Raw genomic sequence first — 114207 nt, forward strand, 5'->3', positions numbered from 1 at the left:
AGCCATCATGCTGGCAAAGCGCTGGTAGGACTCCGGACTGTGATCCTGCGACAGATCGCCAGTCGCCAGGATCAGGTCGAACGGGTGCTCATTGACCTGCACCTGTTCCAGCACGGCAGCCAGGCTCTCTGCGGTACGCACAGCCAATAGCCTCCCGTCGGCACTCGCGAAGAGATGGGTGTCGGTAATTTGTAACAGGCGCACACTGCCGTCCTGCGCCTGGGGTAGCTCTGTTTCCAAAATCACGCTTCTTTGTATAAGTTCAACTAGAGGATGTTGATCAGGCTGGTACCATGTCTGAGACAAAATCTTAGCCAATCGGCCAGAAACAGATTTACCTGCTCCTTTTCATCCCGCTGGTGCATTTTTTTATTGGGATAATCATAACGTGGTTGCAACCTCGAAATCTGTTGCGCCGCACACACTTCCGCCATCCGCACGTCATGATACAAACGAATCTCGATGCGAGCCTGCAAGTAGCTCGGCAATTCCGGGTTGTGCTGTGCCAGGATCACCTGACTGGTAAAGCGGCTCTCCTCGCTGACAGTGAGCTGGAACTGCAACCCGTTGCCCACCTGATAGCGACGCTCGGCCCCGACTGTGCCACCGGGTGGCAGCAGTTTCATCAAGGCCATATAGTTCACCTCGCAGGTACGCTGCAAGGACATCAAGTCAGGCACATAGCGTTTCATCGGGCTCTGGACTAACGGCATCTCGCAGCTCCATCAATCAACACCCGTGGGTAATTCACCTCGCAGGTACGCTGCAAGGACATCAAATCAGGCACATAGCGCTTGCCCTGCTGCTGGACGCTCACCACCTCAGCGCCCCGCCAGCCAGCGAGCCCGCAGCTCGCCGTGATTGAGGGCCAGCCACTGCAGTGCTATGACGGAAGCCGCATTGTCGATGCGCCCCTCCTTGAGCCAGGCATAAGCCTGTTCACGACTTACCACGTGCACCCGGATATCTTCGCCCTCTTCCGCCAAACCGTGGATCCCTTCGGCCTTGCTGGCATCCACCTCACCCACATAGACCTCTATACGCTCGGTACTGCCGCCCGGGCTCACCAGATAACTGATGGCATGCTCGCAGCGACCGACCTCGATGCCCGCCTCTTCCACCGCTTCCCGGCGCACCACCACCTCGGCAGTTTCCCCTTCATCTATGATGCCGGCCACCAGCTCCAGCAGCCAGGGGGTGGAACTGGTCTCGACGGCGCCGATGCGAAACTGCTCCACCAGCACTATCTGGTCGCGCACAGGATCATAGGGCAGCAGCGCGGCCGCATGGCCACGCTCGAACAGCTCGCGCACTATGGGCTCATTCCAGCCCCCCGCAAATAACCTATGTTGCAGGCGATAGACATTTACTTTGAAGAAGCCGTTATATCCCGATGATTTCTCGATAATTTTTACATCATCAGCAGAATAGTGACGGGTTTGGGGCAAGGCTTGCTGCGACATACGAGACTCCCGCCAGCTTGACTTGGCTCGGTTTGACCATAAAATCCGAGAACATGAATGAACATTCATTCACTCGTTCCCGACGGAGATGAGGGATGGATTTTAGCAGTCACAGGACATTTGGCTAGGCACGAGGGGGAGAAAACTCCCCCTCGTGCTTGACGTTCCTGTCGCTGGAAAAGAGACAGTTATCATAATATTTTGCTTATAGTAGAGTGATTAAGCTGAAATCAAGCTTGCTCAGTGACAATACCCCTCCTTCATCCAGCGACAGCTTTGGGTTAATACATAAGGTTAAAACGATCTATGAAAAGAACACTCTTGTCAGCCATGGTGTTGCTGGGCGTCAGCGCCGGCGCCCACGCCGAGAACCTGCTCGATATTTACCAACAAGCCCAGATCAAGGACACCCAACTGCAGGAATCCAAGGCCAAGCGTGACCAAGCCTTCGAGAAGATCAATGAATCCCGCGCAGCCCTCTTGCCGCAAATCAATCTGGGAGCCGGCCTGAACTACCTGCAAAACAAGGGTGATACCCAGACCAATAGCAACGCTACTGGCTCCCTCTCGCTGGATCAATCTATCTATCGTCGCAGCAACTGGGTCAACCTGGACCTGACCGAGAAGAGCGCCACCCAGTCCGACGTGGCCTACAACCTCGAAATACAGAATCTGATGCTGCGTACCGCCCAGGCCTATTTCAACGTGCTCAAGGCAATGGACACACTGGAATTCGTCCGCGCCAACAAGGCCGCCGTAGAACGTCAGCTGGAACAGACCCAGCAGCGCTTCGAAGTGGGCCTGACCGCCATCACGGACGTGCATGAGGCCGAGGCCGAGCGCGATCAGGCACTGGCGGACGAGATCAATGCCGAGAACACGCTGGACAACAGCTACGAGAGTCTGCGCGAGCTGACCGGCATCGACCACCGTCAGCTGGACGTACTCAATACTGAGCGTTTCAGCCCGCAGAAGACGCCGTTCAACTCCGACAAATGGCTGGAGCTGGCACTGGACAAGAACCTGCAACTGCACAGCGCCCGCATCGGTAAGGATATCGCCAAGGAGCAGATCGATCTGGCCAAGACCGGTCACGAGCCGACGCTGGATCTGGGTGCCGGTCTCTCCAGCACCTATAGCGACTACAAAGACGAGATCCGCAACCCCGAGAGCAACAGCAATCAGGGCAACATAGGCCTGAACTTCAAGCTGCCGCTCTACACAGGTGGCGCGACCACCTCCCAGGTCAAGCAGTCCCAGTTCAATTACGTGGCGGCTAGCGAGCAGCTGGAGCGCAGCTTCCGCTCAGTGCAGAGCACAGTACGCTCCTCCTACAACAACGTGAACGCCAGCATAGGTTCGGTACGCGCCTACGGCCAGTCCGTCATCTCCGCCGACAGCGCCCTCAAGGCCACCGAAGCGGGCTATGAAGTCGGTACCCGCACTATAGTCGACGTGCTGGACTCTACCCGCAAGCTCTACCAGGCCAAGCAGAAACTCTCCGAAGCCCGTTACAACTACATTCTTAGCATCCTCTCCCTCAAGCAGGCCGCCGGCACGCTGGAGCAGAAAGATCTGGAGGAAGTAAACCAGGGACTGATACCTGCCGCTCAGGTCAAGAACAAGTCCTGATCCCGACTCGCATCCAGTAAAAAGGCGACCCCAGGGTCGCCTTTTTGTTATCCGCTTTCTATTGCCCGCACCGGCCGGTTCTCTTGCCGCAGACTGGTGAACGCCGCGAGACTTCCATACTCCGGTGCGGGCCAGACATAAAAAACCCGGCCGGGGCCGGGTTTTGACTCATCCGCGTTCGCGGATGGTCTTGATGATGTCGCTAGTGGAGCAGCCATCTTCGAAGTTGAGCACGCGCACCTCGCCACCGTTGGCGGTCACTTCATCATAACCGGCGATATCCTTCGGCTTGTAGTCACCCCCCTTGACCAGCAGGTCGGGCAGCACTTCGGCGATCAGCCGCTGGGGCGTATCTTCGGCGAAAGGCACCACCCAATCCACGGCGCCCAACGCGGCCAGCACGGCCATGCGACGGTCGGTCGAATTGACCGGGCGACCCGGCCCTTTCAGGCGACGGACGGAGTCATCGGTATTGACCGCCACTATCAGGCGATCCCCCAACTTGCCGGCATTGGCGAGGTAGGAAACGTGACCAGCGTGCAGTATGTCGAAGCAACCGTTGGTCATCACCACCTTCTCGCCACGCAGACGGGCAGCCTGCACGGCAATCTTGAGCTGGGCCTCGGACATGACGCCGAAACCGGTCTCCTGCTCGGTGTAGAGCGCGTTGGCAAGCTCCACCGGGCTGACGGTGGAAGTACCCAGCTTGCCGACCACGATACCGGCGGCGGTATTGGCCAAGGCGCAGGCCTCGTCCAGACTCATGCCGGCGGCCAGCGAGGTGGCCAAGGTCGAAATGACGGTATCACCGGCACCGGTCACGTCGTAGACCTCGTGGGCCTGGGCTGGCAGGTGCAGCTCGGGCTGGCCTTCGCGGATCAGGGTCATGCCGTTTTCGGAACGGGTAACCAGCAGGGCCTCCAGCTCGAAACGCTTGACCAGCTCCAGCCCCTTGGCAACCAGATCCTCTTCACCCTTCACCTTGCCCACCACGGCCTCGAACTCGGACATGTTGGGGGTCAGCAGGGTGGCGCCGCGATACTTCTCAAACTCGGTCCCCTTGGGGTCAACCAGTACGGGAATGCCGGCGGCGCGGGCACGCTGGATCATGCCGGGTACGTCGTTGAGAGCACCCTTACCATAATCGGAGAGGATCATCACGTCGCTGCTGGGCAACGCCTGCTCCACCTTGTTCATCAGCAGAGTGGAGTCGACATCGTGGAAAGCCTCTTCGAAGTCGAGGCGCAGCAGTTGCTGGTTGCGGGAGAGCACACGCAGCTTGGTGATGGTCGGATAGTCGGCCAGACGAACGAAATCACAGGCGACCTTGACGCCAGCCATCTGACCAGCAAGGGCATCGGCCGCTTCATCCTGACCGGTCAGGCCAAGCAGAACGGCATGGGCGCCCAGAGCGGCGGAGTTGAGAGCCACGTTGGCAGCGCCACCCGGGCGCTCCTCAATGTGCTCAACCTTGACCACGGGCACTGGTGCCTCGGGCGATATCCGGCCGGTGGGGCCATGCCAATAGCGGTCCAACATGACATCGCCAACGACCAGAACGCGGGCTTTTCCAAACTCGGGCAGGGTGATTTTCATCTGTATCGACTCTCAAAACCTGAAAAATCAGCCGCCGATTTTATCACACTCTTTTGCGGGGTGTGAAAAAAGCACGCGGCCCTGCTTCGCTACCGTGAGACGACACAGTGAGCAGACATAGACCAGCCATGTCAGCTCTGACCAGGCGAGAGGCCATTCACACCCGACCCCGCTTTTCGGCTAGAATCCCCCGATTGCCAGTAAAACTATCCAATCAGGATATCCACGAGCCTTTATCGCCTCCCCTTTTTGGCTGGACTCTCCAGATCATGGCGATTGCGAACAAGAGATTTTTCATGGCCCACGAACACGCACCCCGCCTCGAACCCCATCTGTTCCATCCCCGTTACTGGGGGAGCTGGATTGGCCTCAGCCTGCTTTGGCTGCTGGTATTGTTGCCCTGGCGCAGCCAGATGTGGCTGGGCCGTCAACTGGGCACCCTGGCCCGAGTATTGTTGAAATCCCGCGTCAAAATTGCCCGCCGCAACCTTGAACTGGCAATGCCGGAATTGACCAAGGATGAGCGGGAGAAGCTGCTCAGGCAGAATTTCGAAAGCGTGGGCTGCGCCATCTTCGAAGTGGGTATGGCCTGGTTCTGGCCCGACTGGCGCATGCGCAACCTGATGAAGGTAGAAGGGGAAGAGCACGTCATCGCCGCCATGGAAAAAGGTCAGGGCATGCTGCTGCTCTCCTGCCATTTTCTGACGCTGGAGCTCAACGCCCGCTGCTTCGGCCTGGTCAGGCCGGGGGTTGGCGTCTACCGCCCCAACACCAATCCTGTCCTGGAATATGCCCAGTACCACGGTCGCTGCGCCTCCAACAAATATCTGGTGGACCGCATGGACGTGAAGGGAATGATCAAGGCGCTGCGCAACGGCGACGCCCTCTGGTATGCCCCGGATCACGACTACGGCTCCCACGCCAGCGTGTTCGTCCCCTACTTCGCCGTTGAGCAGGCGGCCACCATAACGGGGACCGCCACCCTGGCCCGGGTGAAAAACACAGTTACCCTGCCCTGCTACAACATTCGCACCAAAGAGGGCTACGTCTTGCACATAGGCGCCCCTCTGGCGGACTACCCCAGCGGCGATGACGTGGTCGATGCCACCCGTGCCAACAAAGAGATAGAGGCCGCGGTACGCAAGGCACCCGAGCAGTACATGTGGCTGCACCGCCGCTTCAAGACCAGACCAAGCCCGGATGACACTGGCTACTACTGAGTCAGAAAAGGATGAAAATACCGCCGCAAGGCGGTTTTTTATGGCCTGCCGCCCGGAAAGGGTTTTCATTCGTAGCTGAATATTTTATTAATAACCCTGCCGAGCGGCGGGCGGCCCCCGCCAGGAACAATAAAGCGAACGAAGGGAAGCGAACATGAAAGCCACTCTTTTACTGGGCGCCCTGTGCGTATTGACCGGTTGCAGTCACCAGACCCAGAGCGTGCACCTCACCTCACTCCCCCTGAGCAACATCACGGATGTGAATGCCCAGTGGACCCCCCTGACCAGAGTGGAGTCACGCTATCCCAAGGAGGCCATTCTGGCCGAAAAGATGGGATGCACCTCACTCGAGTATGTGATCAATGAAGCGGGTCAAGCCGAGCAGATCCACGTACTGGCTCGCAGTGACGAACAGTTCAGCGAGGTCGCCATCGAGACGCTGCAACAGTGGCAGTGGCAGGCGACTACCGCCAATCCGGACCATAGCCCCATCAAGTCCCAGACCCGATTCGAGTTCTGTATCGAGCACAACGGCCAGCCCTGTGACACCAGCGGGCTGGCGCAACTCTGCCAGGGGGAAGACATGGTTCGCAGCACAGGACTGGTCTACACCCAAGTCTGAAGCTTTCACCTGTGATGAGAGTGTCGACCATGAAAAAGGTGAGCCCGGGCTCACCTTTTTCGTCACTACTCGTCACGCCCGCCGGGCACAAGCATCATGCAGTTGCGTGCAACCAGGCGGCGATGGCCAGTTGGAGCAGCACATAGTCAGCCCGATGGAAGAGAGCAGACAGTGCCGTCTGCCATTCAGGTGCGGCCACGTCTTGCGCCAGCAAGGCCAGATGGGCGGACTGCGTGATCAAGGCATCCAGCCAGGCCGGTGCCACCAGCATGCCGGCCGCCTCAATGACAAGCGCAATACCTTGGCGGATCTCTTGCAGCGCCAGGCGTCGCTGCTCGGGGTCCGCCTGTTCCAGCCAGTACTGCTCATGATGTTGCCAATGTTGCAGGCCCAAGGTGATGCGCATAGCGGCATCGACTCCATTGACCACAGGCAAGGATTGCAGTGCCAGCGGCTTGCCGAGCCCTGCCAACCGATAGCCGCGCTGCGCCTTGGATTGCGCGCCCAGCCTGACACCACCCAGCCCGGCAAGCCGTTCTGCCAGCGCGAACAGGGCGCTGGCATCGCCGGATTTAAGCTCAAGTTCCAGCTCGTTGATGGCCGCTTTTCCCAGCGAGCCGACGATCTCGCCCTGATCCCAGGCCAGCTCGATCTCGGCTCCCTCGAAGGCAATCAGCCAGTGACGACGCAGGAAATCGGTACGGAACTGGGCAACCAGCTTGCCCTGGATCTCGTCGCGGACAGACAGACTCGGGAAGATATCGCCCGGAAAGGCAGATAGCAGCGGAACATCCCCATGCACAGGGGCGTTATATTCAGGCCTGGCGTGCAATCCTCCCACCACCTGACCCCGGCATTTAATCGTCTGCTCGGCAAAGTCGTCACTGCGACGAATACGTAATCCCATTTCTAGCCGACGTAAATCCAGGGTCGGCGTATCAAAATAGACATTGCCAAGCTCCACCTGGGCATTGAATATAATTTCAATATAATTCAGCAGGTTGGATAATGATTGTTGAATGTCTTGTGAGACAAAAAACTTTATCTCGATCTCAGTTTGCATAGTCATTCCGGGCTGGCAGGCAACTTGGGGGGGCATGATACTGAACGCGAGGATATAATGCCTGCGATACATCAGGATTAATTCACGGTTTTATTGATGGCGCAGTTCGGTTACCATGCGCGCCTCATAACATCGTATCGAGTGTTTTTTCACCGACACAGGTTTGACCATGCCAGTAAATACTATTTTGGGGCTTTTTGCCAAGTCCCCCATCAAGCCGTTACAGAAGCATATCGTCAAGGTTCACGTGTGCTGCGAGCAGCTCATCCCCTTCTTTGATGCCGTGGCCGAAGACCGTTGGGAAGATGCCGAGAAGATTCGGGAACATATCGCCCAGCTGGAAAAAGAGGCCGACATCCTCAAACGTGAAATTCGTCTGAAACTGCCTCGTGGTCTCTTCCTGCCGGTCGCCCGTACCGACCTGCTGGAACTGCTGACCCAACAAGACAAGATTGCCAACCGTGCCAAGGATATCTCCGGTCGCATGCTTGGCCGTAAAATGGAATTCCCTGCCGAGATGCGTGCCGGTTTCATGGCCTATCTCAAACGTTGTATCGATGCGACCGCCCAAGCCGAAAAAGCCATCGGAGAACTCGATGAGCTGCTCGAAACCGGCTTCAAAGGACGAGAAGTTGAAATGGTTGCCGAGATGATCCACCAGCTGGATCTTATCGAGGACGATACTGACACCATGCAGATCGGGCTGCGCCAACAGCTGCAAGCCGTTGAGCAGAAGTACAATCCGATCGACGTTATGTTCCTCTACAAGATCCTCGAATGGGTAGGTGACCTGGCAGACCAGGCCGAGCGCGTTGGCGCCCGTCTGGAACTGATGCTGGCTCGTTCGTAATCGACTGACTGGGTAAACACTATTAATGGACATTATCGCGAATTACGGCACTACTCTGGTGCTCGTGGCGGCCTTGTTCGGCTTTTTGATGGCCTGGGGTATAGGCGCGAATGACGTGGCCAACGCCATGGGCACATCGGTCGGCACCAAGTCCCTGACCATACGTCAGGCAATCATCATCGCCATGATCTTCGAGTTTGCCGGTGCGTATCTGGCGGGCGGTGAAGTGACCGCCACCATCCGCAATGGCATCATAGATACCAATGCCTTTGCCGATACGCCGGATCTGCTGGTGCTCGGCATGATCGCCTCTCTGCTGGCGGCGGGCTCCTGGTTGATACTGGCCTCCTACTTTGGCTGGCCTGTCTCGACTACCCACTCCATCATAGGTGCCATCGTCGGCTTTGCCGTGGTCAGCATAGGTCCGGAAGCGGTGCAATGGAACAAGTTCGGCGGCATCGTCGGTTCCTGGATCATCACTCCGGCCATCTCCGGCATCATCGCCTACTTCATGTTCATCAGCGTACAGAAGCTCATCTTCAACACAGATGATCCTCTGGCCAACGCCAAGCGTTACGTGCCCTTCTACATGTTCCTGACAGCGCTGGTGATTTGTCTGGTCACCATCAAGAAGGGGCTGACCCACGTCGGTCTGCACCTGAGCGATGGTGAAGGTATCCTGCTCTCCATCATCATTTCCATCGCTGTGGCATTTGCCGGCTGGCTCTACATTCGCGGCCAGAAGTACAACCCGCAAGATGACAGCAAGATGCACTTCGCCAACGTGGAGAAAGTATTTGGCATCCTGATGGTGATCACTGCCTGTGCCATGGCCTTTGCTCACGGCTCCAACGACGTTGCCAACGCCATAGGTCCGCTCTCTGCTGTCGCCTCCATAGTGGCGTCAGGTGGCGAGATCGCCGGTCAGTCCTCCATCGCCTGGTGGATCCTGCCCCTTGGTGGCATAGGTATCGTCATCGGTCTGGCGACCATGGGCGGTAAGGTAATGGCAACGGTCGGTACCGGTATCACTCACCTGACCCCGAGCCGTGGTTTCGCCGCCCAGCTGGCAACTGCCGCGACCGTGGTGATTGCCTCCGGTACCGGTCTGCCCATCTCCACCACCCAGACTCTGGTCGGAGCCGTCATGGGTGTCGGTCTGGCCCGTGGCATCGCCGCCCTGAACCTGGGCGTGCTGCGCAACATAGTGGTCTCCTGGATCATTACCCTGCCCGCCGGTGCCATTCTGTCCATCCTCATCTTCTACGTGCTGCAAGTCTGCTTCTCTTGACGCAAACGGCAGCAAAAAAGCCCGGGTCACTGACCCGGGCTTTTTTATATCTGGCGGCAGAAGACGCTACTCCTCGTCGATAAAAGTCCACTCATCGCGCACCCGACTGATGGCATCGAGCCGACGCTTGGCGAGCTGCTCGCGAATGGCCTCTCCCTTGAAACCGGCTGCCACTATATCCTTCACGGGCACGGCCTGGGCCGCGCCGAGCGCCTGTGCCACATAGTCGGGCTCGGCATAGACCCGCTCCTCGAAGCCGGTACGGCCGTGGAAGTCGGCGCGGCAGGCGTCCAGCAGCTGGGCGAAACGCTCGGGTCTGCGCCAGGCATCCGCCTTGTCGAACACCTTGAGCAGGGTCGCGGGCTTGAGTTCGAAGGCAATGTGGATATGGGTGTGCAGATCACTCACCAGCAACGCCAGATCGCGACAGTCGTTCGGCACCCGAAAGCGCTCGCAAAAGTCGCGGATCAGCGGCAGTCCCTTCTGGCCGTGACCGTGGTGGCTCGGCCAGAAGGCAGGCGGAGTCAGTCCCTTGCCAAAGTCATGACACAGGGCGGCAAAGCGCACCGCCAGCTCGGGGGAGAGGCGACACGCCTGCGCCAATACCATGAGCGTGTGGATACCAGTGTCTATCTCCGGATGCCACTTGGCGGGCGCCGGCACACCGAACAGGGCGTCCAGCTCGGGGAACAGCGCCTTGAGGGCGCCACATTCACGCAGCACCTCGAAGAAGACCTGAGGGGTCTGCCCCAGCAGCACCTTCTCCAGCTCCTTCCAGACCCGCTCCGGGGTCAGGTGAGCCAGCTCGCCGGCGTCGGTCATCTCGCGCATCAGCGCCAGCGTCTCGGGGGCCACCACGAAGCCCTGGGCGTGGAAGCGGGCGGCGAAACGGGCAACCCGCAGGATGCGCAGCGGATCCTCGGCAAAGGCCGGGGAGACGTGACGCAGCATACGCTGTTCCAGATCCTGGATACCGCCGTAGGGGTCATGCAGCCGGCCCTCTTCATCCTCTGCGATGGCATTGACGGTGAGATCCCGGCGCAGCAGATCCTGCTCCAGTGTCACCTCGGGGGAGGCGTGGCAGACAAACCCTGTGTAACCACGGCCCTGCTTGCGTTCGGTGCGGGCCAGTGCGTACTCCTGCTGGGTCTTGGGATGGAGAAACACGGGAAAGTCGCGGCCCACCTGGGTGAACCCCAGCGCCAGCATCTGCTCCACGGTTGCCCCCACCACCAGGTGATCCCGATCCCCTTGCGGCAATCCCAGCAGGCGATCCCGCACCGCGCCCCCAACCAGATAAGTCTGCAATCTGCGTCTCCCTTGATAAACCTGCCTCGATTATACCGGTTTTGCTTGGCGGGCACGATGGCGCCGCCACTCCCTCGCGCTCAGGCAGCGGTGATCACCCGGCCGGTTTGGCCCGACAGCCACTCTGACTTATCCCCACCACAACCAGGCCACATTCGATAAAAACAGCGGTTTTGGCCGCCAGACGCGCCAGCCCCCCTTATGGCATCCGGGTCTTTGACATCCCGGTGGGGAGGCTTTAACCTGCCGCCCATAACAATGGAATGGATCCTTATGTACACACAGTTCTTCGGTCTGTCGGAGCCCCCGTTCTCCATCTCGCCCAACCCCAAATACCTCTATATGAGTGAACGTCACGGGGAAGCCTTGGCCCATCTCAACTACGGGTTGCAGGATGGCGGCGGCTTCGTGTTGCTGACCGGGGAAGTGGGAACAGGTAAAACCACCGTCTCCCGCTGCCTGTTGCAGCAGTTGCCGGCCGAGACCGAGATAGCCTACATCCTCAATCCATCCCTGACCGAGCGTGACCTGCTGGCGGCCATCTGCGACGAGTTCCAGCTGTCGTACGACAAGGATGCCGGTCTCAAGCTGCTGTTCGATCTCATTCGCGACCATCTGCTGGCCAACCTGGCGGCAGGCAAGCGCAGCGTTGTGCTGGTGGATGAAGCCCAGCATCTGCTGCCCGGTGTGCTGGAGCAACTGCGCCTGCTCACCAACCTGGAAACCGATGAGAAGAAACTGCTGCAAGTGGTGCTCATCGGCCAGCCCGAGCTGCAACAGATGCTGCGCCAGCCCCTGCTGCGCCAGCTGGCCCAGCGCATCACGGCCCGTTACCACCTGCTGCCACTGTCGCATCAGGACGTGGATGCCTATGTGCGCTTCCGGCTGCAGGTCGCAGGCTGCGTCCAGCCCATTTTTACCCCCAAGGCGATCCAGACCCTGCATCGCCTCTCCGGCGGCATTCCCCGCCTCATCAACCTCATCTGCGATCGCGCCCTGATCGCCGCCTTCGCCCGTGGCAGCCACAAGATAGTTCACGGCGACATCAGCCTGGCGGCCTATGAGGTGAGCGGCATTCGCGACGAGGGCACCTGGCAGTCCGGCCTCATGGTCGCTCTGGCGGGGGCCTTGCTGGTCGCCACCGGCTGGTGGGGCTGGCAGTTCTTCGGCTTCTTCCCCGAGCGCCCCGTGATCAAGGTGGAGGTGCCGGTCAAGGTAGACGACACCCCTGAGCAGCAGGAACAGCTGACCCGCGCCATCAATCAGGCGCTGGAGCCGGATAGCGCCATGCAGAATCTCTACAAGGTGTGGGGCTACCAGACCGAGCTGGAGGAGGCGACCTGCGACAACGCACCGCGCGCCGGCTTGCGCTGCCAGGAGGGGGACGCCTCGCTGGCGGATCTGCAGGCCCTGCAACACCCTGCCCTCATCAGCCTGACCGACGAAACGGGCGGCATCTACTACGCGACTCTGGTGAGCCTGGGGCCGGACAAAGCCAACCTGCTCATCGGCAACCAGAGCTGGCAGGTAGACAGGCAATGGCTGTCCGATTTCTGGGGCGGCAGCTATACCCTGCTGTGGCGCATGCCCAAGGGTGGCGTTGCCCTGATCGGCAACAATGCCGGCGCGACCCAGGTACAGTGGCTGGACAATGCTCTCAGCCGCGCCCTGCAGCAACCGGATCGCAAGGTGCGGCGCTTCGATGCCGAGCTCAAGAACAAGCTGCAGCAATTCCAGCGCGAGCAAGGGCTCAATCCGGACGGCATAGCCGGCAGCAATACCCTGCTGCGCCTCAACGTGATGGCGGGCGAACCCATGCCCAGACTGGAAGATGAGTCCAAGCGCACCGGCACGCCGGCCAAACTGGATGCCATGGACGACGAGTCCATGGTCACACTGTCCGAGGAGGCTTCCTGATGTCTACCCTGCTCAAGGCGCTGCGCCGGGCCGATCAGCCCCAGTTCACCTCGCATATTCCGGCGATGGGGTTGCCCGTCACTCAGGAAGAGGAACAGAACCGGCGCTGGATCTGGTGGCTGCTGGCCCCTCTTGCTCTGCTGATGGGCGCTGGCGCCAACTATGGCTGGCACCTGCTCAACAACCGCCCCATCGAGAAGACAATCGAAGTGAAAGAGGTGGTCACTCCCCCCTTCGTGCGCATCGAGCCCAGGCCCATGATTACCCGCCCGCTGCCCCCGCCGCTGCCTGAACCCGTGGTGCGTCCCAGAGCCGTACCCGAGAACAAAACGCCGGCCGCCGACAGCAGCCAGGGGCTGGCCGAGCGCATCATGAATGCCCTCAACAACACGCCGCTGATGGAAGAGGCTGTACCGCAGGCCCAACCCGAGGCGCAGGCCATGCCGATCAGCGCCCTGCCGCTGGAGCTGAAGCAACGGATCCCCGCCCTCTCCTACGGCTCCCACGTCTTCTCTTCCAATCCGGCCAAACGGGCCGTGATGCTGAACGGACGTGAGTTTCGCGAGGGGAGCGAGGTCGCCTCCGGCGTCACCCTGATCGCCATAGCACAGGACTACATCATATTGCAGGTGGCGGGTCAGAACGCCAGCCTCAAGGCACTGCAGGACTGGCGCGGCTGACTCAATCGTTATCCAAAAACCGGGGCAGCCCCGCTGACCTGATGTCAATTTCAAGAGGGAGCCCGAGAGCTCCCCTTTTTAATCAATAAGATGAGAACAATGTGAGCCATTCAGACAACGCCACTTTCGCCACCCGGATCCTCAACTGGTATCAGGTCCATGGCCGCAAGACACTGCCCTGGCAGCAAGACAAGACCCCCTATCGGGTCTGGGTCTCCGAGATCATGCTGCAGCAGACCCAGGTCGCCACCGTGATCCCCTATTACCAGCGCTTCATGGCCCGCTTCCCTGACGTGCAAACCCTGGCCGACGCCCCCATCGACGAGGTGCTGCACCACTGGACCGGGCTCGGCTATTACGCTCGCGCCCGCAACCTGCACAAGGCGGCACAGCAGATCCGCGATCTGCATGACGGCCTGTTTCCGGAACGGCTGGAAGAGGTGATGGCCCTGCCCGGCATTGGCCGCTCCACCGCAGGTGCCGTGCTCTCCCTGTCCCTTGGGCAACCCCACGCCATTCTGGATGGCAACGTGAAGCGGGTACTCACCCGCTGGCTGGCGCTGCCGGGCTGGCCCGGCCAGAAACAGGTGGAGAACGATCTGTGGGAGCTCGCCATCCGCCTCACCCCCAAACTCGGCGTGGCCCACTACAACCAGGCCATGATGGACATGGGCGCCACCGTCTGCACCCGCAGCAAGCCCGCCTGTGACCGCTGCCCGGTGCACACCGATTGCCAGGGGCTGTCGCAGGGCAAGCCCACTGCCTACCCCAACTCAAAGCCGAAGAAGAGCATTCCGGCCCGCACCGGCATCATGCTGCTCATTCGTCACGGCGACGAGCTGCTACTGGAGAAGCGGCCGCCGCAGGGGATCTGGGGAGGGCTCTACTGCTTCCCGCAGGTGGAGTCGCTGACGGAGGTCGAGGGGCTGATGCAGCGGCTCGGGCTGAGCGGGCACGATTATCGGGAGCTAAGCGGATTTCGGCATACATTCAGCCACTTCCATCTCGATATTCAGCCTTTTCTGATTGAAATGGATGCACCACCGGCCCCCCAGCTCATGGAAGCGGATAACCGACTCTGGTATAACTTACGCCATCCTGCAGAGGTGGGACTGGCAGCCGCCACGGCCCGCCTGCTTGCCTACCCGGACTTACAACCATAGAGGTCAACATGAGCCGTACTGTATTTTGCCAACGCCTGAAAAAAGAGGGCCCGGGCCTGGATTTCCAACTCTACCCCGGTGAACTCGGCAAGCGGATTTTTGACAACATCAGCAAGGAAGCCTGGACCGAATGGCAGAAGAAGCAGGTGATGCTGATCAACGAGAAGAAGCTGAACATGATGAACCTGGAGCATCGTCAGCTGCTGGAAAAAGAGATGGTGAGCTACCTGTTTGAAGCGGGCGAAGTGGCCATCGATGGTTATACCCCTCCCAGCCAATGAGTTGTACCTGTGAGCCAGCGACGGCTATGCATCTCTTAGCTCACAGCCAATGAATGACGGGCGGCTTCGCCGCCCTGTTTGAGGATCCTATGGGCCGAATTTTTTGGCTGCTTTGCACCCTGCTGTTTCTCTCTGCCTGCTCATCTTCCCCCAAGCCCAGCGGGAGCGAGGATGACGCCCTGGTCAACGGCAAGGACATTCGCGGTTTCGAACACATGATCAGCGCGCTCTCCCATAACGTGAACGAGATATGGGGGCGTGAAGCGCTGTTTGCGGGCAAATTTGACTATGTCAAATACACGGATCAATACAAGAGCCGTGCCCACATCGACTTCTCCAGCGGCCACATCATGGTGGAGACGGTCTCCGGACTCGACCCCCAGGCTCACCTGCGCCGCGCCATCATAGAGACACTGCTGACTCCGGACGATCCGGCTGAGGTGGATCTGTACTCCGACCGGGAAATCCTGCCCGGTGGCGAGCCCTTCCTCTATGGTCAGGTGCTGGACAACCAGGGGCAGCCGATCCGATTCGACTGGCGCGCCGAGCGTTACGCCGACTACCTGCTCAGTACGGCGATGAAGAAACGCACTCTGGGGATCCGTACCATCTTCTTCGTCGATATTCCCATGGTGGCCAACCACGAAGACAAGCGGGGTTACAAGTACGCCAGCATCATTCGTCAAGCGTCCCGCAAGTACGGGGTGGCAGAGAGCCTGATCTATGCGGTGATCAAGACAGAGAGCAGTTTCAACCCCTATGCGGTCAGCCACGCCAATGCCTACGGCCTGATGCAGGTGATCCCGGCCACCGCAGGACGAGATGTCTATGTAAGGGTCAAGGGCAAGAATGGCCAGCCAACCCGGGATGATCTGTTCAATCCGGCCTACAACATAGACGTGGGAACCGCCTACCTGCATCTGTTGCAGACCGTCTATCTGGCGGATATCCAGGACCCGCTCTCCCGTCGCTATGCCGTCATCTCGGCTTACAACGGTGGTGCAGGCGGAGTGCTGAATACCTTCTCCAGCGATCGCAAGGCTGCGCCTGGCAAGATCAACCGGCTCTCGCCAGAGGTGGTCTACCAGATCCTGACAGAGCAGCATCCCAAGGCGGAAGCACGCCGCTACCTCTACAAGGTCAATCAGGCAGAAAAGGGGTTCAAACGCACGCTGGCCCGGACCGGCTAGCGGCCAAAACAGAAGGGCGCCTCTTTGGAGGCGCCCTTTTTACATATGACCTGTGCTGCGGTTGTACCTTACTTGGCGATAAACCCGCCCTTGCTCTGCGGTGTGGCGCCTACCTTCTCCAGGCTCTCCACTTCCACTTCGGTCTTGTTCCAGCTGTGGTCCACTTCACCACGGATACGGATCAGATCGTCCGGGCCCACTTCGATGCCGCGCCACACATCCTGATCCACTTCCACTTCCAGCTCGCCGCTGGCATCACGGAATATGTAGTTTTCGCCGCCCAGGTGCTTGACCAGCTTGCCTTCAAGGGTGGCCCAGCTGTCATCGGCCAGATCCTTCAACTGGGCGACGGATACCTTGTTCTGCTCCTGCGGACCAGTGAAGGCCGCCATGGCGAAAGAAGAGATGGACATCAGGGTCAACAGACCGATTACGCTTGCCTTGTTCATTTCATGCTCCTGTGATTGGGTACGAGATGAGTGTGAGGCCTGGTGCGTGAAACAAACGTGAAGCCTCCCCATCTGGGTGAAGGACATGTGACCGTAATCGATTTAATCAACCCCGCCTGCTGCGAAATTTAATTCGGCTGGTTACGCTGCAAAATGGCAAAAAGGGTTCCCAGCCCAGCTTGCCCTATCGAGGAAAAGCCTGCAGGCACCACCTGCTTCACATCAATGAGAACAACAAGATGAAAAAATGGTTTGTGTGTTTATTGGGGCTGATCGCGCTGACAGTTCAGGCAGCCGACAGTCGCCCCGCCTTCTCCCGGATCGTGATGTTCGGCGACAGCCTCTCCGATACCGGCAAAATGTACAGCAAGATGCGCGGTTACCTCCCCTCCAGCCCGCCCTACTATGAGGGCCGCTTCTCCAACGGACCCGTCTGGCTGGAGCAGCTGACCAAGCAGTTCCCGGGTCTGACCATCGCCAACGAAGCGGAAGGCGGTGCCACTGCCGTGGCTTACAACAAGATCTCCTGGAATCCCAAGTATCAGGTCATCAACAACCTGGACTACGAGGTCACCCAGTTCTTGCAGAAAGACAGCTTCAAGCCGGACGATCTGGTGATCCTCTGGGTCGGTGCCAATGACTATCTGGCCTATGGCTGGAATACGGAGCAGGATGCCAAGCGGGTTCGCGATGCCATCAGCGATGCGGCCAACCGCATGGTACTGAACGGTGCCAAGCAGATACTGCTTTTCAACCTGCCGGATCTGGGGCAGAACCCGTCAGCCCGCAGTCAGAAGGTGGTCGAGGCGGTCAGCCATGTCTCCGCCTATCACAACCAGCTGCTGCTGAACCTGGCACGCCAGCTGGCCCCCACCGGCATGGTAAAGCTGTTCGAGATCGACAAACAATTTGCCGAGATGCTGCGTGATCCGCAGAACTTCGGCCTGAGCGACGTCGAGAACCCCTGCTACGACGGCGGCTATGTGTGGAAGCCGTTTGCCACCCGCAGCGCCAGCACCGATCGCCAGCTCTCGGCCTTCAGTCCGCAGGAACGCCTCGCCATCGCCGGCAACCCGCTGCTGGCACAGGCCGTTGCCAGTCCTATGGCCCGCCGCAGCGCCAGCACCCTCAACTGTGAGGGCAAGATGTTCTGGGATCAGGTACACCCGACCACTGTCGTGCACGCAGCCCTGAGCGAGCGCGCCGCCACCTTCATCGAGAACCAGTACGAGTTCCTCGCCCACTGATGACCAGGGGCCGACACATGGTCGGCCCCTTCTTTTTGCTCCTTCAATCCCCTATTGGCTCAACGGTAACGTTTCACGATACCGTCATAGATGCCGTTCTGCCTGATGGTGGCAAGCGCCTCCTGCAGCCGCTTGATCACCTCCGGCGCCGTCTCCAGGCTCGCTGCCACATAGAGTTCCCCTCCGGTAAAGTCCTCGATGTCGTGCACTATCTTGAGGGTGCTGGGATCGTAGCCCGCCTGACGCACATAGTAATTTGCCGACTCCTGCGACACGGGCCAGAGGTCTATCCGCCCCATCAACAGCTTCAACATATTGGCCTCGTTATTGTTGTTGCGCTGCAGGTTGGAAAAGTTGCGCCCCATCAGGTACTGTTCCAGCGCATCATTGCGCACAGTGCCGATGGACCAGGTTCGCGCCTGCGACAGCTCGCTGAATGGCTTGATGTCGTCACGCTTGGCCAGGGCAAACACATGAAAGTTGATCTTGGCGATCACCCCTATCCACTGAAATTGATCCTCACGCTCGGGGAAGCGACTGATGCTGTAAATAAGCACATTGGGCCTACTGCGAGCCAGTGAAATGGCTCTCGCCCAGGGGTAAATATCCAGATTGTACTCAAACCCCGCCTCCTCCAGCATGGCCTCCACCACCTCTGTGCCCAGCCCCTTGATCTCGGCCTCCTCAAGATAGTTGTAAGGAGCATAATCCTCGGTCACCACATGCAAGGTTTCGACGGCCCAACCCGGGGCCAACCACAGCGACCAGCACAGCCATATCCATTTGCCGTTCATCTCCACCTCGGTGTGATCCTGCCTCGCTTAACTATTGCTGCCCCGCCCCAGAGATCAAATCACACCGCCAAACCACGGTAACAATAATCACAATATGATTTATATCAGTTGCTTGAGAACCTGAAGAAAGCGACTACTTTTAACCTGTTGTGGCTGTGCTACAAGCCCCGACCCATAGAGGAGAGGCGACACCAGATCCCCCCCTCACCCAACATGCAATTGCAGAGGCTCAACATGAATAAATCACTGATTACCTTACTGGTTTCAGGCTTGCTTGCGGCCAACGCCCATGCAGCCGGACAAGACAACACCTGGTATGGCGGTGCCAAATTGGGTTGGTCCAATTTCTACGGTGTCGATGAAAACAACATCACCACCCTGCTCGATGAAGACAACGATGAAGTGGGCGCCGGTGCTTTCGCCGGTTATCAGATAAACCAGAATCTGGGGATCGAGCTGGGTTACGACTACCTGGGCAACTACAAGTACAGCGGTACCCGTAGCGGCGCGGCCTTCAACGATAAAGTAGAAGCTCAGCTGGCTCAGCTTACCCTCAAACTCGGCTTCCCGGTGGCAGAGAATCTGGACCTATACGGTCGCCTTGGCGGCGGATACGGTTGGGCCAGCAGTGACAAGCTGGATAACGACGGGCGATTCAACTTCGTCGGGGCACTCGGCGCAGAATACGCCTTTAATCTGGATTGGGCCGCCCGCCTCGAATACCAATACAGCTCGCCATACGGCGACCGCGAAGACACTGGTTTGCGCATGGACAATGGTCTGCTGGCCGTCGCCGTGGTTTATCGCTTCGGCCAGGTCGCCCCTGTGGTAGCAGCCCCGGCGCCTACACCGGCCCCGGAGCCCGTCATGGTCGAGAAGCAATTCACCCTGAGCTCGGACGTACTGTTTGACTTCAACAAGGCGACCCTCAAACCGGAAGGCGGGCAGGCGCTGGATACCCTCTACGGTGAGATTGAGGCAGCCCGGCCCACGGATGGCGTCGCTACCGTGATCGGCTATACCGACCGCATCGGCTCGGATGCCTATAACCAGCGGCTCTCGGAGCAGCGTGCCCAGACAGTCGCTGACTATCTGGTCGGCAAAGGCCTGCCAGCGGGCAAGGTCAACGTGGAGGGGCGTGGCAAAGGGTCCCCTGTCACCGGCGGCAGCTGCACCAGCAAATCCAAGCATGAGCTGATCGTCTGCCTGGCTCCGGATCGCCGAGTCGAGGTCAAGGTGGAGGGAGTATCGGAAGTTCAGCAATAGTCTCATGACGCCACTCTGATGGCGCCACGATAAAAAACGGGAGGCTTCGGCCTCCCGTTTTCATTCACGTCAGACTCAGGCGCCTTTGCGCACCTCTGCCGCAATCTGGTCAAGCAGCTGTTGCCAGCCTTGTCCCAGCTCGCTGACCAGGGAACCATAGCCGTCGGCTGGCAGCACTCGCACCTGCTGGAAGGGAACATCACGCAAGACTGTGCCTTCTTCCGTCAACAAGCGCCAGCGGCCGCTCAGCACGGCACGTCCATCGTGGCGCCCCTGGAAACGTTCGACCGAGATGCTCAGGACAGGGCCCTTGCGGGCACCGTCCTGGCGCACCACCCAGCCGGGCAGGCGGTTGGACAAGCCACTCAGGGTCAGCTGATTGAGCTGGGCATCGAGAAAACCTGCCCAGCGATGATACTCGGCGAAGTGCAGCTCATTGCCTTCCAGCTGATAGACCAGACTGACTCTATCCAGCTGGCCCGACAGCGCAACCGGACGCAACACCAGTTGATGCTGGGGTTGCTCCGTCACCGCGGCCGCCGGCTGTGCCTCGGCATCGAGAGAGTAGTAGTGCAGCACCGTCGGGGCCGAACTGCAACCCGCCAGCAAGGCCAGCAAGGCCAGCGTTATTATCTGTTTTTTCATCATTGACCTCGCTTGGGCTCAGGATCACGGGGACGGGCGCGATCAAAGATCAACGAACTCGGTTGTTCGTTGAGTGAATGCACCAGAGGCTGCAACTCACGCATCAGCTGATTGAGCGACTGTACCGACTGGCGCAGATCCTGATTGGTCTGGGAGTTGGCATCGTACTCTTGCAACGTGCTCTGCAATTGCTTCAGGCTGTCGTTCAAGGACGCCGGCAACTGCTGGGTCGAGCTCTGGCCGGTAAACTTGTTCAGATTGGAACTCACGGCACTGATGCTCTTAAGGGTCTGATCCAGCGTGGCCAGGGTGCTGTTGACCTGCGTCAGCGTCTTGGCCGTGTCCATGTCGACGAACTTGTCGAGGATCTGGTTCACCTTGCGCTCGATCTGGTCCAGCCCGGCCTGAACGGTAGGGAACACCTGATAGCCGGCCAGCTTGATGGCCTGATACTTGGGTGCATCCGGATAGAAGTTCAGATCCACCACCTTGCCCCCAGTCAGCAGGCTGGAGGTCTTGAGCGTCGCCCGCAACCCTTCCTTGAACTGCTTGCCGAACAGGGCACGCCATTGCTCCTTCTCAGCATTGGCATAGCGGTGAGAGAGCCGCTGCACCTCGATGCGCGCCAGTACAGGTATCTGTCGGCTTTGGAACATCTGTACCCCTTTCTCGTCGATGAGGTAGGGGGCCGAGATGACGGTACCGACCCGGATGCCGCGATATTCCACCGCCGCCCCCGGATGCAGGCCACCGACACTGTCTTCAAACAGAAACACGTAATCGATGAACTGATCCAGACTACCGGCAAGCACACTGGCTTCATCCTGGAAGAGTGTGAAACCATCCATCTGCTTGACCGGCTCACCGGGGGCCCAGCCGGGCGGTAACCCCATTGTGATGCCACCGTCGAGCAGACTCTCCAGAGAGTCCATCTTCACCTTCATCCCCTCGCTGCTCATGGAGACCTCGAAACCCGGGGTCATCCAGAAGCGGGAGTTGCCGCTCACCAGCACGTCATAGGGGGTGTTGATGAAGATCTGGTACTGCATCTCGCTCTTCTCGGGCAGGAATTTCGCCTCTTCCACCTGGCCTATGGTAAAGCCCTGATAGTTGATGGGCGACCCCACCCCGAGCGCACGGGTATCCCGGCTGCTCAGGGAGAGCCGCAGCCCCTTGGCATCCTGGGAGGCCAGTGGCGGCTTGTCCAGCATGGCGTATTCGTCCAGGGGCTTGCCCTTTCTGCCAGGCGCCAGCTCGATATAGGCACCGGAAAGCAGAGTGCTGAGACCGGAGACCCCTTCCCGGCCAACCCTGGGCTTGACCACCCAGAATTGACTGTCTTTCTTGAGCATGCCGGCAGCAGCGTTGGTCAAGCGAGCCTTCAGCACCGCATGGCTGTAATCCTCACTGAGTTCCACTGCCTCGATACGACCCACTTCCACCTCGCGGGAGCGGATCACCGTCTTGCCCGCCACTATCCCTTCGGCGGTAGCCACTGTCAGGGTGAAGCTGGGACCTTGCGAATACCAATGCTGGAACAGCATCCAGACCCCGATGAACAGCGCCAGCAGCGGCACCATCCAGATTGCGGCGGCCGAGCTCAGAAAATCAGAGCCGGGTTTCCACCTTTTTTTACGCTCACTCACGTTCGCGCTCTCCTTGTTGTAAATCCCAGATCAGGCGGGAGTCGAAACTCATGGCAGCTACCATGGTGATCAACACCACACCCGCAAATGCAACGGCTGCAGGGCCTGGATAGACAGTCATCAGGTTGTCGAGCCGGATCAGGCCCGCCAATATGGCCACCACGAAGACGTCGATCATCGACCAGCGTCCCACAAATTCAGTCATGCGATAGAGCTTGAGCTTGCCAAGGGGCGAGGCCCCGTGGCCGCGCTGTACCATATAGCAAAGCCACAGCAGCGCCAGGATTTTCACCAGCGGCACCACAACGCTGGCGATGAAGATCACTGCAGCTATGGGGTAAGACCCCATGGCCCACAACAAAACCACGCCGCCCATGATAGTGGAAGGGCTGTCATCCCCGAGGAAGACGGTATCCATGATGGGATAAAGGTTGGCCGGTACGTAGAGGATCACCGAGGTGAAGAGCAGGGCCCAGGTCCGGTTGATGCCACCCGGCTTGCGGCTGTGCAGGTGCTCACCGCAACGCTTGCAGCTGTGCTCCCCCACCTCACCCAGAGCGCCGCAGATGTGGCACCCTACCAGCCCGGATGCCATGGCGCTGGCCTCGGCATCAGCATCGAGCTCGCGGGGTTCGGTCGGCCCAAACAGCCGCTGCCACAGCCACATGCGATCCAGCGACGAGATCGTCTTGATGAGCAGTACCGTGTATCCGACGAAGGCCCAGAACGACAGCCCCATCTTGATGTCGGCCATCCCCATCAGTTTGACCAGCGAAATGAGCACCCCGATGAGGAACACATCCACCATCAGCCAGGGTTTTATCCGGCAAAGCAAACGGCCTAGCGCACGCAGGGAATTGCTATGCAGATCCTTGTCGACCCGCCACAGCACCAGCATGATGGAGCCCACATAGACCAGCGGCAGGCCGATAAGAGTCAAACTCAGCACAGCCCCAAGAAACAGGTAGCCCTGATCCACCAGAGTGGTGATGCACTGCAAAAACGTCATCTCCTGCCCTATCCCTTTGGCCGAGAAGGACATAAAGGTGAAGGAGTTGGAGAGCACAAACATGATGATGGCCGCAAAGCCATAGGAGATGGGCCTGCGTTCCTGCTCCGGCAGATGGACGCTCAGGACATGGCCACAGCGCGGACAGCTGCTCTTCTCCCCCACGGCCAGCACTGTGGCCGGTACCAGCAGGTCACACTCTTCACATGCGGTCGCGTCGTGGGTATAGGTGGGCTTGTGTAGGTTTGAAACCGGATGCAAGATGAAACCCCAAGATGAGGCCCGCCACGGGCCAGAGGCGCCAATTATTACAGCCGCAGCCCCCGCCGACCAGTACTGTCGTTACACCATACGGGATGGGCGTGAGAATGACTTTGACAAGCCAGTAGCCATTTAGCACAATCAAACGCCACTTTTTTCCGCGGGACAATAATTTATGACAACTGAATCCCCAAGCTACTCCACGATTGAGCAAGCCTTCTCCCTCGGGAACGGGCAAGATTCTGCCCTCAACTGGTTGCGTAAAAATCGCAGTCAGGTCGCCATCTTCCTGGTGAGCGGCATCAAGCTGGAAGGAACCATCAGCGGCTTCGACCAGTACAGCGTACTGTTGACCGATGCCCATGGTAACCAGCAGCTGGTCTACAAGGCCAAGATCTCCACCATCGCCATGCATTCCGGCCGTCCCCAGGTCAGCATACAGCGTGCCCGCAAGCCACGCGTCTCCATGGCGCCGCGCCCCCACGGAGCCCCGAGTCGTTACGACGACAATCAGGGCGGCAGCAGCGAGCAGTAACTGGCTTGCCTGAATCACCCCGAGACCATTGCTGCGTCAAAGGGTGACCGAGTCCATTCTCATTGATTATGTCTGTCCCGTATGAGAATGGACTCTATGCTTGACCCGCTCGTGTCTCTCCCTCACCGCTTTCTCTTCAGTATTGCAAGTCGACCGGCTTGCCATCCCTGACCATGCAGGTCTGCATCCCGGCAGCCTGACCGGCCTGCACGCCAATTCCCGTATCCTCGAATACCAGACAGGTCGTCGGTTCAAGTCCTAAACGACTCGCTACCAGCAGGAAAGTATCTGGGTGGGGCTTATGCAACTCAACATCGTCAGCGGTCACCACCACGGAGAAGTAGCGATCCAGTCCGGTATTGCGCAGCACAGCCTCGGCATTGATACGCGGCGACCCTGTGCCTATCCCCATGGGGATCTGGCCGTGATAACGCTGGACCAGTTCCAGCATGGCTGGAAAGACGGCCACCTTGTGCAGATTGGCCACATAGTGCTCTGTCTTGCAACGGGTCACGACAACGGGATCCAGGGCGATCTGCTGCTGCTCGGCAACCAGCAGGGCAATTTTTCGACTCGGCATGCCGCCCAGCTCATAGAACCAGTCAGCATCGAAGCGAAAGCCAAACTCACGGGAAGTGTGTTCCCAGGCGGCAAGATGCAGCGGCATTGAGTCCACCAGGGTGCCATCGAGGTCAAATACCAGGCCTTGAAATCCGGATAGGGTCATGGTGCAGGATCTATGTCTGAGAATGGGTCCCCATTCTAGCCAGAGCCACTCCTCATCGCCATGACCTAGGTGGCGAGAAACGCTTGCCCCCACATTTGTGCCTGAAAATAGATGGGGGTCAGCCTGGCAGGATCCAGCTGGTAGTGCGGTGCCAGCTGGGCAAGCAGCGGCCAGTCTCCTTGCTCGTAGGTTTTCACCAGTTGGAACAGATGAAAGAGCGGCCCCTCATGGAACTCCAGCGCCCGCTGCACATCCTTGGGCAGATGAGCCTTGAGCTGAGCGGAGAGCAGTGAACCATCCAGCACCAATCCCACCAGAAAGGCCCAGCTGGCGGCATCCTTGCCAAGCGCAGTCATGGCAATCAGCTCGCAGAAGCGGCCACGGGCGATGGCCATGCGGGTACAGGCCTCCGGCATGTGATGACTGACCCGCGCCAGCCCGTAGATGAGGACGAACTTGCGGATCTCCTGCTCCCCCAGATAGGAGAGGGCTCTCGGCACAGAAGTAATGGAGCTGACGTGATCAAAGCCGGGAGCATTGACATAGGTAAGCAGCTGGCCCGGCAGCCAGGCGTCCTGCTCCAGCAGGCTGGCGACCCTGGCAAAAGAGAACTCCTCGTGGCAGATGACTTGCAGTATCTCCTGCACCAGCTTCATGTCCGGCTGGGCGGCGCGCTGATTGACCAGTTCGGGACGAGCAAGAAAACCGCCGGCGAAGAAATCGACCCCGGCCTCCTTGAGCGGCAAAAAATCCCCCCAGGTCTCGATGTCCAGAGCCATTCGCTTGTGCTCGGTCGGCTGGCTGATCCCCTCCTCCCCCATCCAGAACACCAGCAGACGGCAGGCGTTGAGCCAGCGTGGTTCGCGCTGGGCGCAGTGCACGGCCAGACGCCGCCGGTAGTCACGCCACTGGGTCAATACGGGAAACGAGGCGGGCAGGCGTTCGGCAGAGGCCTCGACCAGCGGAATGGTATCCGGGTCAAACAGCAAGGGACGTTGCTCATCGAGCTGTTCATGGCTGAAGGGCAACAAGTATTGACGCCCCTGGGCCAGCAGACGGCATTGCGCTGCGAGCAGAGCCCACTCGGCAGGGTCGGCAAGCTGGTAGTCAATGCCATAGGCAACGAGGGCAAGACGGCGGTTGAAGATGGGGTAACGACGTAACAGCATGGGCTCACCGATAGGCTAGCGTACACGCCCTCCCCTGCGACTTGGCATGATAGAGCGCCTGATCGGCCTGTTCGGTCAGGCTCTGCCATGTTCCATCCAGCGAGGGAACCAGATAGCTAAAGCCTATGCTAACCGTAATGAAATCAGCAACTCGGGAAGCCGGATGCGGGATCTTTAATTCACTCAGCCCCTGGTGAATCTGTTCGGCCAACCGCTCGGCTTCACCAGGCTGCGGACCGCACAGCAGGATCACGAACTCCTCCCCGCCGTAGCGCGCCACCAGATTGGTGCGTCGTCGCTCCGCCTCCTGCAGCAGGCTGGCTACCTGTTGCAGACACAGGTCTCCCTTGGCATGACCGAAGTGATCGTTATAGGACTTGAACTCATCCACATCGATCATCAACACCGCCAGCAAGCTCTGATGACGACGGGCCCACTCCCACTCCCGTTGCATGGTGAGATCCCAGTGGCGACGGTTGGCAATGCCGGTCAAGGGGTCTTCCAGCGACAGCATGGACAGTCGTTTGTTGGCCTCCTCCAGTGCCCGGTTGGTTTCTGCCAGCTGCATGGTGCGCTCGCTGACCCTCAGCTCCAGTTCCCGGTTGAAATGCTCCAGCGCGGCCTGGGTGCGTTGGCGGATCAACAGCTGGGAGAGCATGGCGGCGTACTGCTTGAAGATCTCGCTCTGGTAGGCCTTGAGTGGCCGACGCCACAACAGGTTGTCGGCAGCGATCCAGCCGATGGGCATGTCACCGTCCCACAGCGAAACCATGGCATTCCAGCCGCGTCCCACCTCCTGCTTCTCGTAGTAGAGCGGCGCATCTTCCAGCACCAGCACATAATCCTTGCGACGCAGCGCCTCCTGCACAGTGGGGTGCTCCGGGATGGGGCTGACGAAGTGGTGCTCGTCGATGAGCTCACCTGCCTCGTTGGTTCCCCAGGTTCCGCGCATGGTCTTGAACTCGGCGTCGACCAGGAAGATGGCGATGCGATCAAACTGCAGATCCTGGCGCGCCAGCGCCACCGCATCGTGCAGCAGCTGCTGCTCGCTATCGCAGCGGGAAAGCTTGACCCCCACCTGATGGAGCGCCTGCAACATGCTGAGGAAGGAGTCCTGCAACGCCTGACTGCGGATGAGGTCGGCCTGGGTGTGTCTGCGCTGATCCCGCTCCTGATCGATCTGGCTGGCGAGCAATCGGCTCTCCAGCTCGGCGGCCAGGTAGTGCATCAGCAACTGGATACTCTGCTGCTGGCGTCGGGAGAGGCGATCGAGACGGCGGCGGGTCTCCAGATAGACCACGGCCTCCAGCCCCTTGTGGCGCTTGAGCGGGAAGCAGGCACGCAGGCGCGGCGTTTCCGGTTCAACGGTTTCCCAGACATCGGCGGTCGGGGCTGTCTGCTCCACCACCAGCTGACCCTTGTCGAGCGCATGTTCGATGAAGATGATGGGGAGTTTGGCTGGCGCAAGGGCCTCTGCATTCAGGCAGATCAGCCCCTGCTCCAGTTGAAAACTGTAAAGTTGGGACTCGGGCGCCCGCAACCAGAGGTAAATCTGTTCGGCTTCTGTCTTTTCCCTGACTGCTGCCAGTGTCACTTCACAGAGGTGTTCAAAACTGGTGAAGTGCTCTGGATCCCATTCCTGCATGCCTGCCATCCTTGGTTGTATCCAAGCGAGTATATCGGCAAACATTGCACATTAATTGACTAGGCAGTCAAAAGCGCGATCCAGAGCCCACTTTTTATAACAAATTCAATGCCTGCATCGCACTACGGATGCGCTCGCGAGTCGCCTCGGACAACGGCATCACCGGCAGGCGGCACTCTTCGCTGCAAAAGCCCAGCAGGGAGACCGCATACTTGGCGCCTGCCGGACTCGGCTCGGCAAACATGGCCTGATGCAGCGGGATGAGTTTGTCCTGCAGTTCACGCGCTTCCTGCCACTTGCCGGCCAGGGTCAGGTTCTGCACCTCGGCCACCAGTCTGGGCGCCACGTTGGCGGTAACAGAGATACAGCCTTGCCCGCCACCTATGTTGTAAGCCACTGCGGTAGCATCTTCACCTGAGAGCCAGGCAAACGGCTTCTTGATGAGCTGACGCTCGGTCCAGGGACGAGCCAGGTCACCGGTGGCATCTTTCACGCCGGCGATGCGCGGCAGTTCGGCCAGACGGGCCAGAGTGGCAGGTTGCACGTCAACGATGGCGCGCGGCGGAATGTTGTAGACGATGATGGGTTTGCTGGTGGCGTCGTGTACCGCCTTGAAGTGGTGATAGAGTCCCTCCTGATTGGGACGGTTGTAATAACCGGCCACGTGCAGGGTGGCATCGGCCCCCGCCTGCTCGGCATGACGGGTATATTCAATGGCCTCGACCGGGTTGTTGGAACCGGCCCCGGCGATCACCGGCACCCGGCCGGCTACCTGCTTGACCACCAACTCCACCACGCGGCAATGCTCGTCGTGGGTCAGGGTCGGACTCTCGCCCGTCGTACCGACCGGCACTATGCCGTGGGTGCCCTGCTCTATGTGCCACTCCACCAGGCGGGCCAGTGCGGCCTCATCCAGCTGGCCCTGTCGAAATGGGGTGATCAGGGCAACTATCGAACCTTGAAACATGGGATTTCCTTCTCCTGGATACGGTAAAAATACTAATAAAAAACCCCGGTACGGGTTGCGCAACCGGGGTTGAATCTTCTCAGGGATGAGAGGTTACGCGCGAACGTCGGCAGGCCCGAATGTCAGGCTTTTTTTGTGCTTTCGTTTCAACTCGTTGGACCGCATTTCATCATCTCTGGTCAAAAAATGGTGTCTGGGCATATTTCGGGAACACGGCATAAATGTCAAGGCGAAAGGGGCTATGTATAATGGCCGCCCAAAATTGCGTGGAGAGACCCGATGAGCAGCCCTATCAGTGCCGTCAGCCAGATGCTGGAACGAAACCAAGCCCTCTTTGTCGGCAAGCGGCTACTTGTCTGCGGCACCCTGGAGGATGACTATCCCCGCCAGCTGGCTGAGCTGGCCAGTTCCCTGACTGTGTTTACCACGGATTATTGCTACTACCGCAGCCAGCAGGCAACGTTGGGGGACGCTATCCTGTTCGACCACCAACTGGGCGGTGCCCCCCGTTTCGATGCCCTGCTGCTGCTGATGCCCAAGGCCAAGGCCGAGGCGCAATATCTGCTGGCCATGATGACTCCCCTGCTGGAGGCGGGTGCCGACCTGTTGCTGGCCGGTGACAACCGCGGCGGCATCAATGGCGCTGACAAGCTGCTGGCGCCCTACAGCGAAAAACCGATCAAGCGCGACTCGGCCCGCCGCTGCTCCCTCTATCACGGCGAGCTCTGCAAGCCGGTCGCCCCGTTCGAGCTGGATAGCTGGTTTGGCCGCTACCAGTGCAAGGCCGGTGACACCGAACTGACCGTGCTGGCCCTGCCCGGCGTTTTCAGCGCTGCCGAACTGGATCTAGGTACCCAGATGCTGCTGGCCAGTCTGCCCCCCATGGGCGGGAAGTTGCTCGATTTTGGCTGTGGGGCCGGCGTCATTGGCTCTGTGCTGGCCAAACGCAATCCGGGGCTGGAGGTCAAAATGGTGGATATCAGCGCCCTTGCGCTGGAGTCGAGCCGCCGCACCCTGGCCATCAATGGTTTGCAGGGGCAAGTCCAGGCCTCCGACGTCTATTCCGACATCACAGGAAAGTTTGACCACATCGTCTCCAACCCCCCCTTCCACGCCGGTCTAAAGACCTTCTATGCGGCCACCGAAACCTTCCTCGCCAAGGCACCTGAGAACCTGTCGGCGAATGGTGGCCTGACCATAGTCGCCAACGCCTTCCTGCGATATCAACCTATACTGGAAACGCACTTCAAACAGACCGACATAATCAGCAGCGATGCCAAATTCAAGGTCTATCTGAGCAAAGTGTAAATAAGTGTAACCAGCGCCAGGAAACTGGTAGTGAGCCCCATCCGGGATCTGATAAGGTAAATACCAATCGTATAACCACCCCTTTAGGGGTGTTTTTTTGCAGTGATCTGAAAACCTTTTCACATCATCAACTCAGGGAGAGAAATACGATGGCAGGCATACTCACCATGATACTGGCGGGCGGAGAAGGAACCCGTCTCCAGCCGCTTACCACCACCCGCAGCAAGCCCTCTGTCCCGTTCGGTGGCAGTTATCGACTGATCGATTTCGTGCTCAACAACTTCGTCAACGCGGACTTCCTGCGCATCTATGTCTTGACCCAATTCAAGTCCCAGTCCCTCTATCTGCATATGAAGAAGGGCTGGAATATAGTCGGCATCACGGACCGCTTCATCGACCCTATTCCAGCCCAGATGCGAATGGGAAAACGCTGGTATGACGGCACGGCCGACGCCATCTATCAGAACCTGCGTTTCATCGAGATCTCGGACCCGGAGCACGTCTGCATCTTCGGCTCCGATCACATCTACAAGATGGACGTGAGCCAGATGGTGACCTTCCACAAACAGAAGGCCGCCGCCCTGACCGTCGCCGCCCTGCGCATGCCCATCGAGGAGGCTAGCGCCTTCGGGGTGATTGAAGTGGATCAGGAAGGCCGCATGATCGGCTTCGAAGAAAAGCCCAAACATCCGAAGCACATTCCTGGCGACCCCACGCAGGCGCTGGTTTCCATGGGCAACTACATCTTCGAAACCGAAGCGCTTTATCGCGAGCTGAAGCGTGACGCCGCCGAGGAGAACTCCAGCCACGATTTTGGCAAGAACATCATTCCCAGCATGTTCCCCCGCGCCCCCGTCTATGTCTATGACTACAGCACCAACGTGATCCCGGGCGAGAAACCCACCGTCTACTGGCGCGATGTGGGCACGCTTGACTCTTATTGGCAGGCACACATGGACCTGGTCGCCGACGATGCTCCCTTCTCCCTCTATAACCGCAAGTGGCCACTGCATACGCACTATCCGCCCTTGCCACCGGCCACCTTCGTCGATACCGATGACTGCAAGGTCAAGATAGCCAACTCCCTGATCTCCGGCGGTTGCTTCATTCAGGGCAGCCAGATCCAGCGCTCCATACTGGGATTTCGCTGCAACATAGGCCCCTGCAGCCACATCAGCGAGTCAGTGTTGCTCGGGGATGTGAAGATAGGCGAAGGTTGCTCCATCAGGCGCGCCATCATTGACAAGAACGTTGAAATTGCACCCGGCACCGTGATCGGTGAAAATCTGGACCATGACAGAGAGAGATTTACCGTATCCGAAGGCGGTATCGTCGTGGTACCTAAGGGAGCAAGAGTTGGCTATTAACCCACTGAAAATCCTGTTTGTTGCCTCGGAAGTTGAGGGGCTTGTGAAGACCGGGGGCCTGGCAGATGTAGCCAGAGCCCTGCCATTGTATCTGGCCCAGAAGGGCCATGACGTCAGGATCATCTTACCCTTCTACAAGACGATCAAGCGCCGTGATGAGGCCAGACTGATCGCCTCTCGCTGGTTGCCAACCCATCCGGGACTGCCGGACATCGGCTATCGCATCTATCAGATGGAGCTGGAAGGGATCTGTGTCTACCTGATCGACTGCCCGCAATATTTCGATCGACCCCAGCTCTACGCCGAGAACAACCAGGCCTATGGCGACAACGGTGAGCGGTTCGCCTTCTTCTCGGCCGCAGCGCTACATGCCTGCGAGCAGCTGGACTTCGCCCCCGAGATAGTGCACTGCAACGACTGGCATACCGGTCTGCTGCCGCTGCTGCTCAAGACCCGCCATGCTCACAACCCCTTCTTTCAGCACACTCGCAGCGTGATCAGCATTCACAATGCGGCCTTTCAGGGGGTATTTGGTCGGGAGCAGTTCTGGGCCATGCCCGAGATTGCTGACTATGAACAGCGCATCAGCTACGACTATGGTCACGTCAATCTGCTCAAATGCGGTGTGCTCTATGCCGACAAAATCAATGCAGTCAGTCCCAACTATGCCAGTGAATTGCTGACCCACCTGGGCGCCCACGGCATGGCCAACATATTCCAGCAGCGGGCTGCCGACTTGCGCGGCATTCTCAATGGCTGTGATTATAAGGATTGGGATCCGGCATTTGACGACTTCCTGCCCGCCACCTACGACGTGGACAACCTCGCTGGCAAACGGGTCTGCAAACAGACGCTGCAGCAGGAAGCGGGCCTGCCGGTCACGGACTTGCCCATCTACGGCATGGTGTGCCGCCTGACCGAGCAGAAAGGGGTACACCTGCTGCTACCCGTGCTGGACAAGTTCCTGCATCACAAGGTGCAGGTGGTGATAGTGGGGTCGGGTGATCCCTCCCTCGCCGCCCAGTTGCAGGCCACGGCACAGCGATACCCGGACAAGCTCGCCTTCCTCAACACCTATGACGACAGACTGGCCCATCTGGTGGAAGCGGGCGCCGACTTCTTCCTGATGCCCTCTCTGTTCGAGCCTTGCGGCCTCAACCAGATGTACAGCCTCGCCTACGGCACCTTGCCGCTGGTACGGGCCGTCGGTGGCCTCAAGGACACTGTCGTGGACTGGGATGCGGAACCTGAGCATGCCACCGGCTTCTGCTTCAACGATCCAACCGCCAATATCCTGCTCGATGCCATGCGCCGCAGCCTGCTCTATTACCTGCAGGATCCCGAGCGGTTTGCCCAGGTACAGCGCAATGCCATGAATACCCGCTTCAACTGGCCGGATTCGGTCACTCAATACGAGCAGATGTATCAGGATGCACTGGCCCGGCAGTGATGCTCATTGCTGAACTTTTGTGCCCTTGATGCCGCTTTGAACGTCAACAGCGAAAAAAGTCCCCTTTGGCTGTTGACGCTCATCCAAAACTCTATAGAATCCCCCACCGCAGTGATGCGAAGGTGGCGGAATTGGTAGACGCGCTAGCTTCAGGTGTTAGTGTCCCACGGATGTGAGGGTTCGAGTCCCTCTCTTCGCACCAATACTGCCATGCTGATTCAGCAGCATGTAAATCCAACTGGAAAACCCGAATGTGCGAAGGTGGCGGAATTGGTAGACGCGCTAGCTTCAGGTGTTAGTGCCCCCCGGGTGTGAGGGTTCGAGTCCCTCTCTTCGCACCATGCTTCTCCAGACAGCATGTAAATCAAAACTGGTAACACAATGTGCGAAGGTGGCGGAATTGGTAGACGCGCTAGCTTCAGGTGTTAGTGTCCCACGGATGTGAGGGTTCGAGTCCCTCTCTTCGCACCATGCTTCTCCAGACAGCATGTAAATCAAAACTGGTAACACAATGTGCGAAGGTGGCGGAATTGGTAGACGCGCTAGCTTCAGGTGTTAGTGCCCCCCGGGTGTGAGGGTTCGAGTCCCTCTCTTCGCACCATGATTCTGACATGTAAAAACAGAGCAATGCGTTCCAACCGCATTTAAAAACCAGCTGGAGAAAATCAGTGTGCGAAGGTGGCGGAATTGGTAGACGCGCTAGCTTCAGGTGTTAGTGTCCCACGGATGTGAGGGTTCGAGTCCCTCTCTTCGCACCATTCCTTATATAAAAGGTCCATCACGAAAGTGATGGGCCTTTTGTTTTTACTCCTTGTTATGACTATGCTTTTGACAACTTACCGCCCATCGTCATGCCAAGGAGCGCATATGATACTGGATACCGATATTCACAACTTCTATGAACATCTGGTGCTCAAGGAGATCGAAAAGCAGGGGCTGAATCAGAAACTGAACAGCGAGCAGATGGCCGATCTCTGCTGCCTGACCCTGAACCAGCTGCCTTCCCACTATATTCGCCACGATGTCGACATGATCTACTTCCTGACCGACGCCAAGCGTACCGAGATGGAAAACAACGTCATCGCATCGCTCAAACAGGCGCAAGAGAAGGTCAAGAACGCCCCCGCAGCCCAGTCATAACCAGGGTTGCTGCCAGAGCAAAGCCGCTATGCCTGTCATCCCGGCCACTGGCAGCAGTATCAGGACAGGTCTCAGCCTGGGTTCCAGCATGACCCAGGCAGCCAGCACAAAGCCCAGACTCCACATGCCGTACTCCTTGTCCTGACCCCAACCCAGCACGGCCAGCAGTCCGACCAGCAGCACGACTCTCACGATCCAGATCATGGTGATATATCCTCTTGCATCACCTGATAACGATTATCATTTGTATTTTATGAGTATGCAATCGGACTTTGCTATCTGTATCGAATGTCACATTCGGGCCAATAGAGCGCTCAAATACAGGTTATGAGATCAACTAATTTGTAATTTTTTCAATCAAAATTGCATTTTTGCTAAATCAGTTGGGATTTGTCCCCCCAGGTTTGTGGTAGATTGCGGCCTCTTTTGGGTTGGCCCCTCGGGATACAGGTATCCACAGGACGAGAGGGACCGACCTTGGCGAGCAAGAGTTTAGGGAGCATCTATGCAAAACCAGCAAAACCAAATTCGATTACCGGGCATGTTGCAGGTATTTGGCTGTCTGGCCATTTTCCTGGCCCTGGCATTCTCGTTCACCAGCGTGCTGGATCTGCCAATTCAGTTGGCACTGTTCATCGCCTGGTTCGTCATCATGGGGCTCGGCATCAAGCTGGGTCATGATTACAAATCCCTGGAGCAAGCTGCCGTTGACGGTGTTTCCAAAGGGATGGGGGCCATCCTGATCCTGGTCTCCGTCGGCGCCCTGGTCGGCACCTGGATCGCAGGCGGTATAGTCCCCAGCATCATCTACTTCGGCCTCAAGGTAATACACCCGTCCATCTTCCTGCTGGCAACGCTGATCATCTGCTCCCTCACTTCGCTGGCCACCGGTACCTCCTGGGGCTCTGCCGCCACCGCCGGCATCGCCATGATGGGGATAGGCCACAGTCTTGGCGTCCCTGCGCCACTGGTGGCGGGTGCCGTGCTCTCCGGCGTCTACTTCGGTGACAAGCTCTCCCCCCTCTCCGACTCAGTGGTACTGGCCTCCACCATGTCCAATGTCGATGTGGTGGAACACATCAAGGGGATGCTGCCCATCAGCCTGCTCTCCTACATCATTACGGCCGCACTGTTTACCGTGGTCGGCATGCAGTATTCGGGCAACGTCAGCCTGGAGCAGGTCAATCTGGTGATGGAGGCGCTCGACAACCAGTTCAACATCACCCCGCTGGCCATAGTGCCGGTCGTACTGGTACTGGGTCTGCTCGCCAACCGCAAACCCGCCTTCCCGGTGATCAGTTTCGGCGCCCTGCTGGGGCTTGTCTGGGCCATAGCGTTCCAGGACATGGATCCGGTCAAGGCGATGCATTCCGCCTACAGTCCCTTCCCCATTACCTCAGGCATCGGCTTTATCGACAACATACTGGGGCGCGGCGGCATGGAATCAATGCTGGGTTCGGTCGCCGTCATCATCTTCGGTCTGGGCTTTGGTGGCCTGCTGGAGAAGGTAGGTATTCTGGAAGTGATCGCCAATGCCTTCGAGAAGCGCATCAACAGTGTCGGCAGCCTGACCAGCCACACCATAGGGACAGCCTTCCTGGCCAACGTATTCGGTTCGGCCATGTATGTGTCACTGATCCTGACTCCCAAGATCATGGCCAAGAACTACGACCGGCTGGGACTGGCACGCAAGAACCTCTCCCGCAACGCCGAGTTCGGCGGTACCCTCACCTGCGGCATGGTGCCCTGGAGCGACAACGGCATCTTCATGGCCGGGGTACTGGGGGTGGCGACCCTCGACTACCTGCCCTACATGTGGCTCAGCTTCACCTGCATCATAGTGACCATCACTCTTGCCTATCTTGGCAAGGCGGTGAACCGGGTTCCCGTCATCGAAGCGGCCAGCTCCCGCTGATCCACACAGCAAACAACAAAGGCGCCTCAGGGCGCCTTTGTTGTGTCTGGACAGTTTTCAGGGGTAGAAACCGCGGCTGATGTGGCTCGGCTTAGCGCTGCTTGCCGCTGCCGATACCGAACGGGATGCGGTAGTCACTGCTCTGCTCACCCAGACTGACGGTCAGGTTGCCCTGAGTGCGGCTCGGAATATGTACCTGCTGGGTGCCCATCAGATTGGCGTGAACGGAAGCCACCACATCCCCTGACTCGTTGCGCACTTCCAGCATGGGGTTGGTTTTGCCATCCACAGCGGCGGTTGCATGCCAGTTCACAAACAGCACGCCCGGTGCAGCGTTGAAGTCAGCGGGAACGGAAGCCTGAGCAAAACCGGCAGTCATCAGGCCTGCAACGGCCAGCATCTTGATTACGTTTTTCATGTTCATTCACTCTCTTGGTTTTTGTGTCATTGCCAAGGCCGGTTCGGCCTGAATCAATGCATCCTTGCAAGAGGTTATTCAAATAGTATGTAGTTCTTTCACCGACGTCTGACACTCTGGTTTCTGGTGTCATCGTCCATGAAGAGCTGTTATTTGGCCACCTGGCGTTCCTGCCTAAGCGTTGAGTGAATATTAAACACCTCTGCCCACCTTTGTTAGCGAGATAAACTGGCCTAGATGTTCAAAAAATATGAAGATAACAAGAGAGGAGGATCCAACATGGTAAACAGGCTCCCGTTCTTCCTTTTTCAGCAGAGGGGTGGGGAACGGGATGGCAAGGGGTAATCACCAGATAGCCATCCATATCACATGTATTTGCTCAGGCTTGGGCACTCAAACCGGCTGCTGACACCGGACTGTCATATGCAGCGCTTAATGTGCAGCCTCATTTTCAATATGGTTCAAGGATGACTATGTTCCGCCTCTCTTCTCTCACCATCGCCCTCTCTGCCAGCCTGACAATGACGCTGTTGGCCGGTTGCAACTCCGATAACGACACCACTCCTGATGCCAACCCCGGTATCGACTATCAGTACAGCACCAAAGCTGTCTACGCAGCCCGCCAGGATACCGCCAGCTATGAAGCGGCTCCGGCGGGATTCGACCCCGTCTTTACTGAACTGGTGGCTCGGCATGGCTCCCGATCCCTATCCAGCCCCAAATACGATGTACTCACCAAGCAGGTCTGGGATGCCGCCTACCGGCAGGGTGCCCTCACTGAACTGGGGCAGGGATTGGGCGCCAAAGTGGATGCGGTCACAGCAGCCAACCAGCAACTCGGCTATGGCCTGCTCACTGTCATAGGCAAGGAAGAACATGCGACGCTCGCCACCCACCTAGCCGAACGGCTACCGACCCTGCTAGGCAAGAGCGCGACTCCCGGCTGCATCCGGGTCGAGACCTCGGGCAAAGACAGGGCCAACGAGAGCGCCTTTTACTTCATGCAGAGCCTGGCCAAGCGGGTCGACTATGTGAACGATGACGCCCAGTGCTACATCAGCCAGGATGATCCCTCTGTCATCGACAAGGGGTTACGCAACAAGTTCGAACTCTACTTTCACAAGACGGAACCGGAAGGGGATTATCTCAAGTACCTGCCCGCCTTCCAGGCATACCAGGCTTTCGTCGGGGACGAGGAGGCCGGCATAGCGTCCAATCCAGCACTCAGCAAGGCTCTCAACGATCTCAAGGTGCTGGACAAGACCAGGGCCATGGCGCGCACCATGCTTGAGCGTATCTACAGCAAGGCCTTTGTCGATTATCTGGCAGGTGGAGTCGAGTTCGTGGCCATCAACCCTGAGGATGGCGGCAAGACCTATGTACGCGATGAAGTGGATGCGGCCCTGATGCTCTACAACCTCTTCATCATAGGCCCGGGCATGATCCGCGAAGCCGAGGCCCAGGGCGCCCCTTGGGATCTGGAGCAGTACCTCACGCCAGAAGAGTCGACCTGGTTTTCCTATCTCTCTGATGCGGAAGATTTTTATGAGAAGGGCCCAAGCTTTGCCAGTCAGAGTGCGACCTATGATATCGCTCAGGCCCTGCTGGATGGCATGTTCAAGGAGGTACAACATCAGGTGGTGGAGAATGCCAGCGAGCGGATCGCTACGCTGCGCTTTGCCCATGCAGAGGCCATCATTCCACTGGCAGCGCTGATGAGGCTGGAAGGGAGCCAACAAGGTGCCCAGGAAGGAGTTCTCTACAGTCAGGAGAACAACGAATGGCGCGGCGGCTGGGTTTCGCCCTATACGGCCAATATCCAATGGGATGCTTACCGCAACGACGCAGGCCGGGTGCTGGTCAAGATGCTCTACAACGAGAAAGAGCTCGCCTTCAAGGCGGGCTGCGAGCCCATCAAGGCCGGCAGTTTCTTCTATGACTTCAGCGAGCTTAAACGCTGTTATCAATACGGTGGCTAAATCCGTCACGCCAACAGGCACAGACCAAAGGCACGCCCTTGCTTTTTATTTAAGCGGCAAGGGAACGAGCCAGTCCTGAGCCCCACCTGGCTCTAACATGCGCTCGATGCACAAAAGCAGAGGGCCCCGCCATGCGGGGCCCTCTCTCTGAACGCAGTGTCTCGTGACTCCCGGTGGGGATAACGCTAGCCGGGAGCTGACCGGCAACAACCACTCTTAGCGCTGCTTGCCGCTGCCGATGCCGAACGGGATGCGGTAGTCGCTGCTCTGCTCACCCAGACTGACGGTCAGGTTGCCCTGAGTGCGGCTCGGAATACGTACCTGCTGGGTGCCCATCAGATTGGCGTGAACGGAAGCCACCACATCCCCTGACTCATTGCGCACTTCCAGCATGGGGTTGGTTTTGCCATCCACAGCGGCGGTTGCATGCCAGTTCACAAACAGCACGCCCGGTGCAGCGTTGAAGTCAGCGGGAACGGAAGCCTGAGCAAAACCGGCAGTCATCAGGCCTGCAACGGCCAGCATCTTGATTACGTTTTTCATGTTCATTCACTCTCTTGGTTTTTGTGTCATTGCCAAGGCCGGTTCGGCCTGAATCAATGCATCCTTGCAAGAGGTTATTCAAATAGTATGTAGTTCTTTCACCGACGTCTGACATTCTGGTTTCTGGTGTCATCGCCTGAAACAACCTGTTATTTGGCCACCTGGCGTTCCTGCCTAAGCGTTGAGTGAATATTAAACACCTCTGCCCACCTTTGTTAGCGAGATAAACTGGCCTAGATGTTCAAAAAAACTGACAGTGATGTAAATCACAGGTTCAGATACAGCTCACGGTGCAACTGACACTGAACTTCGGAGGGGATAAGAACCGGGATGAGGGGGAAACTTCCTGCATAAAGGGCAGGATCCCCTGCCCCTTGATATTTAGATGCCCGCCAGCTCCTCTGCCGTCATGGGCCGCAAGACCCTGCAAGGATTGCCGACGGCAACCACATTGGCCGGAATGTCTCTGGTGACCACTGAGCCTGCGCCGATCACGCTGTTATCCCCTATGGTGACACCGGGGCAGATAACTGTGCTGCCGCCGACCCAGACGTTGTTGCCTATGCGCACTGGTTTGCCAAACTCGACCCCCGCCACCCGAGGGACAAGGGCAACGGGGTGAGCGGCGGTGTAGATCTGCACCCCGGGGGCCAACAGCACGTTGTCGCCGATATGCACCTCGCACACGTCGAGGATGGTGCAGTTGACGTTGGCGTAGAAGTTCTCCCCCACATGGATATTGGCGCCATAGTCGCAGAAGAAAGGCGGGTTGATAGCACACACATTGCCCCGGCTGCCGAGCAGTTCCCGCAGCAGCGCATCCCGCGCCGGTTTCTCCTGCCAACTGGTATTGAAGGTGTGATAGAGGAAACGACAGCGCTCGCGCGCCGCCTTGAGCTCGGGATCCCCCGCATCATAGGGCTGACCCGCCACCATCTTTTGCCACTCGGTGCCGTGCACCGGGGCCATTGCTTTTGCCATCACCTCGCTCACCACCTACTCCACCAGCCAGATCAGGGATTCATAGGGACGCAGCATACAAGATTGCGGCATTGCCGGACTATCGGGGTAGTTGCCAAGCAGCAGACGGCCTTCCCTCTCTTGCAGATCTTGCGGCAAGTCGAAGGCCACAGGCTCACCGTAGAAATTGCTTACCACCAGCAGGGTCTGACCCTTGGCACTGCGGGTATAGGCCCAGATGTGCTGATGGCCTGGCAACTGCTCCTGATAATCCCCCTGCGTAAAGATGGGATGCGCCTTGCGAAGCGCGATCAGATCCCGGTAGTGCCAGAACACTGAGCCCTGATCGGCCAGTGCCGCTTCGGCGTTGATCTCGGTGTAATTGGCAGCGGGCCTGAGCCAGGGCGTGCCCTGGGTGAAGCCGGCATTGGGTGCGGCGCTCCATTGCATGGGTGTACGGGAGTTGTCGCGAGACTTGGCACCGAGAATGGTGAGGATCTCGGCTTCGTTCATGCCTTCGGCCTGCTTGATGGCGAAGATGTTGCGGCTCTCCACATCCTGGTAATCGTCGATGCTCTGATAACCGGGGTTGGTCATGCCGATCTCCTCCCCCTGATAGATGTAGGGGGTGCCCTGCAGCCCGTGCAGGGTACTGGCCAGCATCTTGGCGGCGACCACGCGATGCTCGCCCTCGTCCCCGAAGCGGGAGACGATGCGCGGCTGATCGTGGTTGCACCAGAACAGGGCCGACCAGCCCTTGCCGTGCATGCCGCTCTGCCAGTGGTTGAAGATACGCTTGAGCTCGAGGAAATCGAACGGCGCCTTGGTCCACTTGTCGCCGTTGGGGTAATCCACCTTCAGATGGTGGAAGTTGAACACCATGGAGAGTTCGGAGCCATCAAGGGCACCATAGCGCTGGCAGTGCGCCAGCGAAGTGGAGGACATCTCACCCACCGTCATGGCGCCGACCGGGGCGAATACGTCGCGGCTCACATCCTGCAGGAATTCGTGGATGCGCGGCCCGTCGGTATAGAAGCGGCGGCCATCGCCCACGTCGTCGTTCGGGAAAGTCTGATCCTTGGAAATCAGGTTGATGACATCAAGGCGGAAGCCATCAACCCCCTTGCCGGCCCAGAAGTGAATGATGTTTTTGACCTCGGCGCGCACAGCCGGGTTTTCCCAGTTGAGATCCGCCTGCTCGCGGGCAAACAGGTGCAGATAGTACTGGCCGGTGGCGGCATCCAGCTCCCATGCACTGCCACCAAACTTGGATTGCCAGTTGTTCGGCACACCGCCATCCACCGGATCTTTCCAGATGTAGTAGTCGCGGTAGGGGCTGTTTTTATCCCCCAGCGCCGATTTGAACCAGGCGTGCTCGGTGGAGGTGTGGTTGACGACTATGTCCATCACGATACGAATGCCACGGGCATGGGCTGCCGCCAGCAGCGCCTCGAAATCGGCCATGGTGCCGTAGGCGGGATCAATCTGGTAGTAATCGGCAATGTCATAGCCGTTATCCACCTGGGGGGAAACATACACCGGGGTCAGCCAGAGGGCATCGACCCCCAGGGTCTTGAGATAATCGAGGCGGGCCATGATCCCCTTGAGATCGCCGGTGCCACGGGCGCCCGAATCCTGAAAGCTCTTGGGGTAGATCTGGTAAATCACGGCACTCTGCCACCAGGGAGTTTGGCTCATGGGTCTTTCTCTTGTCTCGAATAAAAAATGGAGAGGGCGGCCCCTTGCGAGGCCGCCCTGATGAGTGCACTCAAGCGATGGCTTGAGCCAGTTTGCCCGAGGCCTGTTGACGCTTGTAGACCAGCAGGGTCAGCACCAGGGGCACCACTATCGCCACCAGCATGGCGATGGCGTAGATGGCCCAGTATTGCGGCTGGATGGAGAGGATACCCGGCAGGCCCCCTACCCCTATGCCGTTGGCCATCACACCGGCGAAGCCGCAGATGAGGGCCGCGCAGCTCGAGCCCACCATGGCGCACAGCATGGGGAACTTGTACTTGAGGTTGATGCCGTACATGGCCGGTTCTGTCACCCCCAGGTAAGCCGAGATAGCGGCAGGCACGGAGATCTCCCGCTCGTTCTCCTTGCGGCTGATGAGGATGATCCCTACCACGGCAGAGGCCTGGGCGATATTGGACAGGGCGATCAGCGGCCAGATTGGCGTGCCACCCATGCTCTGCATCAGTTGCAAGTCCACCGCGTTGGTGGTGTGGTGGATGCCGGTAATAACCAGGGGCGCATAGAGGAAGCCGAACAGGGCGGCACCAATTGGTGCAAACGAACCCGTCATGGCGGCCTTGGCGGCAAAGCCGACACCGTCACCAATCCAGCGACCGAAGGGGCCGATAAAGGCGTGCGCCACTATCACCGCCAGCAGCAGGGAGATAAAGGGCACTATCACCAGATAGAGATACGCCGGAATGATGCGCTTGAGGTTGGTTTCAACCCAGGCCAGGAATACCCCCGCCAGCAGGGCCGGAATGACCTGGGCCTGATAACCCACCTTTTGAATGACAAAGAGGCCGAAGTCCCACACTTCCGGGGTCTGCTGGCCGATGCCATAGGCATTCATCAGCTGCGGCGAGACCAGGGTGATACCCAGCACGATACCGAGGATCTCGGAGCCGCCCATCTTCTTGACCGCAGACCAGCAGACACCCACCGGCAGGAAATGGAAGATGGCCTCACCCAGCAGCCAGAGGAAGGCGTGGACCTGAGCCCAAAACTGGCTGATCTCGACCAGGGTGTGGGTCCCGTCGTCGAACATCTTGATGTCGCCGATGACGTTGCGAAAACCCAGGATCAAACCGCCTGTGATGATGGCGGGCAACAAGGGCACGAAGATCTCCGCCAGGTGGGAGATGCCGCGCTCCAGCGGATTCATGTTCTGACGGGCAGCCAGCTTGGCGGCATCCTTGCTGCCACCGCTGACACCAATCTCCTCGGTGAGCGCCTTGTACCAGTCATCCACCTCGTTGCCGATCACCACTTGGAACTGGCCAGCATTGGTGAAGCAACCCTTTACCGCCGGTATGGTCTCGATGGCCTTGCTGTCTGCTTTCGCCGGATCGTTCAGGACGAAGCGCAATCGGGTCAAGCAGTGGCTGACGGTGGCGATGTTCTCCTTGCCGCCGATCTTGTCGATCAGGGTGGCAAGCTGCTGTGCGTTGATCTTGGACATGAGTCTTCCCTCTGTGACTCCATTGATATTGGTCTGCCTCGCCCTTTTGGGCCAGTCTGTCGGCCGGAGCGTTTTTGGTATCGTTCCCATTCAGCATGCAGGCAATTTGGTCAGATCGAAATGGGAACGTTCCCATTTCGTGGTCAACATCACAGAAAGCGCGTTTTTTGTGCAGGGCTAAGTGATGGGGCTCACAGTGTGTGGCAGGGTGCTATGGTCGCCAGCGGGCAGCGGCCCTGCTCAATCTGGCCGAGCAGCTGACGGGCCGCCTGCTCCCCTGCCCTTTTGTAGCCAAGATCCAGGCTAAGGGCATTGGGAAAGAGAAAACTGAGCATGGGGTTGTTGCCAAGGCCGGTCACCAGCACTTCGCTACGCCCTTGTTCTTGCAAGTATTTTGCTGCACCTATGGCGAGGGTGTCGCTGGCGCAGACCAGCGCCTGGGTGGCGGGGGTAAGCAAGTCGGCAGCCAGCCGGTAGCCGCTTTGCAGGCTGAGATCGCCGAGGGCACTGCGCGCCGTCAGTCCCTGTTCGGCGCAGTAGCCGAGATAGGCATCGAGCCGGCGCTGGCCCGTGGTGAGATCAGAGGTATCGACCCCGAGATAAGCGATGTCGCTTAGCCCCCTGATGGCCAGCTCTGCCAGCATGGTGCGCACCGCCCCCCCATCGTCGAAGCAGACAGAGGAGAAACCGGGATATTCGCGCGCCACCAGCACCAGTTTGTCCTTGAGCCTGGCCATGGCCGCATAGTCCAGATCGTTGAAAGCAAACAGTATGATGCCATCCACCCCGCGCCGCTCCAGCACAGCCAGATGCTCCTGCACCTTGGCGGGGGAAAACTTGCTCTCCATCAGCACTGCGTCATAGCCGTGCTGATAGAGGGTCTCCAGCATGCCGCGCACAGCCTGATTCTCCGAGCTGGAATCGAGGCGCGAGACGATGATCCCCACCACCTGCTGGCTCTGGCTGCGCATGGCCCGGGCCGACTTGCTCGGCACGAAGCCGTGTTCGGCGATGACCTGCTCCACCCGCTCGCGGGTCGCCTGCTTCACCTTGGGGTCCTGGTTGAGCACCCGGGAGACGGTCGACTTGCCGACACCCGAGAGGCGGGCGATATCGAGAATGGTCAGTTTCTTGTCCATGAATTGGCTCACAGGAGGCTCGGCGGTGGAATTGCCCACATTGTTGTGATTAAGCCCTGTGAATACAAGCCCATGGCGTTAGAATGCCTTTTTTGCCTCGGCGATCGCTGCGCCGCTCGCCATCGCACAGGACGCGCATCATGGATCTGTTGGCAAGTCTGCACTTCTCCCTCTCCATCACAGGCCCCATCTGCGTGGTGCTGCTGCTCGGCATCTGGCTAAAGCAGCTGGGTCTGCTGCCAGACAGCTTCGTCGAATCCGCCTCCCGCCTGGTGTTTCAGGTCACCCTGCCCGCCCTGCTGTTTCTCAGCATGGTGCGCACCGATTTTTCCACCATGCCGAGCCCATGGCTCATCGTCTACGGCCTGCTCGGCACTCTCACCGGCTTTCTGATCCTTGAGGCACTGGCGGCCCGCTTCATCCCGGAGCGACGTCAGCGCGGCATCTTCGTGCAGGGCAGCTTTCGCGGCAACATGGGGATCATGGGGCTGGCCTATGTGCAAAACGCTTACGGGCCGGAGGGGATCGGCGCCGCCGCCCTGCTGGTGGGCTCGGTAACCGTGCTCTACAACATCCTGGCTGTCATCACCCTGACCCGCAGTCTGGGGGGCGGCAAAGGGATCAAACCCATTCTTAACGGGATCGCCAAAAACCCTCTCATCATCGCCATCCTCTCGGCCCTGCCGTTCGGTCTGCTCGGTATCGAGCTGCCCCAGCTGGTGATCACCACGGGCAACTACTTCGCCAACATGACGCTGCCGCTGGCCCTGCTCTGCACCGGTGCCAGCCTCAACCTCAAAGCCCTGCGTGGCGGTGCCATGCTGACCGGCTGGGCCACCGTCAACCGCTTGTTCTGCATTCCCTTGTTGCTGGTGCTTGGGGCCTGGGCGCTGGGCTTCAGCCAGCAGGCCCTCGGCATACTGTTTTTGATAAGTTCCACCCCCACTGCCGCCGCCAGCTATGTGATGACCCGCGCCATGGGGGGCGATAGCGCACTGGCCGCCAACATCATAGCCACCACCACGCTGGGCTCGCTCATCACCACCAGCCTGGGCGCCGCTCTGATGAACTATCTGGGGTTGATGGGGTAATCCATTTGGTCAGGCTCTTTCATGTTCTTGCTCCAGCACCATCTTCTCGTGGGCCAGAAAGAAGGGGCGATAGAGTACATAGCTGTTGAGGATGCAGACCAGACTCATAAGACCATTGCTCCAGCTGCCATTGGCCGCCCATGCGGCCCCCAGTGGCGAGGGCATCGACCAGGGCAGCAAGGCGATGAAGCGGTCTAGAAAACCCCACTGGGTCAACTGCCAGGCCAGCACAGCATTGATCAGCGGCACGCTGATGAACGGCAAAAAGAACAGCGGGTTCATGATGATGGGAAAGCCAAACAGCAGTGGCTCATTGATATTGAACAGGGACGGGATAAACCCCAGTTTGCCCACCGACTGAATCGAGTGAGAGCGACTGCGCATGGCCATAAACACCAGTGGCAAGGTAGTCCCAATCCCCCCGATCAGCAGGTAATAGTCCCAGAACCCTTGCAGGAAAATATGAGGCAAGGGCTCCCCCGCCATCAAGGCCGCCTGATTGGCACTCACGCCGGCCATCCAGAAAGGTGACAGCAAACCTGTCACTATCAGGGCCCCATGGATCCCCATAAACCAGAGCAGATGGGCAATTAGCAAGGTGATCAGCAGGGCTGGCAAGGTGTCGGCCCCGACTATCAATGGCCGGAACAGGGAAGCCATGAAATCCGGCAGACTGATCCCGAACTGCTGCTGCAACCAGAGTCGCATCAGGCTAAGGGAGAGCATGGTGAACAGCAGAGGCACTATCAGCTGGAACCCCCGCCTCGTCATCACTGGCACCTCGTCCGGCATATGGATATACCAGCCACGCCGATAGAAAAAGCGGGTCACCTCCACCGAATAGAACGCCATCAGCAAGGCCGTGAAAATCCCTGCCCCACCCAGATAGCCAAACACCCCGGGTTGCAGCGAACGAAAGTCGATCAACATCAAAAACGCCATGCACCCCCCCAGGCCGCACAGTCGCTCCGGCATTTCGTATGCCTTTGCCAGGCTTGAGGCCGCCCCAAACGCAATGATCAGTGCCACCAGTCCAAGAGTGTGGGAATAGACGGGAAACAGGAAAGGGTGCAGCTCATGGGCCAGCCAGTGCAGCCACTGGCCGAATGCGTGGGGGGTATCGGGGGCGATGGGGGGAAACAGTATGGGCACCAGCAGGCTGCCGACGATGACAAAAGGCATTGCCAACTGAAAACCATCGCGCAATGAGAGCACATGGCGACTGCGGGTCAGCCAATTGGCAAACGGTACCATGCGCTGCTCGATCATGCCGACCAGCATTGCCATCCATTGCAGATTCATCACTCGATTTCCCGTCCCTTCGCTGTGTGTTAGCCCCTGTCATCTTGAGGCTTGGACGCCATTTTGACGGCTTTGTGGTTTTGTTTCCGTAGTATCCGCAACCATTTTGCCGTTTCTTTACCTAGCTCACATTTTCCACTGCTTTAAACCCCAAATTACCGATCCTGTTCACACATATACGGACACGATAAGGAAACCGGTTTCCAAATTAAATCCATCGATCCAGAATGCGCCATCCGTTACGAACGACTGGAGAATCTGGAAATGAAAAAAATCATGTTGTGCTGCTCCTCAGGCATGTCGACCAGCCTGCTGGTCAAGAAGATGAAAGAGGAAGCGGACAAGCGGGGGGTGAGCGCCGAGATACAAGCCTTCGGTGCGGCAGAGTTCGATCTGCAGATGCCTCACTACCAGGTGGTGCTGCTGGGGCCACAGGTCAAATACATGCAGGCCGAGCTGCAGCAGCGAGCGGCGGCTCACGGCGTGCCGGTCGAGACCATCAACATGATGGATTACGGCATGCAGCGGGGTGACAAGGTCCTCGACCACGCCCTCTCCCTCATCCGCTGATGCGCAGGACCCAACCAGTGAATGTCACAAGGAAACCTTCATGAACACCCTATACGAACGCTTTGTCAGTACCATAGAGAACCGGGTCAGTCCGCTGGCCGGGCGAATTGGCCAGCAAAAATATGTGCAGGCCATCCGTGATGGCTTCATCGCAGCTCTGCCCTTCATGATCGTCGGCAGCTTCATGCTGGTGTTCATCTTCCCCCCCTTCTCACCCCAGACCCAGTGGGGATTTGCCCGCGCCTGGCTCGACTTCTCGTCCACCTACCAAGCCCAGTTGCTGCTCCCATTCCAGCTGAGCATGGGGCTGATGACCCTGTTCATCTCGGTGGGAATAGGTGCCAGTCTGGCCCGTCAGAACGGGCTCGACCCTGTCACTACAGGCCTGCTCTGCCTGATGTCCTTCATGCTGGTAGCCGCCCCCGTCAAGGATGGCGCCATCTCCATGCAGTACTTCTCCGGTCAGGGGATCTTCACGGCCCTGATCACCGCCATCTATGCGGCTGAGGTGTACGCCTTCCTCAAACGCAACAACATCACCATCAAGCTGCCCCCCCAGGTACCAACCGGTGTTGCCCGCTCGTTCGAGGTGCTGATCCCCGTGCTGGTGATCATCCTGACCCTGCATCCCCTCAACCTGCTGCTGGAAAACAGCACCGGCATGATATTGCCGGAAGCCATCATGTCGCTGGTCAAGCCGCTGGTCGCGGCCTCCGACTCCCTGCCTGCCATGTTGCTGGCTGTGCTGGTGTGCCAGGTACTCTGGTTCGCCGGGATCCATGGCGCCCTCATCGTCACCGGCATCATGAACCCGTTCTGGATGGCCAATCTGGCCAATAACCAGACCGCCATGGCGGCAGGTGAAGCCTTGCCCCACATCTTCCTGCAGGGCTTCTGGGATCACTACCTGCTGATCGGCGGTGTCGGATCCACTCTGCCACTGGCCTTCCTGCTGCTGCGCAGCAAGGCAGCGCACCTGAGATCCATCGGCAAGATGGGTGTGGTGCCGGGCCTGTTCAACATCAACGAACCCATACTGTTCGGTGCGCCCATCGTCATGAACCCGGTGTTCTTCCTGCCCTTCATCCTGGTGCCCATGATCAACGCCACCCTGGCCTGGTTTGCCCTGGATTTCGGTCTGGTGGAACGGGTGGTCTCCCTTACCCCCTGGACTACACCGGGCCCCATCGGTGCCTCCTGGGCCGCCAACTGGGCCATCAGCCCCATGGTGTTGAGCCTGCTTTGCATGTGCTCTGCCGCGGCCATGTATTACCCCTTCCTGAAAGCCTATGAGCGCACCCTGCTCAAGCAGGAAGAGCAAGAAAAGAACGAGGAAGCGCCGACGCTGGCGGTCGCCACCAGCCGTTGATTGCCTGCCGGGGCCGCTTGGCGGCCTCTTTTTCAAGATTGGAGTAACACGAGATGCAATACCGTTTTCCTGAAACGTTCTGGTGGGGCAGCGCCTCCTCAGCCGCACAAGCCGAAGGCGCCAGCCTGCAGGGTGGCAAGGCCCCGACCATCTGGGATCACTGGTTCGAACAGGCCCCCAACCGCTTTCACCAGCAGATTGGCCCGGCTCAGACCTCCGGTTTCTATGAACATTTTCGCGATGATGTTCGCTTGCTACGCCAGCTCGGTCACAACAGCTTTCGCACCTCCATCGCCTGGGCACGGCTGATCCCGGCAGGGCGGGGAGAGCCCAATCCGGAAGCAGTGGCTTTCTATGACGCCATGCTCGACGAACTCAAGGCCGAGGGGATCGAGCCCTTCATCTGCTTGTTCCACTTCGACATGCCGATGAGCATGCAGTCACTGGGGGGCTGGGAGAGTAGGGAGGTGGTCGCCGCCTACGCCGAATTTGCCGAGACCTGCTTCAGATTGTTCGGTCACAAGGTCAAGCACTGGTTCACTTTCAACGAACCCATAGTGCCGGTGGAGGGAGGTTACCTCTACGACTTCCACTACCCGAACGTGGTGGATTTTCGCCGCGCCGCCACAGTGGCCTATCACACCATGCTGGCCCATGCCATGGCAGTGCAGCGTTACCGTGCCCTCGGTCAGGATGGCCAGATTGGCATCATCCTCAACCTGACGCCCTCCTATCCGCGCTCGCAGCATCCGGCGGATCTGAAGGCGGCCAACATTGCCGATCTGATGTTCAACCGCAGCTTCCTGGATCCGGCGGTCAAAGGAGAGTACCCGGCCGAACTGGTGTCACTGCTCAAGGAGTATGACCAGCTGCCCGCCTGCGAAGCGGGAGATCAGGCACTGCTGGCAGCAGGCAAGATCGACCTGCTGGGGATCAACTATTACCAGCCACGCCGGGTCAAGGCCCGTAGCAATGCGGTCAACCCTGCCAGCCCCTTCATGCCGGAGTGGTTCTTCGACTACTACGAGATGCCGGGTCGCAAGATGAACCCGCACCGGGGCTGGGAGATCTACGAACAGGGGATCTACGACATCCTCGTCAACTTGCGCGACCACTACGGCAACATCCCGAGCTACATCTCGGAGAACGGCATGGGGGTCGAAGGCGAGGCCAAGTTCAAGGGGCCGGATGGCCAGATCCAGGATGACTACCGCATCGGCTTTATACGGGATCACCTCATCTGGTTGCACAAGGCGCTGGAAGAAGGCTGTCAGTGCCGGGGTTATCACCTCTGGACCTTCATCGACAACTGGTCGTGGAGCAACGCCTACAAGAACCGCTACGGCTTTATCGAACTGGAGCTGGAGAGCCAGACCCGACGCATCAAGAAGAGCGGTCAGTGGTTTGCGACCGCAGCCCGCGAGCACGGCTTCAACTGATGGTCTCGTCACGAGACCGGTAAAGACACAGCGCCGGCACAAGGGGCCGGCACTCATGACCAAGGAGCGTATATGTTCGATCTGGAAGAGACAGTGATGGGTCTTATCATCAATGCCGGCATGAGCCGCAGCCTCTGCTTTGAAGCACTGCGCCAAGCCAAGGCAGGCCAGTTTTCCGAAGCCGACGATCTGCTGCGCCAGGCCGGTGAGGCCGCCAACGCCGCTCACGCGGTGCAGACCAGGCTGATTGAAGCGGATGAAGGGGAAGGCAAGATCCCGGTCAAGCTGATCCTGGTGCATGCCCAGGATCACCTGATGACCGCCATGCTTGCCAAGGAGCTGGTCACCGAGCTCATTGAGCTGCATCGCAAGCTGGCCGCCTGAGGAAGATAACCATGTTGCGACTCGGACTCGACATCGGCGGCACCAAAATCGAGGCTCAATTGCTCGATAGCCAGGGTGTCAGCCTGCTGTGCAAACGCATTGCGACCCCGACCACGGGGTACGGCGATTTTCTTGCCGCCATCACCGACCTGGTGAACGAGATACGCCAGGAGCTGGACGGCACCTTCACCATCGGCATAGGACTGCCCGGGGCGATCAGCCCGCAAACCGGCCGCATCAAGAATGCCAACTGCCTGTTTCTCAACGGGCAGGATCTCAAGGGGGATCTGACGCGGGTGCTGGGCCAACCGGTCTGGCTGGCCAATGATGCCGACTGCTTCACCCTGTCAGAAGCCGTCGACGGCGCAGGCGACGCAGGACGACTGGTGTTTGGCATCATACTGGGGACCGGGTGTGGCGGCGGTCTGGTGGTCAATCGCCAGCTTATCGTCGGGCCCAACGCCATCACAGGCGAATGGGGACACAACCCCTTGCCCGGCTATGACCCGGCACAGGATGGCCCAAGCCAGCCCTGCTACTGCGGCCGCCATAACTGCATCGAGCGCTTCATCTCGGGCACTGGGTTTGCGGGCCGCTTTGTCGAACGCCATGGCCGCAGCCTCTCACCTCGGGGGATCATCACGACAGCCGCAGAGGGAGACCACCAGGCGCTGGCCCATTATGGCCACTTCATCCAGGCTCTGGCCCGCAGCGTGGCAAGCCTTATCAACGTACTGGACCCGGATGTCATAGTACTGGGAGGCGGTCTCTCCAACATCGACCTCCTCTACCGAGACCTGCCCCGGGCGCTGGATCCCTATCTGTTTTCGGATGGGTGCATCACCCCCATAGTGCCCGCCCGCCATGGTGACAGCAGTGGCGTGCGAGGCGCAGCCTGGCTGCCAAGCTGCGCCGAAGGGATTGCCACATGGGCAATATGATTCCCCCGGCACAAGGCGGGTATCGTCCACAGTGCGCCATCGCCGTTGCACCTGACTGTCGATGTAGACCCTGAGTCGAGCGCGGCCACCCACCCTGGCCCTCTACTGAACAATCCATGATCCCCAATCCCACATTGCCTGGCCGATGGGGGGCAGGCATGACCGAATTTGCCCTCTCTTTGGAGAGACAAATAAATAAACGCTTATATATCAAAATCATAAAACTCAAGGAATGATAATAATGAAACTGACAAACCTGTCCGTCCAGCTCCTTGCCATCCTGGCCCTGAGCGCTCCTTTCATGGTCAGTGCCGTGGTCGAAACCAATACGGATTTCGGCCGGCTCAGCCTGGGGGGAGATGCGGAGATCAACCTCAATGCCTCCAACACCACCCGTGGCAATGTGCTGGGGCAGACCAGCGAAACCCGCACCGATCGCTGGGATGAGGATGGTCGCCTGCTGCTGAACTTCGTCGGCGTACGAGAGCTGGAAGATGGCCGCTATGGCCAGATCCAGATCCAGCCCACCATAGGTACCAATGGTGGTGCCGGTGCCGATGATGCATATCTTGGGTTCGGCCAGCGCAGCAACTGGGGGATGAAGGTGGGTCGTTTCGAGGCCTATGACATGTTCCCGCTGGGACAGGACATCTTTGTCGAACACTCGGGGGATAGTGCCAACGACCTCTACTCCGATGGCAATGGTTATGTTTACATGCTCAAAGAGGGCCGTGGCCGGGCTGGCAAGGGCGGCCAGCTGCTGCTCAACAAGGAGGCAGGCAACTGGTATCTGGAACTCTCCACCCTGCTGGGGGATCGCACCAATCTGTTCGCAGGCCAGCAGTACCACGGCTATGCGCTGACCAAGGCCAAGGACTCCGTCATAGTCCGCCCTGTCATCGCCTGGAAAGGTGAAAACCTGAAAGTAGCGCTGGGTGCCGAGGGCAACGCAATCAACGATGCCATCGTCACCACGGATGATGTCTCCGTTTCCGACCGCATGGGCTATGGCCTCACCACCAGCTGGACCCAGGATGCCCTGACGGTCAACGTCAATGCCGCCCGCATGGATGCCGAAGCTGAAACCGATACAACCTTGGGCGCCAACCTGCTCTGGCACAACGCCGGTCTGGGTTACATCTACGCCATCAACGACATCAGCAGCGCCAACCTGGGCAATGCCAGCGCCGATTTCGGCAAGATGGTCGGCAAGCACACCATCAACACCGTCTATGCCTCCTACAAGATCCCCAAGGTGCTGGATCTGAACAACTTTGACATCTACCTGGGTGCCTATTGGTCACAGCTGAATGTCGACAGCAACGAAGAGGACAACATAGATCGTTACGGCGGCCGGGTCCGTTTCAAATACTTCTTCTGATGGATGGGGTCAGAGATGGCAGAGGGTGGCGATGGCCACCCTTTTACATTCTGCCCAACAGGCAAACCTTACCGGGCGGTATCGGCCTATGTTAGGATGAACTTCTGTTAACCGGTTACCGTTGATGAAGCCATGGCCAATATTACCGATGTGTCGCGCCTCGCGAATGTATCAAAAGCCACCGTTTCCCGCGTCTTGAGCGGCTCCCGCGGCGTGCGTGAAGAGAGTCGGCTGGCTGTGCTGCAAGCCGCAGAACAACTGAACTTCCGCCCCAATGCCACGGCCCGATCGCTGGCGACTCAGGCGACGGATTGCATCGGCATCATACTCTCCCCCCAGCTCGGCAACCGTCTGGCCAGCATGCTGCCGCTGCTGGAAGGGGCGCTGGCCAAGGCGGGCAAGAGCATGCTGGTGCGCTTTGCCGACGAGGCGCAGCAACAACAGCTGGCAGTAGACGAACTGCTGGGCGGCCGTTGTGATGGCGTGCTGGTGATCGGTGCCAAGCAGTCACTGAACCAGGACGAGCGCCTCCTTCAGCTGGATGGGGTGAGTGATTCGAGCAACCTCAATCTCTGCTACGACCTGACCTTCGCCACCGAGAGCGCCTGCCGCTTTTTACTTGGCAAAGGCCATCGCCAGATGGTGCTGATGCTGGATGACAAACTATCCCCAGCCGGCAAGAGTGCCATCCAGGGTTATCAGCAGGCACTTCAGCAGCAATCCCTGCCCTACAACAGTCAGCTGGTGATCGATGGTACCGACAACCAGCAGGCGTTGCTCGGCTTGCTCAACCGCTATCTGCCCTTTACCGCACTGGTGGTGCAGCAAGATGCGCAGGCAGCCGATGCCATGCGTCTGCTGCGCGAATTCAACCTCAATATTCCTCAGGATGTCTCCGTCATCAGCCTGGAAGGATCGGCCCTGGCAGATCAGCTGACGCCCCCGCTGACCTGCATCGAATATCCGAGCGAACGCTTGGCACAAGAGAGTGTACGCGTGCTGCAAGCCCAATTGACGCAGAGCCTGCGCCCCGCCGACGAGCAGCAGAAGTTCCATGGTCGTCTGATGGTGCGTGAATCCGTGGTGGCTCGCTAGGGCTTGACCTTGCTGCGGGCGGCAGCTTTAGGCTGGCTGCACATCAACAGAGGAGTGATCCCATGACCATCGAACTCACCATTTCCGGCATGTCCTGTGGTGGCTGCGCCGCCAGCCTGCAAAAAGCCCTGCTGGCCCAGAGTGCAGTGACCCAGGCCCAGGTGGATTTTGCCAGCAGCAAGGCCGTCGTCGAGAGCGAACTGAGCAAGGCGGAGCTGATCGCCCTGATTGAAGCCAAAGGCTTCCTGGCGAGTTAAATTATCTCTATAGAGGTATAAATCAGGTTAAAATTCTGTACCCAGCTGTTTTTTGGTGAGAGTCATCACAGACCCCCTCAACAGAAAGCGCAAACTTGCTGCAATTTTTATCACTCAGAAGGATTTGCAGCATGACTCTCCCTATCCGCAAGACACTGATCGCCACCGTACTTGGCCTGACCCTCTCCCCGATGGCCATGGCCCTGCCACAGGTTCATATCCTGGCTACCGGTGGCACCATAGCCGGAGCGGGACAGTCCGCCACCCAATCCAACTATGAAGCAGGCAAGGTAGCTATCGAAACCCTGATCTCCGCCGTGCCCGAGATGAAAAACGTGGCCGAGGTGCAGGGGGAGCAGGTGGTCAAGATCGGCTCCCAGGACATGAACGACGAGGTATGGCTGACCCTGGCCAAGCGAGTCAACGAGCTGCTGGCCAAGGATGACGTGGATGGCATCGTCATCACCCACGGCACCGACACCATGGAGGAGACGGCCTACTTCCTCAACCTCACCGTCAAGAGCGACAAGCCGGTGGTGCTGGTCGGCGCCATGCGCCCCTCCACCGCCATGAGTGCCGATGGCCCGCTGAATCTGTATAACGCCGTGGTCACCGCCTCCGACCCCAGCTCCAAGGGCCGTGGCGTCATGGTCGCCATGAACGACACTGTGCTGGATGCCCGCGACGTCACCAAGACCAACACCACAGGGGTGCAGACCTTCGCCGCCCCCAACTTCGGCCCGCTGGGTTACATCCACAACGGCAAAATCGACTATCAGCGCACACCGGCACGTCTGCACACCAGCAAGACACCGTTCGACGTGAGCAAGCTCGACAAGCTGCCGCAAGTGGGCATCGTTTACAGCTATGCCAACGCCACCGATCTGCCGGCCAAGGCCATGGTGGATGCCAAGTTTGACGGTATCGTCAGCGCTGGCGTGGGCAACGGCAACCTCTACCACACACTGTTCGATACCCTGGCCAAGGCGAGCAAGGACGGCATCCGCGTGGTGCGTTCCGCCCGCGTACCGACCGGCGCCACCACCCTGGATGCCGAGATCGACGATGCCAAGTACGGCTTCGTGGCCGCCGGCACCCTGAACCCGCAGAAGGCGCGCATCCTGCTGATGCTCTCCCTGACCCAGAGCAAGGATCCGGCCCAGATCCAGCGCTGGTTCCAGCAGTTCTGATCCCGGTGCTCAGCGTCAGCTGAGATATTTTGATGACAATAAAAAGGGCAGGATGGAATCCTGCCCTTTCTCATGGCGTCACGCTCATGAAACCCATATCTCGTCAGCTCACCACCAACCAGCCACAGAAACCGAGATAGACCAGCCCAACCCAGGCCAGCCTGCCCGCCGTCATCTGCGCACGGCTGAAGCCCCACCACAGCAGCACTACCGCCAGCAGGGTCACCAGCGAGGAGACCATCATGGTGCTGTCGAGCAACCAGGGGGTAAACAGCAGGCAGAACGCCTTGGGGATCGTGCCCTGGATCATCATGGCGCCTGAGATGTTGGCCAGCGCCAGCCGGCTCTTGCCCTGCCGCACCCAGATCAGCACGTTCATCAGCTCCGGCATCTCGGTCGCCACCGGGCTCAGCAGCAAGGCCGCCAATACGGGGGAGAGACCAAACAGCTCGCCCATGCTCTCCAGCTGATGCACAAACAGCTGGGCAGCCAGCGCCACCACCACCAGCGCCACCAGGGTCTGCAACAGCACCTTGCCGAGCGCCGGGATCTCGGCCTCGGGATCCAGCTTGAGGGGCTCGGGCAACTCGACCTCGTGGCTGTCGGTCTGCTTCAACTCGCGCCGCACATAGACCAGGTAAACCAGCACGAACAGCGGCGCCAGCCAGGCCTTGCCGGTGAAGGCCACCATGCCGAGGGCGACAGCCACCAGAAAGATACCGACAAACCAGGCTTGATCCCGACCTATCTCGCGCTGCACCTCGCCGTCGATGACTCGATGGGCACGGCTCATGCACAGCAGCAGGGTCACGCCGACGGCGGCATAGCCTATGGTGGAGAGTACAAGAGGGCCACCGAGAGCGGCGCCAATCCCAATCTGTTGCTGGGCGGGAGCATCCCCCATCAGCAAGGCGGTCAGGGTGACGATGCATTCGGGCAAGGCCGTACCCAGGGCTGCCAGCAAGGAGCCGGTGGCACTCTGGGAGAACTTGAAGTGATGGCCAGTCCATTCGATACCATTGACGAAATATTCGCAGGCCAGGTAGATGGTGACGGCAGAGAGCAGAAATAACAGCAGGGTGATCAACATAATAGGCAACCGCCAGGCGAGCAGAACAACCGATGGACCCGATACGGCTCGCCCGGCTGGCTTGCGTATCGAGGCCAAAGGTCTTGCAGAGCGATAGATGCTATCGCCGCCCATGCCATGGATCGGAAGATCCAAGAATGTTGACATGAGCCCTGCCCGGATCACGGGCGGGTTGCTACTCCCCAATGACAGTGCGGGCTTTTTACCAAACCGGCGGCCAGCTCACAAGGCAAACTAATGATCATTAGCTCAGTAAGTTGTAAGAGAATGTAACTCGTCACTCGGTCAGCTCCCTCGATTTCTCCGTCCGGATCTCCACTCTTTCCCCTGGCATCCACGCCTTGGCACAACGATTGCTATGAGTTGATTACTGTCCACAATAGTTTGGGAAGGATGAACGATGAAACGGTGGATCCAACATTTCTATCAACTGAACCGCCTCAACTGGCTCATGGTCTGGTTGTTACTCTGCTGCAGCATCATATTGCTGTTTCCGGCCGGTCTGATGAAAGGTGCAGTCAGCCAGTGGGCTACGCTCCACGCGGCTTGGCTCGGGGTCGGCATGCTGATCGCCATCTCCTACTTCTGCAGTCAGGCATTTCTGATTGCCTGGGAGTGGGCCTGTGAAGAGTGGCAGTCCCGCCGCCAACAGGATCTGCTGGCCCAGATGATTGCTTTCCTCGACTTCAACGAGAAAGCGGTACTGCGCGAGTTCGTGCTGCAACGCAAAAGCGTCATAAATTTGCCGATCACCGAGCCTGCCGTCAAAAACCTGATGGATGCCGGCGTACTCACCTACGCCTATGGCAAGCCGGTACGGGAGAAAGAGGACGAGAACCAGATCCGGGCACTGATGATTGCCCTGCCGGCACGGCCGCTGCTCACCTACAAGGTGCTGGGCCTCTCCCGCGGCAAGATGAGCGACGAGCAGGTGGAGCAGATCATGAGCGCCAGACCCAAATTCGCCCAGAAGGGGTTCCAGCGTTAACTTGCTGCCATCTTTCAAATAAAAGAGCCGGACTGTGTCCGGCTCTTTGCTATCTGCTATATCTGTTTGTTTTTATTCGATCCTGGCTTTCAAGTAACCAGCACAGATTGGCGGATCTGCTCTTATTCAGTTCTGGCTTTCAAATAGCCAGCATAATCCGGGATCTGTACGCTGAATGCCTGCCGCATATGGGGGCAGTCCATGATGAAATCTGCGGTCGCCTCGTTGGTGGCAACTGGAATGTTCCATACCGCAGCGAGGCGCAACAGCGCTTTCACGTCCGGATCGTGGGGCACCGCATTGAGGGGATCCCAGAAGAAGATCAGCACGTCTATCTTGCCTTCGGCAATCAGGGCCCCGAGCTGCTGGTCACCGCCCATGGGGCCAGAGAAGAGGCAGGTAATGGGCAGTTGCGCCTGCTTGCCGAGCATGGTGCCCGTGGTGCCGGTCGCATAGAGATGGTGGAGCTTGAGCTCCTCCTTGCGGCGCATCACCCAGTTCAGCAAAGGGGTCTTCATGTTGTCGTGAGCCACCAGCGCCACCCGCTTGTGGGGGGCCATCTCACGTGCAATCAGTTCCATGTAAATCATCCGTAGCATTGTGATGGAAATAGAGCCGTATCCTAATCGAAAGCGGCGCCCGCTGCCTTGCCGGGCGCCGTAACTGTGATCACTTCGACTGTTCAATCCACTGCCGGTTCTTCTGCTCCAGCACAGAGATGGGCAACATGCCGTATTCCAGTACATGGTGGTGGAAGGCCTTGAGGTCAAACTGGCTGCCAAGGGCCTGCTCGGCGGACTCCCGCATCCGGATCAGCGCCAGCTGACCCGCCTTGTAAGACGTGGCCTGACCGGTATAGGCCATGTAGCGCGGCACCTCTGATCCTATGTCTCCCGCCCCCAACGCCGAATTCTCCTGCATGTAATTGACGGCCTTGTCGTGGCTCCAGCCATACCAGTGAATGCCGGTATCCACCACCAGCCGCATGGCCCTGAGCATCTCCTCGTTGAGGCGTCCGAAATACTGCAGCTGGTTGTTGAACGCGGACGAGCCCTCGACCTTCACATCTCCCACGGCCGGATCGTAGAGGCCGCGCCCCTGATAGAGTCCCATGTCGTGATCCGCCAGGTATTCGGTGTAGAGCGCCCAGCCCTCCGCATAGGCGGTATAGGAAGCGTTCGCCACATACTGCGGGAAGTCGGGATCCTTGGCCGCCAGCTCCTGGGCTATGGTGATCTGGAAGTGGTGGCCAGGCGCCGCCTCATGGGCCAGCAGGGTGCTGATGTTCCAGCTCTGCAAACCATAGGGATAGTAGGTATTGAGGAAGAACTGCCCCTTGCGACCGGTCTGCGGGTTGCCGTCCTGATACCAGGCAACGCCGCCATAGGGTGCATCCTCATAGGAAACGGGCACCACCTCGTAATCCAGTTTGGGGATGGTGCGCTCGGCATCGAAGAAGTCCGGCAACACCAGCGCGGCCTTGCTCTTGAAGGCGTTGTACTCCCGCAGTGCCCGCTCATGCTCGGCCAGCGCCTGCTGTTGTGGCTCACTCAGCGCCGCCCCTGCCGCATTGCTCGGATTCAAACCGGCAGACCAGACAGCCAGCGGGTTCTGGTAGAAGAAGGCAGGCTCGTTGAGATAGCGGAAGAAGTCATAGATCTGGCCGCTTTGCTTGCTCTGGGCCACCTCCTCGCTGTCGCACTTGCCGACGGTATGACACACCTTGACCATGGCGCCGAAGATCCGCTCCACCTCGCTCAGCCCCAGCACATGCACCTGCTCCGGCGTCATCTCGGTGGTGGTGTGCTTCTTCAGCAACCAGCGATACCATTCACGGCCATTGGTCATGCCGCAGAAGCCATCGTCACACTCGCCGCTGCCAAGACGCACTGCATAAGCGCCGCCATGCTGATAATCCAGATAGTCCCGCAGCGCCAGATAGCGGCCGTTGATACTGTCCAGCACCGCCTTGTAATCGGTGCGCAGTGCCTCGTCGGCCTCCCCTGGCAGCTGTTGCCAGCCGAGGTAGGCACCGGAGATGGCTTCACCGTCCAGCTTGCTGTCGAGCTGGGCCAGCAGCCTGTCCACCAGCTCATTCGGCAAAGTGTTGCCCTGGGCGCTGCCCAGCTCGAACTGATGCTTCACTTCGGCCAGATAGGCGTCGTAGGCCTTGAGCCAGGTGAGGTGTTCCTGATACCAGCCCAGCGGTGCCGTCACCGCCTTCGCCCGCGTGGCTACAACAGTCCCCGCAGGTTTACGGTCCAGATCACGCCGCCAGGCTGCATCTCCCGGCGCGACTCGCTCGGCCGAGCTCTGCTCGAAGTAATCGAAGCCGCTGCTGATTGTGCGGGCTGCCTTGCCGCTGGCGGGCGCAGCCCCGACCTCATCGGCCAGATCCACCACCCGATTGCGGAAGTGATGGATCGGGATCTGGGATTGAGGCAGCTCATAGCCCGCCAGGTTGATCTGCAAATCCCAGCGGATCATGTCGTAAAACAGTCGGTCCCGCTCGCTCAACACGCTCGGGTCCATGGCATCCAGCCGGGTGAGCAGCGAACCGTCGAGCGCCTTGCGCTGGGCGATCCCTGGCGCATCAATGGCAAATCCGTAAGGGTCCAGCGCCTGACTCGCACGCTGGGCCTCGTCCATGATTTGCATCAGGGATGCCTTGGTAGCGGCGGGATCCGCCGGCGCGTTGGAGCTGTTGTCATTGCAGGCTGCGAGAGAGAGTGCGATGGCGCAAGCCAGCGCCAGTTTGTTGGGCAAGAAGTGCATGGTGTAGTCCTTTAACCTGTTGTTATTGTGTGCCCCCGATAGGGGTTCCAATAGTGCACATCTACTCAACATATTTTTGCGACCTGATTAACAAAAATAAGCTTATTTTTCATATGGATAAACCGGATGAAAAGCTATGCAACGGATATGAAAAAACCCGCCTTGGCGGGTTTTTAAGTCAGCTTTTCATGCCATAACTATTCAGGATGAGCCGTGATGCAGCTGTGACTGCTGATAGTTCTCCAGCCCGATGCGATCGATGAGATCGAGCTGGGTCTCCAGCCAGTCCACGTGTTCCTCTTCATCTTCCAGAATGTCCTGAAACAGGTCACGGCTGATATAGTCCTGCACCGACTCGGCGTAGGCGATGGCCACTTTCAGATCCGGGATGGCATCCATCTCCAGCGACAGATCGCAGCGCAGCATCTCCTCCACCGTTTCACCGATGCGCAGCTTGCCCAGATCCTGCAAGTTGGGCAGCCCTTCCAGAAACAGCACCCGCTTGACCAGTTCGTCGGCGTGCTTCATCTCATCGATGGACTCGTGATACTCCTTGTGCCCGAGCGCCTTGAGGCCCCAGTCATCGTAGATGCGGGCGTGCAGGAAGTATTGGTTGATGGCAATCAGCTCATTGGCCAGCACCTTGTTGAGGTGGGCAATGATCTTGGGATCTCCTTTCATCGACTCTGCTCCTTGGTTCGTGCCTGAGGCTTCGATCGTTAGAGCTTAGTCCAGAAAAGTGACAACAAAAGGTCTGGCGAGCCAGCTCGCCTGAAAGGAAGGGTGACCCTGCTGCCGGGTCGGGTTGGAAAACGCCAGGGTCTAGGTCAGGCCACTTCGTAGTAGAGCGGGGCCGTTTCCAGCTCTGCCTTGTCAAGTTCGGCGGCGATGATCTCCATGGTCATGCGCACACACTTGCCACACTGGGCACCTACCTCCAGCGACTGTTTGAGTTGACGAAACTCGCTCTTGCCTGCCTGTACCGCCTTGCGGATCTGGGTATCTGTGATGCCACGGCACAAACAGACGTACATAGTGTTTACCTCATGCTGGAATGCCATGAAATCTAAATGAGAATGGTTCGTAGTGCAAATAACAATTAGTAATAAGATCCCCCGCTTGCCAGCCATCAGCCCCTTGGGGACAATGCCTCTGTCACAGAGGAAAACATCATGCTCAAGAAACTGTTCACAGCACTGTTCGGGGGCCAACCAGCACAAGCCGTCGACGTCACTCCCACCGAATACGCCGGTTATCTCATCTATCCAGAGCCCATGGCGGAAGGGGGTCAGTACCGGTTGGCGGGCCGCATCACCAAGGAGCTGGATGGTGTGCTGCAAACCCATCGATTTATCCGATCCGATCTGTTTGCCAACCCAGCCGATGCGGAGCGTTTCATGGTGCAAAAGGCCCATACCTTTATCGACCAGACAGGGGATCGCATGTTTGAACCTCGCGTCAAAGCGGGCGACAGTTCAGCCTCATGAGCCCCGCCGAGGTGAAAGCCCTGCGCCAGACCCTCGCCCATGCTGGCGAGCGGCGACTGATCTGGCTGGAAGGGGATGAGGCTGATTGCATCGTCCGTACCGAGCTGCTGCTGGACGGTGCCATCTTCTGGCTAGGGGAAGGCCCCGCCCACCACGGGCCCGTTCCCGCCGCCAAGGCGCTGCAACGGCTGGGTCAGGAGTGCGACACGCTGGTGTTCAACGCTTTCAGCGGCTTTCATCCCGACGCCTTCGGCGCCCTGGCGGGCACACTGCGGGCGGGCGGCCTGCTGCTGCTGCTGACGCCACCCAGAGAGCTGTGGCCAGCATGGCCGGATCCCGACCGGATCAGATTGGTAGCCCAGCCGGAGGAGGCAAGCCGGGCGGGTCACGGCTTTATCGCCCGGCTGGTGCGGCTGCTGACAGGCGATCCTGCGCTCTCCCTGCTCCCGCCCACCAGCCCACAGCCCTGGCAACCGATAGGCGCCGAACGGCCATTGAGTGACGATCAGGTTCTTGCTCTGCCCGCCATCCACAGGGTGCTGCACGGCCATCGCCGCCGCCCCCTGGTGCTGAGCGCCGATCGGGGACGCGGCAAGAGCAGCCTGTTGGGCCTCGCCGCCGCCGGGCTGCTGCGCCAGCAACCCGACCTGAAGATAGTGGTGACGGCACCCTCTCAGGCCACTGTCGCCACCCTGTTCGCCCACGCCGCCCGGGCGCTCGATACCACCCAAGAGCAGCTTGTGGGCCTCGAGTTCTGTTCACCGGATCGACTGGTACATGAGGCGCTGCAACCCGATCTGTTGCTGGTGGATGAAGCCGCCGCCATCCCTACGCCGCTGCTGGAGGCCATGCTGGCCCGCCACAGTCGCATCGTCTTCGCCACCACGGAACACGGCTACGAGGGGACGGGACGCGGCTTTCACCTGCGTTTCAAGCGAGTGCTTGACCGCCAGACGCCGGATTGGCAGGAGATCCACCTGGCCGAGCCCATCCGCTGGAGCACTCGCGACCCGCTGGAACCGCTGGTGTTTCGTCTCCTTGGCCTCAATACCGAGGTAGATGCTCCCCAACCGCCGACCAACCCGACCTGGCGGCTGATCGGGCAAGGGACGCTGGCAGCCGATGAGGCACTGCTGAATCAAGTATTCGGCCTGCTGGTGCTGGCCCACTACCAGACCACGCCGAGCGACCTCAGATCTCTGCTGGAGAGTCCGGATCTCGACATCCACCTGCTGGAACAGGCGCAGAGCCTGCTGGGGGTCGCGCTGGTAGCGCGGGAGGGCAATATCGCCCCCGAACTCGCCGAGGCTATCTGGGCGGGCCGACGGCGCCCGCGCGGCCATCTGCTGCCCCAGTCCCTGCTTGCCCACGCCGGTTTCAAGACAGCCGGGGGACGCAGCTACGCTAGGGTGATGCGCATCGCCATCCACCCGGCGCTGCATCGCCACCGGCTCGGCTCACGATTGCTCGGCCAGCTGGAGGACTACTACCGGGAGGAAGGGCTCGATTATCTCGGCTCCGCTTTCTCGGCCAGCGCCGACTTGTTGCCCTTCTGGCACAAGGCCGGGCTGGTGACACTGCGCATCGGTTTGCAGCGGGATGCCGCCAGCGGCAGCCATGCTGCCCTGCTGCTCAAGGCGTTGAAACCCGAGTGGCAAGCCGAGCTGGACCTGTGGCGCCAGCGCTTCGTACAACAGCTACCTACCCTGCTGGCCGGGGAGTTGAAAGAGCTGGATCCCGAACTGGTGTGGCAATGTGTGAAGGGACAAGAGCTGGCCGTGCCTGAGCTGGATGCGTTTGAACGGGATGAGCTTGATTGCTTCGCCCATCACCACAAGCCGTTCGAACTGTGCCAATCCACTCTACAGCGCTGGCTGACAGGCAATCTGCCGCGACTGGCCTCCCTGACGCCAAGCGAATGCCAGCTGCTGATCGCCACCATCTGGCAATACGCGGACTGGGGTCGACTGGCTGCCAGGCTGCAACTGGCGGGCAAGCCGGCCATCATCAAGGCGCTGCGGACCCTGCTGGCTCGCCTGCTGGATGCCCCTACCACTCGATAGTCTTGCCCTGCCAGTCGAGATAGCTGAGTTCGCCGTCAGGCACCAATCGCGCCATCAAACTCACCAGATGGTGAGCTACCTGCTCTGGCGTCTGCAAGCTGCCGGCCGGCACATTGGCGTGAAACGGACGCGAGAGCTGGGTATCCACAGTGCCCGGATGAAACGCCAGCAGCTTGACGCCCGGGGCACGCCGGGCGAGTTCGATGGACGCGCACTTGAGCAACATATTGAGAGCGGCCTTGGCAGCACGATAGCCATACCAACCCCCAGCGCGGTTGTCGCCAATGCTGCCGACCCTGGCACTGAGTACCGCCAGGGTGCAGGGTGAAGTGCCAAACAGCGGGAGCAGCTGGTTGATCCAGCGCAGCGGCAGCAAGGCATTGGTCTGGTAGAGGCGGGTCATGGCCTCGACATTGAGCGCTTCCAGCCGTTTTTCCGGCTTGATCTCCCCCTGATGCAAAACGCCATTGCAGATCACCAGATAGCGCAAACCGGGAGCCAGTCCGGCAATATGGCTGACGCAGTGGCTCATCTGCTGGTCGCTGTAATCGCAGGGCAGCCAATGCAAGCGAGGATCATCAAACCCGACGGGAGCTTGCTGTCGGCTGACCGCAATGACTGGGTTGGCTCCTGCCGCCAGCCAGTGCGCCACCAGTGCCTGCCCGATTCCGCCCCCTGCCCCTATCACAACCACAGCCTCTGCCATGCTCCGCTCCTGTTTATGGTGAGTGTGATGGTCTTCTCCATCGCATCTTTGTTTCCCTGTTAAGCTGTTACGTGCCTTCCTACTTGCGGGATCAAGCAGTTATGAGGGTTATGTTGTGTGGATCTCTCCGGTGTGGACGGATCCATTCCTATACTGAGGGAAAACCGCAGCCGGTGCTGCCAGCGCAACCAGAAGCACGAGAGTCGCCATGATGTCCAAAAACGGGGAAGAGCGTAAATCCATCCTGACCGAGAGCGGGACCAACGAGCTCGAAATCATCGAGTTTCATCTCAAGAAGCATCTGCCCGATGGCAGGGAGAAGATTGCCTATTACGGTATCAACGTCGCCAAGGTGCGCGAGGTGATCCGGGTACCGGAAACTACCGACTACCCCAATGCCCAGCGCCACATGGTCGGGGTTTTCTCGCTGCGTGAACGGCTGATCCCCCTGGTGGATCTGGCGGGCTGGCTCGGGATCCGCACCAACCCGGACAACAGCAACAAAGTGGTTATCGTCACCGACTTCAACAAGATGGCGAACGGTTTTCTCATCGACAGTGTCAGCAGGATCCATAGAGTCTCCTGGGAGGATGTGGAATCCCCCAGCCAGTTTCTGGAAGCGGGCGAGAATGATTGCGTGGTCGCCGTGGTCAGGCGCGATGGCAACCTCATCATGATCCTCGACTTCGAGAAGATCATCGCCGACATCAACCCAGAGCTCAGCATGGAGAAATACGATGTGACCCAGGATCGCAAAGTCATCATCGACGATCGCATGATGGCACTGCGCCAGGCCAAGAGCATTCTGGTGGTCGACGACTCGGCCTTCATCCGCAAGATGATAGAGACCACGTTGCGCACCGCTGGCTACAACGTGGTGACGGCCAAGGACGGGGGAGAAGGGCTGGAGATGCTGACGGAGTTTGACCGTCTGTCACAGGAGGAGAAGATACCTGTGTCCGAGTTTGTCAGCGGCATCATCACAGACGTCGAGATGCCCCGAATGGATGGCATGCATCTGCTCAAACGGCTGCGGGACACCCCTGCCTTCAAAACCACCCCCATCATAATGTTCTCGTCGCTGATGAGTGATGACAACCGCCAGAAGGCATTGCAGCTGGGGGCCAATGACACCATCACCAAACCCGAGCTGGGCCGCATGGTCGGCATGATGGATAACTTGCTGCTCGGCATCCCCATTCCCAAACCGGGCAATCTGTAATGTCGTCAGTCTGACCCTCAAGCAAGCGGGCGCCTCGGCGCCCTTGTTGTTGATGTTGTTCAACAGCACCAGAGATAGCGCCCCTGAGCGGCTCATCCCATTTCGCGAGAGAACAACGAAAAGACAGCGCTTCCTTCTGGATCGAGATCCCATACCAATCGTTCACTGACGGGCTGCTTGTCATTCCAAATCCTTATTGGCCTTAAGATTTTGTAAATTTTCTTATTGCCATCGCCCAAGCAAGATGGCTCTCAAATTGAGTTTGATGTGGCTGATGCCATGCGCCATCGAGACATCAAATGTCGTCTCTATCAATGAATTCCCTGGAGTCGCTATGCCGTTGTTCAAGCCGTTAATCACCCCTGAAGTGACCGATATGGCTCCCGGATTCCGGGCCTTGAGTATCACTGTCCAGGCGGCTGCCATTGCAGACCCCGCTGTGGGGACGCGGGCTCTGGAACAAGCCTCCCTTGCCATGGCCAGAGAAGATGCACCCTGGGCCGATGCACACCTCTCTGCCTGGGCGGACCTCTTTAGAAAGTTTGGCGCCAAACCACAGCGCACTCCCTGCTCCGCCGAAGCCCTGAGAAAACGGGTAGCCCGTGATGGCAGCCTGCCGAGTATCGATCCTGTCGTTGACCTCTATAACGCCATCAGCATTGAGTACGCCATACCGGTCGGGGGCGAAAACCTGACTACCTATGAAGGGATGCCAAGGTTGGTAGTTGCCGATGGCAGCGAGCTATTCGACACAATGAAGGGCGGCGAAGTGGCTCATGAATCTCCAGAACCCGGCGAAGTGGTATGGCGGGATGACAAGGGGGTGACGTGCCGACGCTGGAACTGGAGACAGGGGGTCAGGACTAGGCTCAGTGTGGAGTCGAGCATGATGTGGTTCATTCTGGAGAGCTTGCCCGAAATGCCCCTGGAAGCTTTGCAAGCAGCCGGGAACAAGCTGATTGAAGGCATACAACAGATGATGCCCGGAGCCGTGATAGAACAAACCGTCATTGGCCATGTCGAGTGAGCACAACGCCGGGCTGGCCGTCTCGATGCTGTCCGCGTGATCGCAACGAGCAATGCAAAGAGGCCCCGAAGGGCCTCTTTTGTTATCTGAACCTAACTCAGCCCAGCAGCAGGTAGAGCTGATGGGCCGCCACACCGGCGCAGAGACCGCCGATGGTATGAGCCACTATGGCGCGGGAGGTGAGATGGCGATAACCGAGCGCATCCAGCATAGCGGTGTGAGTACTCAGAAAGCCGCTCCAGCACATGCCCATGGCGGTGAATACCGCCACCTCGTTGCCGGTGATCCACCCCTTGCCGATGAAAGGAGGCACCAGCGACATGGCGGCCCCGACCGCTCCCAGTGAAGTTACGGGGAAGGCCACCAGCTCGGCATGGGTAAAACCGAACAGCATCTCGAACAACCAGCCCACCTTGGCCGCCAGCACGGGCAGCAGTGCCCCCCCCTGGAAGGCCTCGCCGGTATAGCCCTTGTCGCCAGGACCAAAGGTCAGCAACATGACGAAGGTACTGATGATGAGCACACCCGGGATCACCGCCATGCCGAGCTCCACCCCGGACTTGCCACCATCGAGCAGGGCATTGAGCACCCGGAGCCAGGTGGGAGCCGCTTCCTGACTCAGCCCGGGCTTGGCGCCCACGCTAACCACTTCGTCATCAATCAGGGTCTCCCCCACCAGCGGCCTGATCATGCGCTGCATCAGCCGGGTCGAGACCACTGAGCCGATGAGGGCGCCGAGCAGACCTATCAAAGCCGCACTGGCAGTGGATTCGCCGCTCGGCAGTTGCAGGGTGGCCATGAAGGTCACCACGATCAGCCCCATGCCAAAAGCCGTCCCGAAGTTGGTCAGAGACACCAGTTGCCAGGGGGTGAAGCCCTTGCGAAAGCGACTGTCTTTGGCGAGGCTGATCACCGCTGGGTTGTCGGAAAAGAACGTCATCAGAGCCGCCAGGGCGGTGCGGCCCGGCAGACGGAAGATGGGCTTCATCAGTGGCGCCAGCAGCACCTCCAGCAGGCGGATTACCCCGAACTCGCTGAGCAGCTGGCTCAGCGCCCCGGATAGCACTGTAATCCCCATGATGAAGAGCACAGTATTGAGCAGCAGCTGATGGGCCGTATTGAACAGGGTGTTGACCAGGGCGGATAGCCCCATCAGGCTGCCGAGGTAACCGAACAGGCTGCCCAGAATGGCCAGTACCAGTACCGGCTCCAGCCAGCGGCGAAGGGATGTTTGCGTTGTATGCGAATCTTTAACTGCTTGATTTTCCATACCAATCCTGAAGTCTGTCGCTGTGTGGTGAGTATTGTTGTTATGGCACCCATAAAGCAGGAGCCCTTGTCTCGCGACAAGGGCTCCTTGAATGGCTCCTCCTGCTGGGCTCGAACCCGTGGCATACGGATTGACGGGCCGCCGTTCTGCCGGCTGAAGCTGGGAGGAAAAAATGGGGTGCCGGACGATCCTGTCCAGTCTGCCTGTCTCGCGCCAGCGCACCGGCCCACGGCCTGCCCGGCGAGAGGACGGGGCGGCAGTATAACAACTGGGACTTGTCAGTGAAACAATACGGGTCGGCCTGACCCCAAGGCCAGACGCACCATCGGTGGTCAAAGGCGGGAGCTACGGCTTCACACCCGCGCCCTTCAACCACTTGCGCAGCCGCCCGTTGGCATTGTGGTAGGGAGAGGCGGTATTGAACTGGATCATCCGCCCCAGAGTCCACTGCTCATACCAGGGGCGACCGTACAGCTGGTCATCACCGCGCTCCGCGATCAGCTCGACGATGCGGGCCCTGGCCGCCATCAGCCGGGCCAGCAGTGCCGGATAGGCCAACCCCTCATGATCCCGATAGAACGTTTGGGCCAGCCTGCCCAGCTCGTTCCACTTAAAGCCAGTCTCGGGAAAATCCACCGGCAGGCCCGCCGCGTCCCGCTCGATCCACTTGATCACCAGCTCATTCCAGCCGATGAGATAGGCCACCAGATTGGCCACGCTCATGCGGGTGCCCTTGCTGTGCCCCTCCATGACCTGCTCCTGCACCCGGCTCTCGGGTACGGCCTGCAACGCCTTGAGCAGCTTGCCAAAATTCGTGTCGATGGCGAGCAGCAGCTCGGCCTTGTTGCTGGGGATCCCCATTACCTTCCTCCTTCATGTCTGCCACCCGGTCGGGGCATGGCGGTCGGCACCGTCATCAATACTGCTTGGTTTTCGACGCAAATCCCGCGAGGAACAGGCCGGTCAGAAACATGCCGCAGAAGGCTTCGATGGCCGACAGCAGCTGCAGCGGGGAAGAAGTCTGGGAAATGTCGCCGTAACCCAGGGTCACGAAGGTCACAATGCTGAAGTAGAGGGAGCGCCCCAGGTGGTGATAGGTGACGGAGGCGGGCGCCAGAAAATAGGTCAGGGTCGCCAGCAATATGACCACCATCGACATCAGCAGGCTTCTTATGGGCCGCTCGCCAAAGCCCCAGGTAATGAAACTGACAAACTTGGAACCGCACTTCAAATAACAAAGCAGGGAGAGCCACCCCTTTCTCAGCGGGCCGCTGCGCAGCCAGCGCTCCTTGAACAGCTCCCTCGGGCTTGCCAGGGACTTCATCTCATGCAGCTTCTCCTGGTAATAGCACTCACCGGCATCGACGGTATCCCCCACGCTGGAGAAGAGCCGCTTGGCGTTGCGGTACAACTTGCTGGCCTCGCTGTGATCGATCCGGCCGTTCTCGTTATAGGCCACCTGCACCTTGTCCAGATTGGTATGCTCCATGGTGGCGTCGAAGTTCTTGGCACGTACGTTGAAGTTTTTCAGCACGGCCCGGGAGGAGTGAAAACGGATCTCCTCGCACTCTATGGTGAAGTCCTGAAATACCCCGTCCTCCAGCGCCAGCTCCCGCTTCTTGGCCCAGGCCCGGTGATCCCACAGCAGAGAATCGAACAGATCGAGCCCGATCACACCGCCATTGACCCGCACCCCCTTGGCCGAGCAGTGCCACAGATAGACCTTGGAGTTATTGACGGCACCATCCAGCGAGAGCTCGTCGAGGCAGGTGAAATCGAGCAGCCGACCGGAGATGATGGGGCTCTTCAGCTCGACGCCGCCGATGTTGAGCAGGCGATGCTTGCCCAGCACCTGTGCCTCTCCCTTGTTGTTCTCGGAGACGGAGAGCAGGCTCTGCACCCGCTTCACCTCATCTTTGCCATGCTTGCCGGCCAGCCACATGCAATAGGGTTCAAAACGCATCTCTGAGCGGATGAGACCGCTCTTGCGCAGCGATTCCAGCGCGATCGAGGCGGTTTCATACAGCCTTATCTTGTCGTCGCTCATGTAGACGCAGAGGCTGAGCACGGATCGCGAGCTGATGAAACGAGCGATACCGATCTGGAAGATGACGCTTTTCTCTATTTTCTGCTCCGCCATCCAGTCGCTGAAATGGGGTAGCGAGGCCACCAGCAGATCCCACATCAAGGGATAGTCATTCTCCCGGCGCCACTCGTTGAACTGTTCGGGAGAAAGCTGCCAAAGCTCGGTTGCATTCATACATTACCTCGATCACAAAGATGTCCCGCCCTCGCCAGATTGAGAGTCATGGTGCACAAAGCCCTGGCGGATACGGCGGGTCAGGCACAGGAAAAGCGGTGCGACAAACGCCCGGCACGTCACCATACTAGGCGAGAAACAGAAGGCAAGTCACTGACAGGGAAGGAATAAGGGGGGATGGATGCGACAGCTTGTCCCTTAGGCTAACACTTATTGCGCAACGCTTGGGTGACAATGGCCGTGGCAAACAGGCAAATAAAAAGCCCAGCATTGCTGCTGGGCTTTTGTGTTGGCTCCTCCTGCTGGACTTGAACCAGCGACATACGGATTAACAGTCCATGTACCGGTTCAAATCAGCCAAAGGCATCCAATCTGGGGGCTCACTTCAAGCGATGCGGCCTTCAGCAACCTCATCAGCCCAATCCGGGGCAAAACCAAGAGCAAATCGCTCACTTACTAGCCACGAAACCCCATCATAAGCATCAAGAAATGAGGATTAACAGTCCATGTACCGCTTCAAATCAGCCAAAAGCATCCAATCTGATTGATCACTTCAACCGAAGCCACGCTCAGCAACCTCATGAGTCCAATCCGGGGAGAAGCCAAGGGCAAATCACCTAGATGATAAAATTAACAACATATTTTTTTTTTTTTACAAACGTTTTAAATTGCATTCAGCAACAGTGCAACAAATATTATTTTTTGGTTATCTTTGGACCAATGTAACATATTTTAAGAATTTTATCCGTGGCATTAGGGAGGCAAAAATGAATTCTCAACTGGGGGCTTTTTATCTTTCCATGAAATGAACAAAATATATTTTTAGATTCATCAAGAGGATCGACAAACGTCAATTCCTTTCTGAAATCTCGCTTATTTGTGACTGATTCATCACTAAACCACGCTTTTTCCCCACTAAAGAATTCATTAATAATACCCCTTGTTTTATCCGTATACTTCCCATCGGGATCTCTACTACAAATGAAATCCTGCAGAACTTTTAATAAATCTTCCATTCGAGTATATGGGCATACACCAAATGGCTGTGAACTCAATTGTTCTTCAACAGCATCGGATATAAGCAGGCTCTTGAAATCATTCCTAAATGCAGCAATAGCATCAGGCCAAGTGCTAGGCCTCGGCACTACTGACAGGGCTGATTCTTTTAACACTGAAGGACTTGTTATATTATCAATCGAAACATGTTCTATAGGTAATTCGGGCAACCCATGTGTAACCACTAACGTTGCATCACAAAACCTTGCATTTTCACTAATTAGGCTAACAAGAGATGCCTCCTTCCCAGCTAAAATACGTCGAGAACACTCGCCTACACCATACTCAGTAACATCCAAATTATCAAATTCAAAGTAATCGTCTTTGTTATCTTCTCGCGTTGCATCCCAAAAGACCCCACTCTTCCCCACCCAATTCAATGTCAAAGCGCGCATCTGAGGGTCGAGATGCTCAAGTACAGCTTTCATAAATTTAATGTCATTGATGATTGGCTGCGAACTTAGTTTAGCACCACACAAAAAAGATTTTTTTAAAACAGGATTTTCATGCCGTAATTTAATGAAAGGAATTAATGCTAAAAAGAAAGCATCTATTGAATCAAAATCCCCATCTATAGATAGTTCATTCACGATCCATTGCATTTTTTTCACTCCCACCCAGCTAGCGCAGAAATATCTCTTTCAAACTGGTCAAAGAAACCACTAGGCCATTCACTAAGATTGCCATTGACATCAATTTTGGGTGCAGTTACAAGATGAACATGTTTACCATTATGCTCTGTCGTACTAAAAAAATTTATTGCTACATTATTATGTTCTATTTTTTGACGAGCGACGGCTAATCTAATACCATTCAAAACATGGTCACTATGAGTTTCTAATATTACTTGCACGCCACTAGAGGCCATGACGGCTAAAAACTCTCCAATCTTAGATTGACCGAGAGGATGTAGATGTGCTTCAGGACTATCAACAATTAGTATCTGCCCAGGTCTAGCAAGTAAGCCCGCCACTATTATCGGAAAAGCATAGGTCAAACCATATCCTATATTAGCGGGGCGTCGCCAGCCCTCTGTTTCCCTTGTTCTAAGCTCTAATTGAACAAGGGATGTTTTTAATAATTGTATTGCGTTGGCTTGACTGCCTGGAAAAATGTCCCCAGCCCAAGCATTAAACTGTCTACGAAGTGTACTAGCAGTTTCGGAATGATGCTTTTTTTCGGCAACGATGTCTTCATCCATGTATCTTTCAAACCACCAAGGTGCAAACTGCCCATTGCATCCTACATCAGCGTATATAGGTTCAGCATCTTCAGGGGCGGGGAAGACATCATGGGTACCTAATCGGATAGCCCCAATGTAAACAACATCTCTGAGGGTATACTTTAAAGAGGTTTTGTTTTTGAAAAACTCCTTATTATTAATTAGGTTAATTGAGGGTGAGTTTCGTTCAGAAGCATCTAACTCTAAGTTTAAGCAACCACTTTCACTCTCAAATGAGATATTAACCCGCTTAGTATTAGATGCCTCATTTAATAACTCACCAGACGTGCCTAACTTCACTACAGGTCCATTCAGTGCAACAGATGAACATCCATTACGAGACCTAACTAATTGGTTAGCTAATAAAATAGATTGAATGAAGGTTGATTTACCAGCAGCATTGAAGCCGGTTAATAATGTCAAATTAGATAACTCTATCAATTGATGTTTAAAACATTTTAAATTCTCGACTTCAATAGTTCTCAACATAGACCTGACTCCCTCATTTCATTAATTGCACACTCGAAACGTTTTCTCACCTGCCGAGCACTATTTGTTGAGTAACTAATAGCATTGTTGAAATCATCATTAGATAACAATCTATACATAAAAACACTTAATTCATCTCTTTTAAATGAATCAAATGCAACACTATTTTTAGCAAAGATTACGGAAAACACATCAAATAATGACACGTTGATTATTGTTCGTGAAGGGTAAGCTACGGGGCTCCCTGCTGACTTTCTAAATGCATGTTCACCAAAAATCTTGTTGTTTAAAAACATAGATTTCTCGAAGAGCACCATAAGTTGATTAAGTTCATCATCTGATAGCTCATTCATCCGCCTTAAGGCTAAGGCAAGAAAATCTTCCATATCACCTTTATAAGACTCATAACCGAGAAGGTAAAATGCACAGAAACGATTTATAACTTCTCTATCACGCATACTCTTTTTTTGTAATGAACCACCAGTAGCCTGCACGAAGATAGGATTATTACCAGCCGTCTTTAGCCATCTCGTAGCGGGACCAGAATATAAACAATTTCTCATCTGCTGTTTTGTTAATGACATCCCGCTGTTTACACGTTCAAAAATATCTAGCCTAGCCCTCTCTGGCGCCTTTGGGTCTAAAATATAGAGCGTTAATTGAGTATCTTCTATGCGCTCTTGCAAATGCATAGGCAATTCACTGAATCGGCGTCCAGATATAAGGTTATTAGTATCAACACTCTCTAACCCCCTTAATGAAAAGTCATTATTGATATATCTATAAAAAGTGGTGAGTCGTTGTAAACCATCTACAACTATTATCCGACCATCATGATCCTCTGCCACATAAAATACGGGCAGTGGAATACGCATCAAACTAGATTCAATCAACCTTGACTGCTTGTTTAATGGCCAAACAAAATCTCTTTGAAAATCCGGATCTAACTGATAGCGACCTTTTGATATTCTACCAACCACTTCACCCACAGTACGTTGTTCCGTTCTAACAAATACTGTATCTAAAGGATAATCACCCCACCCTTCAGACTCTGTATCATCTAGGCCTTCGATATCATATTCACGTTCTTGTCCCATGTAACCCCTCAGTTTTAAAAAGTTATTATTTACATTTAATTATATTTCAAAAAATTCTCATACCATAGCCGATTTTAAACTCAGTAATTATTACATTTCCCAGCAACAATATACACTGTTGTCAGCATCATCAAAAAATTCGCTCGGATAGATGCGGTCTTGCATACCACTCACTTCAGTCCACTAGAGATACAGCAAAAAAGAACGCCGTAGCACTTGGCTACGGCGTTTGTCTGTGGGCCAGAGCGACCCAGCTAATGAGGCATCACGGCCACGTAGGCAAGTAACAAATCACGTTCGCCGAGTTTTGGCCTCTCTGTGTGGTACGTCAATCTCATACCGATCACCAATCAGCCTGTACAAACCGTTGATGAACTCATTGCGCCCCCAGCCGCGCTTTGTAGCGAGCAATGCATCAACCTGGGCCTTGAGGATGGGATCGTAAGGCAGCGTTTCCAAGCGCCGCTCTCAACCAACTTGCGAAGAGTATCAACGCCGCAGGTCACAGTACCTTCCTCCAAATCGCCCCACAACCGGCCAGCTTCCAACAAGAACTGTTCACCACTGGGCTCCATGTGAAAGTCGCAATCATCAAGGTCAAGAAAATCAGTCATGGGTAATCTCCACTTCAGCCAAACGACGTTTAACCTCAGCCAGCCGCTCGGGCTTAAACAGAGGCTCAAGGTAGAACAGTCAGCCAATGGGTGGGCCGAGAGGGAACTGATCAAGCAGAGCTGTCAACTCATCGAGATGCATCTGGTGTGCATTGTGATCGAGCTCCACGTTTGTAAGTATGCAAGGCTCTGAAATTCCTAAACGCTTCATGCCGGTTTCGTCCCAGATCTCGATTCGTCCATTGCAGAACATGCACCAGTTAAATGCACACAAGGCAAGCTCATCCTCTACGTCAGCACGGCTATTGCGGTCATGATTCGACAAACCAGTCTCGTGCAGCGGATCGAACAACAGCCGCTCATTGATGAAGTCCAGCCGAACAATAATGGCTACGCGTCCAGGCACCCTCTCTAGACGCAGCACAATTTTTCCATCGTCCATACCAACCGCAGTGAGTACCAGCATTCCAAGCGGAGTTATTTGGGGACCTTTGCGTGCAAGTACGTAATAGCGATCTGGAATTTCATAGGATTTTTCAGGAACCAATCCGCGCTTGAGCGTTGCGAGCCCGACTTCATCGAATAGCTCTCGAAATCCCTCCAACTCATAAAGGTGGTTCTTATGGTAAGACTGTGGCCTGGGGATTTCTAAGAACTGTTCCATTGCCAGTTCTGCCAGGTTGCGGATTAGAGGCAGGTCCAGGGTGATGCGACGGTGGTCCTCCGGGTCATCTGGATTAACAATATCGTCTCGCTCGGCATGGGCAATTGCGTTGCGCCCCTGCACGGCAACATAGATGGAAATGTCCGCTTTTTCAGCAAGAAGCGCATCCCTCCGCCCGATGGCGTCCCGGTCATCCAGCCTATTCAACGCTTCGATAATCCACGGTCCACGCTCCTTTCCGTTCGGTATTGAGCGGCTGAAGGATTTGAAAAAGCTCAGAAAGGAGTAGAACGGGTTGTCGAGAGAAACACCTTCCCGGTAGTACGCCAGTGCTTTCTTAGCTTCGACACTACCCGGTACATATAGATTTTCGCTGGAAAAGTAGTGTGTAATGTGATTGTTGCGAGCGATCCCCATTGGATATGGACGCCCACCCCCCCCCCACATTACCAATTCAACCTTTTGGCCATCACGCCATGCAATGGAAGTTGCCAAGCGCATGATTGCGGCTCTAGCCTCGATATCACTAAGCCCATTGTCATATGTACGCATTGCGATGGCTGGCAAGGAGTCCCCCCCTCGATTAGTTTGTGCAGGTTGCAGGATGAACTCCAAGCCCTCGAAAATGATCAACTGGGGGCGCGTTGGCCAAAAATTCCGAGTTTCGATCGCCCCAACGATCCAGGCCCCTGTCCGACCAAGTCGCTCCTCGGCATCTATGAACTTATCCTGAGTTGCCAGCATGATTTAGTCCTTTCTATATTATTAGGCCGGAATATCTAAAAGACTATGCAAGAATTAGCTCCCAAGTGGGATCAACTCAACAAGCGTCGCAAAGATGCGGAAATATGATCGATATGGCAGTTTCCATCTAAAAACCAATTAACCCGAATACTCCCGCTACCTGCCAGCGTCTTGATAATATGATCAACTAGAAAGAGTTTAACACCTAGCCTTTCCTGTAAGTCGTAGTTATTCCGCACTTCAGAGTTCACAATCAAAGAAACCACTGAACGATTAATCTCTGCATATCTTGGCACATGATCTCTTGCGTACAGCTCGAATCCGGCATCGCTGATTGAGATACCATGCAATGACCCAGAAAGATCCCTCTGCCAATAAATAGTTCCATGCTCATGAAGATATTCTAACGAATCCCTAAGTTGCGACTCGGGGATTACGAAAGCGCCATTCTTCTTAAATGCTTCAACACTGATCAATGAGCGTCCACTCTCCAATGCAGCCTCACATGCAAGTCTCGTCACTAAGCTGTCAATATTATTATGGCCAGCTACGCCGCTAGCACTGAATGCAGACACATAAGCGGGCGGCTTACCCAGTGGCGGCTTGTCAGACGATCCAAAGATGGTTGCAACAATTTCATCAAATGAAGCTTCGTAGGCAGACGGATCTTTGAAGCTGACCCACTTCGTGGCTTTCAGTGCTTGAGGAACCTCGCAATCGTCTAGCACTACCGGAATAATTCTTGTCCCTTCGCTGATCTTACTAACAACAGCGTGGTCTAGCTCTTCACGAACCCAAGGTTTATGTACGCTATTTTTCGACAGAACAACAATCACTGCTTGGGCTGAGCCAAGACCCTCATCAAAAATCTTTTTGACAAGGCTGTCACCAACTTTTATTTCCCATTTGTCAACCCAGGCATCTATTCCATTAGCTCTTAGTCGCGTAGCAAACGACATAACGAAACGAGTTTTGTCTTCACTCGCATGACTAACAAAAACTTTTGTTTCATTCATATAATATTTCCTAATTTAAGCTTAGTTGGCATTAGCCATTTGCAGTGTTCACTTATACTAAGCAGTTTTCTGTCTTTTTTTTCCGCGTTCCGCATTACAAATCATCTGCCAACCAGAGACGTCAGGAGGCTAGCTTACTCAAAACGACGGCAGCAGTGCTTGCCGCACTGATTATGACCATCAGGGCGCCGAGCATCTTCCAGAGATCAGAAGGCTTGAGTGCTGCGAACAACTCTTTGATGGTCATTTCTGCCGGGTTTTTAACTAGCTTTGGCTTGGACGCTTGATCGATAAGTTTCCGTTTCCAGCTAGCGAGTACTCCATTGAATTCCGGAGAAATCAAAGAGCTGGGGGTCGGCAATATTTTCTGGACGTACCAGTCATAGCCGGGCTCCAACAAACCTTCGCTTTGCACACCCTCGTCCAAAATGACTAGAAGCGGGAGACCTCGACTATACGAGAGGGCCGCCTCGATTTGATTCCAAGGGGTGGGATAGCTTACATTTCTGAGTTGCTTCTGTTTAGGTCCGTTACGCCTCTCTAGGCCTTCCGCGAACCATGTGCGCTCCAATGCGATGACAACCGTGCCGACGCAATTCCCCATCAACTCACTTATAGTTTTCAGCGGTGCCTCTGAGCCAAAAGCGTTTCGACCCACTGTACGAGGGTTCAACCCCTCGCTTCGCAACCGTTGTTCAACGGCATGAACGAACGCTTCTTGCTCCTCGGTGGCAGTACCACCGACGCTGACAAATACATCCATTTCAGGCATGTGAGATCCATAATTAAGAATCAATTTTTTAAACAAACATACTTTGCCATTAATCAGCGGTGCAATGTAAGTCAGAGGCGCACGAATTGTTAAAATTGACCACTAAAGTCGGCTATGTGCTTCTGCAAGATCTGAGTAACCCGGCAAAAGCAAAGTCGTCGAGGTAAAACTTCCCTCCTGCACAATAAAGATGTGGGGCGCATGATCTGTACGGTCAGCCAAACTCCCGCGCTTTTCTGTCACGTATGGAGCAATTGCTCACTTGACCAAGTGATGAAGGCCGTCATTGAGTCTATCTTTATCGGAATCGGCAATAGTCGCTCCTACCAACTATTGACACGCGCCAAGGCTCAGCCTGGTGCCACTGGAGATAGACGAATATCATGTTAGGGAGGGTATGCGCTCTCTGGGATAGCGGAGGTCTCGCATACCCTCCCCAACGGAACTATTACCCATAGATATAAGGCATTGATATACCAGACCATTTAAGGTTGATAGGTAGCGCATACGCCAGAAGGTGCACAAGCCCCTGAAAGCAGGAGCTCTGGTTGGCAACAAAAAGAAACGCCGCTGCAATGAGCAGCGGCGTTGTCATATAGTATCGATTAATCATCATCCCAAGGGTCAGGTAGGGCTGTCATCTCCAACCTCAAATCATCAGCCTGCATCTCCAACTGGGCCATTCGAGCCTCAACAGCATCGGCAAGTGCATCTGGTTTGGGGCCTTTTGGGGTCGACTTACACCCACCGGGCACAGCAATGCCAAAGTATCGTCCGATCAACTCGAACAACAGACTGATAAATTGGGTGTGACCCCAATCTGGCCTCCGCTGAACCAACGCCAACAGCTCATCCCGGAACCGAGGTGTATGTACCAAGCTCGGCACATGCTGCGAAATCAAGTGGGGGAGTTCTTGTCTCCCGTATTTTGGTTTACGAGCCTTCATGATCAGGTAAAGAGCCTGCACTTCTGCAAGGATGCAAGAACCATATTGTTGTTCAGCCATGGGATGATACCTCCATTTCGGCCAGACGGCGCTTCACCTCGTCCAGGCGTTCCGGCTTGAACAAGGGCTCCAGCGGGAAGTCAGGCAACTGACGCAGCAGCAGAGCCAGCACCTTCAGCACCTTGTCAGTAACGGGTACAACATGCTCGTAGAGAGTGGCCCGCTTACAGTTCTTGCAGGTGTCGACCGTCACTGACAGTCCCACAGACGTCAACAAGGCTGCTATCTCACGGTTAACCATGCTATGACGGAACCATTTCTTCTGCACCAGTGAGCGGGTCAGAATGCGGGTCAAGATGCCGAGCGAGCCATCCTCGTAGACCCGCATCTTGGAACCTTGCAGGGCCAGCGCAGATTCGTAGTAGTCCTCCCAACTAGCCCAGTCCTCCATGGTCTTGAGGCAGTTGTCCTCTCGCCATCCATCGAAACGGGCACGGCAATGATCCGCCATGCCAGCATCGTCCCAAGGCACTGTATCGCAAGCGATGTGTGTTTCACCGGCAACCTCAACCATCCGTGGGTTCACCAGCTGCCGCTTCTGGTCGAACTCATAACTCAGCCTGATCTGCTTCTTGATTTCGATCAGGTCGCTTTCCGTCAGCCACTGCTCCCGAAGCGAGATCAGGTGACTAGCATCGATCTTCTGGCCCGGCTCACGGTCAAGGTAGAGCCGCATGATCCATGCGTTCTGCTCCTCTGTCGTTCCCGCACACTTAACGCCAGCTTTAGCCAGCACAGGGGGCGTATCACCTTGGATAGCGGTGCATTGCCCCCGCGTTTTGATAGACACAATCTGGCGAGCATGGTGCTTCAATTCCAGCATCGGCACGGGTTCACCACTCTCATCACCATGCAACCGCTGACATAAAGCCTGATAACGACGACACAGGTGGCCCGTCTGGTCGAGCTCCTCCAAAGGGGCATCAGTGAGGAAACCATCGGTAGTGACCGATACCACCGTGCGATGTGAGGGGATCCGGTGAAGAAGCTCACCACACACAGCCCGGATCAGGCCCGTTGTATGAGCCGCCATGTAGGGATTGGTCACAGCCGAGGGGCCGATCTTCTTGCTCAAACCTGTAGCAGTATCGAACGCTGTCTTATCGCTAAGCCCCTGGGCCAGCTTCCCGTAGAGCGAGTTACCGATTTCCTTGACCATCACTTCTTCGAGGCTCTTTTTGGGATACTCCCGGCGTAACCGCTGGATCATCCGAGTGAAGTCCTCAAACAAGGGCTGACTACCTGCGATCCACGGCACAATGACACCGTGCTTGATCACAATGGTCCCCCCCATGGATAACGCCAACTCGATTTCAGGTGCGGTGACATACGCTAACCCTGATAAAGGAAAGCGCAGTCCATATTGCTCGGATCTAACAGGTAAACAAGGGAAGCGAGTGCCAGCAGGGAAAGTGAACTCAACGTACGCGAAGCCCATGACATGGCCGATGAAATCATAGGGATCTGAGCTCATACGCATGTTGGCGTAGTCCGGCACCAACAGGTCACAAAGCCCTGTAGTGTAAGCGCCCTTCAGGTCCCAGTCATACCAATCACCCACCGTGGTAGGCCCGATCATGAATGACACATTACAGCCACCGAGGTAGCAGCGGATGGCGAGCTCCTCATACAGTCCACGAGCAGGAGAGGGGCGTTTCACCGCCTTTGTCGTGACTTTGCCTGTACCGGCATTCCACCGCTCCAACTTGGCGATCTCAAGCCCGAAGGCCGTCATGTAGTCGATGCCGGCGTCTTTGAGTAGTCGCCGAAATACAGAAACACCGACAGCCCCCAATGACCTAGGAAGCCTCTGCAAGCCAAACTGTCCGTCGAGAAAATCGCGTACCTTCAAGGCATAGCGCACAGCAATCTCAGCATCCCGCAGAGCATACTGTTCAAACGCCTCTTTGTTACCGGCCAAGAGCTCGTCCATGCGCTCGATACTGTAGCCATCAGGGATTTCCAACTTGGGTAAACCAAGCATTGCACCGAGCGCAGACAAAGGGGACTTATTCGGGGCGAGGAACAAAGTGTCAACAAACTCTATAATTGACTGCTGTTTCCTATGGTTGCGATCACGGAACACTATAGGGGCAGGCTTGGCTTTACGAGCTCGCTCAACTGTCTCATCAACCCCGTAACCACTGCCAGTCAGTATCCGGCCAACCACACTTCCACCCTGCGCCTTCACTTGGGTCTTCAACCCCCAGAAATTACTGAATGTGGTGATATCAGCCCTAATGAAGTGGGCTACGACGACTATCGTATGAGGCCACTTCTTAATCAAACCAGCAGCACGACAGCCCTCAACGACTCGGGACATGAACTTTTCAAAAGAGAAGCGCTTGCCAGATTCAGGATAGTGGATCATCCAGTGCACTTCACCACGGCTATTGATGCAATAGCTCTGATAAGACAGCACGGTATTCCGTCCATCGCGGGTCACCCATTCTGCGTCAATCCCGATCCAAAGGTCCTCGCCATCAGCAAGTTGGATGTCTTGCTTGGCTGTTTTTTCATCAAAGCGAACCTTACGGATCTCGAAAGGAAGGTGAAGATGCTCTGGCTGATCCTCTTCTATAACCCCAATTTCTGCCTTCTTAAATTCAAACATGAATTTTCTCCATACAAATAACCCCTCCCTGCAGGCAGGGAGGGGTCAGGTTGGCGAGGTTATTGAGTAGATGACCCGTTCAGGCGATCAGACAGCTCTGTCAACAAACGGACACATGCGGCTTCAGATGAGCAGAGGCATGTCATTATGGCCTTATCGACACCGCCAGCATATAAGCGGACAACATGCCCATTAGCCATTTCACCGTAATCAGCAGACTTGACCAACTCCGGTAAGACAATGGTTCCATCTTCTAAAACGAAGTATTTTTCAAGAAGACCTTCATTCGCCAACGCATCGCGAACATCCTTGAGCAGCTGAATTTGCTTTTCTGATTCAGCAGTGGCATCGAAAGCGATTTGTCGTTCAAGACTGTTGATCCCAATACCCAACCGCGCAATGGCCTCGGGAGTCATTTCCTCCAAAGGATCATTCAGCGGTTGATAACGTTTGGTATAGGCGATGTGCGTCAAATTGACGAGATTTCGACCAATGATGACTAATGGCTTGGCTACAGCAGTAGCAGGCTTTTGGGGTTTGCAGGACGGTTTAACTGTCATTTGGACTACCTCTTAAGGAAAACTTTGTAAATCAAACGTCAACGAAACTAATCGTCGACCCATAACACTTTGATTTTCTAAGTTAACCAGGCAGTCCCATCACCATCAGACAAGTTGGCTGACATTGAGGCGTGGTTGCAACGGGTGCCGTCGAAGACGGATAGGTAATATCCATATACCTACATATAAGTAACTTTTTCCCGTGCGCCGAAAAAGATACAGAAAAAAAATGATATGAGCAAACTGTTTGTTTGGGGCGTGTGGAGGCATCCATCATCACATCAGAACGAGCCCTTTGCGCACATAATCTCGATCGTGCGCAATACCTAAACTGGGAAACCCGCCTCAGATAAACACCACCGCCGTGGTGTAACAGGTTGGAGGGGGAGAAGGCAGATCCACCGCCTTCTCCCCTATCATGAGCGACTGATGCATCTTGATGGCCACGCGAGCGACATGTTCACACTTCAGGTGTCGACGATGGCAATTTGCAGTATCCAAACGATGAGCCCGCGCTTAACCGCACTGTCAGATAACTGAATCGGCCTCATGGTAGGGGATGGAGAGCGCTTCGGTGTGGCGTGTGGTCCGCTCTCCATCCCCCTCCGCGCTATAACACTACTCACCGCACTCTTGATATATCAGCTTCTCCCGCATGCCTAGCTTGCGCACATTCCAAAAAACTGCGCAGTCGATTTGCGCCTTGCATGGCTTCCTATGGGCACCTCGGCGATAAGGCCCTTGGCTGTTCCGAAGGCAATGACAAGGCTCCCACCCCTCGATGAAACGATTGGGTTATAAGCACTAACATTGATCACTCTGCCGATGCCCCCCAATCAGCTTTTGAGCTATAAAGCTTGCCTCGAACGGTGCCGAAAAATCCCGCGAAATGCGCGAAAATCCGAAAACGCGCCGATGTGGATTTCGGGAGTCCATGCGAGGCATGGGCCCGTGGGGTGGTGTGTTATGCCCGTTGGGGATGAGGGGGAGCCCCACCCGCCCTCATCTGGGGCTTTGCCCCCCCTGATGCACTATCTACGTGGTTATGGCATCCCCGCTATCGCAATATTCCCCCTCCAGCCTTCCCTATCAGCGTTGCCTGCTGGTTCCCACAATTGCCAAAACTCACTTGGTTTTTTTTTTCCCATCTGAGTGACCGACTTGGCTCTGACTGGCCTTGCCTTCCTGCCTAGCTGAGCCCCGCTCCCTCCGGGACACCAATGTTACTAATATGTTTATCTTTTCTTGGCTTTACTCGTGGTCCAATCCTTCTTCTCTATTTGGGCATCTGGGCTGAGGCAATCTGCCCTGGCCTCTTGCTCTCTCTGACATCCCGCGCACATGCCCCTGTTCATTCCCTCGGCGTTGTTTCCCAAATCAGCCAGCAAGTCATGACGTTCCCAGCCCCGGGTGAGCGCTACACTCGGTGCTTTCTGACAGGTAGGCCAAGGGCATTCAGTTTGTTCATCGCACACACGTAGGCCATGACCTCTCCCACTTGGCCGTTGTAGTTACGAAGACTGATTTTCCCCGTCAACAACTGCTTGAACCGATACATTGCCGTTTCTGCCAGCGAGCGACGGTGGTATCCCGATATCTTCTTCCAGTGCGCCAGCCCTTCCTTTCGCATTACCAGCACCGCTTCATTTCTTGGGTACCCCTTTTTCCATAGCCCTGCGTTCTTGCGAGGCGGAATACAGGCTGTCGCCCCTTTACCTGCTATCAGCTGATGGCTGGCTTTGCTGTCGTAGGCGCCATCCGCATAAACACGCCCCAGCTTGCGCCGCAGTGGATTGAGTAAGGTCGGCAGCACTTCGGCATCATGGACATTCTCCAATGACACTTCTGCTGCCACGACATCGTGGGTTGCCGGGTCTACCGCCAAATGCAACTTGCGCCAGACTCGGCGCTTTTCGGCGCCGTGTTTCCTGACTTTCCACTCGCCTTCGCCAAATACCTTCAGGCCAGTCGAGTCGATGACCAGGTCGGTGATACGCCCCTTGGCGGGTTGTCGATAGGCCACTGTTACCGTGCTGGCCCGCTTGCTGACACAACTGTAATCGGGGGCACAAAGCGGTACGTTCATCAACTTAAAGAGGGAGTCGAGTAGCCCCTGGGTTGCTCGTAGAGTGAGACTGAAAACTCCCTTGAGCATCAGGAAGGTAGAGATGGTCTGGTCAGTGTAAAGCTGGCTGCGACCCCGCCGTCCGTGATGATCTTGGTGGAACCAGCTGTTCATGACCTCGGCATCAACCCAGAAGGTGAGCGAGCCACGGTTAATCAGAGACTTGTTGTATTGAGGCCAGTTGGTGATGGGGTGAAGCGACCCGCCCATGATGCAGACTTGAAGAGGGTGGTGGTGATCAGATCACCAAGTCCTCAGTTAGTTCCATTCAAGCTGCATCGATTTGGGAAACAACGCCCATTCCCTCTCAACTGCAGCCCTGACGCTGGAAAAAAGTAAGGCGGGATTGCTCCCGCCTGACCTTCTTACTGAGCGACGTATAGCTCTACACTGCACCTTGTATCTCTTGGCTCTCCCAGCTCCTTCTGGCAGGTCTTGCTCCGTCCCTTCTCGTCGAGCTCGAAAATCCGCTTGGCCTCGACTCGATAGCTCCCGTACCGCGTCTTGAGCGGGTTAGTGAATGGTCCTTCAAAATCAGTACTGCATTCCGAGCCGCAACTCTCAACAACAGTATGGCCGTTACTCTGGATCGTGATGAACTCGGCTGTACCACTACCCCCCGAGAAGTTGAAGCGCCGTTTGCCGACAAATGGTAGAACAGCGCGAGCTTGAGCGTTCCCCTTCACCTCTTTGGGTTGCTGGCTCTGTGCCGCCTCACACATCTTATCTAACAGTGCATCTATCATGATCTCCGGCTGGGGCTGGCCGTTTATCTCCAGTGCCTCCACGCTGAATTCCTCACCTTGAACCCACATCTGGAGCATGCCCCGTACAGGCCGTTCCATGTAAGTGAACGTGCCGCTCACGTTGACCAACTTGCGCCCATCAGTGGCTGTACCTGCTGACCAATCGGGAGCTTTGAAGAAGCTATCGGCCTGCTGCTCCAAGGTCATGCCTGGGCAGCTATCCAGTACTCCCTCCTTCACTGTCAGCTCGTCCCATTTGCTGAGCAGTCCGGCCTGGGCCACTGGAACCATCAGCAGTGACACGCTGGCCGCCAGGGCGAGCCTCTTTACCCTTACCATACCCATTGGAATGCCCTCACTGCTTGATAGTTGTAGCGTTTATCAAACTCTTCTTGGGTAAGGCAAAGCACACGGATGAACTCAATGACCGACAGTAAAACGGGGATCCCAGTTGTGCAGGCCGCCAAATAGATCAGACCCCAGCCCCAGTTTCCGGTGTAGAACTTATGTAGGCCCAGACCGCCCCCAAAGAACATCAAGATGGCCATCAAGACCTTCCGCTTCCCCCGATGGTGAACTGTGCTTCCCACTGGTGCTGATTGGACTGGTGCTTGTGTCGGTGAAGGTTCACGAATAGGCCATGCCGTCACATCGATTGGGTTGGGTATCACCGCAGCTATCGCTTTGGCTTTCTTCTTGGCCGTACCGAAGGTATCAATGGCATCAACGAAAGAGCCGGTCAGCGATAGCTCAACAATCCCTTCTTCCGGCGAGCTGAAATGCACTGTGACCCGTTGGCCAAACGGGTTAACCCCGTACTTCCAGGATGCTTCCAACTCTCCTTTGGCCCTATCAGCTTTCTTGATGGTGCCACCCTCTGCTTGCAGGTGAGCGGCTACGTGCTCGAAGACTGTCTCATAATCGTCATAACTGCTTAGAACGATGTCAGATAGCGTAGTTATCGTGGGAGATCCCATGGTTTTGCTCCTTGTTGGTTGAACTACAGATAGTGGTGATTGGCCCCGACAGGTGGTGTCGGGGGTTGAAATAAGTGGCGTGAAAATTTGGCTTACATCCGGCTGAGCAGGGTCTTGAGGTCACGCTTAACCAACGCTTGGATCCCCGCAGGGCTGATCACTTCAAGATGCGGCAGGTACGTTTTGATCACGGGTAGCAGCTGGGCACCATCGAATACCCTGCTTGCCAGCAGGATGCTGCCGTCTTCCAGTTCTCGGATCAGTGCCTGCTCGGGCAGGATGTTCCTGAGCTTGAATTCGTGGGCGATGGGTGAAGCCGCCTTGATAACGACTTCATGGGATGGGATGGCCTCTTGCTCGATCAACCGTTGGAGTATCTGTTGCTGAGGTTCTGCGATAGTGGCTGCTGCCTCCGTCAGCCTGATGAGCGATATTCGGGATAGGGGCACAATAAACGGTGCTTCCGTGGATACACCTGCCAAGTACCAGCGACCCCGCTTATTGACCAAGCGATATGGCTCAACCTCTTGTTCTGTTTGCTCACCAACCCAAGTCAGCCTGGCTTTGAGCTGTTGGCTGATCGCTTTGGCAAGCGGCTTTAACCATTGGTGGTGGCTGTCATCTTCATCGAGTTGAAAGCCTGACAGAACGAATACGGGGGACCCATTGGGGTTGAGCCATTGCTTGAGCAGAGCGTCGTGATCGTCCGGGAACAGCGCCTTGGCCCCGACTTGCTCGCATAGACGAAGGATTGCTGGAGTCGATGCTCTGCCGAAATAGGATGGGTCAAGCCAATAGGTTTGTCCCTCACGCTCCAATGGCAAGTAAGCCAGTCTGACGTTCAGATCCCGTTGTATGGTGCGTGGTGAGACGTTGAACTCATGAGCCAGTTCGGAGATCACCAACCGCTGTCCGTGATTGAGTTTGGTCAGGATCACGCCGAGGCGCTGGGCTAGGGTGTCGTGTTCTGCCATCCAAGGAAGCATCGTTGTCAAAGGTATCCAAGTGTCACGGAGGTGCCCGACAGGGCGTGTCGACTTGGATTTTCACGACAGAGGGGGGCACGGGTAAGAAGAGTTGGCATTGGTGGACGAGCTTTTGCATTTTCCCCGGCCCACTTGGACGGGAGCAGCAACGCCGATAATGCGAGCCGGATCCTGCTTTAGATTGATAAACGGGTGGCTCTGCGTGCGCAAGGTTCAGTGAAGACTGCAAATAACGAAGGTTCTCCGGCATCTCTTCCTGTCTGAGGATGACCAGCGACAGATCACCGTTCGAGGCCGGAGGCTGACCCAAAATGCGCAAAAATGGGGTACTCGCGCAGACTCCGGTTGTTTTGCGGCCATACCCCGCATGAAGTGCTGGGGTGGTGTCCTATGCACGTTGGGGTAGAGTAACTATTGCCCCCTCCCATGTGCGAAGTGGTTCCTTGCATCTCTGATCTGCGCCATGGCGTTTTGGGCACGAGCACAATTCCCCTGTCTTTGGCTCCTGCTTCTTTGCTTCAGAAACGGGCTTGGCTATCTCCTCTTGCCTGACTAGCTAGACCTCGTTCCGCTGCCTTGTCGGGTTGGTACAGCCGAGCTCCCTCCGGGCAGTCAGTGTTAGGTTTTTGTTAGGAAATGCTTATGCTTTGGCACCTCAACCACAATGCCAAGTCGGTCTCAATTTGGCGTAACGAGCTGTGCGCAACCGTTGTATTGCTTCAAAAACGAGCAAAGCTGTAATAAAGTGCTATTCATTTGAATCGATGGAGCAGATATGTCTAAGCACGCTGCCAAGATTGGTGATATTGGCACTGACCATGATGGCTTTCCTCCTACGCCCATTATCGAAGGCTCTCCAGATGTCTTTATTGATGGCATTCCAGCCGCTCGGGTAGGAGATGCACTAGCCCCCCACGCTAAGCCGAACAATCCGCCCCATCCGCGTAAAATTGCCGCTGGCTCATCCACGGTTCTTGTTAATGGTAAACCCTTAGCAATTACTGGCGGCGCTGTTGATTGTGGTGGTGTGATCATTGGATCGGGCACAGTGATAGTCGGTGACGAGTTCAAACAAGTTGAGTCCAGCGTTATTGCACCGGTGATCAAGAAAGCGACTCCCTTCATTTTCGCCAAGTCCAGCTCTGTGCCTTTGACAACTATTGAGGCCGCTGCAGGGCCTGAACCGCTAGCCATGTTTGGCAAAGCCGTAGTGCTCGCACCGCTCCCCTCGAATGCCAAACAAGGAGGCACTAAATGACCAGTGCTGTTGCCACAAGTACGGCGAGTGAAGTCGCACTTGGAAGGATATCTGGTAGCTTGCCGAGCGAATTAGGAGCCTGGGCCTTGCGTACCAGTGGAGCTGCATCAGGAGCATTTCTGATGGCATTTTGGCCCTCTGATCTTGGTGATGGCACCCTCTACAGCGACGAGCAGTTGCAAGCGATGAGCCGTGCAGCTACCCGGGTCCGCTTCCGGTTTATCGAAGATGAACAGGGTCGAATGCAAGTCTATGGGATCCACACTAGCGCCTCATCTGGGATGGATTCAGTGCCAATCGTGCAAGCTCGGCAAGAAGGTAGTGCCATTGTCGCTGCGATCCCCGGTGGGCCTACGCTCACTTGGTACCCTGATAGCAGTGGTGAAGTGCCCGATGCCAGCAGCTACTACCCTGAGCGGGATGGTCTGGAGGTGTCGAATATTCTGGTGCGCCCCATCCCGGATGCGCCGGATGCGGAACTTGAGACATTCCCCGCTACTGGTGATGACCTTGAAGATTGCATCATTACCTTCCCTGCATCCTTGGGCATTCCTCCACTTTATTTGGTATTTAGTAAGCCTCCGGTTAAGTTGCTGGAGGTGGATCTTTTCCGCAATTTTGAGGGGAGACCCCGAAATGGTACTCATGCTGACCATATGCCTTCACAAGCAGCTATAGAGGCGTACTTAAAAAGCCTTGATTCAGACATGGACCAAGACTTAATTAAATCATACAAAAAGGACGTTGCATCTATTATTATTCCAGCTTCAGTTCATCAGAAGTATAGTGAGACATATGGCAGACGAAACACTCGCAATGATAGAGCTCAGATCATAAAAGATTCCAGTGACTTACGAAAAGCCGTGGATAATAACTTCGACGCAATAAAGCCTTACCTTCGTGATGAGGGTTTTAGCGACGCTGAGCTTGAGCAGGCTCGTGACAAAATGCATAAAATAAATAAGTCTCAGGGGTGGTATTAATGACTGTCGATGTGAAATTTTTAATTAATGGTTTTGGAAAAACATATCAAGAATTGTTTGATAGTGGCTTTATTCCATATAAAACCAAGCCAAAAGGCGATTCTGGCAGCCCTGTCATAACTCTTGATATGGCGAAGGAAGGAGTTCTCCTGACGTTTGACAAAGCAGATCAAAAGCTAATCGAAATGACATTACGATTGATTGATGAGCGTAATGATAAATATACATTTCCAAATGAGATGCCAGCTCCTCTGTGGCTTGATATGTCTAAACCTTCTGTACGCGAGCGCTTTGGCGAACCTTTACATTCACATCCTCCGCATAAAATAATAAATAGAGTATTTGGTGGTGTCGATTACTACGAGTTATCTAAAGGTGCAAAATCTGTAATGATGCTCGTGCGGTATAACTCCGACCTGAAAGCTATGACTGTGACGTTCAAACCAGCGGCCTTAGTCAATTGGAAGCCATTGTCTCCCTCATTATTGATAGAATAAAGCCTAAACTAACAGCCAACGTGAACTGTTGGCTGTTATAAGACTATTTACTCTATACACCATAGCCGCTCGACAATTAATAGCTATGTAGAATGTAGCTATTGCTTTGAAGACTGTTCGTTACACCATAAGCAGAATGGGTCTGTAGTTGTTTCATTCCCGATTTCAGCAGGTGTTTTCACAAACTGCGATCCATTGCTTGGTCTTACAATGTTAAATCTAGCTTTTAGCCAACCAATGAAATTATTATTTACTTTTGGCTCATCACCTATTTCATCAGGTGACAATGTAAAGTCATAAACAAAGCCTAGTTCGTTGTACCCTACTGAAAGCAACGAAAGGAAATCGATTGCATTATTTGCAATAACACAGCAGAGCATCGAGCCAGAACCGGATCCTAGATGAACAAACTTCAACTCATCGTTGTCATCAAGCCACATGCCTAACATAGAACCATCCATACCACTACGAGCAAAGATAACAAGCCTAGATAATATCTCACTGGTGACTTCAGGTATGCCAAACCAGTATTTTAAACCGGATTGATAAGAGGCAGTAAGGGTTACATCAGGAGTCTCTTCCCAGTCAGCACTAATTCTCCCATATACAAATCCATCATCATACTCCTCTATAAGACCATTCTTCTCCACCCACTGATAAAATGCCACAAGCTCACTCGGCGGTTGTATTTGGCTCGGCAATATTGCGTAAAGTTGGTTTAATAACTCAGCCATGTCTGTCTACTCCCTTGCTGATTCAATTCGCAAGTGTGCCATGAGAGTCTTAATGCTCCAAGTACCCTATTCAGACATCTATGAATACATGTGCTTCTGCCGTGTGTTGATGCCCCACGGGCACAGCCCGTATACCCCGGCATACCACTCTCCTCAGCCACGCAGATAACCTCGGCCTATCCAGAGACAGCCAAATCCGTCACGCCGAAAAACTCGCCAGCCCCCGAGGTAAAGGGCTGGCGAGTTAGGCAACGATACCTCCGGGATACTCCCTGCATTTGCTTGCTTATCCTGCTCGTTGCAAGGCGATCGACTCCGCTTTGACTGAGCTGGGAGCGATTAACGCTTGCTCCACGCAGTTCGCCACTTGTGCGCTGGTATGGCGCAATCTGCTGGCGTGTAGGTGGGCATACCGCTGACTGGATTGGCTGCTTGAATGACCCAACTGTGCCTGTACGTCATACAAGGTGCCACCGCTGGAGACAATCAACGCAGCCACCGAATGGCGGCAGGTATGAATACATACTTGCCCTTCGATTTGTGCTCGTTTCAGCATCCGATTAAATGGCTTGGTGACGTTGTTCAGTGGTTGCCCCGGCTTCTGCCCTGGGAACAGGTAGGCGTTTCCCGCTATCACCGGCGTATCCTGCAAAACCTGCATTGCCATGTGATTCATATGCAGGATCCGGCTCTTGCCATTCTTGGTGTGCGGTATGAACAGCGTCTGATGCACCTTGTCGATGTGCTCCCACTTGGCAAGCCTCAACTCATCTTTGCGCAGGCCCGTCAGCAACAGCAATTTCACGTACTGCCCTGCATAGCGGTTCTCATCAGCATCCGCTGCCATGAACAAGCGCCGGATCTCAGCCTTATCGAGGAATCGGGTTCGCTGGTTGTTCTCGGGGAGCGTCTTCAGATAGACCAATGGATGTTGCTCCAGATATCCCATCCGTACACTCCACGTCAGGATGGCCTTGAGCAAGGTGGTGATCCGGTTGTTGGTCGCGGGCTTGCACTGGCACATCAGGCTGGTTTGCAACGCTTGCCCTTGCTCCAGATTGATTTCCGATAACAGCCGGGATCCAAGCGCCGGTTGCAGGTGATCTCGGAACCGCTGCTCGTCGTTCCGCCAAGAGCGTTTATGGTGCTTGGCATAAGGCAGGTAATGCAGCTGGAACAGCTCATGCAACGTTAGCTCTTGCCGTTTATCCTCCTTCAATTGCTTGGGGTCGATGCCCTGTGACAGCAGCCGTTTATACTCCGTGGCAATCTCTCTGGCCGTGTTCAGGTCTACGTCTGGAAAGCGACCTATGGCAATAGCCCGCTTGCGTCCATGCCACAGATACCGCATCAGGAACTTCTTGTTGCCCTCCCCTTTCCCCACCAAGCATTTGAGCCCCGAGATCTGGGTGTCGCTGTATTCGGCTTCCGTAGATTTTGCATTTGCGGGATTGGGCGGTAGTGCTTCGATCGCTTTTTGGGTGAAGCGAAAACGAGATGGGAGATCTGACATAGTGGAACTCCTGTTAACTGGTGTGAACTGGGACTGGCATTGCCCCAAGAAAAAACAGCACAGGGAGGTCGGATCCCTGTGCCGGTCTGGTGGTACTGATTTATCTGTTGGTGGTGATGTTGGCCGCTGATGGTTTACCTGTTCGCGGCCAACGGCTTTCCGGTCGATATCCGGTCTTCGGCGTCAGTCTGGCATCACTGTCAGGGTGAAAACGTCCATCTGGGCGTAGCAGCAAAAGCTCTGCTGCCAGAGCTCAAACCATTCATTCACCTCTGGCAGTGACATTTTCCCCATCAACGAATGGGTGTACTCACCCATGCTGAAATCGAAATCCAACTCCTTGGCCAACTCGGTGGACCAGCCTTGGCCCACATAGGCAAAGTCAGTGATGTAGCGCAGGTGCCAGCCGTCATCCCAGCGTTCAAGACGGATCTCGACAGGGTGATAGCCACCGGTTGTTGCGCTGTAGTCTGGGTCTCGGTAGTTGAGGGTCAGGGCCGCTGGTGTTGTGCCATCCGGGATCTCATCAGGGAAATCCTCGAACGCTGAGCCGATGGCCTGCTCCAGTAGCGTTTTCAGGTCGTGACTTATCCTCACAGGCAAGCCCGTGATAACGAGGGTAGGTTTCATATTGGATTCTCTTTAAATGAAAGGTGGGAATTCGAGTAATGGAGTAGAGCAGACTGTCGACGTGGGTTAGTTGGTGGTGCTGACCTTTGGCAGCCTGGACTTGAGGCTATCAAACCACTCGGTATGTTTACCCGTGATCAGATGGCCGAAACGCACTTCCGGTGCCGCCTTGGTCAATTCCAGATGGCGCAGTACGGCAGCCAGAAACCCCGCATTATTACTACTCCCCTTGAAGTGCCAGATAACCTTGAACAGGCCAGAGGTAAATGCCTTGTCCGGTTGTTGCTCATTTAGCAGATCGACGACTTGCGCCAAGCCGAACCACTCCTTGGAACAGAGGCCACCGCCACTGCTGCCGGTCAGACGGATCAACAGCTCAGACTGTTCAGGTTCATGACCGATCTCATAGCCCACAGTGGTAGTTGAGCCTGGCGAGAGCAACATGGCGACACCACTGGTCAAGATAACCTTGGCAGGTAGCGCGGGTTTATCGCTGGCCTTGTTCTCGGGCTGGGTATTGGTCTGCTGGCTGGCGGCTTGCTTGTTGGTCTTGCTATTCATATTGGGATCCTCGGATAAATCAGATAGTGGATTTCAGGTAGATGGTGGTGCCCAAGTCGGGCTGTGCCTGTTCAGGTTTTAGAACGAAGGCCAGATGCTGGAATACAGGGAGTGGAGCTGACAGGGCATCGAACGGAGTGCCGTAACCGGAGAAGCGATAGGGCTCCCATGCTTCCACTTCTGGGAGAGGCAGCCAAAACACGGCATCTTCAGCGCAGTCGATCAGCTTGATCGTTCCCGCTGCTAACCGCCAATAGTCAGCGTAGTAACCGTTGTCATCATCCCGGACTAACTCGCCTGTATGGGATGCTATCGAGATCAATACTTCGGGCGCTTCACTGTGCAGGGACTTGGCCTTGAGGACAGTCGCCTCTTTGATCACGACCAGCAGCACAGGCTGGTTTTCATCTGGCAGGAACTCAGGAACATACATTCCGTTCGTGATGACCTCCTGCATCAGCAAGCTCAGCGTTTGCCAGCTGTAGGCATACCCCTTGAGCGTTTCATGGGAAGCGTATTTCCCTTCCTGAATGAACTCATCCATGGCTAACCTCCCTCAGTCCGCTGGGCCGGTGATGTAGCCAATAGCTCCACCGATGATGGTGCCTGCGACGGCTCCAGGGATACCGCCTTTGGCACCGACACCAGCTCCGGTGAGTGCGCCTTTGACTGCCCCCCTGGTGCTGCCCTTAACCGTGAAGTCGACACTGCCGTCTCTCATTGGCTTGATACTGATCGCGGCTACTTGTTTGCGCAAAATTTGGTGGATAAACATGCTCTGTCCTTTGGATCGTGGATATGAAAAAGGCCCTGAGCGGATAGCGCAGGGCCTGATGTTCTGGGTGAACATGGTTTTAATATATGTTTAAAAAACAAATAGATACTGATACTTTACGTCATAACCCCATACAGGACCCTAAGATATGACCGAATCATCGACTGCGATGAAATGCCGCTATATGGAATACGAAGAAACCGATGCTTTCTACAACCGATTGGATGAACTGATTAAAGACAAGAACAGAGTTATTGTTCGCTGCATTGACCATAAGCTTGAGGTGGACTCGAAGCTGTGGAAGCGCCTTAAAAACTGCTCGAACATTGATGAAGTGCCAGCATCTTCGATCACCCCTTTATGCACGGCCAGATGTGCCTGCGTTGTTGAGAGCGCTGGCCTGATTGCTTACATCGCTACATTGATAGCCGCATTGATTTTTTATGGTATTTACAAAGGGTACCGTATTCGCCTAAAAGGAACTCCTCGAATTAATGGCGTAGAACTTGGGGAGTGTGACGTAGAATTTGATCCTCCAAAATAAAATTGAAGCGACCGGATATCCCCCAGACCTGCATTGAGCATATCCGGTCAACTCTGCTGGGGTAACTTTTGACATCAGGGTCACAGTCCGCGCACACTCTTGCCTGTCATTCCCTCTGGTTGCGCCTCTCCGGTCTCCCTCCGGTCTTACCATAGCCAACACACTCAGCGGCAAAGACCGGAGCTGGCGACCGGAGAAATGGCCTGACGGCGAACGCTGTTATCTACTCATCTGAGTGACACCATTCACCACAAACATAGCGTTGCCAAGCGGACCAGATATGGACCGGAACCTAATATGGAACGGTAACCGTCAGCCAGAAATGAAAATAGACTCTAAAGAGACTCTATTTTCTGCTCCGCCATCCAGTCGCTGAAATGGGGTAGCGAGGCCACCAGCAGATCCCAAATCAAGGGATAGTCATTCACCCGGCGCCACTCGTTGAACTGTTCGGGAGAAAGCTGCCAAAGCTCGGTTGCATTCATACATTACCTCGATCACAAAGATGTCCCGCCCTCGCCAGATTGAGAGTCATGGTGCACAAAGCCCTGGCGGATACGGCGGGGCAGGCACAGGAAAAGCGGCGCGGCAAAACGCCCGTCACGTCACCATACTAGGCGAGAAACAGAAGGCAAGTCACTGACAGGGAAGGAATAAGGGGGGATGGATGCGACAGCTTGTCCCTCAGGCGAACACTTATTGCGCAACGCATAGGTGACAATGGCCGTGGCAAACAGGCAAAGAAAAAGCCCAGCATTGCTGCTGGGCTTTTGTGTTGGCTCCTCCTGCTGGACTTGAACCAGCGACATACGGATTAACAGTCCGCCGTTCTACCGACTGAACTAAGGAGGAATTGTACTTGGTGCCCAGAGACGGAATCGAACCGCCGACACGGGGATTTTCAATCCCCTGCTCTACCGACTGAGCTATCTGGGCAATATATAAATGGTGCCGGCTACCGGAATCGAACTGGTGACCTACTGATTACAAGTCAGTTGCTCTACCTACTGAGCTAAGCCGGCACACTTTAAACCTTTGTGCATGAACAGATTTTTATTTCATGGCACCAAATTTGGTGCCCAGAGACGGAATCGAACCGCCGACACGGGGATTTTCAATCCCCTGCTCTACCGACTGAGCTATCTGGGCGTGGGCGCTATTAAACGGATTTTAAGGCAGGTGGTCAACGGGAAATTTCACTTTTTGTCTCGTTCGTCTCTTTTTTGCGCAACATCATCCATTTCCCCTACTTCTTCCTGTCGGCGCTGTGCCTGGCGGCCCCAGACTCTGGGTTCTTCCCTCTTCAACAGACGGGCTATGTTCTCGTGATGGCGGATGAGGATGAGGCAGGAGAGCAGGGAAACCGGCAGTGTGTATTCTGGCTTGATCAGATAGGTAAAGAGTGGGCTAAGCAACACGGTAATGATGGAGGCCAGCGAGGAGTAGCCGCTCACCAGCAATACCAGCAGCCAGGTGCCGATCACGGCCCCCCCCATGGTGAAGCCAATGGGCATCATGGTGCCGAGTGCCGTCGCCACCCCCTTGCCACCCCGAAAGTGGAAGAAGATGGGGTACATGTGACCCAGGCAGGCAGCGACCCCGATAAAGCCGAGGTAGACGGGCTTGATTTGCAGATACCAGGCAAGATAGACAGGCGCCGTGCCCTTGAGCACATCGAGCAGCAAGACCACCAGCGCAGCCACTCGACCGCCGAGACGCAACACATTGGTCGCTCCCGGATTATGGGAGCCATGATCCCGTGGATCCGGCAGACCCGTGATGCGGGAAACCAGCACGGCACTGGACAGCGAGCCGCCCAGGTAGGCCAGAATAATCATCAAAATCGTCAGGGCCGTCATCTTGGTCGTTTTTACCACGATATGAATGGGGTATGATGCGGGCCACATTCTCTGGCTTGGGGTTGCCCAAAGGCGTGTCGCCCAAACCGACCGCGCGGCAAACTGCTTGCCGAGCCTGCATCCCTGCGCTGTCATCACAGCCCATCAAGAGTAAAGAAGAAGTACTGTCATGGACAAGGTGTTTATTCGCGGACTCGAGGTTTTGACCACCATCGGTGTATATGAGTGGGAGAAGGGCATTCGCCAGAAGCTCTGTTTCGACCTCGAAATGGGGTTTGACAACCGTCCCGCCGCTGCAACCGACGATATCAATCTGGCACTGGATTACGCCACCCTCTCTCGCAAGATCTGTGATCACGCCTCCAGCAAGGTGGTGGAGCTGGTCGAAACCATGGCCGAGCAGGTCGCCATGCTGGTACTGGCCGACGAGCGGGTGCAATGGGTAAAGGTCACCCTGACCAAACCGGGTGCTGTCCCCAATGCGGCTGGCGTCGGGGTAGAGATACTGCGCCATCGCACTCCGGCTGCGAGCGCCTGCTGATGACCACCATCTATATCAGCCCGGGCTCCAACCAGATAACAGGGAGCACTGCATGACCCGTATCTACATCAGCCTGGGTTCCAATATCGAGCGGGAGCACCATATCCGCGCCGGTCTCGATGCCCTGCATGCCGAATTTGGCGAGCTCACCGTCTCCCGGGTATTCGAGAGCGAGGCGGTTGGCTTTGCCGGTCGCCCCTTCTACAACCTGGTAGTCGGCGCCGACACAGATCTGCCGCTGGCGACCCTGTGCCAACGGCTGCGTGCCATGGAGTTTGCCCACGGCCGCGAGCCGGATGCCAAGAAGTTTGCCCCGCGCACCCTGGATCTGGATCTGCTGCTGTATGGCGACCTGGTCTGCGATGTACCGGTCGCGCTACCCCGTGGCGAGATCCTCACCAATGCCTTCGTCCTCTGGCCGCTGGCCGAATTGGCACCGAGCCTGCGCCACCCGGTCGATGGCCGCACGCTGGACGAACTGTGGCAAGGTTACGACAAGGCCTCCCAGCGACTCAGCCCCATTCCCTTTCACTGGGAAGCGCGCGAGCTGCAGCATCACTGAAGCAACAAGGGCACCCTAGGGTGCCCTTGTTGCATCTTGCAAGGCGGCTTATCCGCCATAAGAAAGTGTGATTGGGCCCGGCCCGCCATGGCTGGCAGGATAGGGCTCGCCACAGGAGACCCCCATGCCGCTCGATACCATTCACGACTTCAACTGCCAGCTACTGGCCCCATTGCCTCACCAGCGCTATCAGCACGAACCCATCCTCGACTACGCCACCGACGAAAGAGTCAGGGCCCGCTTTGGCTGGCAGGCGGTGTTCAGCAAGACGCTGTTTCTCAAATTCAAGGATGGCCGCTTCGCCCTGTTGCTGACCCATCAAGGGGGGCGACTCGACAACAAGGCGGTCAAGGCCGCGCTCGGTGCCAAGCCGTCTATCTGCACCGCCGAGGAAATGCAGGCAGAAATTGGCTGCCTGCCGGGAGCCGTCTGCCCCTTCCTGCCGAGGGCTGATATTCCCTTGCTGGTGGACTCGGCCCTGCTGGCCCATGATGCCTTCACCTGGACACCGGGCCACCCGGAGCAGACCTTTCTGCTGGAGACAGTCCATCTGGCCCAAGTGCTTGAGCAACTGCCCTGTCTGGTCAGCTACCTGCCTGCGCCATCAGCCTGACTGCCGACGGCACAACCCGCTCACCCCTTGTCCCGCGCCAGCTGGGCAAAGATGAGCGCCGCCAGCATGGACATGAGACCGATGCACAGATAGGTGAGGTGGAAACCGGCCAGCCACTGCCCACCCGAGGCTGACGAACCGGCGGAGAAGAGCCCCAGCAGGCTGGCGGCGATGGCGACCCCCAGGCTCATGGAGAGCTGCATCACCACAGACAGCAGTCCATTGCCGCTGCTGGCGTGCTCCGGACTCAAATCCTGCAGGGTCAGGGTATTCATGGCGGAAAACTGCAATGAGTTGATGGCGCCAAACACCATCAGCCAGCCCAGCAGCACCCCATAGGGAAGCTGGTTATCGATGAGGGCAAAACTGGCAATCATGGCCCCCAGCGCCAGTGTGTTGCCGATCAGGATGCGGCGATAACCGATGCGTGGAATCAGCTTGTTCACCAGCGTCTTGGTCAGCATGGCGCCGAGCACAGTAGGGATCATGGTTATACCCGCCTTGCTCGGCGAGAACCCCAACCCCAGTTGCAGAAAGAGCGGCGTGAGGAAGGGCATGGCGCCGCTGCCGAGGCGGGCAAACAGATTGCCCCAGACACCGATGGCGAAGGTGGATGTCTTGAACAGCGCCAGACTGAACAGCGGCTGCTCGGCATTGGCGGCATAGAGCCAGTAGCTCGCCATGGCGGCCAGGCCGGACAGCAACGCAAACAGCGCCCAACCGGTGGAGATGCTGTGCTCACCCAGCCCCTGCAAGCCCACCGACACCAGCACCATGCCGGCGCTGAACAGCACGAAGCCCTGCCAGTCGAACTTTGCCGTGCCTTGACGCAGGTCGGGCATGAAGTGCCAGCTGGCGATAAAGCCGAGTATCCCCACCGGCAGGTTGATGAGAAACACCCAGTGCCAGCTCGCCACTTCCACCAGCCAGCCCCCCAGCGCAGGGCCTATCAGCGGCCCCACCAGCCCGGGGATGGTGACGAACGACATCACCCGCAGCAACTCATGTTTGCTGTAGACCCTCAGCACGGCGAGGCGCCCCACCGGCATCAGCAGGGCGCCACCTATGCCCTGCAACACCCGTGCGGCCACCAGCATGGGCAGCGTATTGGCGGCGGCGCAGGCCAAAGACCCCAGGGTAAACAGCAGGATAGCCGCCAGATAAATACGGCGAGTGCCGAACCTGTCCGCCAACCAGCCAGAGGCGGGAATGAGCAACGCCACCGTCAGCATGTAGGCGATGATCACCGACTGCATCTGCAGCGGGCTCTCCCCCAGGGTTTCGGCCATGCTGGGCAGGGCAGTATTGAGGATGGTGCCATCCAGGGTTTGCATGAAGAAGCCGACCGCCGCCAGCGGCGGCAGCCACTTGCGCTGGGCAGGCGTAACCATGTGTGTGCTATCGGGCATGAGCAGCCACCTCCTCTTCAGATAAAAAAGACCCGCACGAAAGCGGGTCATATCAGCCTGTCAGGCATCCGGCTGGCCGAGCATGGCTCTGAGCTGCTCTTCCAGACTGGGCTCGGGGGCCTTGAGCGTATCAAGGAACAACCGCTCTATCCCCGCCTTGTCCTGACTTTTCACGATAAACACCAGCCGGGACTGGGCCTTTCCCTCCGGCCAATCTCCCAATGCCTGTAGCGGATAGAGCTGGCCATGAACGCCGTGGATCACCACGGGCTGGCTCTCCCCCTCCAACTGCAATATCCCCTTGAGCCGCAGCAGGGCATCGCCATATTGGACCTGCACCGCATCGATGGCGGCCAGCAGGCGGGAGGGCTTGAGCGGCTCGCCGATACGCAGGGAGAAGCTCTCTATGTTGCCGTGCTCGAAGTGAGTAGGCGCGGCCGTGCCCACCTTGGCGGCGAACGGCTTCATCTTCGGCTGCATCGGCGAAGCCAGTCCCTGCTTGGGGGATTCGGTGCGCAGCCAGGCCAGCAGCTGGCGCACGTCACGCCCCGCCGCCTCGTTGTAGGCACCCAGCTTCTCCAGCACCGCAGGCGACAGCTCGCCGTTGGTGACCCGCTCGATGGGGGCCGCCGGGTTTAGTGCGGCCAGTTGGGCCTCAACCCGCGCCAGCTGCTCGTCCTCCACCAGATCCCCCTTGCTCACCACCAGCAGATCCGCCAGCGCCACTTGTTTCACCGCTTCATACTGAGCCGCCAGCTGCTGTTCGATATGGCCAGCATCCACCACTGTCACTGTGCCATCGAAGCGGTAGCGCTGGGCGATAAAGCCCTCTTCGCGCAGGGTAAAAAGCACGGGCGCCGGATCGGCCAGACCGGTTGTTTCTATGATGAGCCTTTTGAACGGCTTGATCTTGCGCTGGATGGCGCGCATGAAGAGCCCCTGCAGCGCTTCCACCAGGGAACCCTGCACCGAGCAGCAGATGCAGCCGGAGTCGAGCAGCACCACCTGCTCGTCCACCTGCTGCACCAGATGGTGATCCAGCCCGACAGAGCCGAATTCGTTGATCAGCACGGCGCACTCACCGAGTTCCGGCTGCTTGACCCAGTGGTTGAGCAGGGTAGTCTTGCCGCTGCCGAGAAAGCCGGTCAGCAGGGTCACTGGGATCCGGGTGTCTTGCATATCTGTCATATCGATGACTCCCCTTGGGTCGGCAGGGTGATGAGCACTCGGGTATCTTGCATATGGGTCATTTTCAATCCTTACCGGTTGGCAAACAGATCGCTGAGCCAGCGGTTCTCGAAGCGGCCATGGGGATCGAGCTCGCCCTTGAGGGCCAGGAAGTCGTTCCAGCGCGGCAGCAGGGCCGGGAAGTCGTAGAGATCCATCGCCAGATGCTTGCCAAAATGGGGGATGCCACCGAGGGGCACCAGCAGTTGCTGCAGTTCGCGCATCTGCTCCATGGAGCCGTTGACAAAGGTGCCATCTGCCGCCAGATAGACCAGGAAACCGACCCAGCAGACCGATTTATCGTAGGCGGCGCTGAGCCAGGCCTCGGAGGGACCGGTACAACGCAGGATAAAGGGATAGTGCAATACGCCCGGGTTGGCCTGCTGCCACGCTTGCAGGATCTCCAGCGCCTCGTTCATGCGGTGCAGCGGCACCGCCACCTCGCAGTTGATCTGGGGTGCGGGTATCCCCTTGCAGAGGATCTGGTAGACGTTGCCAACCAGATCGGAGGCATCCTTGAAGCGGCGCACCGTCTCGAAGTGCTCCCCCGCCAGCGCCTCATCCTTGGTGTCTTTCGCCATCTTCTGCAGGGTGGCATCAATGGTGGCGTTCATGCGGGCGTCGATATCGCCCTCCAGCAGCAGCGGCTCGCTACCCGCGGCGCGGTAACGGGCCACCTCTTCCTCGGAAGCAGGATCCACCAGCCAGATGTGGCTCTCGCCGGTCCAGGCAAACCACCAGCTTTTCACGAAGCCGTGCTCGCGGTTGAGCCGCTCGTTGTGTTCCAGCAGGAAGGGGTAATCGGTGGTGAACTTGGTGCAGCGCATGATGCGGTTGGGCACGGTGCGAAGGGTGACTTCGAGCAATATGCCGAGCATACCCATCCCCATCACGAAGGCGCCGAAGCGAGGATCGGTGCGATCGACCCGGATGATGTCGCCACTGGCCAGCATCACAGTCATCGCCTCCACGGCATCGCACAGGGCGGACTGGTGCAGCCCCTGGCCGTGGGTGCCGGTGCTGAGCGCACCGCCCAGCGTCTGGATGCCGATGACGCCCGGGGATGCCGGCAGCATCCGCTCCATGGCGATGAGATCGGCGTAGATGGTATCGAGCGGTGTGCCCGCCTGATAGGTGACGGTATCGGCGGTTTTCGCCAGCTGGCCGCGAAAGTGGTACAAGTCCACCAGCAGCGCCTGACTGCCCTCGGCATAGACGCTGTGAATGGGTTCGAAGGAGAGGCCTGAACCGATCAGTCGCAGCTTGCGCTCCGGGTATTCACGCAGCAGCGCCTGCAGCTCGTCGCGGTTCTTCGGGCGCCACACCTGATCCAGGGCGCCGAGGGGGTTGGTCCTGGACCAGTTGAACAGCACCTCCCGATTGTTGATCGCCTTGATGCTGTGAAATGCCTGGAACTTGACCGTCATACCGCGCCTCATCTGACTTCTAAATGAGCGGCAATTCTACCGAAAAGCGGACCACAAGGCATGAAAAACAAGCCCCTACAGTCGGGGGTGGATAAGGGGGATGACTCCCCCACTCCCTCAGCGCGATTGCTGGGTCAGTGCCAGCAGCATGCCGAACCCCACCAGCAAGCCGCCAAACACCCGGTCGATCCAGTGGCGCACCGCCAAGAGACGGGCCCGTACCGACGCGGTGGAGAAGAAGAGTGCCACCGCACTGAACCAGACCCCGTGGGCCAGCACTATGAAGGCGCCATAGCCAAGCTGGACGCCAAGTGGCGTCTGCAGCTGTACCACCTGCATGAACAGGCTGACGATGAAGATGGTGGTCTTGGGGTTGAGCACATTGGTCAGAAACCCGGTGCGCAGTGCCCCCAGACTGGAGAGGGTCGGCTGGCTGGCCATCTCCTCATGGGTCACAGGCCTGGCGCGCAACATCTTGATGCCGAGGAAGATGAGGTAGGCAGCCCCTGCCAGCTTGATAAGGTTGAACAACCAGAGCGACTGCTGGATCAGCAGGCCGACCCCCAGCAGGGTATAGGTCACATGGACACAGACCCCGGCCGCTATGCCGAGCGCCGTCAGCACGCCGGTGCGACGGGAGAGCAACAGGCTGTTGCGCGACACCATGGCAAAATCGGGCCCAGGGCTGATGACGGCAAAGAAGGTAATGGCTACTACGGCTAACAGTTCGGTCATGAAAAAGAATCCTGATGCTGAGAGATATCGGCTATTTTATTTGGCATCAACACCAATAACGAACGATAACTTCTGACATGAATGGTGATAATAACTCACAGAAAGACCTCTCCCTCCCCTCCCTGACGGCACTGCGCTGTTTCGAAGTGGCTGCCCGCACTGAAAACTTCAGCCGCGCCGCCGATGAGCTGCATCTCACCCATGGCGCCATCAGCCGGGCGGTGCGCCTGCTGGAAGAGGATCTGGGGATCAGGCTGTTCGAGCGTCGCCAGCGCCGGGTCTTTCTGACCGAGGCGGGCAGCAGGCTCCATGAGGCCGTCAGGGAAGGGCTGGGCAGGATCCGGGAGACGGCGCAGGTGCTGCGCCAGCAGAGCAAGCCCCAGTCGCTGGTCATCTCCTGCGAGCCCACACTGCTGATGCGCTGGCTGATCCCGCGCTGGCCCGCCTTTCAATCCCTGCACCCCGAGCTGGACGTGCATCTGATGGCGGGCGGTGGCGCCCTCAGCTTTGGCAACGGCATAGATCTCGCCATTCGGCGCAATGACTTTCACTGGCCTGATGACCTTTACAGCCAGCTGCTGTTTGAGGAGCAGACCGGGCCCGTCTGTCAGCCGGGCAAGGTGGCGCAGTTTTTCGAGCAAGGAGGAGAGCTGCCGGCTCTGCGCCCCTCGGCCCCCCGCCTGCACACCAAGACCCGTCCCGCCGCCTGGCAAAGCTGGCAGGAACAGGCCGGACAGAGTACAAGCGATGAGGCGCCGACCCAGACCTTCGAACACTTCTACTTCAGCCTGCAGGCCGCCGTGGCGGGCCTTGGCGTCGCCATCGGCCCCTACCGGCTGGTGTGCGACGATGTCGCCGCCGGCCTGCTGGCCGCCCCGCTCGGATTCATCCCGGATGACACCGGCTATCACCTGCTCGCCCCCGCGCCACCGATTCCCGGCAGCCCCCATGAGAAGCTGGCGAACTGGCTGCAATCCCTGAGCAAATAGGTTACGACACCTCGCGGGCACAAGATGCTTCCCTGGCTCGCATGTGACTGCCGGGCAGTGACGACACAGACTCAGCGAGCCCGGAAACCACTGCCACTCTTTTGCGCCGCCAGCAACAAGGCATCGACCACTACGCGCAGCTTGGGCTGCATGTGCTGGCTCCTGGCCCAGATGACATTGATCGGCATCTCGCCACCGGACTGGTCATGAAGCACACAGATCAGCGCTCCCGAGTCCAGCTGTTCGTTGACCAGCCAGGTCGGCACCTGAACCAGGCCAAGGCCAGCCAGCGCCGCTGCCAACACAGCCTCACCATCCCCCATCTCGTAGCGTACCGGGATGTCGTAAGCCTCAGTCCGGCCTGCGCCATTTCGGAGCAACCAGCTATGGCGATGCCCAGAGCGCCAGTCGATGATGCAGTCGTGCTGTGACAGATCCTTCGGGGTCAGGGGAACCCCGCGTCGGGCCAGATAGGAAGGGGCCCCGCAGATGACCAGCTTCTGCTCTCCCAGACGACGCGCAACGAGATCGGCCTGATCCTCCAGCGCACCTATGCGCACCACCAGATCGATGTTGGCCTCAATGAGATCGACCTTGCGCTCGTTGAAGGTCACCGACAGATCCAGCTGCGGATGGCTGCCTGCCAGATCCAGCAGGATCGGCAGCACATGCCGACGGCCAAACGCAGCGGGAAGATCGATTCGAACGCGACCCGACGGACTCTGTTGTCCCGATGCAAAGCTCTGCTCCGTCGCCTCCAGCACCCGAATCGCCTGGAGACAACTGACCAGATACGCCTCCCCCTCCTGGGTCAAACTCACCCGACGGGTCGTTCTGTGCAACAGCTTGACCCCCAGTCGCGCCTCCAGCCGCACTATGCTCTTGCTCAACGCCGAGCCGGTCAGCCCCAGCGTCAATGCCGCCACGGTAAAGCTGCCCGACTGCGCCACGGCGACAAAGTGCCTGACACTCAGAAAGGGGTCTTGTAGTGCCACGGATTCAGTCCCTGAAGGAAATAGAGATTGGAATAATAGCCACTTAATCAATTTCAAGGAATCAATCACACTGTTTACAGGCTCATTCAACGCCGCATCTTGCAGGTGATGGATTAGATGCCCTTGAGTTCCCAACTCGCTCAGACATGACTTCATGACCAGACAGGAGAGACCAGATGTTGACCGTTAAATCCCTCAGTGGACAAGTTGCCTTCGTACAAGGTGGTTCACGCGGCATTGGTGCCGCCATTGTAAAACGCCTCGCCCGCGATGGTGCCGCCGTTGCCTTCACTTATGTCTCCTCGGCCAGCAAGGCAGAAGAGATTGTCGCGACCATCACGGCTGCAGGTGGCAAGGCGCTGGCCATCCGTGCCGACAGTGCAGATGCCATCGCCGTACAGCACGCCATCCGCCAAACCGTCACTACCTTTGGTAGACTGGACATCCTGGTCAACAACGCCGGGGTGCTGGTATGGGGCGACATTGAAGAGCTGACCCTGGACGGTCTCGATCGCACCCTGGCCATCAACATTCGCAGCGTGTTCGTGGCCTGCCAGGAAGCAGCACATCACATGGGCAAGGGGGGGCGCATCATCAACATCGGCAGCACCAACGCAGACCGCATCCCCATGGCGGGGGGTTCCGTCTACGCCATGAGCAAATCGGCCTTGGTCGGCTTGACCAAAGGTATGGCACGGGATTTGGGCCCGAAGGGCATCACGGTGAACAACGTGCAACCAGGCCCGGTCGATACCGATATGAACCCGGCTGACGGGGAATCGGCGGCGCAGCTCAAGGGGATGATGGCGCTGGCACGTTACGGCAAGGATGAGGAGATCGCCAGCTTCGTCGCCTATCTTGCAGGGCCCGAAGCGGGATACATAACCGGCGCCAGCCTGACCATAGACGGTGGTTTTTCCGCCTGACCACGTGGATCAGCCTCCCAATAGCCATAAGTAGTCTCTGCGCTGGTCCGGGAGCCGATTGCTGAGCCAAAGACCCCCCTTTGATTCAAAGGGGGGTCTTTTTTTGAGCAATACCGTGGCGCGAGTCTGCTCGTGGGGAAAAAACCTGTTCCGCCCTTCTGGTATCGTCACTCAAAGCACCCATTCCCTGCTTGGGCAACATGACTCCGATACTCTGTTGTTCTAAAGAATAGGGATTACAACAGCATGAGCCGCTCAGCCCGGATGAGGATCCGCCAGCTCGGGCAAGCTGCCGGCCAAGGCCTCTCCCTGTGGCAAATCGTCACAGAAGTGCTGGAGCGGCATGGGGCGACCAAACAGGTAGCCTTGCATGTAGTCGACTCCCTTGGCTCTCAGATAGGCGGCCTGCAATTCGCTCTCGACCCCTTCTGCTATCAGTAACAAGCCCAGTCTGGCGCCCAGGTCGATGACATTCGCCACTATGTGCTCGGAGAGTGACTCTGTACCGATACGGCCGATAAAGGATTGGTCGATCTTCAGATAATCCACGTGGAACTGCTGCAGATAGAAGAGGCTGGAGTGACCCGTTCCGAAGTCATCGATGGCCAGCTTGACCCCCATCTGATCCAGTTGCCGGAACAGGGAGAGGGTATTCGGATCCACTACCAGCAGCTCACGTTCGGTCAGCTCCAGCACCAGCACTATCTTGCCGGGGGCAAACTGCGCCAGAAAAGTGCGACACTCCTGCAGCAAAGCCAGGTCGCGACAGTGGGCCGCGCTGATATTGAAACTGATGTGAAAGCCATCGGGCAGGCGTGCCTGCTCCCGGCTCAACACATGGGCCACCTTCTTCATGATCAGGGTCGTCATGGGCACTATCAGCCCGGACTCCTCCGCCTGGGGAATAAAGAGGTCGGGACGGATAAGACCTGAATTGGGATGCTGCCAGCGCATCAGCACTTCCACCCCCATCAACCTGGTGTCACTCGTGGTAACCAGAGGTTGCAGATAGGGTTCAAACTCCTTGGCCCGCAGCGCTCTGCGCAACTCGCCGACCGGGGAACCCGGGCGGCCCAGCAGCCACCATACCAGCAATGCAAAGGCTAACGAGAGACCGCACAGCAGAGAGAGGATCAGAGATTTGTGATCCCAGAGCGAATGCCAGTAAGCCAGGGTCACGTAACCGGCATGAATGGAGAAGGGGTAATGTGGTGAAGTCAGCTCGGTTCTGGCCAGAGTATGCAGGTCGGGGGCCTTGTCCAGATAGTGGCCTGCTTCATCAAACCAGGTGCTGCCCACCCGCATGAAGAGATTGCCGGCGTGATGGCTCAGGGTCAGCATGACGCTCAGGTATTCCCCATCGATAGCGCTCAAGGCTGCATTTCTTCCCTGCTCACTGCGCACTATCAGCAAGGGATGATTGGCCCGCACCTGATTGCCACGCATCAGCAGCAACTTGCGCGCTATATAAGGGCTGGCATCATCGACCTCACGCACAGAGCCAAACAAGGAGGTGCAGTACAGCATCCCCTCCTTGACCAGGTTGACCGAACGAACAAAAGGCACCAGTGCGACCTGCTCACGCAGCTGGAAATTGATCTCGTCACAAGGCGCGCCCACCAGCGGCAGCACCTGACGATTGGCTCGCTCGGCGTGATCCAGCATGTTTTCCATGAGCGTCATCGCCTTGTGGGCGGCGGCCGCGGAACCGGACTCCAGCTCCTCCATATAGCTTTTGTGCGTTGCCCATCCTCCCACCAGCAGCGGCAGGATGAACACCATGAGGGCGCAGCAGAGCCGAAGCCAGCGGCGGGAGAGATCGATATAAAAAAAATGCATAACCGATTCATCCAAAGAAACGGCCCGCCAGCCCGGATCAGGTGAGCATCAGGCAAACGGCAATGTGGTTATGACGACAAGCCCCACCAGTTTGCGCTGACCGGGCTTTCCCCCTGTTTTCCCGCAGTGACTGCCGCGGGGATCTCCCTCTCTTCTCTCTGACAATGCAGGACAAAAGGAGGGATGCAGCTTACCTCAGCTTGCCATCCGAACCACTTATCCTGAATAAATATTTGTGTCTGTATGCATCGTATGCAGCCCTGTTACCCAATAAAAAGAGCCCCGGCACTGCCGGGGCTCTTTTGCATCAGATGACGGCGAATGCCGGAATCTTATACCGCTTGTTGCAGAATCACCGCATCGGCCTTCTTGGTATAGGAGGCGATCTCGTTGAAGTTGAGGTAGCGATAGGTATCGGCCGCAGTGGCATCCAGGGTCTTGGCGTACTGCAGATACTCGGCAACGGTCGGGATCTTGCCAAGGATGGCGGCAACGGCAGCCAGCTCGGCAGAGGCCAGGTAGACGTTGGCACCCTTGCCCAGACGGTTCGGGAAGTTGCGGGTGGAGGTAGAGACCACAGAAGCCCCTTCCGCCACGCGCGCCTGGTTGCCCATGCACAGGGAACAACCCGGGATCTCGATGCGAGCACCGACGCGACCGAAAATGCCGTAGTAGCCCTCTTCGGTCAGCTGATCCTTGTCCATCTTGGTGGGCGGTGCAATCCACATGCGGGTCGGCAGTTCGCCCTGATACTTCTCGAGCAATTTACCGGCGGCACGGAAGTGGCCGATGTTGGTCATGCAGGAACCGATGAAGACTTCATCGATCTTGCTGCCAGCCACGTCGCTCAGCAAACGGGCATCGTCCGGATCGTTCGGCGCACACAGGATGGGCTCCTTGATGGTGGCCAGATCGATCTCGATGATTTCGGCATACTCGGCATCCTTGTCCGCTTCCAGCAGGACAGGCTTGGCCAGCCACTCCTCCATCCCCCGGATACGGCGGGTGATGGTGCGCGGGTCGCCGTAGCCTTCGGACAACATCCATTTCAGCATGACGATGTTGGACTTGAGGTACTCGGTGATCGGCGCCTGATCCAGCTTGATGGTACAACCGGCCGCGGAACGCTCGGCACTGGCGTCGGCCAGCTCGAACGCCTGCTCCACCTTCAGGGTCGGCAAACCTTCGATCTCGAGGATACGGCCGGAGAAGATGTTCTTCTTACCCGCTTTCTCGACAGTCAGCAGCCCTTTCTGGATGGCGGCATAAGGGATGGCATGAACCAGGTCACGCAAGGTGATGCCCGGTTGCAACTCGCCCTTGAAACGCACCAGCACGGATTCCGGCATGTCCAGCGGCATCACGCCGGTCGCGGCGGCAAAGGCCACCAGACCGGAGCCCGCCGGGAAGGAGATACCGATGGGGAAACGGGTGTGGGAGTCACCACCGGTACCTACGGTATCCGGCAGCAACATGCGGTTCAGCCAGGAGTGGATGACGCCATCACCCGGACGCAAGCTCACACCACCGCGATTCATGATGAAGTCCGGCAGAGTGTGGTGAGTCTGCACGTCGATGGGCTTGGGATAGGCAGCTGTGTGGCAGAAGGACTGCATGGTCAGATCGGCGGAGAAGCCGAGGCAGGCCAGATCCTTGAGCTCATCGCGGGTCATGGGGCCCGTGGTGTCCTGGGAGCCGACCGTGGTCATCCTGGGCTCGCAGTAGGTGCCCGGGCGAATGCCCTGCACACCACACGCCTTGCCCACCATCTTCTGGGCCAGGGTGTAACCCTTGCCGGTATCGGCCACAGGCACAGGACGACGGAATACGGTGGAGAACGGCAGGCCCATGGCTTCGCGGGCCTTGTCGGTCAAGCCGCGACCTATGATCAGCGGAATACGGCCACCGGCGCGCACTTCGTCGATCAGCACGTCGGTTTTCAGTTCAAACTGGGCCAGCACCTGATCGGTGCCGTGCTTGCAGATCTTGCCGCCAAAGGGGTAGATGTCGATGACATCGCCCATCTCCAGCTTGGAGACATCCACTTCGATGGGCAGGGCGCCCGCATCTTCCATGGTGTTGAAGAAGATGGGTGCAATCTTGCCGCCGAGGCAGACACCGCCGGCGCGCTTGTTCGGCACGAACGGAATGTCGTCACCCATGAACCAGAGCACAGAGTTGGTGGCAGATTTACGGGAAGAGCCGGTACCGACCACGTCGCCGACATACGCCAGCGGGAAGCCCTTCTCTTTCAGGGCATCTATGGTCTTGATGGGGCCGACGGTGCCGTCGTTGTCCGGAGTGATGCCGGGGCGGGCATTTTTCAGCATGGCCAGGGCATGGAGCGGAATATCAGGACGGGACCAGGCGTCCGGCGCAGGGGACAAATCATCGGTGTTGGTTTCACCGGTCACCTTGAACACGGTCACAGTGATCTTCTCGGCCAGCTCGGGACGAGAGAGGAACCACTCGGCATCGGCCCAGGATTGCATCACCTGCTTGGCGTGAGCATTGCCCGCCTTGGCCTTCTCTTCCACGTCGTGGAAGGAGTCAAACATCAGCAGGGTGTGGGAGAGGCCCTTGGCAGCAAGAGGGGCCAGGGTGGCATGGTCCAGCAGGTCGATCAGCGGCTGAATGTTGTAACCACCCTGCATGGTGCCCAGCAGCTCAACGGCTTGTGCGGCGGTCAGGATGGGAGAGTGGGCTTCGCCCTTGGCGATGGCGGTGAGGAAACCGGCTTTGACATAAGCCGCTTCATCAACACCTGGTGGAATTCGGGAGGATAACAGCTCTTTCAGAAAGTCTTCTTCGCCAGCGGGCGGGTTCTTGATCAGTTCAACCAGGGCGGCGACCTGCTCTGCATCCAGAGGTTTGGCAACCACGCCCTCGGCGGCACGTTCTGCGACGTGTTTACGGTATGTTTCAAGCACGACTAATTCCTCTTTGGTCTTTTTTTGGGGTTCGCCCAAGCTCGCGGCGATCGTCCTTGCGGGACACCCGTAGGGTGCCCCTCACTATATAAGTTTTAACGAGTAATTAAAATCCAAACCCTGTACAGATATTCAACAATCAAGGCTAACCAATTAAACTTGCTCACATTTTGTCGCCACATAAAAGCCAGGCAAGAAATAAGTTAACAAAAAGGCATCATTTGGCCGTTATTCGAATGTGGTGCCCAATTGCAGATAGAACATGTTGTTGCCCCCCTCCGCTATGCCATAACCGAGGAAGATGGGGCCGAGGAAGCTCTCTATCCCCACGTAGACGGATCCTCCGGTGAAGGAACTCTCGATACTGATGTCTTCCCCCTTGTCCCACACCCCTCCTTGTTCGAGGGAGCCCCCAAGATAGAGCGGCGCCCGCAGCGCACCAAAGTCGTTGTCGACCACCCGATAGATGTAACGCAGCCCGCCAAACAGACTGTAGCGACCGCTGAGCTGGTAGTGCTGGAAGCCGGACAGGCGGAACAGCCCGCCCAGATCCTGCACCAACAGTGGCACCTCTTCCTGGGAGGTGGAGCCACCCCCTTCCAGTATCAGGTTCAGGCTGTGTCTGTCCCAGGACCAGGGCTTGATCATAGAGAGGTGATAATTGACCCCCTCATTTCGCTCGTTTTCTTCATTATCATTGTGATAATCCAGCCGGACATGGGAATAGCCCCCCTTGATGTCCCAGAAAACCCCTTCATAGGGGAAGTAGCGGCTGTCGAGGGTATCGTGCTCGAAACGGGCATAAGGCCCCCAGGAGATGGCATCCGAATTCACCCCATTCAAGTTCCTGACATCGATACTGCCCATCTTGCCGTCCACCCCCAGCGAGAGGCGACTCCAGGGCTGCAGATTCCAGCCCAGAGCCAGATCTGTACTGAAGAAGGAGTACTCAGTATCGAGATAGTTAAAAGACTGATCTTCCGGATCCGGGTTGAAAAGGCTTCGCAGGGTCTTGTCATACGCAAAGCTGGCCTCTCCGTAGAATGTCTGGGAAGGCTCCAGCGGCGAATAGAAGTCGGTCTTGAGGTGCTTGGCGGTGCCCAGGGAGGCCTCAGTCAGCCACTCGGCGCCCCATTCATTCAAGTTGGTGAGTGTGTAGGACATGCCGACGTTGTAGTTGGAGCTGCTCTCGAAGTCGTCGGAGAAGCCAAACTGGAAGTTGAGGTAGCCCGGTCCCCAGTTTTTCTCGCTGGCATCCACCACCAGCACGTTCTCTCCGTCGCGCTCTTCTACCTCATAGGTTATGCGGTCAAACGACTCCAGTGCGTAGAGGCGGCGAATGCCCGCCTCCAGACTTTCGTTGGTCTGTATCTTGTCGGGTTTCACCTTCAACATGGCGCGCACCGTCTCGTCGGAAAGGCGTGACTTGTTGAGGATCTCCACCTTGTCGATGTAGTAGGCGGGCTGACCGCTGCGCTCGGCACGGCGGCTCAGCTTCTGGTTGCGATAGACGGCGTACTCCCTGGGCGAGAGGGAGAGCGCATCGAGCTGGGTAGCAGCGCGGTTGGCCACCGCCTCCCCTTGCTTGATCCCCTCCGGCATCAGGGAAAAGTCGGCGATGCCCATGTTGCCAAATTCAGGGGTCAGCAGAATATCTTGCGGCCCCAGCAGCGCCCTCTGCTTGTCGGTGCCGACCTGGGTCATGTAGGTGGTGAGCTGATCTATCATGGCGAGGCCGGACTTGAGGGATTCCCGGGTGCGCAACCTGGCACCGATATCCACGGCTATCACAATGTCTGCTCCCATCCCCTTGGCCACGTCCACCGGCATGTTGTTGACAGTACCGCCGTCGGCCAGGATATGTCCCTCCCACTCCACTGGCTTGAGGGCGCCGGGAATGGACATGGATGCCTGCATCGCCTTGGCAAGGCTGCCCCCCTCCAGTACGAAGGGCGTCACAGTCTCCATGTCGGTTGCCACGGCGCGATAGGGGATGGGCAGGTCGTCGAAGCTCTTCTGGGCCGGCAGGTTGGACGTGGCGTGGCGCAGCAGGCTGGCCATGGACTGGCCCTGGAAGAATCCATCCGGAAACTGGACAGCGTCACCGTTGACACCGATATCGGTGCGCAGCTGATACTTCTCGCTCTGCTGCTTCTTGCGCAGGGATAGCTCGTCCCGACCGACCTTGTCCTGATATCCCTTGTTCCAGTCGATGGCCAGGGTGGTGCGCTCCACCTCCTCTGCGCTGAGCCCCATGGCGTACATGCCCGCCACGTAGGAGCCCATGCTGGTGCCCACTATGATATCCACCGGAATGCGCTTCTCCTCCAGCACCTTGAGGATGCCGATATGAGCCGACCCCTTGGCACCGCCACCACTCAGCACCAGGGCAATCCTGGGCCGTTCGGGCTGGGCCGCCGCCATGAGTGGCAAGCCTGCCAGCAAAATCAGAAACAGGTGGGTCCATCCCCGACGAAAGATGCGCATATGATTTTCCATTGAATCCAGTGCGAGCCAAGTAAGCAGTGACGCTTACTATAAAGTGCGAAAAGCTAACCGCAACAGCCACGACTGCAATATAGGGCTGCGATGGAGGCACTGTTCGCTGATAAACCGGAGCTGCACCAGCACGCCCCTGTGAGCGCAAACGCAATCCATCAATAAAACCGGTCAGCCCCTCAAGGGCATCACCACACTGCCGTTAATATGTGCTCAATCCCGTCTCCACACTTCTGAGTCACTCCCATGCTTGCACGCCTGACACTCAAACAGAAAATTCTGGCCACCGTCACCCTGGCCGTGGTGCTCTCCTGCCTGCTGGTGGGTTACTTCAGCCAGCGCTCGGCGCAACAACTGATCGAAACCCGCATGTTCGAGCAGGAGCTGCCCAACCTGACCCAGCGTATCAGCAAGGAGATCGAGAAAGATCTGACTTCGGTCGCCAATGCCGCCAGACAGCTGGCCAACGACCGCTTCGTGCTGGACTGGGTCGCCCGCGGCATGCCCAGGGAGCAGGAGTCCATCCTCATCGATCAGCTCAAGGACATGACGGCCCAGTATGATTTGGTGACCGCCTCCTTCGCCGATCGGCAGAGTGCGGCCTACTACAACCAGGATGGCTTCCTGCGCAACCTGACCCCGGAGCAGGACGCCTGGTTCTACGGATATACCAAGAGCCCGCAAGACCTGATGCTCAGCATCTTTCGCGAGACCAATGGCGAGGTGAAGCTGTTCGTCAACTTCCAGCAGCTCAACGGCCGCGGTCTGGCGGGGCTCGCCAAGTCCCTCGACAGCATGGTCAGCATGCTCGCCAACTTCCGGATCGGTGACAGCGGCTTCGTGTTCATGACAGATGGCAGCGGCAAGGTGAAGCTGCACCCGGATGCCGCCCGCATCGATCGGGACAACCTGACCCAACTGGCCAGCGGCACCACAACCAACCTTCTGACCAAACAAGCGTTCGCCGCCACCCAGGCCGAGGTCGATGGCCAGGCCGTGATACTGGCCACCAGCTACATCCCCATGCTCGACTGGTATCTGGTGGCCCAGGTGCCGGAAGCCGAGATCTATGCCGAGCTGGACAAGGCACGACTGCACATTGTGCTGGTGAGCCTGGCCATCGCCGCCGGCATGGGCTTGCTCGGCATGCTGCTGGCCGGTTCCGTCAGCCGCCCGCTCAACGAGCTGGCCCGCCTGTTCCGTGAACTGGGCAGTGGCGATGGCGATCTCACCCAGCGCCTCAAGGTAGAAGGCCACGACGAGCTGACCCAGGTTGCCACCGGCTTCAACAACTTCGTCGCCAAGATCCACGGCTCCATCGAGCAGGTCGCCAGCAACTCCCGCCAACTGGCCGCTACCGCCAACGAGGTGGCCAGCAAGGCACAGCTGACCCAGCACAACTGTACCGCCCAGCGCGACCGTACCGTCCAGGTGGCGACCGCCATTCACGAGATGGGGGCGACGGTAGGCGAGATCGCCGGCAACGCCTCCCTGGCGGCGGACGTCGCCAG

The 114207-nt window shown here is 57.2% G+C and carries 103 protein-coding genes, 9 tRNA genes, 2 pseudogenes and 1 riboswitch (2 of these 115 only partly in view); of the genes and pseudogenes, 49 read left to right on the forward strand and 65 right to left on the reverse strand.

Annotation, left to right across the window (positions count from 1 at the left end):
• The 3 genes from cpdA to nudF form a co-directional block, all read right to left on the reverse strand.
• Positions 1-240: the 5' end (the start) of a 3',5'-cyclic-AMP phosphodiesterase gene (gene cpdA / locus AC1P02_RS02210; protein ID WP_485183884.1), read on the reverse strand. It extends 579 nt beyond the left edge of the window; 240 of the gene's 819 nt are visible here — the first part of the coding sequence; it begins with the start codon at positions 238-240; its stop codon lies off the left edge, out of view.
• A gap of 26 nt (positions 241-266) precedes the next feature.
• The gene (locus AC1P02_RS02215; RefSeq protein WP_005313915.1) at positions 267-713 is read right to left on the reverse strand and encodes a DUF1249 domain-containing protein; all 447 of its coding nucleotides are present in this window, start codon (positions 711-713) and stop codon (positions 267-269) included.
• 108 nt (positions 714-821) lie between these two features.
• Positions 822-1463: an ADP-ribose diphosphatase gene (gene nudF, locus AC1P02_RS02220; protein WP_485183887.1), complete on the reverse strand. Its 642-nt coding sequence runs from the start codon at positions 1461-1463 to the stop codon at positions 822-824.
• A gap of 306 nt (positions 1464-1769) precedes the next feature.
• Here nudF and tolC point away from each other — a divergent pair, with 306 nt between their 5' ends.
• Positions 1770-3095, forward strand: coding sequence for an outer membrane channel protein TolC (gene tolC / locus AC1P02_RS02225; RefSeq protein ID WP_011898310.1), 1326 nt, complete (start codon positions 1770-1772; stop codon positions 3093-3095).
• A gap of 168 nt (positions 3096-3263) precedes the next feature.
• Here tolC and hldE read toward each other — a convergent pair whose 3' ends face one another.
• Positions 3264-4691, reverse strand: a complete 1428-nt coding sequence (gene hldE / locus AC1P02_RS02230) for a bifunctional D-glycero-beta-D-manno-heptose-7-phosphate kinase/D-glycero-beta-D-manno-heptose 1-phosphate adenylyltransferase HldE (RefSeq protein ID WP_087756596.1) — start codon at positions 4689-4691, stop codon at positions 3264-3266.
• 296 nt (positions 4692-4987) lie between these two features.
• Between hldE and lpxL the strand changes: the two genes are divergently transcribed.
• Both lpxL and AC1P02_RS02240 read left to right on the forward strand, forming a co-directional pair.
• Positions 4988-5911, forward strand: a complete 924-nt coding sequence (gene lpxL, locus AC1P02_RS02235; protein ID WP_059169800.1) for an LpxL/LpxP family Kdo(2)-lipid IV(A) lauroyl/palmitoleoyl acyltransferase — start codon at positions 4988-4990, stop codon at positions 5909-5911.
• Between the two features lie 154 nt (positions 5912-6065).
• The gene (locus AC1P02_RS02240; RefSeq protein ID WP_485183890.1) at positions 6066-6533 is read left to right on the forward strand and encodes an energy transducer TonB; all 468 of its coding nucleotides are present in this window, start codon (positions 6066-6068) and stop codon (positions 6531-6533) included.
• A 94-nt stretch (positions 6534-6627) separates the two neighbouring features.
• Here AC1P02_RS02240 and AC1P02_RS02245 read toward each other — a convergent pair whose 3' ends face one another.
• Entirely contained in the window at positions 6628-7596 is a 969-nt protein-coding gene (locus AC1P02_RS02245; RefSeq protein ID WP_485183891.1) for a CYTH domain-containing protein, read from the reverse strand.
• Between the two features lie 169 nt (positions 7597-7765).
• Between AC1P02_RS02245 and AC1P02_RS02250 the strand changes: the two genes are divergently transcribed.
• Together AC1P02_RS02250 and AC1P02_RS02255 are read left to right on the forward strand one after the other, a co-directional pair.
• Complete coding sequence (locus AC1P02_RS02250) at positions 7766-8446, forward strand: TIGR00153 family protein (RefSeq protein ID WP_485183893.1); 681 nt, start codon at positions 7766-7768, stop codon at positions 8444-8446.
• A 25-nt stretch (positions 8447-8471) separates the two neighbouring features.
• The gene (locus AC1P02_RS02255; protein WP_005313952.1) at positions 8472-9737 is read left to right on the forward strand and encodes an inorganic phosphate transporter; all 1266 of its coding nucleotides are present in this window, start codon (positions 8472-8474) and stop codon (positions 9735-9737) included.
• Between the two features lie 66 nt (positions 9738-9803).
• On the opposite strand, the gene AC1P02_RS02260 is transcribed toward AC1P02_RS02255, so the two are convergent.
• Positions 9804-11045 (reverse strand): multifunctional CCA addition/repair protein, encoded by a 1242-nt coding sequence (locus AC1P02_RS02260; protein WP_485183895.1) that lies wholly within the window; start codon positions 11043-11045, stop codon positions 9804-9806.
• Between the two features lie 273 nt (positions 11046-11318).
• Here AC1P02_RS02260 and AC1P02_RS02265 point away from each other — a divergent pair, with 273 nt between their 5' ends.
• The 5 genes from AC1P02_RS02265 to mltC all read left to right on the forward strand — a co-directional run bounded on the left by AC1P02_RS02265 (position 11319) and on the right by mltC (position 16276).
• Positions 11319-12962 (forward strand): ExeA family protein, encoded by a 1644-nt coding sequence (locus AC1P02_RS02265; protein ID WP_485183897.1) that lies wholly within the window; start codon positions 11319-11321, stop codon positions 12960-12962.
• Entirely contained in the window at positions 12962-13642 is a 681-nt protein-coding gene (exeB, locus tag AC1P02_RS02270) for a GspB family T2SS assembly factor variant ExeB (RefSeq protein ID WP_111588858.1), read from the forward strand. The genes AC1P02_RS02265 and exeB overlap by 1 nt, the downstream gene beginning before the upstream one ends.
• A gap of 101 nt (positions 13643-13743) precedes the next feature.
• On the forward strand, positions 13744-14805 hold the full coding sequence (gene mutY / locus AC1P02_RS02275; RefSeq protein ID WP_485183899.1) for an A/G-specific adenine glycosylase: 1062 nt from the start codon (positions 13744-13746) through the stop codon (positions 14803-14805).
• An 8-nt stretch (positions 14806-14813) separates the two neighbouring features.
• Positions 14814-15086 carry an oxidative damage protection protein gene (locus AC1P02_RS02280; protein ID WP_005313967.1) on the forward strand — a complete coding sequence of 91 codons (273 nt, stop codon included), beginning with the start codon at positions 14814-14816 and terminating at the stop codon, positions 15084-15086.
• Positions 15087-15175: 89 nt separating this feature from the next.
• On the forward strand, positions 15176-16276 hold the full coding sequence (gene mltC / locus AC1P02_RS02285) for a membrane-bound lytic murein transglycosylase MltC (protein ID WP_059111943.1): 1101 nt from the start codon (positions 15176-15178) through the stop codon (positions 16274-16276).
• Positions 16277-16344: 68 nt separating this feature from the next.
• Here the strand turns inward: mltC and AC1P02_RS02290 are convergent, their stop codons facing one another.
• On the reverse strand, positions 16345-16725 hold the full coding sequence (locus tag AC1P02_RS02290) for a YgiW/YdeI family stress tolerance OB fold protein (RefSeq protein WP_058394537.1): 381 nt from the start codon (positions 16723-16725) through the stop codon (positions 16345-16347).
• A gap of 239 nt (positions 16726-16964) precedes the next feature.
• Between AC1P02_RS02290 and AC1P02_RS02295 the strand changes: the two genes are divergently transcribed.
• Positions 16965-17972 (forward strand): SGNH/GDSL hydrolase family protein, encoded by a 1008-nt coding sequence (locus tag AC1P02_RS02295; RefSeq protein ID WP_096119863.1) that lies wholly within the window; start codon positions 16965-16967, stop codon positions 17970-17972.
• 59 nt (positions 17973-18031) lie between these two features.
• Here AC1P02_RS02295 and AC1P02_RS02300 read toward each other — a convergent pair whose 3' ends face one another.
• On the reverse strand, positions 18032-18766 hold the full coding sequence (locus tag AC1P02_RS02300) for a substrate-binding periplasmic protein (RefSeq protein WP_005313987.1): 735 nt from the start codon (positions 18764-18766) through the stop codon (positions 18032-18034).
• A gap of 234 nt (positions 18767-19000) precedes the next feature.
• Here AC1P02_RS02300 and ompA point away from each other — a divergent pair, with 234 nt between their 5' ends.
• Positions 19001-20032 (forward strand): porin OmpA, encoded by a 1032-nt coding sequence (gene ompA, locus AC1P02_RS02305; RefSeq protein ID WP_485183904.1) that lies wholly within the window; start codon positions 19001-19003, stop codon positions 20030-20032.
• A 75-nt stretch (positions 20033-20107) separates the two neighbouring features.
• Here ompA and AC1P02_RS02310 read toward each other — a convergent pair whose 3' ends face one another.
• The 3 genes from AC1P02_RS02310 to AC1P02_RS02320 are packed head-to-tail and all read right to left on the reverse strand — an operon-like array spanning position 20108 to position 23593.
• Complete coding sequence (locus tag AC1P02_RS02310; RefSeq protein WP_282790786.1) at positions 20108-20677, reverse strand: PqiC family protein; 570 nt, start codon at positions 20675-20677, stop codon at positions 20108-20110.
• Positions 20677-22323 carry an intermembrane transport protein PqiB gene (gene pqiB, locus AC1P02_RS02315; RefSeq protein WP_011898307.1) on the reverse strand — a complete coding sequence of 549 codons (1647 nt, stop codon included), beginning with the start codon at positions 22321-22323 and terminating at the stop codon, positions 20677-20679. The genes AC1P02_RS02310 and pqiB overlap by 1 nt, the downstream gene beginning before the upstream one ends.
• Positions 22316-23593, reverse strand: a complete 1278-nt coding sequence (locus AC1P02_RS02320) for a paraquat-inducible protein A (protein ID WP_034524269.1) — start codon at positions 23591-23593, stop codon at positions 22316-22318. The genes pqiB and AC1P02_RS02320 overlap by 8 nt, the downstream gene beginning before the upstream one ends.
• Positions 23594-23768: 175 nt before the next feature.
• Here AC1P02_RS02320 and hfq point away from each other — a divergent pair, with 175 nt between their 5' ends.
• Entirely contained in the window at positions 23769-24128 is a 360-nt protein-coding gene (gene hfq / locus AC1P02_RS02325) for an RNA chaperone Hfq (RefSeq protein WP_005313994.1), read from the forward strand.
• Between the two features lie 136 nt (positions 24129-24264).
• Here the strand turns inward: hfq and AC1P02_RS02330 are convergent, their stop codons facing one another.
• The 4 genes from AC1P02_RS02330 to dapA form a co-directional block, all read right to left on the reverse strand.
• Positions 24265-24855 (reverse strand): HAD family hydrolase, encoded by a 591-nt coding sequence (locus AC1P02_RS02330; RefSeq protein ID WP_277735098.1) that lies wholly within the window; start codon positions 24853-24855, stop codon positions 24265-24267.
• A 65-nt stretch (positions 24856-24920) separates the two neighbouring features.
• Complete coding sequence (locus AC1P02_RS02335) at positions 24921-26024, reverse strand: EAL and HDOD domain-containing protein (protein WP_058394542.1); 1104 nt, start codon at positions 26022-26024, stop codon at positions 24921-24923.
• A gap of 4 nt (positions 26025-26028) precedes the next feature.
• Positions 26029-27669, reverse strand: coding sequence for a GGDEF domain-containing protein (locus tag AC1P02_RS02340; protein ID WP_059169272.1), 1641 nt, complete (start codon positions 27667-27669; stop codon positions 26029-26031).
• Between the two features lie 94 nt (positions 27670-27763).
• Positions 27764-28636, reverse strand: a complete 873-nt coding sequence (gene dapA, locus AC1P02_RS02345; RefSeq protein WP_005314009.1) for a 4-hydroxy-tetrahydrodipicolinate synthase — start codon at positions 28634-28636, stop codon at positions 27764-27766.
• A gap of 279 nt (positions 28637-28915) precedes the next feature.
• Here dapA and rsmC point away from each other — a divergent pair, with 279 nt between their 5' ends.
• From rsmC to AC1P02_RS02390, 9 genes are all read left to right on the forward strand, one after another.
• Entirely contained in the window at positions 28916-29944 is a 1029-nt protein-coding gene (gene rsmC, locus AC1P02_RS02350) for a 16S rRNA (guanine(1207)-N(2))-methyltransferase RsmC (protein ID WP_485183910.1), read from the forward strand.
• 149 nt (positions 29945-30093) lie between these two features.
• The gene (glgC, locus tag AC1P02_RS02355; protein ID WP_058394546.1) at positions 30094-31311 is read left to right on the forward strand and encodes a glucose-1-phosphate adenylyltransferase; all 1218 of its coding nucleotides are present in this window, start codon (positions 30094-30096) and stop codon (positions 31309-31311) included.
• The gene (glgA, locus tag AC1P02_RS02360; RefSeq protein ID WP_430642988.1) at positions 31301-32761 is read left to right on the forward strand and encodes a glycogen synthase GlgA; all 1461 of its coding nucleotides are present in this window, start codon (positions 31301-31303) and stop codon (positions 32759-32761) included. The genes glgC and glgA overlap by 11 nt, the downstream gene beginning before the upstream one ends.
• Before the next feature lie 116 nt (positions 32762-32877).
• Positions 32878-32963: transfer RNA gene (locus tag AC1P02_RS02365), tRNA-Leu, on the forward strand.
• Between the two features lie 53 nt (positions 32964-33016).
• A tRNA-Leu gene (locus tag AC1P02_RS02370) sits at positions 33017-33102 on the forward strand.
• 44 nt (positions 33103-33146) lie between these two features.
• Positions 33147-33232 (forward strand) — tRNA-Leu (locus tag AC1P02_RS02375).
• Positions 33233-33276: 44 nt separating this feature from the next.
• Positions 33277-33362: transfer RNA gene (locus tag AC1P02_RS02380), tRNA-Leu, on the forward strand.
• A 71-nt stretch (positions 33363-33433) separates the two neighbouring features.
• A tRNA-Leu gene (locus AC1P02_RS02385) sits at positions 33434-33519 on the forward strand.
• Positions 33520-33628: 109 nt separating this feature from the next.
• Entirely contained in the window at positions 33629-33901 is a 273-nt protein-coding gene (locus AC1P02_RS02390) for a late competence development ComFB family protein (protein WP_059111923.1), read from the forward strand.
• On the opposite strand, the gene AC1P02_RS02395 is transcribed toward AC1P02_RS02390, so the two are convergent.
• Positions 33896-34105, reverse strand: a complete 210-nt coding sequence (locus AC1P02_RS02395) for a hypothetical protein (protein ID WP_219614683.1) — start codon at positions 34103-34105, stop codon at positions 33896-33898. The two genes, AC1P02_RS02390 and AC1P02_RS02395, sit on opposite strands and share 6 nt — an antisense overlap.
• A gap of 301 nt (positions 34106-34406) precedes the next feature.
• Between AC1P02_RS02395 and nhaC the strand changes: the two genes are divergently transcribed.
• Complete coding sequence (gene nhaC / locus AC1P02_RS02400) at positions 34407-35816, forward strand: Na+/H+ antiporter NhaC (RefSeq protein WP_058394547.1); 1410 nt, start codon at positions 34407-34409, stop codon at positions 35814-35816.
• A gap of 91 nt (positions 35817-35907) precedes the next feature.
• Here the strand turns inward: nhaC and AC1P02_RS02405 are convergent, their stop codons facing one another.
• Entirely contained in the window at positions 35908-36240 is a 333-nt protein-coding gene (locus AC1P02_RS02405; protein ID WP_265433577.1) for a hypothetical protein, read from the reverse strand.
• A 461-nt stretch (positions 36241-36701) separates the two neighbouring features.
• Here AC1P02_RS02405 and AC1P02_RS02410 point away from each other — a divergent pair, with 461 nt between their 5' ends.
• The gene (locus tag AC1P02_RS02410) at positions 36702-38213 is read left to right on the forward strand and encodes a histidine-type phosphatase (protein WP_485183914.1); all 1512 of its coding nucleotides are present in this window, start codon (positions 36702-36704) and stop codon (positions 38211-38213) included.
• A gap of 216 nt (positions 38214-38429) precedes the next feature.
• Here the strand turns inward: AC1P02_RS02410 and AC1P02_RS02415 are convergent, their stop codons facing one another.
• From AC1P02_RS02415 to treR, 5 genes are all read right to left on the reverse strand, one after another.
• On the reverse strand, positions 38430-38762 hold the full coding sequence (locus AC1P02_RS02415) for a hypothetical protein (protein ID WP_017412399.1): 333 nt from the start codon (positions 38760-38762) through the stop codon (positions 38430-38432).
• A 375-nt stretch (positions 38763-39137) separates the two neighbouring features.
• Positions 39138-39749: a sugar O-acetyltransferase gene (locus tag AC1P02_RS02420; RefSeq protein WP_308415836.1), complete on the reverse strand. Its 612-nt coding sequence runs from the start codon at positions 39747-39749 to the stop codon at positions 39138-39140.
• 3 nt (positions 39750-39752) lie between these two features.
• The gene (gene treC, locus AC1P02_RS02425; RefSeq protein WP_485183917.1) at positions 39753-41414 is read right to left on the reverse strand and encodes an alpha,alpha-phosphotrehalase; all 1662 of its coding nucleotides are present in this window, start codon (positions 41412-41414) and stop codon (positions 39753-39755) included.
• Positions 41415-41484: 70 nt separating this feature from the next.
• Entirely contained in the window at positions 41485-42915 is a 1431-nt protein-coding gene (treB, locus tag AC1P02_RS02430) for a PTS trehalose transporter subunit IIBC (RefSeq protein WP_011898304.1), read from the reverse strand.
• Positions 42916-43106: 191 nt separating this feature from the next.
• On the reverse strand, positions 43107-44054 hold the full coding sequence (gene treR / locus AC1P02_RS02435; protein WP_485183919.1) for a trehalose operon repressor TreR: 948 nt from the start codon (positions 44052-44054) through the stop codon (positions 43107-43109).
• Between the two features lie 140 nt (positions 44055-44194).
• On the opposite strand from treR, the gene AC1P02_RS02440 reads away from it, so the two are divergent.
• Positions 44195-45145, forward strand: coding sequence for an AEC family transporter (locus AC1P02_RS02440; RefSeq protein WP_021138991.1), 951 nt, complete (start codon positions 44195-44197; stop codon positions 45143-45145).
• Positions 45146-45154: 9 nt separating this feature from the next.
• On the opposite strand, the gene AC1P02_RS02445 is transcribed toward AC1P02_RS02440, so the two are convergent.
• Positions 45155-46447 (reverse strand): PTS sugar transporter subunit IIC, encoded by a 1293-nt coding sequence (locus tag AC1P02_RS02445; protein ID WP_021138992.1) that lies wholly within the window; start codon positions 46445-46447, stop codon positions 45155-45157.
• Positions 46448-46711: 264 nt separating this feature from the next.
• Between AC1P02_RS02445 and AC1P02_RS02450 the strand changes: the two genes are divergently transcribed.
• From AC1P02_RS02450 to ansB, 9 genes are all read left to right on the forward strand, one after another.
• Positions 46712-47017 (forward strand): PTS sugar transporter subunit IIB, encoded by a 306-nt coding sequence (locus AC1P02_RS02450; protein ID WP_042467706.1) that lies wholly within the window; start codon positions 46712-46714, stop codon positions 47015-47017.
• A 40-nt stretch (positions 47018-47057) separates the two neighbouring features.
• Positions 47058-48386: a PTS sugar transporter subunit IIC gene (locus AC1P02_RS02455; protein WP_042467704.1), complete on the forward strand. Its 1329-nt coding sequence runs from the start codon at positions 47058-47060 to the stop codon at positions 48384-48386.
• 53 nt (positions 48387-48439) lie between these two features.
• Positions 48440-49825, forward strand: coding sequence for a glycoside hydrolase family 1 protein (locus AC1P02_RS02460; RefSeq protein ID WP_099994468.1), 1386 nt, complete (start codon positions 48440-48442; stop codon positions 49823-49825).
• A 72-nt stretch (positions 49826-49897) separates the two neighbouring features.
• On the forward strand, positions 49898-50209 hold the full coding sequence (gene chbA / locus AC1P02_RS02465; RefSeq protein WP_059111934.1) for a PTS N,N'-diacetylchitobiose transporter subunit IIA: 312 nt from the start codon (positions 49898-49900) through the stop codon (positions 50207-50209).
• An 11-nt stretch (positions 50210-50220) separates the two neighbouring features.
• Positions 50221-51150, forward strand: a complete 930-nt coding sequence (locus AC1P02_RS02470) for an ROK family protein (RefSeq protein ID WP_485183924.1) — start codon at positions 50221-50223, stop codon at positions 51148-51150.
• Between the two features lie 241 nt (positions 51151-51391).
• Positions 51392-52531 (forward strand): carbohydrate porin, encoded by a 1140-nt coding sequence (locus AC1P02_RS02475; protein ID WP_005314051.1) that lies wholly within the window; start codon positions 51392-51394, stop codon positions 52529-52531.
• A gap of 132 nt (positions 52532-52663) precedes the next feature.
• Positions 52664-53626 (forward strand): LacI family DNA-binding transcriptional regulator, encoded by a 963-nt coding sequence (locus AC1P02_RS02480; protein WP_087756614.1) that lies wholly within the window; start codon positions 52664-52666, stop codon positions 53624-53626.
• A 62-nt stretch (positions 53627-53688) separates the two neighbouring features.
• A complete protein-coding gene (locus AC1P02_RS02485; RefSeq protein ID WP_265421008.1) occupies positions 53689-53883 on the forward strand; it encodes a heavy-metal-associated domain-containing protein in 195 nt (64 codons plus the stop codon).
• Between the two features lie 131 nt (positions 53884-54014).
• Positions 54015-55073: an L-asparaginase 2 gene (ansB, locus tag AC1P02_RS02490; protein ID WP_362844910.1), complete on the forward strand. Its 1059-nt coding sequence runs from the start codon at positions 54015-54017 to the stop codon at positions 55071-55073.
• A gap of 103 nt (positions 55074-55176) precedes the next feature.
• Here the strand turns inward: ansB and AC1P02_RS02495 are convergent, their stop codons facing one another.
• Positions 55177-56163 carry a sodium:calcium antiporter gene (locus AC1P02_RS02495; RefSeq protein ID WP_165484331.1) on the reverse strand — a complete coding sequence of 329 codons (987 nt, stop codon included), beginning with the start codon at positions 56161-56163 and terminating at the stop codon, positions 55177-55179.
• Between the two features lie 88 nt (positions 56164-56251).
• Positions 56252-56359: riboswitch (yybP-ykoY riboswitch) on the reverse strand.
• Between the two features lie 204 nt (positions 56360-56563).
• Between AC1P02_RS02495 and AC1P02_RS02500 the strand changes: the two genes are divergently transcribed.
• On the forward strand, positions 56564-57151 hold the full coding sequence (locus tag AC1P02_RS02500; protein ID WP_017412541.1) for a superinfection exclusion B family protein: 588 nt from the start codon (positions 56564-56566) through the stop codon (positions 57149-57151).
• Between the two features lie 122 nt (positions 57152-57273).
• On the opposite strand, the gene AC1P02_RS02505 is transcribed toward AC1P02_RS02500, so the two are convergent.
• The 4 genes from AC1P02_RS02505 to AC1P02_RS02520 form a co-directional block, all read right to left on the reverse strand.
• The gene (locus tag AC1P02_RS02505; protein WP_021139003.1) at positions 57274-57732 is read right to left on the reverse strand and encodes a methylglyoxal synthase; all 459 of its coding nucleotides are present in this window, start codon (positions 57730-57732) and stop codon (positions 57274-57276) included.
• Positions 57733-57820: 88 nt separating this feature from the next.
• Positions 57821-59926: a DUF885 domain-containing protein gene (locus AC1P02_RS02510; RefSeq protein ID WP_485183928.1), complete on the reverse strand. Its 2106-nt coding sequence runs from the start codon at positions 59924-59926 to the stop codon at positions 57821-57823.
• A gap of 201 nt (positions 59927-60127) precedes the next feature.
• A complete protein-coding gene (bfr, locus tag AC1P02_RS02515; protein ID WP_005314068.1) occupies positions 60128-60607 on the reverse strand; it encodes a bacterioferritin in 480 nt (159 codons plus the stop codon).
• Between the two features lie 146 nt (positions 60608-60753).
• Positions 60754-60960: a bacterioferritin-associated ferredoxin gene (locus tag AC1P02_RS02520; RefSeq protein WP_005314070.1), complete on the reverse strand. Its 207-nt coding sequence runs from the start codon at positions 60958-60960 to the stop codon at positions 60754-60756.
• Between the two features lie 138 nt (positions 60961-61098).
• On the opposite strand from AC1P02_RS02520, the gene AC1P02_RS02525 reads away from it, so the two are divergent.
• Both AC1P02_RS02525 and AC1P02_RS02530 read left to right on the forward strand, forming a co-directional pair.
• Entirely contained in the window at positions 61099-61413 is a 315-nt protein-coding gene (locus AC1P02_RS02525; RefSeq protein ID WP_058394560.1) for an HlyU family transcriptional regulator, read from the forward strand.
• On the forward strand, positions 61410-63476 hold the full coding sequence (locus AC1P02_RS02530; protein ID WP_485183932.1) for a tRNA(Met) cytidine acetyltransferase TmcA: 2067 nt from the start codon (positions 61410-61412) through the stop codon (positions 63474-63476). The genes AC1P02_RS02525 and AC1P02_RS02530 overlap by 4 nt, the downstream gene beginning before the upstream one ends.
• Here AC1P02_RS02530 and AC1P02_RS02535 read toward each other — a convergent pair.
• Positions 63463-64182, reverse strand: coding sequence for an SDR family NAD(P)-dependent oxidoreductase (locus AC1P02_RS02535; protein ID WP_290024355.1), 720 nt, complete (start codon positions 64180-64182; stop codon positions 63463-63465). The two genes, AC1P02_RS02530 and AC1P02_RS02535, sit on opposite strands and share 14 nt — an antisense overlap.
• A 208-nt stretch (positions 64183-64390) precedes the next feature.
• Between AC1P02_RS02535 and AC1P02_RS02540 the strand changes: the two genes are divergently transcribed.
• Complete coding sequence (locus AC1P02_RS02540; protein ID WP_005314079.1) at positions 64391-65404, forward strand: chemotaxis protein; 1014 nt, start codon at positions 64391-64393, stop codon at positions 65402-65404.
• Positions 65405-65738: 334 nt separating this feature from the next.
• On the forward strand, positions 65739-66431 hold the full coding sequence (locus tag AC1P02_RS02545; RefSeq protein ID WP_005314081.1) for a B3/B4 domain-containing protein: 693 nt from the start codon (positions 65739-65741) through the stop codon (positions 66429-66431).
• A 97-nt stretch (positions 66432-66528) separates the two neighbouring features.
• On the opposite strand, the gene AC1P02_RS02550 is transcribed toward AC1P02_RS02545, so the two are convergent.
• From AC1P02_RS02550 to AC1P02_RS02625, 16 genes are all read right to left on the reverse strand, one after another.
• Positions 66529-67701 (reverse strand): CD0519/CD1768 family membrane protein, encoded by a 1173-nt coding sequence (locus tag AC1P02_RS02550; protein WP_485183935.1) that lies wholly within the window; start codon positions 67699-67701, stop codon positions 66529-66531.
• A gap of 345 nt (positions 67702-68046) precedes the next feature.
• Positions 68047-68562: a ClbS/DfsB family four-helix bundle protein gene (locus AC1P02_RS02555; protein ID WP_485183936.1), complete on the reverse strand. Its 516-nt coding sequence runs from the start codon at positions 68560-68562 to the stop codon at positions 68047-68049.
• Positions 68563-68617: 55 nt separating this feature from the next.
• Positions 68618-69961, reverse strand: a complete 1344-nt coding sequence (locus AC1P02_RS02560) for a potassium channel family protein (protein ID WP_485183938.1) — start codon at positions 69959-69961, stop codon at positions 68618-68620.
• Positions 69962-70656: 695 nt separating this feature from the next.
• Positions 70657-71619 (reverse strand): hypothetical protein, encoded by a 963-nt coding sequence (locus tag AC1P02_RS02565; RefSeq protein WP_485183940.1) that lies wholly within the window; start codon positions 71617-71619, stop codon positions 70657-70659.
• A gap of 5 nt (positions 71620-71624) precedes the next feature.
• Positions 71625-72728, reverse strand: coding sequence for a DUF3696 domain-containing protein (locus AC1P02_RS02570; RefSeq protein ID WP_485183942.1), 1104 nt, complete (start codon positions 72726-72728; stop codon positions 71625-71627).
• Positions 72722-73825 carry a GmrSD restriction endonuclease domain-containing protein gene (locus tag AC1P02_RS02575; protein WP_485183944.1) on the reverse strand — a complete coding sequence of 368 codons (1104 nt, stop codon included), beginning with the start codon at positions 73823-73825 and terminating at the stop codon, positions 72722-72724. The genes AC1P02_RS02570 and AC1P02_RS02575 overlap by 7 nt, the downstream gene beginning before the upstream one ends.
• A 693-nt stretch (positions 73826-74518) precedes the next feature.
• Positions 74519-75847 (reverse strand): methylamine utilization protein MauJ, encoded by a 1329-nt coding sequence (mauJ, locus tag AC1P02_RS02580; protein ID WP_485183946.1) that lies wholly within the window; start codon positions 75845-75847, stop codon positions 74519-74521.
• Positions 75848-75918: 71 nt separating this feature from the next.
• Positions 75919-76863 (reverse strand): toll/interleukin-1 receptor domain-containing protein, encoded by a 945-nt coding sequence (locus AC1P02_RS02585; RefSeq protein ID WP_485183948.1) that lies wholly within the window; start codon positions 76861-76863, stop codon positions 75919-75921.
• A gap of 121 nt (positions 76864-76984) precedes the next feature.
• Entirely contained in the window at positions 76985-77635 is a 651-nt protein-coding gene (locus AC1P02_RS02590; RefSeq protein ID WP_485183949.1) for a hypothetical protein, read from the reverse strand.
• Between the two features lie 605 nt (positions 77636-78240).
• Positions 78241-78642, reverse strand: a complete 402-nt coding sequence (locus AC1P02_RS02595) for a hypothetical protein (protein ID WP_485183951.1) — start codon at positions 78640-78642, stop codon at positions 78241-78243.
• Positions 78635-81256 carry a DNA polymerase type-B family protein gene (locus tag AC1P02_RS02600; RefSeq protein ID WP_485183953.1) on the reverse strand — a complete coding sequence of 874 codons (2622 nt, stop codon included), beginning with the start codon at positions 81254-81256 and terminating at the stop codon, positions 78635-78637. Before AC1P02_RS02600 ends, AC1P02_RS02595 begins: the two co-directional genes overlap by 8 nt.
• A 59-nt stretch (positions 81257-81315) precedes the next feature.
• Entirely contained in the window at positions 81316-81816 is a 501-nt protein-coding gene (locus tag AC1P02_RS02605) for a hypothetical protein (protein ID WP_485183955.1), read from the reverse strand.
• A 1417-nt stretch (positions 81817-83233) separates the two neighbouring features.
• Positions 83234-84151, reverse strand: coding sequence for an IS5 family transposase (locus tag AC1P02_RS02610; protein ID WP_485183957.1), 918 nt, complete (start codon positions 84149-84151; stop codon positions 83234-83236).
• Positions 84152-84306: 155 nt separating this feature from the next.
• Complete coding sequence (locus tag AC1P02_RS02615; protein WP_485183959.1) at positions 84307-85032, reverse strand: hypothetical protein; 726 nt, start codon at positions 85030-85032, stop codon at positions 84307-84309.
• Entirely contained in the window at positions 85020-85664 is a 645-nt protein-coding gene (locus tag AC1P02_RS02620; RefSeq protein ID WP_485183960.1) for a TM2 domain-containing protein, read from the reverse strand. Before AC1P02_RS02620 ends, AC1P02_RS02615 begins: the two co-directional genes overlap by 13 nt.
• Positions 85665-85756: 92 nt before the next feature.
• Positions 85757-86638, reverse strand: a complete 882-nt coding sequence (locus AC1P02_RS02625) for a helix-turn-helix transcriptional regulator (protein ID WP_485183962.1) — start codon at positions 86636-86638, stop codon at positions 85757-85759.
• Positions 86639-87425: 787 nt separating this feature from the next.
• Between AC1P02_RS02625 and AC1P02_RS02630 the strand changes: the two are divergent.
• The 3 genes and pseudogenes from AC1P02_RS02630 to AC1P02_RS02640 all read left to right on the forward strand — a co-directional run.
• Positions 87426-87698 (forward strand): annotated as a pseudogene (locus AC1P02_RS02630) (type VI secretion system PAAR protein); the annotation flags it as partial.
• 206 nt (positions 87699-87904) lie between these two features.
• Complete coding sequence (locus AC1P02_RS02635) at positions 87905-88891, forward strand: S-type pyocin domain-containing protein (RefSeq protein ID WP_323071472.1); 987 nt, start codon at positions 87905-87907, stop codon at positions 88889-88891.
• Positions 88891-89388, forward strand: coding sequence for a DUF6392 family protein (locus AC1P02_RS02640; protein WP_485183964.1), 498 nt, complete (start codon positions 88891-88893; stop codon positions 89386-89388). Before AC1P02_RS02635 ends, AC1P02_RS02640 begins: the two co-directional genes overlap by 1 nt.
• Positions 89389-89486: 98 nt before the next feature.
• Here AC1P02_RS02640 and AC1P02_RS02645 read toward each other — a convergent pair whose 3' ends face one another.
• The 6 genes from AC1P02_RS02645 to AC1P02_RS02670 all read right to left on the reverse strand — a co-directional run bounded on the left by AC1P02_RS02645 (position 89487) and on the right by AC1P02_RS02670 (position 93601).
• Positions 89487-90122 carry a hypothetical protein gene (locus AC1P02_RS02645; RefSeq protein ID WP_485183966.1) on the reverse strand — a complete coding sequence of 212 codons (636 nt, stop codon included), beginning with the start codon at positions 90120-90122 and terminating at the stop codon, positions 89487-89489.
• A 286-nt stretch (positions 90123-90408) separates the two neighbouring features.
• A complete protein-coding gene (locus AC1P02_RS02650) occupies positions 90409-91635 on the reverse strand; it encodes a tyrosine-type recombinase/integrase (RefSeq protein WP_485183968.1) in 1227 nt (408 codons plus the stop codon).
• Positions 91636-91818: 183 nt separating this feature from the next.
• A complete protein-coding gene (locus AC1P02_RS02655) occupies positions 91819-92265 on the reverse strand; it encodes a DUF2787 domain-containing protein (protein WP_485183970.1) in 447 nt (148 codons plus the stop codon).
• Between the two features lie 66 nt (positions 92266-92331).
• Positions 92332-92826: a hypothetical protein gene (locus tag AC1P02_RS02660; RefSeq protein ID WP_485183972.1), complete on the reverse strand. Its 495-nt coding sequence runs from the start codon at positions 92824-92826 to the stop codon at positions 92332-92334.
• Between the two features lie 19 nt (positions 92827-92845).
• Complete coding sequence (locus tag AC1P02_RS02665; protein ID WP_485183974.1) at positions 92846-93370, reverse strand: hypothetical protein; 525 nt, start codon at positions 93368-93370, stop codon at positions 92846-92848.
• Between the two features lie 12 nt (positions 93371-93382).
• Positions 93383-93601, reverse strand: coding sequence for a hypothetical protein (locus AC1P02_RS02670; protein WP_271787358.1), 219 nt, complete (start codon positions 93599-93601; stop codon positions 93383-93385).
• A gap of 148 nt (positions 93602-93749) precedes the next feature.
• On the opposite strand from AC1P02_RS02670, the gene AC1P02_RS02675 reads away from it, so the two are divergent.
• Entirely contained in the window at positions 93750-94145 is a 396-nt protein-coding gene (locus tag AC1P02_RS02675; protein WP_271787357.1) for a hypothetical protein, read from the forward strand.
• A 344-nt stretch (positions 94146-94489) separates the two neighbouring features.
• Here the strand turns inward: AC1P02_RS02675 and AC1P02_RS02680 are convergent.
• The 6 genes and pseudogenes from AC1P02_RS02680 to plsY form a co-directional block, all read right to left on the reverse strand.
• Positions 94490-94630 (reverse strand): annotated as a pseudogene (locus AC1P02_RS02680) (potassium channel family protein); the annotation flags it as partial.
• 291 nt (positions 94631-94921) lie between these two features.
• A tRNA-Asn gene (locus AC1P02_RS02685) sits at positions 94922-94997 on the reverse strand.
• An 8-nt stretch (positions 94998-95005) separates the two neighbouring features.
• Positions 95006-95081: transfer RNA gene (locus AC1P02_RS02690), tRNA-Phe, on the reverse strand.
• A 10-nt stretch (positions 95082-95091) separates the two neighbouring features.
• A tRNA-Thr gene (locus tag AC1P02_RS02695) sits at positions 95092-95167 on the reverse strand.
• A gap of 51 nt (positions 95168-95218) precedes the next feature.
• A tRNA-Phe gene (locus tag AC1P02_RS02700) sits at positions 95219-95294 on the reverse strand.
• Positions 95295-95341: 47 nt separating this feature from the next.
• Positions 95342-96004, reverse strand: a complete 663-nt coding sequence (gene plsY / locus AC1P02_RS02705) for a glycerol-3-phosphate 1-O-acyltransferase PlsY (protein ID WP_485183976.1) — start codon at positions 96002-96004, stop codon at positions 95342-95344.
• Between the two features lie 169 nt (positions 96005-96173).
• Between plsY and folB the strand changes: the two genes are divergently transcribed.
• From folB to AC1P02_RS02720, 3 genes are all read left to right on the forward strand, one after another.
• Positions 96174-96545 carry a dihydroneopterin aldolase gene (gene folB, locus AC1P02_RS02710; RefSeq protein ID WP_059113476.1) on the forward strand — a complete coding sequence of 124 codons (372 nt, stop codon included), beginning with the start codon at positions 96174-96176 and terminating at the stop codon, positions 96543-96545.
• Between the two features lie 52 nt (positions 96546-96597).
• Positions 96598-97107, forward strand: coding sequence for a 2-amino-4-hydroxy-6-hydroxymethyldihydropteridine diphosphokinase (gene folK / locus AC1P02_RS02715; protein ID WP_059113475.1), 510 nt, complete (start codon positions 96598-96600; stop codon positions 97105-97107).
• A 124-nt stretch (positions 97108-97231) separates the two neighbouring features.
• Complete coding sequence (locus tag AC1P02_RS02720) at positions 97232-97720, forward strand: YbaK/EbsC family protein (protein WP_429235788.1); 489 nt, start codon at positions 97232-97234, stop codon at positions 97718-97720.
• Between the two features lie 20 nt (positions 97721-97740).
• Here AC1P02_RS02720 and mdtD read toward each other — a convergent pair whose 3' ends face one another.
• From mdtD to AC1P02_RS02740, 4 genes are all read right to left on the reverse strand, one after another.
• Positions 97741-99129, reverse strand: coding sequence for a multidrug transporter subunit MdtD (gene mdtD / locus AC1P02_RS02725; protein WP_485183979.1), 1389 nt, complete (start codon positions 99127-99129; stop codon positions 97741-97743).
• Between the two features lie 60 nt (positions 99130-99189).
• A complete protein-coding gene (locus AC1P02_RS02730; protein WP_162626252.1) occupies positions 99190-100317 on the reverse strand; it encodes a CobW family GTP-binding protein in 1128 nt (375 codons plus the stop codon).
• A gap of 71 nt (positions 100318-100388) precedes the next feature.
• Positions 100389-101783, reverse strand: coding sequence for a D-arabinono-1,4-lactone oxidase (locus AC1P02_RS02735; protein WP_309265789.1), 1395 nt, complete (start codon positions 101781-101783; stop codon positions 100389-100391).
• Between the two features lie 117 nt (positions 101784-101900).
• Entirely contained in the window at positions 101901-102518 is a 618-nt protein-coding gene (locus AC1P02_RS02740; RefSeq protein WP_485183982.1) for a LysE family transporter, read from the reverse strand.
• 77 nt (positions 102519-102595) lie between these two features.
• Between AC1P02_RS02740 and AC1P02_RS02745 the strand changes: the two genes are divergently transcribed.
• Entirely contained in the window at positions 102596-103507 is a 912-nt protein-coding gene (locus tag AC1P02_RS02745) for a LysR family transcriptional regulator (RefSeq protein ID WP_485183983.1), read from the forward strand.
• Positions 103508-103578: 71 nt separating this feature from the next.
• Here AC1P02_RS02745 and AC1P02_RS02750 read toward each other — a convergent pair whose 3' ends face one another.
• Positions 103579-104502, reverse strand: a complete 924-nt coding sequence (locus AC1P02_RS02750; protein ID WP_290020874.1) for a LysR family transcriptional regulator — start codon at positions 104500-104502, stop codon at positions 103579-103581.
• Positions 104503-104678: 176 nt separating this feature from the next.
• Here AC1P02_RS02750 and AC1P02_RS02755 point away from each other — a divergent pair, with 176 nt between their 5' ends.
• Positions 104679-105428, forward strand: a complete 750-nt coding sequence (locus tag AC1P02_RS02755; RefSeq protein WP_485183986.1) for a 3-oxoacyl-ACP reductase family protein — start codon at positions 104679-104681, stop codon at positions 105426-105428.
• A gap of 255 nt (positions 105429-105683) precedes the next feature.
• Here AC1P02_RS02755 and AC1P02_RS02760 read toward each other — a convergent pair whose 3' ends face one another.
• The 3 genes from AC1P02_RS02760 to AC1P02_RS02770 all read right to left on the reverse strand — a co-directional run bounded on the left by AC1P02_RS02760 (position 105684) and on the right by AC1P02_RS02770 (position 112684).
• On the reverse strand, positions 105684-107267 hold the full coding sequence (locus AC1P02_RS02760; protein ID WP_429234000.1) for an EAL domain-containing protein: 1584 nt from the start codon (positions 107265-107267) through the stop codon (positions 105684-105686).
• Positions 107268-107599: 332 nt separating this feature from the next.
• Positions 107600-110197: a bifunctional aconitate hydratase 2/2-methylisocitrate dehydratase gene (gene acnB, locus AC1P02_RS02765; RefSeq protein WP_058394578.1), complete on the reverse strand. Its 2598-nt coding sequence runs from the start codon at positions 110195-110197 to the stop codon at positions 107600-107602.
• A gap of 228 nt (positions 110198-110425) precedes the next feature.
• Positions 110426-112684, reverse strand: coding sequence for a patatin-like phospholipase family protein (locus tag AC1P02_RS02770; protein WP_290024371.1), 2259 nt, complete (start codon positions 112682-112684; stop codon positions 110426-110428).
• A 258-nt stretch (positions 112685-112942) separates the two neighbouring features.
• On the opposite strand from AC1P02_RS02770, the gene AC1P02_RS02775 reads away from it, so the two are divergent.
• Positions 112943-114207: the 5' portion of a methyl-accepting chemotaxis protein gene (locus AC1P02_RS02775; protein WP_485183989.1), read on the forward strand. It continues 646 nt past the right edge of the window; 1265 of the gene's 1911 nt are visible here — the first part of the coding sequence; the start codon lies at positions 112943-112945; its stop codon lies off the right edge, out of view.

The sequence above is a fragment of the Aeromonas sp. TS_SC_11 genome (assembly GCF_057318915.1).

Bases quoted from the DNA above. Each gene is read 5' to 3' on its own strand.
- AC1P02_RS02645 (WP_485183966.1), bottom strand. From the start codon at position 90,122: ATGGCTGAGTTATTAAACCAACTTTACGCAATATTGCCGAGCCAAATA.
- AC1P02_RS02770 (WP_290024371.1), bottom strand. From the start codon at position 112,684: ATGCGCATCTTTCGTCGGGGATGGACCCACCTGTTTCTGATTTTGCTG.
- AC1P02_RS02755 (WP_485183986.1), top strand. From the start codon at position 104,679: ATGTTGACCGTTAAATCCCTCAGTGGACAAGTTGCCTTCGTACAAGGT.
- AC1P02_RS02390 (WP_059111923.1), top strand. From the start codon at position 33,629: ATGATACTGGATACCGATATTCACAACTTCTATGAACATCTGGTGCTC.
- AC1P02_RS02495 (WP_165484331.1), bottom strand. From the start codon at position 56,163: ATGTTGATCACCCTGCTGTTATTTCTGCTCTCTGCCGTCACCATCTAC.
- AC1P02_RS02250 (WP_485183893.1), top strand. From the start codon at position 7,766: ATGCCAGTAAATACTATTTTGGGGCTTTTTGCCAAGTCCCCCATCAAG.
- treR (WP_485183919.1), bottom strand. From the start codon at position 44,054: ATGGACAAGAAACTGACCATTCTCGATATCGCCCGCCTCTCGGGTGTC.
- AC1P02_RS02335 (WP_058394542.1), bottom strand. From the start codon at position 26,024: ATGCTGTTACGTCGTTACCCCATCTTCAACCGCCGTCTTGCCCTCGTT.
- AC1P02_RS02545 (WP_005314081.1), top strand. From the start codon at position 65,739: ATGCCGTTGTTCAAGCCGTTAATCACCCCTGAAGTGACCGATATGGCT.
- AC1P02_RS02615 (WP_485183959.1), bottom strand. From the start codon at position 85,032: ATGGGTATGGTAAGGGTAAAGAGGCTCGCCCTGGCGGCCAGCGTGTCA.
- AC1P02_RS02650 (WP_485183968.1), bottom strand. From the start codon at position 91,635: ATGTCAGATCTCCCATCTCGTTTTCGCTTCACCCAAAAAGCGATCGAA.
- AC1P02_RS02550 (WP_485183935.1), bottom strand. From the start codon at position 67,701: ATGGAAAATCAAGCAGTTAAAGATTCGCATACAACGCAAACATCCCTT.
- mauJ (WP_485183946.1), bottom strand. From the start codon at position 75,847: ATGCTGGCAACTCAGGATAAGTTCATAGATGCCGAGGAGCGACTTGGT.
- treB (WP_011898304.1), bottom strand. From the start codon at position 42,915: ATGTCCAAGATCAACGCACAGCAGCTTGCCACCCTGATCGACAAGATC.
- AC1P02_RS02455 (WP_042467704.1), top strand. From the start codon at position 47,058: ATGAACACCCTATACGAACGCTTTGTCAGTACCATAGAGAACCGGGTC.
- AC1P02_RS02620 (WP_485183960.1), bottom strand. From the start codon at position 85,664: ATGGGATCTCCCACGATAACTACGCTATCTGACATCGTTCTAAGCAGT.
- tolC (WP_011898310.1), top strand. From the start codon at position 1,770: ATGAAAAGAACACTCTTGTCAGCCATGGTGTTGCTGGGCGTCAGCGCC.
- AC1P02_RS02600 (WP_485183953.1), bottom strand. From the start codon at position 81,256: ATGTTTGAATTTAAGAAGGCAGAAATTGGGGTTATAGAAGAGGATCAG.
- AC1P02_RS02570 (WP_485183942.1), bottom strand. From the start codon at position 72,728: ATGTTGAGAACTATTGAAGTCGAGAATTTAAAATGTTTTAAACATCAA.
- AC1P02_RS02300 (WP_005313987.1), bottom strand. From the start codon at position 18,766: ATGAACGGCAAATGGATATGGCTGTGCTGGTCGCTGTGGTTGGCCCCG.
- AC1P02_RS02265 (WP_485183897.1), top strand. From the start codon at position 11,319: ATGTACACACAGTTCTTCGGTCTGTCGGAGCCCCCGTTCTCCATCTCG.
- AC1P02_RS02720 (WP_429235788.1), top strand. From the start codon at position 97,232: ATGCCGCTCGATACCATTCACGACTTCAACTGCCAGCTACTGGCCCCA.
- AC1P02_RS02675 (WP_271787357.1), top strand. From the start codon at position 93,750: ATGACCGAATCATCGACTGCGATGAAATGCCGCTATATGGAATACGAA.
- AC1P02_RS02590 (WP_485183949.1), bottom strand. From the start codon at position 77,635: ATGCCTGAAATGGATGTATTTGTCAGCGTCGGTGGTACTGCCACCGAG.
- bfr (WP_005314068.1), bottom strand. From the start codon at position 60,607: ATGAAAGGAGATCCCAAGATCATTGCCCACCTCAACAAGGTGCTGGCC.
- AC1P02_RS02295 (WP_096119863.1), top strand. From the start codon at position 16,965: ATGAAAAAATGGTTTGTGTGTTTATTGGGGCTGATCGCGCTGACAGTT.
- AC1P02_RS02530 (WP_485183932.1), top strand. From the start codon at position 61,410: ATGAGCCCCGCCGAGGTGAAAGCCCTGCGCCAGACCCTCGCCCATGCT.
- AC1P02_RS02660 (WP_485183972.1), bottom strand. From the start codon at position 92,826: ATGAATAGCAAGACCAACAAGCAAGCCGCCAGCCAGCAGACCAATACC.
- AC1P02_RS02340 (WP_059169272.1), bottom strand. From the start codon at position 27,669: ATGCAGGAATGGGATCCAGAGCACTTCACCAGTTTTGAACACCTCTGT.
- AC1P02_RS02310 (WP_282790786.1), bottom strand. From the start codon at position 20,677: ATGAAAAAACAGATAATAACGCTGGCCTTGCTGGCCTTGCTGGCGGGT.
- AC1P02_RS02670 (WP_271787358.1), bottom strand. From the start codon at position 93,601: ATGTTTATCCACCAAATTTTGCGCAAACAAGTAGCCGCGATCAGTATC.
- AC1P02_RS02395 (WP_219614683.1), bottom strand. From the start codon at position 34,105: ATGATCTGGATCGTGAGAGTCGTGCTGCTGGTCGGACTGCTGGCCGTG.
- AC1P02_RS02730 (WP_162626252.1), bottom strand. From the start codon at position 100,317: ATGACAGATATGCAAGACACCCGGATCCCAGTGACCCTGCTGACCGGC.
- folB (WP_059113476.1), top strand. From the start codon at position 96,174: ATGGACAAGGTGTTTATTCGCGGACTCGAGGTTTTGACCACCATCGGT.
- AC1P02_RS02505 (WP_021139003.1), bottom strand. From the start codon at position 57,732: ATGGAACTGATTGCACGTGAGATGGCCCCCCACAAGCGGGTGGCGCTG.
- AC1P02_RS02760 (WP_429234000.1), bottom strand. From the start codon at position 107,267: ATGCATTTTTTTTATATCGATCTCTCCCGCCGCTGGCTTCGGCTCTGC.
- AC1P02_RS02655 (WP_485183970.1), bottom strand. From the start codon at position 92,265: ATGAAACCTACCCTCGTTATCACGGGCTTGCCTGTGAGGATAAGTCAC.
- AC1P02_RS02440 (WP_021138991.1), top strand. From the start codon at position 44,195: ATGGATCTGTTGGCAAGTCTGCACTTCTCCCTCTCCATCACAGGCCCC.
- AC1P02_RS02535 (WP_290024355.1), bottom strand. From the start codon at position 64,182: ATGGCAGAGGCTGTGGTTGTGATAGGGGCAGGGGGCGGAATCGGGCAG.
- AC1P02_RS02610 (WP_485183957.1), bottom strand. From the start codon at position 84,151: ATGGGCGGGTCGCTTCACCCCATCACCAACTGGCCTCAATACAACAAG.
- AC1P02_RS02280 (WP_005313967.1), top strand. From the start codon at position 14,814: ATGAGCCGTACTGTATTTTGCCAACGCCTGAAAAAAGAGGGCCCGGGC.
- treC (WP_485183917.1), bottom strand. From the start codon at position 41,414: ATGAGCCAAACTCCCTGGTGGCAGAGTGCCGTGATTTACCAGATCTAC.
- glgC (WP_058394546.1), top strand. From the start codon at position 30,094: ATGGCAGGCATACTCACCATGATACTGGCGGGCGGAGAAGGAACCCGT.
- nudF (WP_485183887.1), bottom strand. From the start codon at position 1,463: ATGTCGCAGCAAGCCTTGCCCCAAACCCGTCACTATTCTGCTGATGAT.
- dapA (WP_005314009.1), bottom strand. From the start codon at position 28,636: ATGTTTCAAGGTTCGATAGTTGCCCTGATCACCCCATTTCGACAGGGC.
- rsmC (WP_485183910.1), top strand. From the start codon at position 28,916: ATGAGCAGCCCTATCAGTGCCGTCAGCCAGATGCTGGAACGAAACCAA.
- ansB (WP_362844910.1), top strand. From the start codon at position 54,015: ATGACTCTCCCTATCCGCAAGACACTGATCGCCACCGTACTTGGCCTG.
- hldE (WP_087756596.1), bottom strand. From the start codon at position 4,691: ATGAAAATCACCCTGCCCGAGTTTGGAAAAGCCCGCGTTCTGGTCGTT.
- AC1P02_RS02255 (WP_005313952.1), top strand. From the start codon at position 8,472: ATGGACATTATCGCGAATTACGGCACTACTCTGGTGCTCGTGGCGGCC.
- hfq (WP_005313994.1), top strand. From the start codon at position 23,769: ATGACAACTGAATCCCCAAGCTACTCCACGATTGAGCAAGCCTTCTCC.
- AC1P02_RS02510 (WP_485183928.1), bottom strand. From the start codon at position 59,926: ATGCACTTCTTGCCCAACAAACTGGCGCTGGCTTGCGCCATCGCACTC.
- AC1P02_RS02625 (WP_485183962.1), bottom strand. From the start codon at position 86,638: ATGGCAGAACACGACACCCTAGCCCAGCGCCTCGGCGTGATCCTGACC.
- AC1P02_RS02445 (WP_021138992.1), bottom strand. From the start codon at position 46,447: ATGAATCTGCAATGGATGGCAATGCTGGTCGGCATGATCGAGCAGCGC.
- AC1P02_RS02480 (WP_087756614.1), top strand. From the start codon at position 52,664: ATGGCCAATATTACCGATGTGTCGCGCCTCGCGAATGTATCAAAAGCC.
- AC1P02_RS02555 (WP_485183936.1), bottom strand. From the start codon at position 68,562: ATGGGGATCCCCAGCAACAAGGCCGAGCTGCTGCTCGCCATCGACACG.
- AC1P02_RS02485 (WP_265421008.1), top strand. From the start codon at position 53,689: ATGACCATCGAACTCACCATTTCCGGCATGTCCTGTGGTGGCTGCGCC.
- ompA (WP_485183904.1), top strand. From the start codon at position 19,001: ATGAATAAATCACTGATTACCTTACTGGTTTCAGGCTTGCTTGCGGCC.
- AC1P02_RS02405 (WP_265433577.1), bottom strand. From the start codon at position 36,240: ATGAACATGAAAAACGTAATCAAGATGCTGGCCGTTGCAGGCCTGATG.
- AC1P02_RS02240 (WP_485183890.1), top strand. From the start codon at position 6,066: ATGAAAGCCACTCTTTTACTGGGCGCCCTGTGCGTATTGACCGGTTGC.
- AC1P02_RS02605 (WP_485183955.1), bottom strand. From the start codon at position 81,816: ATGACAGTTAAACCGTCCTGCAAACCCCAAAAGCCTGCTACTGCTGTA.
- AC1P02_RS02575 (WP_485183944.1), bottom strand. From the start codon at position 73,825: ATGGGACAAGAACGTGAATATGATATCGAAGGCCTAGATGATACAGAG.
- AC1P02_RS02665 (WP_485183974.1), bottom strand. From the start codon at position 93,370: ATGGATGAGTTCATTCAGGAAGGGAAATACGCTTCCCATGAAACGCTC.
- AC1P02_RS02560 (WP_485183938.1), bottom strand. From the start codon at position 69,961: ATGAATGCAACCGAGCTTTGGCAGCTTTCTCCCGAACAGTTCAACGAG.
- AC1P02_RS02735 (WP_309265789.1), bottom strand. From the start codon at position 101,783: ATGACGGTCAAGTTCCAGGCATTTCACAGCATCAAGGCGATCAACAAT.
- AC1P02_RS02460 (WP_099994468.1), top strand. From the start codon at position 48,440: ATGCAATACCGTTTTCCTGAAACGTTCTGGTGGGGCAGCGCCTCCTCA.
- AC1P02_RS02500 (WP_017412541.1), top strand. From the start codon at position 56,564: ATGAAACGGTGGATCCAACATTTCTATCAACTGAACCGCCTCAACTGG.
- AC1P02_RS02525 (WP_058394560.1), top strand. From the start codon at position 61,099: ATGCTCAAGAAACTGTTCACAGCACTGTTCGGGGGCCAACCAGCACAA.
- AC1P02_RS02245 (WP_485183891.1), bottom strand. From the start codon at position 7,596: ATGCAAACTGAGATCGAGATAAAGTTTTTTGTCTCACAAGACATTCAA.
- AC1P02_RS02450 (WP_042467706.1), top strand. From the start codon at position 46,712: ATGAAAAAAATCATGTTGTGCTGCTCCTCAGGCATGTCGACCAGCCTG.
- AC1P02_RS02635 (WP_323071472.1), top strand. From the start codon at position 87,905: ATGACCAGTGCTGTTGCCACAAGTACGGCGAGTGAAGTCGCACTTGGA.
- lpxL (WP_059169800.1), top strand. From the start codon at position 4,988: ATGGCCCACGAACACGCACCCCGCCTCGAACCCCATCTGTTCCATCCC.
- mltC (WP_059111943.1), top strand. From the start codon at position 15,176: ATGGGCCGAATTTTTTGGCTGCTTTGCACCCTGCTGTTTCTCTCTGCC.
- nhaC (WP_058394547.1), top strand. From the start codon at position 34,407: ATGCAAAACCAGCAAAACCAAATTCGATTACCGGGCATGTTGCAGGTA.
- AC1P02_RS02410 (WP_485183914.1), top strand. From the start codon at position 36,702: ATGACTATGTTCCGCCTCTCTTCTCTCACCATCGCCCTCTCTGCCAGC.
- folK (WP_059113475.1), top strand. From the start codon at position 96,598: ATGACCCGTATCTACATCAGCCTGGGTTCCAATATCGAGCGGGAGCAC.
- AC1P02_RS02215 (WP_005313915.1), bottom strand. From the start codon at position 713: ATGCCGTTAGTCCAGAGCCCGATGAAACGCTATGTGCCTGACTTGATG.
- AC1P02_RS02565 (WP_485183940.1), bottom strand. From the start codon at position 71,619: ATGCAATGGATCGTGAATGAACTATCTATAGATGGGGATTTTGATTCA.
- plsY (WP_485183976.1), bottom strand. From the start codon at position 96,004: ATGACGGCCCTGACGATTTTGATGATTATTCTGGCCTACCTGGGCGGC.
- AC1P02_RS02585 (WP_485183948.1), bottom strand. From the start codon at position 76,863: ATGAATGAAACAAAAGTTTTTGTTAGTCATGCGAGTGAAGACAAAACT.
- AC1P02_RS02520 (WP_005314070.1), bottom strand. From the start codon at position 60,960: ATGTACGTCTGTTTGTGCCGTGGCATCACAGATACCCAGATCCGCAAG.
- AC1P02_RS02740 (WP_485183982.1), bottom strand. From the start codon at position 102,518: ATGACCGAACTGTTAGCCGTAGTAGCCATTACCTTCTTTGCCGTCATC.
- AC1P02_RS02415 (WP_017412399.1), bottom strand. From the start codon at position 38,762: ATGAACATGAAAAACGTAATCAAGATGCTGGCCGTTGCAGGCCTGATG.
- AC1P02_RS02290 (WP_058394537.1), bottom strand. From the start codon at position 16,725: ATGAACAAGGCAAGCGTAATCGGTCTGTTGACCCTGATGTCCATCTCT.
- mdtD (WP_485183979.1), bottom strand. From the start codon at position 99,129: ATGCCCGATAGCACACACATGGTTACGCCTGCCCAGCGCAAGTGGCTG.
- exeB (WP_111588858.1), top strand. From the start codon at position 12,962: ATGTCTACCCTGCTCAAGGCGCTGCGCCGGGCCGATCAGCCCCAGTTC.
- AC1P02_RS02470 (WP_485183924.1), top strand. From the start codon at position 50,221: ATGTTGCGACTCGGACTCGACATCGGCGGCACCAAAATCGAGGCTCAA.
- AC1P02_RS02640 (WP_485183964.1), top strand. From the start codon at position 88,891: ATGACTGTCGATGTGAAATTTTTAATTAATGGTTTTGGAAAAACATAT.
- AC1P02_RS02475 (WP_005314051.1), top strand. From the start codon at position 51,392: ATGAAACTGACAAACCTGTCCGTCCAGCTCCTTGCCATCCTGGCCCTG.
- chbA (WP_059111934.1), top strand. From the start codon at position 49,898: ATGTTCGATCTGGAAGAGACAGTGATGGGTCTTATCATCAATGCCGGC.
- AC1P02_RS02745 (WP_485183983.1), top strand. From the start codon at position 102,596: ATGAATGGTGATAATAACTCACAGAAAGACCTCTCCCTCCCCTCCCTG.
- AC1P02_RS02595 (WP_485183951.1), bottom strand. From the start codon at position 78,642: ATGGCTGAACAACAATATGGTTCTTGCATCCTTGCAGAAGTGCAGGCT.
- AC1P02_RS02540 (WP_005314079.1), top strand. From the start codon at position 64,391: ATGATGTCCAAAAACGGGGAAGAGCGTAAATCCATCCTGACCGAGAGC.
- AC1P02_RS02330 (WP_277735098.1), bottom strand. From the start codon at position 24,855: ATGACCCTATCCGGATTTCAAGGCCTGGTATTTGACCTCGATGGCACC.